Source organism: Promicromonospora soli, from assembly GCF_014653785.1.
GTDB lineage: Bacteria > Actinomycetota > Actinomycetes > Actinomycetales > Cellulomonadaceae > Promicromonospora > Promicromonospora soli.
The window spans coordinates 773,131-886,631 of the sequence record NZ_BNAS01000001.1 but is presented as its reverse complement, the minus strand read 5'-3'; the positions used below and the strand labels follow the sequence as shown (position 1 = coordinate 886,631).

Here is a 113,501-nt window from a genome sequence, read left to right as displayed (position 1 = left end):
GACGCCGGTCTGGTGCTCGACTCGTACCTGCTGCGCGCCCTCGCAGTGGCGGGCTGGGCGCCGTCGTTCGAGGACTGCGCCCGGTGCGGCGAGCCCGGGCCGCACCACTCGTTCAACGTGGCGCAGGGCGGCGCCGTCTGCCCGCGCTGCAGGCCGCCGGGCTCCATCGCGCCCGCCCCCGAGACCTTCGCCCTGCTGTCCTCGCTGCTGGCGGGCGACTGGGAGACCGCCGACGCGTCCGACGCGCGGCACCGCAAGGAGGCGAGCGGCATCGTCGCCGCCTACGGCCAGTACTACCTGGAGAGAACGTTGCGATCGTTGAAGATGGTGGAGCGCTGATGGCCCGGAACGCGAGCCGGCAGCTGGTGGCGCCGTACCCGCACCCGTCGGGCGAGCGAGCTCCCCGCATCCCGAAGGAGTTCGTGCCGCGGCACGTCGCGATCGTCATGGACGGCAACGGCCGGTGGGCCAACTCCCGCGGCCTGCCCCGGATCGAGGGGCACCGGGCGGGCGAGAAGTCGCTGCTCGACGTCGTCGCCGGGGCTGTCGACGTCGGCGTCGAGTACGTCTCGGCGTACGCGTTCAGCACGGAGAACTGGAAGCGCTCGCCCGAGGAGGTGCGCTTCCTGATGAACTTCACCCAGGAGGTGATGCAGCGCCAGTGCGACGTCATGGCGTCGTGGGGCGTGCGGATCCGGTGGGCCGGGCGCCGTCCGAAGCTGTGGAAGTCCGTGATCAACGTGCTCCAGGAGGCCGAGGAGCGCACCAAGGACAACGACCTCTGCACCCTGACGATGTGCGTCAACTACGGCGGCCGGGCCGAGCTGGCCGACGCCGCCGCGGCCATGGCCCGGGACGCCGCCGCCGGGCTGCTGGACCCAAAGCGGGTCAGCGAGAAGACAGTGCAGAAGTACCTGTACCTGGCGGACCTGCCCGACGTCGACCTGTTCCTGCGCTCGTCCGGCGAGCAGCGCACGTCGAACTTCATGCTGTGGCAGGCGGCGTACGCCGAGATGGTGTTCCTCGAGGAGCCCTGGCCCGACGTCGACCGGCGGCAACTCTGGCGGGCCGTCGAGGAGTACGCGAAGCGCGACCGCCGCTACGGCGGAGCCCTGGACACCCCCGGCGTCGCGAAGTAGAACGACCGAGAGACAGGTGAGCGCGCCGCCCTTGGTAGGCGGCGCGCTCCGGTCCAGCTACGGCGTTAGATCCGTGCGATAACGAACTGCCCACTCTTCCCGTGCGCATCGTCGATCGAGAGCGATGTGCCAGCCGACTTGAGATGCATCTCGACCCGCGTCGGGATGCCGTCGCACGACGCTTTGAAGGGCGAGTCGCTGCCCTCGTAGACGATGCTCAGCTCGCCTTCACCCTCGCACTTGACGTATACCGCGAACGAACTCGCTTCCACGTCGGGAACCTCGATCGGTGAGCCGTCGATGTTCCGCTCCAGGATGAGCTCCTCTCCTTCCCGCAGGTCGGCGGCCAGCGGCGAGGGCTCTGTGGATACGGAGGGGGCTGTGGGCTGGACCGGATGAGGATTGGCACCAGATCCTGGAGATGTGCAGCCCGTCGCGATCGCGACGACCAATACGCCCGTAGCGATCGTGACGCGCCAGCTTCCTGTCACTCGTGGAACTTCCAGGCGTTGCGCTCGGGTGCGGTCGAGGTCCAGTTCGCACGCACTCGTCCGCCACCAGGCCCGAGGTTCGTCGTCACGCTGTAACCACTCATCTTCTCGACCCAAGTTCCCCGGTCGCAGTAGATCCTGGACCTCGGGGGCACATTGAACGTGCCTGACGTCTCGTAACCGGTCGTGAGGCTCGTCTCCAGCGCGTAGCCGGCGGTCAGATCCATCTCGGCGAAGATCCCGGCCTTGATAGCGGTGCTGAGGCTCCCGCTCACGGTGTGCTTCGTCGTCTTGCTCTCCGTTGCCCTGCAAGTACCGCTGATCGTGCGCGAGGTGTCGTTGATGATCGCGTCACGGTAGGCGACCTTGAACGTCGATCCTTGTCTCGATGTCACCTCGGAACATGTTCGCAACGTTCCACCGCCCCCGTGGGTCCGGCACGTCTGTGCCGAGGCTGCGGGCGCAACAGCAATCGCAGCAGTGCAAGACAAGGCGAACGCGGCCATCACCGCGATGATCCGATGCAATGCGAGCTTGCGCATTGGGCTCCAGTCGTGTTGGGCGGATAGTACCTAGATGTCCAGGTAGGGCGGGGTGAATCTATGCGGGAATCCACTTGTGGGCAACGAAAATGATCGTGCCCGGTGCACCGTGACTGGTCGGTGCGCGTGGCGTCAGCCCAGGACTTCGGCAAGCTTGTCGACCAAGGCCGGAACACCGTCCGGATAGTCGTACGACAATGCGGTCGGCGGGCCGACGGATGAGACCGGAACGGTGCCAACTAGCTGAGCAAGCTTGCCGCCCTTTACGGCAGGCAGTGCCTGTAGCTCGGGCCTGGTCGGAACCTCTGCAGCGAGTTCCTCGGACTCCGAGTAGTTCACCACGACGTCCGACTCGAGCTTGTCCAACTCCTCGTAGGAAAGGGTGTAAGTGAACTCTTTCCCGTTCGTCGAATCGAGCTCGTCGACCGCCGGCGCCGTCGTGAAGCCGAGACGCTCCAGGAAGCCGGCGCGCGCGTCGGTCGAGTTGTACACGTAGACCGCGTCGAGTTCCGGGGAGTCCCAGATCGCGGCGACCGTCTTGCCCCCGAATTCGGGGTGTTCGTCCGCGAGGCCGGCGAGGTACTCGTCGATGCCGGCGAGCACCTGCTCTCCCGCGGTGCTGCGGCCGAGCGCCTCGGCGGTCAGCGTGATGGTGTCGTCCCACGACGTCTGCCACGGGCCTTCGGGGTAGGCGACGACCGGCGCGATCTCGCTGAGCAGGTCGTACTGCTCCTGCGTGAGGCCCGAGTAGGTGGCGACGATGAGGTCGGGCTCGGCGGCCGCGAACTCCTCGTAGGGCACGGTCGCGCCGGCCTCGGCGTCGGTCAGCACCGTGGGGTGCTCCACGCCGGCCTCGTCGTAGGCCTCCTCGACCCACGGCAGGAGGTTGCCCTCGCCGACCGTCCAGGTCTGCTCGGCGACGGCGACGGGGTAGACACCCGTGGCGATCGCGGCCTCGGTCGAGCCCCAGCCCCACGTGGCGACGCGCTCGGGCGCCTGCTCGAGGGTGGTCTCGCCGAGCGCGTGCTCGATGGTCAGGGGGAACTCGTCGGTCGCGCCGGAAGCGTCGGCCGACGGCGTCGCGCCGTCCGCGGCCGGGGCTTCGGACGAGCAGCCCGCGAGGGCAAGGGCGGACGCGGCGACAAGGCCGACAGCCGCCGCTAGGGAACGGCGAGGGCGCACGGTTTCTCCCGGGTATTCAGACGAACGACCGGCGGGCGCCGGTCGATGTGAGGTAAGCCTAACCATATTAGGTCACGGCAACGTTGCGGAATTGTCGTGAATTGGGTGACGTAACCCACGCTCAACCAGCGGACGGCTCAGCCGGCGGACGGCTCAACGGCGGACGAGTGGTACCGGCCCACGGGCACCACGAGCGGCGAGCCCGCTACCGGGTCGGGCACCACGTGGGCGCGCAGCCCGAACGCCTCGTCGACCACCTCGCTGGTGAGGACGTCCGACGGCGCCCCCTCGGCGACGATCCGCCCGGCCGACATCACGACCAGGTGGTCGGCATACCGGGCGGCGAGGTTGAGCTCGTGCAGCACCATCGCGACTGTGGTGCCGCGGTCGCGGTTCAGCTCCGTGAGCAGGTCCAGGAGGTCGAGCTGGTGGCGCACGTCGAGGAACGTCGTCGGCTCGTCGAGCAGCACGATGTCCGTCTGCTGCGCCAGGACCATGGCTATCCACACGCGCTGGCGCTGGCCGCCCGACAGCTCCGCGACAGGCCGGTCCGCGAGCTCTGCGACGCCGGTGGACTCCAGCGCGGTGGTGACCACGGCGTCGTCGTCGGACGAGTGCCTGCCGAACCAGCCCTGGTGCGGGTACCTGCCGCGGCTGACGAGCTCGGCGACCCGCACGCCGTCGGGCGCGATGGACGACTGCGGCAGCATGCCGACCTTGCGAGCCAGCTCCTTGCGAGGCATCGCCGTGATGTCGGCGCCGTCGAGCGTGATCCGGCCGCCGTCGAGCGGGTGCAGGCGGGCCAGGCCGCGCAGCAGCGTGGACTTGCCGCAGGCGTTCGGTCCGACGACGGCGGTGATCTTGCCGTCGGGCAGCGTCAGGTCAAGGCCCTCGATGACGCGTAGGCCGTCGTACCCCAGGCTGACGCCCTCGGCGCGCAGGTTGGTCATCGGCTCCTCTTCTCGTTCGTGGCGAGCAGCCACAGCAGGTAGGGGGCGCCCACGAGCCCCGTGACGATGCCCACGGGGGCGGCGACGCCGAGCAGCCCGTGCTGCCCGACGACGTCCGCCACCAGGGTCAGTGCCGCGCCGGTGGCGGTGGACGCGGCGAGCGCCGCGCCGCCGTCGTTCACCAGGCGACGGGCGATCGCCGGGGCGACCAGGGCGACAAAAGCGATGGGGCCGGCGGCGCTGGTGGCGAGCGCGACGAGCGCAACCGCGAGCATCAGCGCCCCGACGCGGGCGGCGTCCACGCGCACGCCCAGGGCGCGCGCGTTGTCGTCGCCGAGCGAGAGCGGTCCCTGGGACCGCGAGACGACTGCGACCGCCCCGAGCAGCACGAGCGTCCCGGCAGCGACGAGCGCGAGCTGTTCGCCGCGGATGTCGGACACGGAGCCGACGGTCCAGACGAGGACGCCCGCCGCCTCGTTCTCCTCCGCGCGGGCCATCGCCCAGGCGACCAGAGACGAGCACAGGTAGGCGAACCCTACGCCGACCAGCACGAACCGGATCGAGTGCAGGCCCTTGCGCCAGGCCAGCAGCCAGATCGCCAGCGCGACGAGGCCGGCGCCCCCGAAGGCCAGCCCCGACAGCGCTACCCCGGACATGCCCAGGGCGAGCAGGCCGATCACGGCCCCGAGGCTCGCTCCGCTGGAGATCCCGAGGATGTCGGGGGAGGCGAGGGGGTTGCGCAGCGTCGACTGGAACAGGGCGCCCGCCAGGCCGAATGCGGCGCCGACCACGACCGCCGCCTCGATGCGGGGCAGGCGCAGCTTCTGGATGATGAAGACGTCGCCCTTGTCGCCGAGCCCCAGTGCGCCGGCGATCGCCTGCCCCGGAGTCAGGCCGGCCGCGCCGATCAGGAGGGCGCCGGTCCCGGCGACGAGCACCACGAGGACCATGCCGGCCACGACGAGCGTCTGACGGCGGCGCCGGACGGCGCGCAGGTCTGCGACGGCGGTGACGGTGCTCATCAGGCTCCCACCACGTTCCTGCTGCGGGCCACGGCGATCAGCACCGGCGCACCAAGGAGCGCTGCGACCACGCCGGCCTCGAGCTCGGACCGAGGGAGGATCAGCCGTCCGAGGACGTCTGCCGAGAGCAGCATCACCGGGCCGAGGAGCGCGCCGATCCCCATGATCCAGCGGTAGTCCGTCCCGACCAGGCGCCGCGCCGCGTGCGGCACGACCAGCCCGACCAGCGCGATGGGCCCGGCGAGCGACGTCGCCGTGCCCGCAAGCAGCACTATCGCGATCGCCGCGAGCGTTCGCGTGGTGCCGACCCGCTGACCGAGCGCCGTGGCGACGTCGTCGCCGAGGGCCAGCATGTTGAGCCGGTGCGAGAGGACGGCGGCGAGGACGACGCCGACCACGATGAACGGCCACAGCGCTGTGACGGTGTCCAGGCCACGGCCAGTCAGGGAGCCGACCGACCAGAACCGGTAGAGGTTGAACGCCTGCTGGTCGCGCAGCAGGACCAGGGTGATGAGCGGCGTGATGAGCGCGGTCACGGCGGCGCCGACCAGCGCCAGGCGGACCGGCTGGCCGCGGCCCACCGAGAACACGATCGCGGCCGCTGCGGCAGCACCGAGGAAGGCGAACCACACGTAGCCGATGGGCGAGGTGACGCCGAACAGCCAGACCGCACAGACCACCGCGAGCGACGCGCCCGAGTTCAGGCCCAGCAGGCCGGGGTCGGCGATCGGGTTGCGCGTGACGCCCTGGATCAGGGTGCCCGCGGTGCCGAGCGCGACCCCGGCCGCCAGGCCCACGATGGTTCGGGGAAGGCGCTGGTCCAGGACCACGTCGTGGTCCATGAACCCGGCGACCGGCGAGGTCAGGGCCCGCCAGACCTCGGCAGGGGCGATGTCGCGGACGCCGAGCGCGAGGCTCGCGAGGACAACGAGCAGCAGCGCGGCGAGCGCCGTGACCAACGCGAGCGTCCGGCGTCGGGCGCGGTGCGCTACGGCTTCCGCACCCTCACGGCGTCCCGCAGGCGCAGCCGCAGGTGAGGTAAGCATTGCCTAAGTGTTCCACAGGGCAAGGTGTGGTCAGTACGCGCCGGTGGCACTCGCCGGTGCCGCTGCGGGTCAGTAGGAGTAGGCATCGCAGCCCCAGCCGTCGCCGTCGGCGTCGAGGCGGTGGTAGTCGCGCGAGCCGACCCAGACCGTCCGGCCGATGTCGGGGCAGTCGAGGTCGGGGTTGGTCGACGAGACGGGACACTGCCACCTGCCCGAGGCGTAGACGCAGACGGCGTCGGAGGCGCTGTGCGGCTGGAGGGAGCTGCTGCCCCCGAATTTCACGGTCCACTTGCCCGAGCGTGACGCGGTGAACGCGCGCGCGTAGCTGCCGTCGCTGGCCGTCGTGACGGTCGCGACCTGGCGCGGCCCGTCGGTTCCTGACGGGTCGAAGACGACGGCAAGAACCCTGGTCGTGGGCACGCGCCACCGTCCGTCCTTGTAGTACCTCAGGGAGCCCGTGACGGTGATCGTGCGGTTCTTGGCGACCGGCTCGGGCTTGGCGTTGACGGTCACCCTCGTGTCGTAGGTAGTTGTGGCCTGCGCCGGTGCAGATGCCGTGAGGGCGAGAGCGAGAACGCTCACGAGGGTGACGATGGTTCGGCGGATCATGGGTCCAACCTGTTCGGGGGCTCGGGGTGGATGTTGCGCGGTTCAAGTTCCAGAGCGCCCCGGTCGGACTATATGACTGAGATCGGGCCAACCTCACCCGGGTGATGTGGGCGGTCTGGGGCCTGATTTCACGCGGCACGTCCTGATCAGCAACGCTGAGAGCGACCCCTTGCCGGTCCAGCCGCTCCATGCGATCGAGACCACGGACAGATATGCCGCGCGCGTCCTGCGCCTGCTCCGGGAGCAGGCGCAGGACGCGCGCGACTAACGCTGGTCGAGCCTGTCGAGACCCGAGCCTGTCGAGATCTCAGACCCCGACGAGGTGGCCGGCCAGGTAGCTGACGACCTTGTCCAGCGCCACGCGCTCCTGCTGCATGGAGTCGCGGTGCCGGATGGTGACCGCCTGGTCGTCGAGCGTCTCGAAGTCGACGGTGATGCAGAACGGCGTACCGATCTCGTCCTGCCGGCGGTAGCGCTTGCCGATGGCCTGCGTCACGTCGTAGTCGATGTTCCAGTACTTGCGCAGCTCGGCCGCCAGCGACTCGGACGCCGGGAGCAGGTCCGCCGTCTTGGACAGCGGCAGCACCGCGGCCTTGACCGGGGCCAGGCGGGGGTCGAGGCGCAGGACGGTGCGCTTGTCCACGCCGCCCTTGGTGTTGGGCGCCTCGTCCTCGGCGTAGGCCTCGACCAGGAATGCCATGAGCGACCGGGTCAGGCCCGCGGCGGGCTCGATGACGTACGGGTAGTACTTCTCGTTCGACACCGGGTCGCGGTACGCAAGGTCCTTGCCCGAGGTCTCCGTGTGGGTCTTCAGGTCGAAGTCCGTACGGTTCGCGATGCCCTCGAGCTCGCCCCACTCGCTGCCCTGGAAGCCGAAGCGGTACTCGATGTCCACGGTGCGGGTCGAGTAGTGCGACAGCTTGTCCTTGGGGTGCTCGTACTGTCGCAGGTTGTCGGCCGAGATGCCGAGGTCCGTGTACCAGCTGACGCGGTTGTCGATCCAGTACTGGTGCCACTCCTCGTCCTCGCCCGGCTTGACGAAGAACTCCATCTCCATCTGCTCGAACTCGCGCGTGCGGAAGATGAAGTTGCCCGGCGTGATCTCGTTGCGGAACGACTTGCCGATCTGGCCGATGCCGAACGGCGGCTTCTTGCGCGCCGCCGCGGCGACGTTGGCGAAGTTCACGAAGATGCCCTGCGCGGTCTCGGGGCGCAGGTAGTGCAGGCCGGACTCGTCCTCCACCGGGCCGAGGTACGTCTTCAGCATCATGTTGAAGTCGCGGGGCTCGGTCCACTGGCCGCGGGTGCCGCAGTTGGAGCAGGCAATCTCGGCGAGGCCGCCCTCGGGGGCGCGGCCCTTCTTCTCCTCGAACTCCTCGATCATCTGGTCCTCGCGGAACCGCTTGTGGCACGAGAGGCACTCGGTCAGCGGGTCGGTGAACACGCCGACGTGGCCGGAGGCGACCCACACCTGGCGGGGCAGGATGACCGACGAGTCGAGGCCGACGATGTCGTCCCGGCTCGTGACCATCGCACGCCACCACTGACGCTTGATGTTCTCCTTCAGCTCCACACCGAGAGGGCCGTAGTCCCACGCAGAACGCGTTCCGCCGTAGATCTCACCCGACGGGAAGACGAAACCTCGTCGCTTGGCGAGGGAGACGACGGCGTCGAGCTTGGCGGTCTGCGCAGAGCGCACTGACTTGTCGGACACGAGGGCTCTCTCCAGGGGAACAGGCGGGAAACAATGTGCGCTCAGCCTACCGTTCACTCCCGGCGGTCAAGCTTGACAAGACCTGGTCCCGGCGGGCTCGACCGGTCCCGACAGGCGCGACCACCACGGCGTGACCGACCTCTCCGCCCCGATCTTTGACAACCGTTCTCAACAAGCGTGAGAATCGTTCTCATGACCTCAACTCGCGCCACCGGCGCTGCCCTGACCAGCCTTGCTCTCGCCGCCACGGCGACCCTCGCGGGCTGCTCGAGCCAGCTGCCAGGCAGCGCTGCCGAAGAGTCCGACGGCGTCACCGTGCTCGCGTCGTTCTACCCGCTCCAGTACGTGGCGCAGCAGATCGGCGGCGACCTGGTCACGGTGGACAACCTCACGCCCCCTGCCGCCGAGCCGCACGATCTCGAGCTCTCCCCGGCGCAGGTGCGGGAGGTCGGCACGGCCGACCTGGTGGTCTACCTGTCCGGCTTCCAGAACGCCGTCGACGAGGCCGTCGAGGCCCGCGCGCCCGAGCACGTGGTCGACGCCGCGGACGCGGCCGAGCTCGTGGAGCACGCTGAGGCGGCCGAGGAGGAGCACGCGGGTGAGACGGAGGAGGAGCACGAGGAGCACGCCGAGGAGGAGCACGGCGCGACCGACCCGCACTTCTGGCTGGACCCGAGCCGGCTGGCCGCCGTCGGCCAGGCCGTCGCCGACGAGCTGACCGCCGCCGACCCCGAGCACGCCGACGAGTACGCCGCCGGCGCCCTGCGCCTGGGCCAGCGCCTGGACAAGCTGGACCAGGAGTTCGCGGACGGCCTCGCCGCCTGCCAGGGCGCGTCCCTGGTGACGAGCCACGCCGCGTTCGGCTACCTCGCCGACCGCTACGCCCTCGAGCAGGTGGGCATCTCCGGGCTCGACCCCGAGGCAGAGCCCTCCCCGGCCCGCCTGCGCGAGATCGGCGACCTGGTGGAGGAGCGCGGCATCAAGACCCTGTACTCGGAGACCCTCGTCAGCCCCAAGGTCACCGAGACCCTCGCATCCGACCTGGGTGTGAACACCGCGGTGCTGGACCCGCTGGAGGGACTGTCCGAGGAGGCCACGGCCGCGGGCGAGGACTACGTCTCGGTCATGCAGGCCAACCTGGCTGAGCTGGAGGGGGGCCTGGTCTGCGAATGACGGACACTAGGCAGGTGACCGAGATGAGCGAACCCGTGATCGAGGCTCGCGGCCTGCACTTCCGTGTAGGCGCGAGCCACATCCTGCGCGGCATCGACCTGACGGTCGACCACGGCGAGGTCGTCGCGCTGCTCGGCGCGAACGGCTCCGGCAAGTCCACCCTCGTGCGGGCGCTGGTCGGCATCAACGTGCCGTCCGAGGGCACGGTCCGCCTGCTCGGCGAGCGCCTCTCGGCCGGCCGGCGCAGCGCGGCGGTCGACTGGGGCCGCATCGGCTACGTGCCCCAGCGCGCCGGCGCGGGAGGCGGCATCCCGTCGACCGCGCAGGAGGTCGTCGCCTCCGGTCTCCTGCACGGCCGCCGCCTGCGGCTGCCACGCGGCTGGCGCGAGCGGGTCGGGGCGGCTCTCGACCAGGTGGGCCTCGCCGACCGCGTGCACGACCCCATCCACCATCTGTCCGGTGGCCAGCAGCAGCGCATCCTCATCGCGCGCGCCCTGGTCCGCGAGCCCGACGTCCTCATCCTGGACGAGCCCGTCGCCGGCGTGGACATCGCCAGCCAGGAGGCGTTCGCCGGCACCATGAAGCGCCTGGTCGACGGCGGCCTCACGGTGCTCGTCGTGCTGCACGAGCTCGGTGAGCTCGCGCCGCTCGTCTCGCGCGCCGTCGTGCTGCGGCACGGCAAGGTGGTGCACGACGGCGCCCCGCCGCCGGCCCGGCCCGACCATGACCGTGTGGGGCATCAGCACCAGCACCCACACACCGACGACAACGCCCTCGACACCGCCGAGTCCAGGGCCCTCGACCTGGAGGTGCGCCCGTGATCATGCTCATGCTGACCGACCCGTTCATGCAGCGCGCCCTGCTGGCCGCGCTCCTCGTGGGCGTGACCGCGCCCGTCGTCGGCACCTACCTGGTGCAGCGCAAGCTCTCCCTGCTCGGCGACGGGATCGGGCACGTCGCCCTGACCGGAGTCGCCCTCGGCTGGCTCGTCGGCGCGGCCATGGGGCTGACGCCGAACGACGCCCTCGCCGTCCCCGGCGCGGTGATCGCCGCGGTGGCCGGCTCGGTCCTCATCGAGGCCGTCCGACGCCGCGGCCGCACCTCCGGCGACCTCGCGCTCGCCATCATGTTCTACGGCGGCATCGCAGGCGGCGTCCTGCTCATGGGGATCGCCGGCGGCTCCTCCGGGAACCTCATGCAGTACCTGTTCGGCTCGATCTCCACCGTGTCGGACGCCGACCTCGTGCTCACCGTCGTGCTCTCGCTCGTGGTCCTGGCCGTCGGCGTCGGCCTGCGGCACGCGCTGTTCTCCGTGAGCCACGACGAGGAGTTCGCCACCGCCTCCGGCCTGCCGGTCTGGGCGCTGAACGTCGTCGTCGCCGTCGTGTCGGCACTCACGGTTACTGTGGCGATGCGCGTCGTCGGCCTGCTGCTGGTCAGCGCGCTCATGATCGTGCCCGTCGCCGTGGCCCAGCAGGTCACGCACGCCTTCGGGCGCACCATGCTCACGGCGTGCGTCGTCGGCGTCGTGGTCTGCCTGACCGGCCTGACCATCACCTACTGGTACAACGTCTCGCCCGGCGCCACTATCGTGGTTCTCGCCATCTCCGTGTACGCGGTGGTCTCCCTGCTGGCGCCGCTCCTGACCCGACGGCGCCCGGTGCACGACCCACACCCCGACCTGCCCGACGACGTCGACCTGCCTGCCGCCGCCACCGAACGTGCGGTGGCCGCCGCAAAGGAGTGCCGCTGATGGCCGCACGAATGACCCGCCAGCGGACCGCTGTCGTCGAGGCGCTCGACGAGCTCGCGGACTTCCGCTCCGCCCAGCAGCTGCACGAGAACCTGCGCGCCCGCGGCGAGTCCGTTGGCCTCGCCACCGTCTACCGGGCCCTGCAGGCGCTCGCGGACGCGAGCGAGGTGGACGTGCTGCGCGCCGAGGACGGCGAGAGCCTGTACCGCCGGTGCGCGCGCCGCGAGCACCACCACCACCTGGTGTGCCGGTCCTGCGGCCGGACCGTCGAGATCGACGGACCCACTGTCGAGGCCTGGGCCTCGAAGGTCGCCGCCGCCCAGGGCTTCGACGACATCGAGCACACGGTCGAGCTGTGGGGCACGTGCGCGGACTGCCGCGCCGCGGCGTCGAAGTAGACACAGTCCTACTTCGGCAAGATCGGCGGGTGAGTGGGGGTTTCCCCTTGGTTTTGGTCGATGTGCAGGAAGAGTTCCGGTGCGTGTCCGCATTCACCGGAGCGCGTGGCAGGATGCGGTCATGACCTCAGCACGGCACCCCGTAGACCGTCGGGGACCACTGCCCGCGCGGGCTGAGGTGGTTGTGGTCGGCGGCGGCGCGCTCGGTGCGTCGGTGGCGTTCCACCTCGCCGAGGAAGGCGTGGACGTGCTGCTCCTCGAGGCCGACGAGCTCGCCTCGGGCAGCTCGGGCAAGCCGATCGGGGGAGTACGCGCACAGTTCTCGGACCCGGCCAACGTCGATCTTGGCAACCGCAGCCTCGAGCTGTACGAGGACTTCGCGAACCGCCCGGGCGCCGACATCGGGCTGCAGCAGCCGGGCTACCTGTTCCTCCTGCCGGACGCCGACGACGTCGCGCTGTTCGAGGAGTCCGTCGCCATGCAGAACGAGCGCGGCGTCGCGAGCCGGATGCTCGACCACGACGCCGTGCGCCGGCTCAACCCCTACGTCGACGCGGGCCGGTACGCCGGGGCCGCCTACGCCGCGCGCGACGGGTTCGCCTATCCGCACGCCGTGGTCGAGGGCTACGCGGCCGGCGCCGAGCGGTACGGCGGATCCGTCCGCACGCACGTCACGGTGACCGACGTCGAGACCAGGGGCGACAACGTCGTCGCCGTCCGGACCAACCAGGGCCGGGTGCGCACCGGCGCCGTCGTGCTGTGCACCGGAGCGTGGACCCGCGAGCTGGCGACCAGGGCCGGGCTCGACCTGCCCGTCGACCCGTGCCGGCGACAGATCGGCTTCACCCCGCCGCTGGACCCGGCGCCGCCGCGAATCCCGTTCACCATCGACTACGGCACCACGTTCTACTTCCACAACGCGGAGCCCGGCGGCCTGCTGCTCGGTATAGCCGACCCGGCGACCCCCATCGCGTTCGAGCGCACCTACGACCCGGGCTGGCTGCCGCTCCTGCGCGGGGCGATCGGGGCCTGCGCTCCCGAGCTGGTCGACGTGCCCGTCGCGGGCGGCTGGGCCGGGCTCTACGAGATGACGCCCGACCACAACGCTCTCATCGGCGAGGCCAACGGCGTGCCCGGCCGCGTGCTGTACGCCGCGGGCTTCTCGGGGCACGGGTTCCTGCAGGCTCCCGCCGTCGGCGAGGTGGTGCGCGACCTGTATGCCGGCCGCCCTCCCCGGATCGACGTGTCCGGGTTCAGTGCGGACCGGTTCGCCGCAGTTTCCGCCGAGACGACCACCACGAGCCCAGGGCGACGCGGCCCTGAGGCGAACATCATCTGAAGAACAGGAGAGACCGATGTCGGCACCGACGTTCCTCGAGCCCTGGCAGCTGAGGGCCGCGTTCGCGCGCAGCCTCTCGGACATGTACGGCAAGGAAGTGCCCGCCTACACGACGCTGCTGGACGTGTCGCACGAGGTCAACGCCGACTTCGTGGCCCAGCACGGCGCGGACGCCGAGCGGCTCGGCTCCATCTCGCGCGTCACCGCGGAGCGCCACGGCGCGATCCGGGTGGGCACGCCCACGGAGATGTCGCAGGTGGCGCGGATCTTCGGCGCCATGGGCATGCACCCGGTCGGGTTCTACGACCTACGTGACGCCTCGTCCAGCTCGGTCCCCGTGATCTCGACGGCGTTCCGCCCGATCGAGCGCGAGGAGCTGGCCCGCAACCCGTTCCGGGTCTTCACGTCGATGCTCGTCACCGCGGACCGCCGGTTCTTCACCGCGGACCTCGAGCAGCGCCTCGAGAACTTCCTCGGCGCCCGCACGCTGTTCGGCCCGGAGCTGCTCGCCCTCGCGGACCGCGCGGAGTCCGAGGGAGGCCTCCCCGAGGACCAGGCCGTGGAGTTCCTGCGCCTCGCGACGCAGGCGTTCGAGCTGTCCGACGAGCCCGTGGACCAGGCCTGGTACCGCGAGCTGGAGGCCGTGAGCGCCGTCGCGGCCGACATCGGCGGCATCGCCTCCACGCACATCAACCACCTCACGCCTCGCGTGCTGGACATCGACGACCTGTACGCCCGCATGGAGGCCCGCGGCATCACGATGATCGACGCGATCCAGGGACCGCCGCGCTGGGAGGGCCCGGACGTGCTGCTGCGCCAGACGTCGTTCCGCGCGCTCGCCGAACCGCGGACCTTCCGCACCGCCGACGGCGAGATCGTGCGCGACTCCCTCCGGGTCCGGTTCGGCGAGGTCGAGGCACGCGGCATCGCGCTCACCCGCGCCGGACGGGCCGCATACGATGCGGCGGTCGTCGAGATCGACGAGGCCGCCGCAGCGGCCCGCGCCGACAACCCCGGCTTCACCGAGGCACAGCGCCAGGAGCTCGCCCGCGCCGTCTGGCAGAAGACCTTCCCCACGACCGAGGCGGCGCTCGCCGACCAGGACCTGGGTTGGTTCACCTACGAGGTCGTCGACCAGTCCTCGCTGGTCGAGCCGTCTTCGCCGGCCGCGCCTGTCGAGACCCGCGCCTCCGCCGTCGTCCGTCAACCCGTCGTCTACGAGGACTTCCTGCCGCGCTCGGCGGCCGGGATCTTCCAGTCCAACCTCTCGTCCGACGGCGCGAAGGACGCCAGCCAGGAGGGCACCGACCGGGACGCCGACTGGATGGCGGGCGCCCTCGGTCGCGACCTGAACGACCCCTTCGACCTGTACGCCGACCAGGTGGCCAGGTCGCTCGCCGGTGCCGCCGAGACCCTCGGCGTCGACCCGGCCAACCTCACCACGCCCAACCGCACAACGGGAGTACCGCGATGACCAGCACCACCACCCACACTCCGCTGACGACCGAGCTGCGGGATGCCGCCCTCGCCGCCCTGGAGCGGCTCGGCGCCGCCGTCCCCGCGGGAGCTGGTCTACCCGTCGTGTCGCCACTGTCCGGGCAGGCGCTGCTCGAGCTCGAGCGCGACGGCGCCGCGGAGGCCGCCTCCGCCGTCGGACAGGCCGCTGAGGCGTTCACGACCTGGCGTTCGGTGCCCGCCCCCGTGCGCGGCCAGGTGATCAAGCGCCTGGGCGAGCTGCTCACCGAGCACAAGGCCGATCTGGCGGAGCTCGTCACGATCGAGGCCGGAAAGATCACGAGCGAGGCCCTGGGCGAGGTCCAGGAGATGATCGACATCTGCGACTTCGCCGTCGGGCTGTCGCGGCAGGTGGGCGGCCGCACCATGCCGTCCGAGCGTCCAGGTCACCGTCTCATGGAGACGTGGCACCCGATGGGCGTGGTCGGCGTGATCAGCGCGTTCAACTTCCCGGTGGCCGTGTGGTCCTGGAACACGGCGGTCGCACTGGTCTGCGGCGACACCGTGGTGTGGAAGCCGAGCGAGAAGACGCTGCTGTCCGCCGTCGGGGCCTCCGCGCTGCTCGACCGGGCGCTGGCCGAGGCCGGGTTCCCGGCGGGCGTCTCGCAGCTCCTCCTCGGGGACCGCGAGGCCGGCGAGGCGCTCGTGGCCGACCCGCGCGTGGCGCTCGTCTCGGCGACCGGCTCCGAGCGGATGGGGCAGCAGGTCGCGCCCGTCGTCGCGGGTCGTGGCGGCCGGTACCTGCTGGAGCTGGGCGGCAACAACGCGGCGATCGTGGCACCGTCCGCGGACCTCGACCTCGCGGTGCGCGGCGCCGTGTTCTCCGCCGCCGGCACGGCAGGGCAGCGCTGCACCTCGCTGCGCCGCCTGATCGTGCACGAGTCGATCGTGGACGACGTCGTCGCGCGGCTCGCGAAGGTCTACACGGGCCTTCCGGTCGGCGACCCCCGCACGGAGGGCACGCTGGTCGGCCCGCTGGTCGACGCCGGGGCGCGCGACCGCATGCTCGCCGCGATCGACGAGGCCGTGGCCGCGGGTGGCGAGCTCGTGGTGGGCGGTACCGCTGTGACGGTCCCTGGCGCCGAGGACGCGGCGTACGTGCACCCGGCGATCGTGCGCATGCCGCAGCAGGCCGACGTCGTCAAGCGCGAGACGTTCGCCCCGATCCTGTACGTGCTGACCTACTCCGAGCTGCCCGAGGCGATCGCCGTCCACAACGACGTGCCCCAGGGCCTGTCGTCGTCGATCTTCACGCTCGACGTGCGCGAGGCCGAGACGTTCCTGTCGGAGGTCGGCTCGGACTGCGGCATCGTCAACGTGAACATCGGGACGTCCGGTGCGGAGATCGGCGGTGCGTTCGGCGGCGAGAAGTCGACCGGCGGCGGGCGCGAGTCCGGCTCGGACGCCTGGAAGCAGTACATGCGCCGCGCCACGAACACGGTGAACTACTCGACCGAGCTGCCCCTGGCCCAGGGCGTCAACTTCGGCTGACCGGGCTGCTGGTCGATCCGCCGTTGGTCGAGCTTGTCGAGACCCGTCCGAGGTCTCGACACGCTCGACCAACCGGTGCGGCTGCCACGGTCAGGAACGAGCTGCTGGGACCACCACCATGGAACCGGTCTCGGTGGTCGGGACATCGGTGCTCGGGGCGTACCTGTTCACAGCGCTGACGGAGACCCCGAGCCGCGTTGCGACCTCGTGGAGAGTGAGGTTCTGTTCCCACCGGAGCACGCGAATCTCGCTGATCTGCTGTGTGGTGAGCGGTAGTGTCGGGTCCGGGACGGAAGGCGTCGTCACGTCGTCGGAATGGGCGTCCCAGTCCGTCACGGTGGCCGAGACCGGCGGGTTCACATGACGAGCACTCAGGTCCGCTACTGCCTTCACCGGTGCGTACTTGTCCTCGAGGTGCACACGCTCGGCGCCGTCGGTCCGAACAAGGTCGGGCAGCTCGGTGTCGAGCAGCTCTATGTCGTCGGTCGGCGCCGTGGCGCTGGGGGCGACGTCGGGCAGGTCGGCGTCGGCCGGAGCAACCTCGGACAGAGCGACATCCGACAGAGCGACCCCCGAAGGAGCGACGCCGGTCGAGGTGGCGGCTTCGGGGGCGGCGTCGGTCGCGATCTGCTCAGGTGCGACCGGCTCCGGCATCCACTCGCCGGCCAAGGTTGCGGCCTCCTGGACGACGTCGCGAATCGTGCGTTCCGACTCCAGGTGCGGACGCGTCACCTCTGCGGTGACAGCAGCGGGCACATGGCGGTGGACCCGTGTCACCGCTGCGTTCACGTCGGAGATGCGTTCCGCACGCTCATGGTCGGGAGCGATCTGCGCCAGCCGCACCGCGTCGAGCATGTCGAGCACAGCCGTCTCACGGTCTGCCTCGATCTTGGCCAGCCGATCGAGGTTGCGCGCGCTCGAGGCCGACTGGAAGAACAGGTGCACCGCGACCGCCGCCAGGACCGGGGCGACGGCGCGAGAAGCGGCGAAGATGCCCTCACCGAGCAGCCAGCCGTGCCAGGCGGCGAGAGCGCCGGACAGGACGCCGACGACTATCGCGCCGCCGAGCCAGCGCCCGTGCCCGGAGGGCTGGCGGCCGGTCTCGAGGTCCCGGTCGGCTCGGCGTCGTCCCTCCCAGGCGAGGCCGATCACCAGCGCCTCGTAGGCGACGCCGAGCGCGTAGCCGAGCCGGGGCCCCTCGTAGGCGGCGATGGTGTGTGACATGCCGATATAGGCCCAGGCCGACAGCCCAAAGGCACCCAGGGCGAACCCCGGGTTTCTGCGCGTATCAGCGATGACCGCAGGAACGCGTCGGGGGCGTTTCTCCGATGCCATGATGGGTGGATCCCTTTCCGTCGGTACAGATGAGTGGGGGCCCGGGGCGGCCGGGGAGCGTGCCGGCGCCCGGCCGCCAGCGCCGTGCAAGGCTGATCTTGGTCTACGTCGGGCCGTTTGTGCTCTTTACGGACAAGATCGACTTCCACCCTTTGTGAAAGTTCGCCCCGCCGCTGCCGGGGGGTTATCCACAGATGGTGCACCTTGAGGCTTGTCGGTGTCGTTTCCTGGTGGATCATGAACGTCATGACGTGGACACAGACCCCGATCGCAAGAGACCAAGCAGGCGCCGAGCCCGCCGTCGGCCCGCTCGACCGGCTGACTCTGCGCGAGCGCCGGGCCCTCGCGACCCGTCTGACGTACCGCCTGGTAGCGCACGTGCTGCGTCCCGCCAACGCGGAAGCCGTCGAGCGACAGGTCGCGTTCGTCCGGTCCGAGTCGCTAGTGCCCGTGAGCGACGTCGACCCCGAGCGGTACGACACCGTGACGCGCGACTGCGCGGTGGACATGCTGGTCCACGCCGGGCCGCGGGAGGCGGGCGGTTCGCTGGTCCGCAGGCTGCTCGGGGAGGAGTCCCCTTCGGTCCCGGCGGACGCCGGCACCGCCCCGGCCGGCCTCGACGTGGACGACGCCGAGCGCGCCCTCCTCGAGCAGTGGCGCGACGGCGGGGTGCTCGGCCACTTCATCGTGACCGACCTGGTGGACGAGCACGCCGTGCTGCACAACCTCGAGGACGACCTGGAGTACCGGGTCTACACGGGCCGCTCCGAGATCCGCTCGATCGCGCTCGTCCCGGGCCTGCCGCTGTCCGGGCGGGTGCTGCCGGTCGGGGCGGCATGGATCTTCGCCGACACGCCGTCGGTCTTCTCGCCGAGCACCATCGTCGACGTCGTGCGCGGCGTCGTCGGGCTGCTGGCCTCCACGCCGTGCCCGGCCTACCGCAACCCCCGAACGCTGGCCCGAGCCCGCGAGCTCGTCGCCGACCACCACCGCGCGTTCTGCGACCTCTTCGGGGACGTGCTGGTGGAGGGCACGGCGACGCACGTCATGGACGCGTTCATGCGGTTCAAGGACCGGATCGGGTCGCCGGCCGAGGAGTTCGCGCTGCTGCCCGCGCTCCGCGACGAGCGCTGGCTGCCCGACGACGCCGCAGACCCCGACGACGCGGGGTTCGCCCTGGTGCACCACCCCGTCAAAGGGCTGCGCCTGCTCGACTGGTACGGGCAGCTCCGCGAGGTGCACACCGCCCCGCTCGAACCGTGGAAGCCCCAGCGGCTGGCGCAGGTGCTGGACGACCCGGACGTCCCGTCCTGGGTGCTGGCCCTGCTCGCCGAGCGACACCCGGACCACCTGGACGCGCTGTACCGGGCGGCGTCGGGCCGGCCCGGACTCGCCTGGGAGCGGGACGGTGCGGCGCTGCTGCGCGACCGCGAGCCGGCGTCGGGCCGGGACGAGCCGGGGCTGGTCATGGCGTCGTCGATCATGGGCCGCGTCCTGCCGCCGGAGTGGCCGCAACCGGATGGGCTGTGACGCTCAGCCCCGCTACGTCGGAACTTCGCCGCGCTCCCACGGACCCGATGCGAACGCGGAGAGGGCCCAGGCGTACGCGTCCGCGCACGTATCGGCGCACCCTTCGGGAAGCGTGACGTCGAAGACGGCGACATCGCCGTCGATCGAGTAGTCCACGACCAGCTCGCCGTCGTAGCCGAACTCCGTCGCGTGGGACGGGAAGCTCACCGTGTCGTCGTCGACGACCTCGAAGTCACCGCCGTCGACCTCCTCGCCGTTCTCGTCGTGCGAGCCGAACTGGCCGTCGTCGGTGAAGAAGTGATCGTGCTCCAGCGGTCCGCGAGCTCCCTCGCACGGGTCGCCTGTCTCCGGTCCCGGTTCACCGCCGTAGAAGTTCCCCTGCAGCCAGCCGAGATGTGACTCGGCGAGTCCGGCTGCCTGGAACGCTGCGAGCATCTCGGCGCAGCTCTGCGCACGATGCCAGGACCCGACCAGCTCGGTGGTGGCTCCATCCGCCGGCGGCGTGCCCGTCGGTCCGGTCGTCGTCGCGCCGGGCGGGGAGCCGGACTCCTCAGCGCTGCATCCGGCCACGAGGCTCAGGCACATCAGCAGGGCGACCACCAGGCGTCTCATCCCGCCCCCTCTCTCCTGCCCCCATGCTGCCTGCCGGCTCGCGCTGCCGCGCGGCGTACAGGAGACCGCTCAGCCCCTGCGCCGGGTCACCCGGCGGGAACGTACTCGTCCGGCATGGTGGACGTGGTGCTGAACTCGGCGGAACGGTAGCCCGCCCGCTGCGCCGCCACTGTCACGGTCACGCGGTTTCCCTTGTGGCTGCCGCGAATCCACATGCTCGGACCGACCGTGTACCCCGCCTCTCCCTCCTGCGTGATCGTCTCGCCGCTGTCGATGTCGACCCAGGTCCAGGTGTAGGTGACGTTCGGGTCTTGCTCGATGCCGCAGTGGGCCAGCCAGCCCACGTGCTCCTCGCCCGGGCGCAGGGTGATCGAGCAGCTCGGCTTCGGCACCGACGGCTGCGGCACGGTGGCGGTGGCGTTGGAGAGCGCCGCGGCGTCGGCGTACCCGGACCGGGTGGCGGTGAGCCTGACCTGGACAGCCTTGCCCACGTCGTCGAGCGCGACGGTGTAAGCGCACGACCCGAGGTTGTCCCGCTCCTCGCCGCCGATGCTCCACAGGCACGTGGTGTCGGCGGGCTGGGGCGTCCAGCCGGTCACTTCCGCGACGATCTCCTGGCCCACCTGGACCTGCGCGGGGATCGCCACGGCGCCGGGCCGGAACTGAGCCGGGGCGGCGTCCTGCTCGGTGGCCGACGTGCCGTCCTGCTCGCCGCCGGGCGTGGCGACCGGAGAGCTCTCGGGCGTCGCCGACGGCTTCTTCTTCGGCTTCTTCGAGGTCGGGCTGGGGCTCGGTTCGCGGGACGGCTCGGCCGAGGTCGACACCTCGGCCTGGGGCGTGGTTGCTCCGGCAGGCGTGTCTCCGGGAGCCAGAAAGTGCACGAGCGCCGCCGCGCCTCCGCCGCCGGCCAGCACCAGACCCGCGGCGACCAGGCCGATCAGGACCTTGCGCCGCGCCCGGCCCGACGGCGCGGGCGTCTCGGTGCGGTCCGGTGCGGTAGCGGCGTCGGACGGCGTTGTCCTGGTGCGCAGCACCGTCTGCTCGTCGGGCAAGTCGGGCAGACCCGGGCCTTCCAGGCCGGTGCCGACGGGCTCGGCGTACGGCGGATCGGCGAGCGACGCGAGCACCGCCGACGTCGCCGGACGCGCGGCGGGGTCCTTGGCCAGGCAGGCGCCGACCAGGCCACGCAGGCCGGGCGGCAGAGCGCCGACATCGGGCTGCTCGTGCACTATCCGGTAGGTGAGTGTCGCTAGGCTGCCCGTTCCGAACGGCGGTGTCCCGGCTGCCGCGAGGTGGGCGACGGCGCCGAGCGACCAGACGTCGGAAGCGGTGGTGACAGCCTCACCCCGGGCTTGCTCGGGCGACATGAACTGGGGCGTCCCTGGCTGCATGCCCGTCGTGGTCAACGACGTGGCGTTCGAGTCGGAGACGATGCCCATGTCGATCAGCACCGGCCCATCGGGGCCGAGCAGCACGTTCGCGGGCTTGACGTCGCGGTGGACGAGGCCTTCGCGATGGATCGCGCCGAGGGCCTCGGCAAGACCGGTGACGAGCTCGCGGACGGCCGCCTCGGGCAGGCTCCCCAGCTCGGCGATGGCCTGCGCCAGGGTAGGTCCGGGCACGTGCTCGGTGGCCAGCCAGGGCCGGGGCGCGTCGACATCGAAGTCGACGACGGCCGCCGTATGGCGGTTGCGCACCCTCGTCGCGGCAGAGACCTCGCGGCGGAAGCGGGCCCGGAACTCGCGCTCGTCGGTGCGTTCCGGGTGGATGACCTTGATCGCCAGCAGGCGACCGCTCCGGGTGGCTCCGAGGTACACCATGCCCATGCCGCCCTGGCCCAGCCGGCCGCGGATCTCGTAGCCGCCGAGCTCGTGTGGGTCGTGGGCGGTGGGCGGTGTGATCTCAGGTGCGCGGACTCGTCGCGCCACGTCGGACAGCACGGAAACTCCATGGGGTCGGGTTGCTCGCTCGGGAAAGGCCGGCCGGACGGCGTACGCGCCCACCGCGGGACGAGCGTATCGGAAGGTCAGAGCACGATTGCGGTGCCCGGCCCCCCGTGCTCAGCCGCCGCTGACGCTCAGCTCGGCCTCGCGCAGCTTCGCCTCGAACGCGGCGTCGAGCTCGCGCGAGTCCAGCCAGCCGTACGGGAGGTGCGGCGTCTTGGGGGAACCGGCGCGGCCGCGCGGGCCCTCGGCGTCGTCCCCGGGGTAGGGGGCGTCCAGGTCCAGCGCGTCGAGCCGCTCGCGCAGCTCGGCGAGGGTGTTGATCAGGGCGAGCTCGTGGCGCTTCTCGCCCCCGACGGCGTAGCCCTTGAGGTACCAGGCCATGTGCTTGCGCAGGTCACGCATGCCCTTGCCCTCGTCGCCGTCGAAGTACTCGACCATGAGCAGGCCGTGCCGGTAGATCGTGTCGGCGACCTCGCGCAGGCCGGGCCGGACCCGCAGCCCGGAACCGTTGAACGCGGCGGCGAGGTCGGCGAACAGCCAGGGGCGCCCCTGGCAGCCCCGGCCGACGACGACGCCGTCGGCCCCCGTCTGCTCGACCATGCGCAGGGCGTCCTCCGCGGACCAGATGTCGCCGTTGCCGAGCACAGGGACCGTCCGCACCGCCTCCTTGAGGCGCGCGATGGCCTCCCACTCGGCCTGCCCCGAGTAGTGCTGCGCGGCGGTGCGGGCGTGCAGCGCGACGGCGGCGGCGCCGAGCGACTCCGCGATCTGCCCCGCCTCCAGGTAGGTCAGGTGGTCGTCGTCGATGCCCTTGCGCATCTTGACCGTGACGGGCACTCCGTGCGGCTCGGCGGCGTCGACCGCTGCCCTGACGATGTCCGTGAACAGCTGCTTCTTCCACGGCAGGGCGGCGCCGCCGCCCTTGCGCGTCACCTTGGGCACCGGGCAGCCGAAGTTGAGGTCGACGTGGTCGGCGCGGTCCTCGCCCGCAATGATCTTCACGGCGGCGCCCACGGTGGCCGGGTTCACGCCGTACACCTGGGCGGAGCGCGGCGTCTCGTCCGCGCCGAATGTCACGATCCGCAGCGCCTCGACGTTGCGCTCCACGAGCGCGCGGCTGGTCACCATCTCCGCGACGTACAGGCCCGGGTCGAACCCGGTCGACTGCCCTGCCTCCCGGCACAGCGTGCGGAAGGCGCGGTTGGTCACCCCCGCCATGGGCGCGAGCACCACCGGCGTGCCCACGGTGATGGGCCCGATCTGGAGGGGCTGGAGCACGGGAGCGCCCGACGCCGGGCCGGATGCCGTAGGCGCCTGAGTGGTCGTGTCGAGGACGGAAGTCACGGCCCCATTGTTCCACCGGTGGGTCAGGCGCGGAGCCAGACCGTCGTGTCCTCCGGCACCGCGACCGCGCCGGCCCAGGTAACCAGTTCACCCGAGGCCACCAGCACCTCGGACCCGGCGGGCAGCGGAACCGGCGAGTCGCCCAGGTTGGCGAGCACGACGACGCCGGCCGCCTGGAAGGCGACGACGTCCGGGGAATCGACCAGCGAGGTGACCCACGAGAGCGCGCCCCCGCCGATCTTCTCGGTCCGGCGCAGCTGGAGCGCCGTCCGGTACATCTCGTAGGTCGAGCCCTCGACGCCGTACTGCTGGTCAGCGGCGAGCTCGGCGTAGACGGCGGGCTGGGGGAGCCAGGTCTTGCCCGTGGGGCCGAACCCGTTGCCCGGCGCACCGCCGACCCACGGCAGCGGCACCCGGCAGCCGTCGCGGCCGGCCTCGACGCCGCCGGTCCGGAAGAAGGCCGGGTCCTGGCGCACGTCGTCGGGCAGGGCGGTGTGGTCGGGCAGGCCGAGCTCCTCGCCCTGGTAGAGGTACGCCGAGCCGGGCAGGCCGAGCATGAGCAGGGTCGCGGCCCGGGCGCGGCGCAGGCCGAGCTCCGGGTCGGGCTGCGGGTCGTTCGCGCCGATTCCGTTCAGCGGGCCGCTCGCGACCTCGGCGAGGCCGAGCCGCGAGACGTGCCGGACGACGTCGTGGTTGGACAGCACCCACGTGGTCGGGGCGCCGACGGCGTCCATGGTGCTGAACGACACGTCCACGACCGAGCGCATGCGCGCCGCGTCCCAGGGCGTCGTGAGGAACGAGAAGTTGAACGCCTGGTGCATCTCGTCTGGGCGCACGTAGCGGGCCAGGCGGCTCAGCGGCTCCACCCAGGCCTCCGCGACCAGGCAGCGGTCGCCGTCGTACTCGGCAAGCACCTGGTGCCAGGCCCGGTAGATCTCGTGCACGCCGTCCTGGTCGAACATCGGCCCGTGGTTGCCGGCTCCGGTCGAGCCGTCCTCGGGGGCACCCGGGTTCGACGTCGGCTCCTCGACCGTGCCCTCGACCATCGCTACCTGGCCCTCCCAGTCGGGCAGGCCGGGCGCCTTGATCATGCCGTGCGCGACGTCGACGCGGAACCCGTCCACGCCCCGGTCGAGCCAGAACCGCAGCACCGCCTCGAACTCCTCGCGGACCTCGGGGTTCTCCCAGTTCAGGTCCGGCTGGGAGGAGTCGAACAGGTGCAGGTACCACTGCGGGCCGAGCGGCCCGTCACCGTCCCGCGGGGCCAGCCGGGTCCAGGCCGGTCCGCCGAAGATGGACTGCCAGTTGTTCGGCGGCTCGTCGCCGCCCGGGCCGCGCCCGTCGCGGAACATGTAGCGGTCGCGCGCGGCAGAACCGGGGGCGGCGGCGAGTGCCTCCTGGAACCAGACGTGCTGGTCGGAGGAGTGGTTGGGCACAAGGTCGACGATGATCCGCAGGCCGCGCTCGTGGGCGCCGGCGAGCATCTCGTCGAAGTCGGCGAGGGTGCCGAACAGCGGGTCGATGTCGCGGTAGTCGGCGACGTCGTACCCCGCGTCCTTCTGGGGGGAGCGGTAGAACGGGCTCAGCCAGACGGCGTCGACCCCCAGTGCCTTCAGGTGGTCCAGCTTGGCGGTGACGCCCGCCAGGTCGCCGATCCCGTCGCCGTTCCCGTCCGCGAACGAGCGGGGGTAGACCTGGTAGATCACCGCGTCGCGCCACCATTCGCCGGTCCCGGCGGGGGCATGGACGGGTGCTCCGGCGGTGAGGTCGTCGGTGATGAGGGCAGTACTTGTCACGTGTCGCGTCCTCGTAAGTCGGGGGGTTTGTCAGCTGCAACGCTTGCTGAAAGCGTACGGGAGAAATCACGCCCAAAGCGCAAAGCGGTGTGTTGTGGGCGTCAGGCGTGCCGGGCCGGGGCGGCACCTGTCGAGCCCCGTACCACCAGCTCCGGGGTGAACAGCAGCTCCGAGCGGGGCGCGCGCTCGCCGTGGATCTCGGTGAGCAGTGCGCTGACGGCGGCGTGCGCCATGTCGGCGACCGGCTGGCGCACCGTCGTCAGCGGCGGGTCGGTGAAGGCGACCAGGGGTGAGTCGTCGTAGCCGACGACGCTGACGTCGTCGGGCACCGACAGGCCGCGGGCGTGCGCGGCGCGCACGGCGCCGAGCGCCATCAGGTCGGAACCGCAGACGACGGCTGTGTGCCCGGCGTCGAACAGGTCGCCGGCCGCCGCCTGGCCGCCTTCCAGCGTGAAGAGGGTAAGGCTGACGTGCTCGCGCGCCTCCTGCTCGGTGGCCGCGAGGCCGTGCCGCAGGAGCTGGGCCACGAACGCCTCGATCTTGCGCTTGGCCGGCACGAACCGGTCGGGCCCGATCGCCATGCCGATGCGGCGGTGGCCCAGCGACACCAGGTGCCGGACGGAGAGCTCGACGCTGGCGGCGTCGTCGGGGGAGACGAACGGCGCGTCGATGCCCGCGGCGTACCCGTTGATCAGCACGATCGGCATGCCGCGCCCGCGCAGCCGCTGGTAGCGCTCGGTGGAGGCCCGGGTGTCGGCGTGCTTGCCGGAGACGAAGACGATGCCGTCCACGGCGTGGTCGATGAGGGTCTCGACGTACTCGTCCTCGGTGGTGCCGCCCGGCGACTGCGTGCACAGCAATGGCGTGTACCCGCGCGAGGCGAGCTGCGACTCGATGGCCTGTGCGAAGGCGGGGAACACCGGGTTGGACAGCTCGGGGACGACCAGGCCGATGAGTCCGGCGGGGCGGGCGCGCAGCGCGGACGGACGCTCGTAGCCGAGCACGTCCAGGGCGGCGAGGACGGCCTGGCGGGTCTCGCCGGCCACGCCGGGCTTGCCGTTGAGCACGCGCGACACGGTCGCGGTGGAGACCCCAGCCTGCTCGGCGAGATCGGTCAGTCGGGTGCGCACGCCTGGCAGCCTAGGTGACACGCGGCTCCTTCGTCGTGAGTGACCATCCACGGTGATCTCCGGCCTGCTTGCAAGCGATGCTGAAACTTTATCGCAACTAGTTGCAAGATTCCTCAGCGAGCCATACGGTTCGGGGGATCAGAACCAGGCCCGACGTCGGGCCGCGAACAACTGGGAGTGACGATGCGACGGAGCATCCTGACCGCCGCTGCGCTGACCGCGACGCTGGCGCTGGCCGCCTGCTCGGGCGGCGCAGAGGAACCAGCGGGCGAGGAGTCGGCCGCACCGAACGGCGAGGGGAGCACCCTGACCGTCTGGGTCGACGAGACCCGCCAGGCCGCCGTGGAGGACGCCGCGGCCGGCTTCGAGGAGTCGACGGGCGCCGAGGTGGAGGTGGTCCTGAAGAACTTCGAGGACATCCGCCCCGACTTCCTGGCCCAGGTGCCCACGGGCAAGGGCCCGGACATCACGGTCGGCGCGCACGACTGGCTGGGCGAGCTCACGACCAACGGCGTGGTGGCCCCGATCGAGCTGGGCGACGCGGCCGCGACGTTCGAGCCGGTCTCCGTGGCGGCCTTCACGCAGGACGACCAGGTCTACGGCCTGCCGTACGCCGTGGAGAACATCGCGCTCATCCGCAACACGGCACTCGCCCCCGAGGCGCCTGCCACGTGGGACGACGCCGTCGCGGCCGGCGAGGACGCCGGCACCAAGTACCCGCTCCTGATCCAGACCTCCACCGAGGGCGACCCCTACACGTTCTATCCGCTGCAGATGTCGTTCGGCGCGCCGGTCTTCGAGCAGAACGAGGACGGCTCGTACCAGCCGGAGCTCGCGCTCGGCGGCGAGGGCGGCACCGCGTTCGCGCAGTGGCTGGCCGAGCAGGGTGAGGCCGGCGTGCTGAGCACAGACGTCACCTACGACATCGCGGTGGCGGCCTTCGCCAAGGGCGAGTCGCCGTTCATCGTGGGCGGCCCGTGGATGCTGGAGCAGTTCGCGGACCTCGACCTGTCGATCGACCCGATCCCGAGCGCCGGCGGCGAGCCCGCCCAGCCGTTCGTGGGCGTGGCCGGCTTCTACGTGAGCGCGCAGAGCGAGAACGCGCTGCTCGCCAACGACTTCCTGGTCAACCACATGGCCACCCCCGAGGCGCAGCTCGCGCTCTACGAGGCCGGCGACCGCCCGCCGGCCCTGATCGAGGCCGCCGACACCGCGTCGGAGGACCCGATCACCGCAGGCTTCCGTGAGGTCGGCGCCGACGCCGTCCCGATGCCCTCGCTGCCCGAGATGGGCGCCGTGTGGGCGTACTGGGGCGTGACCGAGGCTGCCATCGTCTCCGGCAAGTCCGACCCGGCCAAGGCCTGGGACAAGATGGTCTCCGACATCCAGGGCGAGATCGGCTGATGTCGTTGCCTGCGACCCGGGGCTCCGGTCGGACCGGCTGGAGCCCCGGGTTTCTCGTCAAGCTTGTCCTGATCGCACTGGTCGACGCCCTCGGCGTCTACGCCGTCCTGGCCGCGTGGGGCGCCGAGTCGTGGGGCATCCTCGCCGCGATGGTGGCGCTGCTGCTCGTGGCGAACTGGGCGTACTTCAGCAAGCGTGCGCTGCCCCTGAAGTACATCCTGCCGGGGCTCGCCTTCCTGCTCGTCTACCAGGTGTACGTCGTGGCCTACACCGGCTACGTCGCGTTCACCAACTACGGCGACGGGCACAACTCCACCAAGGAGCAGGCCGTCGAGGCCCTCCTGGTGCAGAACGAGCGCCGGGTGGAGGGCTCGCCGTCGTCGCCCCTGACGGTGGTGGCCGACGGCGACACGCTCGGCTTCGCGATCGTCTCGCCCGAGGGCGTGGTCGAGGCGGGCACGGCCGAGCGGCCGCTCGCGGCCGTGGACGGCGCCGCCGTGGAGGCCGGCCGGGTCACCGGCCTGCCGGGGTACGAGGTGCTGGAGTACGCCGAGGTCCTGGAGCGGCAGCAGGAGGTCACCGACCTGCGGGTGCCCGTATCCGAGGACCCGAACGATGGATCGATCCGCACACAGGACGCCCGAACCGGCTACGTCTTCACGTCCACGCTGACGTACGACCCGGTGTCGGACGCCATGATCAACACCACCACCGGGGTGACGTACACCGCGAACGACGACGGCCAGTTCGAGGCCGCCGACGGGACGACTTTGCCTGTGGGCTGGCGCGTGCTCGTCGGGCTGGACAACTTCGTCACCGCGTTCGGGGACGACCGGTACGCGGGCCCGTTCGGCAAGATCCTGGTCTGGACGTTCGCATTTGCCGCCGTCTCGGTGGCGTCCACGTTCCTGCTCGGCCTGTTCCTGGCCATCGCGTTCAACGACGCGCGACTGCGCGGCCGGCGGGTCTACCGGACGCTGGTGATCCTGCCGTACGCGATCCCCGGGTTCCTCGCGGCCCTGCTGTGGTCGGGCCTGCTCAACCGGTCGTACGGGTTCGTCAACGAGGTGCTGCTCGGCGGGGCGCAGATCCCGTGGCTCACCGACCCGGTGCTCGCCAAGCTCGCGGTGCTCGGCGTGAACCTGTGGCTCGGCTTCCCGTACATGTTCCTGATCTGTACGGGCGCGCTGCAGTCCCTGCCGACGGACGTGCTGGAGGCCGCGAAGATCGACGGCGCCGGACGGTGGCGCACCTGGCGGTCCATCACCCTGCCGCTGCTCCTGGTCGCGACGGCGCCGCTGCTCATCTCCAGCTTCGCCTTCAACTTCAACAACTTCACGCTGATCTACATGCTGACCGGGGGCGGTCCCCGGTTCGACGACGCCTCGGTGCCGCTCGGGCACACCGACATCCTCATCTCGATGGTCTACTCGGTCTCCGGGCTCGACGGGACCGCGGCCAAGGACTACGGCCTGGCCAGCGCCCTGTCGATAGTCATCTTCGTGGTGGTCGCGACCATCTCCGCCCTCGCGTTCCGGCGCACCCGCTCGCTCGAGGAGATCGCCTGATGCGCACGACGAGGGTCCCTGCGACCCGGCCTTCCCTGGTCTCCCGGCGGTCCCTGTCCCGCCGCCCCTCCGCCGGCCGCTGGTTCTCCGAGATCGGCTGGCGGCACCTGGTCGGCGTGCTCGCCGTGGCCTACGCGGGCTTCCCGCTGGTCTACGTCGTGTCGGCCTCGCTGGCCGACGGCGGCACGCTCACCGGCTCCAACGACCTGTTCGCGTCGGTGTCCGGCGCCAACTACGCGGCCCTCGGCGGCACCCGGTTCTGGACCTGGATGGGCAACACCCTCGTGGTGGCGGTGGCCACCGGCGTGGGCACGGTGCTGATGGGCGCGGCGGCGGCCTACGCCTTCTCCCGGTTCCGGTTCAGCGGACGCCGGATGGGGCTCACCGCCCTGCTGGTGATCCAGATGTTCCCGCAGATGCTCGCGTTCGTCGCGATCTTCCTGCTGCTCATCTCGCTCGGGAACGTGGTGCCCGGGCTCGGCCTGGACTCCAAGCTGTCGCTGATCTGCGTGTACCTGGGCGGGGCGCTCGGGGTGAACACGTTCCTCATGTACGGGTTCTTCAACACCGTGCCGCGAGAGATCGACGAGGCCGCGAAGATCGACGGCGCCTCGCACGCCCAGATCTACTGGACCATCGTGCTGCGCCTGACCGCGCCGATCCTCGCCGTGGTGGGGCTGCTCAGCTTCATCAGCACGTTCGGCGAGTTCATCATCGCGCGCGTGCTGCTGCAGTCGGAGGAGAGCTGGACGCTCGCAGTGGGGCTCTACGGCTGGGTGTCGTCGCTGCAGGAGGCCAACTGGGGCCTGTTCACGGCGGGCGCCGTCGTCTCCGCGGTGCCCGTGCTCGCGCTGTTCCTGTTCCTGCAGAAGTACATAGTGGGCGGCCTGACGGCGGGCTCCGTCAAGGGCTGACCAGCCGGGCGTGCAGCGTGATCGCCGACAGGTCCGTCATGGACGCTACCTGGTCGACCACGACGCGCAGCCGCCCGGCGTCGTCGGGCGCGGCGTGCCAGTCCGCGGCGAACGGCGGCTCCAGCTCGGCGGGTGCGCGGTCGGCGATCACGCGGACCAGGTCGGCCAGGATCTCCCGCTCCCGCAGGTAGCGGGGCTCCTGGCCGCGCGGCGCCATGACGTACGCGACGGCGATCCCCTTGAGCGCGAGGATCTCGTGCTCGGTCTCCGCGGGCACCACCAGCCGGGCGGCGTAGCGCGTGAGCGGGCCCTCGCCGTAGGCGGCCCGCGTGGCGGCGATCGCCGCGCCGATGAACCGGCCGATGAGCTGGCTCGTCATGTCCTTGAGCGAGGCCAGGGACCGGCGCGACCCGTCGAAGGCCCGCACCAGGTGGCCCTCGCCGCGCAGGTAGTCCTGCAGACGGCCGAGCGCCTCGTCGATGGCGTCCGCGGTGTACCACTCGCCGTACCAGGCCCGCACGTACTCGGCCACGCGCGCCCGCTCCTCGGCGTGCGCCATGAGGTCCAGGTCGATCCGGCCGGCGACCACGCCGTCCTCGACGTCGTGCACGGAGTAGCTGATGTCGTCGGCGAGGTCCATGACCTGGGCCTCGAGGCACTTCACGCCGTCGGGCGCGTCCTTGCGGAGCCACGTGAAGACGGGCATGTCGTCGGCGTAGACGCCGAACTTGCGGCTCGCCGTGCCGTCGGGCCGTGCCGGGCCGGCGCCGTACGCCCACGGGTACTTGACGCTCGCGTCGAGGCTCGCGCGGGTCAGGTTGAGGCCGGCGGGCACCCCGTCGAAGCCGATCACCTTGGGCTCGAGCCGCGTCAGCAGGCGCAGGGTCTGCGCGTTGCCCTCGAAGCCGCCGATCGGCTCCGCGATCTCGGCGAGCGCCGTCTCGCCGTTGTGCCCGAACGGCGGGTGCCCGAGGTCGTGGGTGAGGCATGCGGTGTCGACCACGTCGGGGTCGCAGCCCAGTGAGCGGCCCATACCGCGGCCCACCTGGGCCACCTCGAGGGAGTGGGTCAGGCGGGTGCGCACGAAGTCGTCGTGCCCCGCGCCGAGCACCTGGGTCTTGGCGCCGAGACGGCGCAGCGCGGAGGAGTGCACCACGCGGCCGCGGTCGCGTTCGAAGGGGGTTCGGGCCTGCGACTTGGGCGGTTCCGTCACCCAGCGCTCGACGTCCTGCGCGCTGTATGACGGCGGGATGCTCTTCCCGAGGGCTTGCTCCACGCGAGCCACTCTAGCCACGCGCGGTGACATCCCCGGAATCCGGGCCGTTCCCGCGCGAACAGGCGACCCTGACCGCTCCGGACCGGAGGGTGCAGGACCGCCTGCTCGTGCGGGGGTCAGCGCCGGTGAATCAGCTCTGCCGCCAGCTGAAGGCACCGGGCAGGTCCACGCTGTGCTTCTTCGTCTTGGAGTTCCACGACCAGGGGCCGACCTTGAAGCTCCACGAAGAGAAGCCCCTCTGGGTGAAGTTGAACTTCACCGGGCCGAGCGACCAACGCTTACGGAATTTGATACCCATGGTGCTGCGCTTCCTCCTCGAGTCGGGGCAAAGCGTACCGAACCTCGCCTCCCCGACAAACCAAAAGAACGCCTACGGATCGTCAGGCGCGGTCCGCCATCCACGCGTCGCTCGCGCGCTGCACGTCGTCCGCCGTGACGGACTCGGCCACCGTCACGAAGTACCAGCGGTGACCGAACGGGCAGCGCACGGCGGCCTGCCGGAATCCCTTGAACCAGTCGGCCGGCTCGGCGAGGCTGGTCGCCCCGGCGCCGAGCGCGCGGGCGTAGGCGGCGTCGGCGTCCTCCACCGGGACGGTGAAGCTCGCGTGCGTGGGCGCGCCCGGCTCGGGGGCCACGGAGTCCGGGGGGAACGCGGCGGCAACCGTGAAGGTGGACTCGCCCGCGGCGGACCGCAGGACCAGGTCGGAGTGGATCACGGCGTCGCCGGCGGTGATCACGTCGAGCGTCTCGGCGCCGAGCGCCGCCTCGTAGAACGCGATGGCCGCGCGGGCGTCGCTCACGGAGATGTTGGGGTGCAGGGCTGAGTTCTTCATGGTTTCGATGCTGCCGCGGCCAGGCTGTGCCAGTCTTGGAAATGTGCGACAGGTGTTCGACGACGACCGTACGGTCACGCATGCCCTCGAGTCAGGGCCGACGCTCGGCATCGTGAACCCCGCCAGGGCACGCGACCGGTTCTCCCTGGCGCGCGTCGAACCCGCCCCGGACCTCGCCGACCTCGTGGACTGGCACTGGGTGATCACCTGGGACCTGCCCCCGGGCACTGCCTTCACCCAGACCGTGGTGCCCCACCCCGTGGGCCAGATCGTCGCTGAGGACGTCGGCTTTCTCGCCTATGCCATGCCCGCGGGGCCCACCGACCGGCGCACGATCGCCGGCTCCGGCGGCGTGGTCGGCACCAAGCTGCGCCCGGGCGGCTACCGGGCACTGCTCGGGCTCGCGCACCCGGGGGAGCGCGGCGCCGTCGAACCGGCCGGGTTCCTCGGCCCGACGGCGGAGGTCACCGGCGCGGAGGCGCTCGCCCAGGCTGCGGCCGGCCTGCCGGACGCCGCCGTCCGGACCGTCACCCCACTGCTCCGAGCCGCCGCCGAACGGTCCCGGACGCCGCGCTCCACCGCCGCGCTGGCCGCGCTCCGCGCGGCGTTCGCGACGATCGCCGACGCCGTGCCGGGCACCACCGTCGCGGCGCTCGCCGACCGGCTCGGCACCACCCCGCGCTCGCTGCAGCGCCTCTTCGCGGACTGGGTGGGCGTCAGCCCCAAGTGGGTGCTGCGACGGCATCGGGTGCACCTGGCCGCCGAGATGCTGGGCCGCGATCCGGCGCTGGACCTGGCGGGGCTGGCGGCCGCCGTCGGCTACTACGACCAGGCGCACTTCACCGGGGACTTCGTGCGCGCGGTCGGCGTCACGCCGGGCGAGTACGCCCGCCGCTGCGCGGCGGCGCTGACGGCGTCCGGGCGCTAGCCCGGGGATGTGGACGGAGGCGTCCCGGAGCCGGCCGCGAGCATAGACTTCGGACCGTGGCCGGGCTCATCAGACGCGAGGATGTCGACCTCGTCCGCGAGCGCGCGCGGATCGACGAGATCGTCTCGGCCCACGTGACCCTCAAGCCCGCCGGGGTGGGCGCGCTGGTGGGTCTGTGTCCCTTCCACGACGAGCGCAGCCCCAGCTTCAACGTGCGGCCCAGCGTCGGGCGCTACCACTGCTTCGGCTGCGGCGAGGGCGGCGACGTCATCGAGTTCGTCATGAAGATGGACGGGCTGAGCTTCACCGAGGCCATCGAGTACCTCGCGGGCAAGACCGGTGTGCAGCTGCGCTACGAGGAGGGCGGCTCCGCCCGCCCGCGCGACGAGCCCGGCAAGCGGCAGCGCCTGCTGGAGGCCAACCGCGTGGCCGCCGACTTCTACGCCGAGCAGCTCATGGGGCCCGACGCCGCCGCCGCGCGCGCATTCCTCGCCGAGCGCAGCTTCGACCGGACCGACGCCGAGCGGTTCGGCGTCGGGTTCGCCCCCAAGGGCTGGGACGCGCTGCAGCGCCACCTGCAGAGCCGCGGCTTCACGCAGGCGGAGCTGGTGGCGAGCGGGCTGATGTCCGAGGGCCGGCGCGGCATCTACGACCGGTTCCGCGGCCGCGTCATGTGGCCCATCCGGGACGTGACGGGGGCCGTGATCGGCTTCGGCGCGCGCCGCCTGTTCGAGGACGACCAGGGGCCCAAGTACCTCAACACCCCCGAGACCAGCCTCTACAAGAAGTCGCACGTGCTGTACGGGATCGACCTCGCCAAGCGGGAGATCGCCAAGGGCAAGCGCGTGGTGGTCGTCGAGGGGTACACGGACGTCATGGCCGCGCACCTGTCCGACGTGACGACGGCGGTCGCCACGTGCGGCACGGCCTTCGGCGCCGACCACGCCAAGGTGGTGCGGCGCCTGCTCGGCGACACGACGGCCGGCGGCGGCCTCCAGCTGAAGTCCGGCACGTCCCTCGGCGGCGAGATCATCTTCACGTTCGACGGCGACGCGGCCGGCCAGAAGGCGGCGGTGCGTGCCTTCGGCGAGGACCAGCGGTTCTTCGCGCAGACGTTCGTGGCCGTCGAGCCCGGCGGCATGGACCCGTGCGACCTGCGCATGGTGGGCGGCCCCGAGGCGGTGCGCGCCCTGGTGGACGGCCGCGTGCCCCTGTTCGAGTTCGTGGTGCGCAGCAAGCTCGACGAGTTCGACCTGAACACCGCGGAGGGCCGGGTCGGCGCCCTGCGGGCCGCCGCGCCCATCATCGCGGGCATCCGCGACACCGCCCTGCGGCCCGAGTACGCCCGACTGCTCGCGGGCTGGATCGGCACCGACGAGCGCGCGGTCGCCCGGGAGATCTCGCGCGCGGCGAGCACGCCATCCCTCCGGGAGGCGCCGGTGACCGGCCAGGGCGGCTCGGACGACCGTCCGGCGTCGGGCGGCGTGCCGCAGATACCGGCCCCCGACCCCCGCGACCCGGTGGCCCGGGACGAGCGCCTCGCGCTCGTGGCCGTGCTGCAGTACCCGCAGCACGTCCCGCCGACGTTCGACGCGCTCGACGAGGACGCGTTCGCGGTACCCGCGTGGCGGGCAGTGCACTCGGCGATCCGGGCGGCCGGGGGAGCCGCGGCCGGGCGCGAGATGTCTGCGGCGCAGTGGGTCGCGGCAGTGCTCGAGCAGGCCCCCGAGACCGTGGCGGGCGTCGTCACGCAGCTCTCGGTGGCGTCCCTCCCGGAGGACCGGGAGGCGGCCGTCGCGGCGTTCGTCGAGGGTGTGGTGCGCCGCGTCGTCGACCTGGGGCTCACGCGGCGCGTCGCGGACGCGCGCAGCCGCCTGCAGCGGCTGGACCCGGCGGACACCGAGAACTACCAGGCGGCGTTCGCCGAGCTCCTGGCGATCGAGAGCGAACGCCGGACGCTCCGCGACAGCGCGAACGCGTAGGGCCGGAGTGCGTGGTGCGTGACGGTGGACTCGGTGTGACGAGTTCGGTCCGATGCCACCCACACGCACATGAGATCGGTCGGTTGCCTTGAGATCGGTCATTTAATCGACCGATCTCAGGGCAAGGGACCGAAGTCATTGAGTTCGGTCAGGCATGCGACCGAAGTGACCCCGGTGGGCGCGGCACGCACTCCGGCCCAATGGCGTCAGGCCGGCTGGGGTACCGGGTGGTCCTGGCCGAGCAGCTCCGCGTCCACGGCCACCGCGGCCATCAGGCCGGACGAGGCCGCGGCCAGCACCGACGCGAGCGGCATCGGCGTCGCCGGTGTGTGCGCCATGTCGCCGGCGGCGAACACGCCGGGCACGCTCGTGCGCCCCATGGCGTCCACCTCGACCGCGCCGGACGAGAGCAGGTCCAGGCCGAGCTGCTCCGCGAACGGGGCGCGCTGAGCGAACTCGGCCGAGACGAACACCCCGCCGACCTCCTCGTCCGGGCCGTCGGTGAACGACACGGTGGCGCCGGCCGCGCTGGGGACCAGCTCCTTGACGGCCTCGGCCCGGACGGCGACCCCGGCGTCGGCAAGCTGGGCGCGGACGCCCGGGTCGAGCTCCTCGCCGTCGGCCAGGACGGTGAGCCGGCTCGCGATGCGTTCCAGCAGGAACGCGACGCGGGTCACGTGCGGGCCGCTGCCGAGCACTGCCACGTGCTTGCCGCTGAGCTCGTGCCCGTGGCAGTACGGGCAGACCGCGGCGACGGTCCCGAACAGCGGCTCCAGGCCGGGGGTCGCGGGCAGGGTGTCTCGCATCCCGGTCGCGAGCACGACGGTGCGGGTGGCGAGCGGTTCCCCGCCCTCGGCGTCGCCGCCCAGCTCGACCCGGAAGCCCGCGCCGTGGGGCACGACGGCGGTCGCCGCGGCCTCGCGGACGGCCACCGTCGCGTAGGCGGCGAGGTCGGCGCGGGCCGCGGCGCGGAACTCGGCCGGTGGCGTGCCGTCCTGCGTCACGAAGTTGTGCATGTGCTCGGCGGGCGCGTTGCGGTACTCGCCGGAGTCGAGCAGCAGCACGCGGCGGTGCATGCGGCCGAGGGTGAGCGCGGCCTGCAGCCCGGCGGGGCCGCCGCCGATGACCACGGCGTCGTAGGGGCTGTTCGAGGGGTCTGTTGCGGACATCGCGGGGCTCCGTCTCCTGGTACGGCTTGCGGTACGACCTCAGGATGTGACTTCATGTCAACATGAAGTCAAGCGAGACCTGGTCGGTCGGCGAGACGGCCCGGCGGTTCGGGCTGGAGACCCACGTGCTGCGCTACTGGGAGGACGAGAAGCTGCTGCACCCGGCGCGCGACGGGGCCGGGCGCAGGCGGTACGGGCGCGACGACGTCGTGCGGGTCGGCGTCATCATGCGCAGCAAGGCCGCTGGCATGACCCTGGAACAGGTGCGCGTCATGCTCGACGCCGAGGCGTACGACCGGCACCAGGTGCTCGAGGCACACATCGCGGACCTGGACCGGCGCATGGCCGAGATGGCGGCGTCGCGCGAGATGACGCTGCACGCGCTGCAGTGCCGGGCGCACGACATCGCGACCTGCCCCCGCTTCCGGGAGCACGTGCAGGACGTGCTCGACGGTGCGCTCGGCAGGTTCGCCGTCACGAGGACCGCGTGAGCCTCGGGTTGTCGCGGGGGAGCAGCAGCACCGTCCCGATCATCAGCGCGGCGACGCCGGCCACGCACCAGAACACCAGGTGCATGGCGTACGCCAGCCCCGGGCCGTCCGGTGTGCCGTCCGCGCCGACGGTGGTCACCGCGTTCACCACCGCGCCCAGCACCGCGACGCCCACCGCCTGCCCGATCGACCGGGCGAACATGTTGGTGGCGGTCACCGCGCCGCGCTCGCCCCAGTCCACGCTGTGCTGCGCGGCGAGCAGCGTCGGCACGGCCACCAGACCCATGCCGAGCCCGATCACGAACACGGCAGCGGAGATGTGCCAGACCGGGGAGCTCGTGCCGAGGGTGAGCGTGAGGAGGGCACCGGCCAGGACGATCACCGCGCCGATGACGGCGGTCCAGCGGAACCCGATCGCCAGGTAGATCCGGCCCGAAAGGGTCGCCGCGAGCGGCCAGCCCACCAGGAGCGAGGCAAGCGCGAACCCGGCCACGAGCGGCCCGACGCCGAGCACGCCCTGCGCGTAGATCGGCACGTACGTGGACAGGCCGAGTGTGATGACGCCGACCGCGAGCCCGGCCGCCGTCGACGCGCCGACCACACGGCGGCGCAGCAGCCCCAGGTCGAAGATCGGGTGCGCGTTCCTGCGGGCGGACACGGTGAACGCCGCGAGCAGCACCACCGCGGCGACGAAGATCCCGACCGACTGAGGCGACGCCCAGCCCCACGCGTGCCCGCCCTCGAGCAGGCCCAGCACCAGGAGCGTGCTGCCGCCGGTGAGCAGGGCGGCGCCGAGGTAGTCGATGGGCTCGCGCTCGCCCTCGCGCTTCTTCTCCTGGAACCGGCGCCAGAGCGCGTACGCCGCCACCAGGGCGATCGGCACGTTGACCCAGAAGATCCAGCGCCAGCTCACGAACTGGCTGAACACGCCGCCGAGGGTCGGGCCGAGCACGGACGACGCGGCCCACACGCTCGCGAGGTACCCCTGGGTCTTGGCGCGCTCGGCGAGCGTGTAGATGTCGCTCGCGATGGTCATCGACATCGGCAGGATCGCGCCGGCGCCCAGGCCCTGCAGCACGCGGAACCAGATGAGCGCGGGCATGCTCCAGGCGACGGCGCACAGCACCGAGCCGAGCAGGAACAGCCCGATCCCGAGCAGCATCACGCGCTTGCGCCCGAAGACGTCCGCCAGGCGCCCGTACAGGGGGACGGTCACGGCCTGCGCCAGCGTGTACGCGGAGAAGAGCCACGGGACCTGCTCGAACGCGCCGAGCTCGCGCGCGATGGTGGTCGAGGCGGTCGCAAGGATCGTGACGTCGAGGGCTACGAGCGAGGTGGAGAGCATCAGCGCGCCGAGGATCGGGCCACGGTCGCCGCGCAGCCCGAGCCGGGTGTCTGTGGTGCTGCTCGATGGTGCGGTCATGTCTGGGGCTCCCGGATGTGCTGCACGAGACTTACAAAGTTGCCTGGGGCACCGCCTATTCCCGGCTCACCTGGCGGTTGCCCGGCCAGCCCTCCGGGATCGGTCCGTTCCCGCGGTCTGGCACCGACCGGGCGAGGCGGCCGATGGTGTCGAGGAAGCCGTTGACGTCTGCCTCCTCCGGGCCGATCGCGTCCCGCAGCGTCCGGTCGAACCCGATCGCCGCGGACTTGAGGTCTTGATAGAGCCTCTCACCGGCGTCGGTGACCTCGATGCGCTGGACCCTGCGGTTCGACTCCTCGCGGGTGCGGACCACCAGCCCGCGGTCCTCCATGCCGCGCAGGTGGTGCGTCAGCGTGGCCTCGCGGATGCCCACGGCGTGTGCGAGCTCGCGCTGGGTGGCCGGTGTGCCCTGATGCAGAGCGAGCAGGATGTGCCAGACCTGCCAGCTGCCGCCATGTTCGGAAAGGAGTGCGTCGAACGCCCGCATGACGCGCTGCACGGACTGCCACATCGTGGGCACGACGGGCACCAGCCCGGGACGGCTCGGCCCGGTCTCGTGATCCGTGCCGCCTGGTTCGCCGATGGGCCGCCCGCTTGGTTGCATGGACGAAGGGTAGTTCGGCTGACGCCGAAATGCATTGACGGCTAATGCTTAGATGTCTAACGTTAGCGACGGCAAGTTCGGTATCTACTCGGAGGCGCGACGATGGCCACGCAAGACACCAGCACCAGCACACAGCTTTCGCCCGAGGCGCTCGAAGGCGCCCTGGCCCCGCTCACGGCCGCGCTCGGCGACCGCCTGCTCACCCCGCCCGCCGACGGGTTCGCCGAGACCGCCGCCGTGTTCCTCGGCGGCCCGGAGCGGATCCCGGTCGCGGTGGCGCGGGTCCGTACCACTGACGAGGTAGCGGCGGTCGTCGCCGTCGCGCGCGACGCAAACCTGCCGCTCGCGGTGCGCAGCGGCGGCCACAGCTTCGCCCGGCACGGCCTGGCCGACGGCGGGCTCGTCCTGGACATGCGCCTGATGGACGGCATCGAGATCGACGCGGACGCCGGCGTCGGGCACGCGCAGGGCGGCGTCCTCGCCGGCACCTACAGCACGGCGGCGGGCGAGCACGGCCTGGCCACCGGGTTCGGCGACACCGGGACCGTCGGCATCACGGGCCTCGCGCTCGGCGGCGGCATCGGCTACCTCAGCCGGCTCCACGGCCTCACCGCCGACAACCTGCTGGGCGCCGAGGTGGTCCTCGCCGACGGCCGAGTGGTGCAGGCCAACGCCGACGAGAACCCGGACCTCTTCTGGGCGCTGCGGGGTGGTGGCGGGAACTTCGGCGTCGTGACCCGGCTGGACCTGCGGCTGCGCGAGCTGCCGGTCGTCACGGGCGGCATGGTCGCGTGGCCGGCCGAGCCGGGCACGCTCGCCACCGTCCTTGCGACCCTCGCCGAGGCGCCAGAGAAGCTGTCGGGCATGGTCAACGTGATGACCGCCCCGCCGCTGCCCATGCTGCCGGCGGAGGTGCACGGCAAGCCGATCGTCATGGCCCTGGTGTGCTTCGCCGGCCCGGCGTCCGAGGCGGAGGCGGTGTTCGCGCCGCTGCGCGCGCTCGGCACGGTGTTCGACGGCGTCAGCGAGATTCCCTATCCCGAGATGTTCGTCGCCGGCGGCCCGGAGGGCGGGGCCTCGGCCGACGCGCGGCCCGGGTTCCTCGGCGAGGGTGTCTGGGCGCCCGACGAGGCGTGGGCCGCGGCCGCCATCGAGGCCGTGTCCAGTGCGCAACACGGGCTCGCCGTGGTGAACCTGCGGCCCATGGGCGGCGCGATCGCCGGTGTCGACCCGGCCGCGACGGCCTTCGCGCACCGCGACGCCGCCTGGATGGTGACCGTGCAGGGCATGGCGCTGGGTCTCGACGGCGTCCCGGCGCTGCGCGAGTGGGTGGCGTCGACGTCGGGCACGCTCGGTGTCGCCGGGCGCGGGTACGTGAACTTCATGGCGAACGCGACGCCGCAGGACGTGAGCGACGCCTACCCCGAGGCGACGCTGGCCCGGCTGCGCGAGGTGAAGCGGGCGTACGACCCGACCAACCTGTTCGCGGCGAACCACAACGTGGCGCCTTGAGGGCAGCCCCTTGTCGTCGGCGGGCTACGGCACTGCGTAGCCCGCCGCGCGGAACAGCTCGTACCACTCCGCGCGCGTCAGCGGCACGTCGGAACCGAGCGCGGCGGCCGCGACGCGCTCCGGGTTGGTGGTCCCCAGCACCACCTGCATCTGCGCCGGGTGGCGGGTGATCCAGGCGGTCGCGACAGCGATGGCCGGCACGTCGTACTGCTTCGCCAGGCGGTCGATCACGGCGTTCAGCTCTGGGTACTCCGGCGAGCCGAGGAACACGCCGGTGAAGAACCCGGCCTGGAACGGCGACCAGGCCTGCACGGTGACGTCGTTCAGGCGGCAGTAGTCGAGGGTGCCGGAGTCGCGGCTGACCGACTGGTCCAGCGCCTGCATGTTCGCGGCGACGCCCTGCGCCACGAGGGGCGCATGCGTCAGCGAGAGCTGGACCTGGTTGGCGACGATCGGCTGCGACACGGACTTGCGCAGCAGCTCCATCTGCCCCGGCGTGTGGTTGGAGACGCCGAACGAGCGCACCTTGCCCGCCGCCGACAGGTCGTCGAACGCGCGCGCCACCTCGTCGGGCTCCACGAGGGCGTCCGGGCGGTGCAGCAGCAGGATGTCGATGTAGTCGGTGCCGAGCGCGGCCAGCGAGCCGTCGACCGACTCGACGATGTGGTCGTACGAGAAGTCGAAGTACGGCCCCTCGCGCACGATGCCGGCCTTCGTCTGCAGCACGATCTGCTCGCGCTCGGACGACGTCAGCTGCATCGCGTCGGCGAACCGCTTCTCGCAGCCGTGCGTCTCGGAGCCGTACACGTCGGCGTGGTCGAAGAACGAGATGCCTGCGTCCCGGGCGGTCTTGACCAGGGTGCGCACCTCCTCGTCGGTCTTCTCCTGGATGCGCATGAGGCCAAGGACGACGTTAGGGACGGTGAGCTGCGTCCCGGGCAGGGTGAAGGTCTTCACGGGGGTTTTCTCCTGTGGGTGGGTGATCGGTATGTCGACGGCGTGGGTCAGGCCGCGGAGAGCCGGGCTACCTCGTCGGCCGTGAGCTCGAGCTCCGCCGCCGCGGCGGAGTCGGTGATGCTCGCGGGCCGCGATGCCCCGGGGATCGGCACGACGACGGGTGCGAGCGCCAGCTGCCAGGCCAGCACCACCTGGTACGGGCTGACGCCGTGGTCGGCGGCGACCTCGGCGAACGCGGCGTGCCGGGTCGCGAGCTCGCGCGCGTTCGAGATGCCGCCCAGCGGGCTCCACGGCAGGAACGCGATGCCGAGCTCGGCGCACAGGTGGAGCTCGGGCTCCGAGGAGCGGAAGCGCGGCGAGAACTGGTTCTGGACGGAGACCAGGCGGCCGCCCAGGATGTCCTGCGCCAGCCGGATCTGGTCGGGGTTCGCGTTGGAGATGCCGGCCATCTCGATGACGCCCTCGTCGAGCAGGTCGCGGATCGCGCCCACCGAGTCGCCGTAGGGCACGTGCGGGTCGGGCCGGTGGAACTGGTACAGGCCGATGGCGTCGACCCCGAGCCGCTTGGCCGAGGCCTTGGCCGCCTCCTGGAGGTACTCGGGCCGCCCGTCCTTGGTCCAGGACCCGTCGCCGGGGCGCAGGTGGCCGCCCTTGGTCGCGACGAGGACGCCGGAGGTGTCGCCGCCGTAGGAACGCAGACCCTCGGCGATGAGTTCCTCGTTGTGGCCCACGTCGTCGGCGTGCAGGTGGTAGGCGTCGGCGGTGTCGATGAGGGTGACGCCGGCGTCCAGGGCGGCGTGGATCGTGGCGATCGAGCGGTCGCGGTCGGGCCGGCCCTCGATGGACATCGGCATGCCGCCGAGGCCGATCGCGGAGACGGCGCGGCCGCCGATGGTGCGCTGGTGCATGAGCTGCTCCTCGTGTCGCAACGGGTTCGGAACCGAGACTAGGAAGCGATAACCTAGAAGTCCAACAACTCCTCATCATCATTCCTAGAACTGGTACTGCTTAATGGAACTGCGTCAGATGGAATACCTCGTCGCGCTCGCGGACGAGCGGCAGTTCACACGTGCGGCCGACGTCACCGGCGTCTCCCAGTCCGGGCTGTCCGCCGCAATCCGCAACCTCGAGGTAGAGCTGGGCACCAAGCTGTTCACGCGGACCACGCGCAAGGTCGAGCCGACCGAGGCAGGCCTCGCGCTGCTGCCCTTCGCCCGTTCCATGCTCTCCTCCGCGACGGAGGCTCGCGATGCGGTGGTCCAGGTCTCGCGCGAGCTCGCCGGGACCCTGCGGGTTGGCGCGGAGCAGTGCCTCGGCGTCGTCGACGTCGCCACTCTGCTGGAACGCTTCCACCGTCGGTACCCGCGGGTGGAGATCGCGTTCACCCAGGCGGGCTCGCACGAGCTCCTGGCCGGCGTGCGCGACGGCGAGCTCGACGCCGCGTTCGTCGCCACCACCGACCACGTGGGCGTGCTGCCGCGCACGGTCCTGGGGCAGGAGCCGGTGGTCATGCTGTGCCCGCCGGAGCATCCGCTGGCGTCCCGCGCGGCCGTCGACCGGGTCGACCTCGGCGACGAGAGCTTCATCGACTTCCACCCGTCCTGGGCGGTCCGCCGGATGAACGACGACGCCTTCGGCGCGCGGGGCGTGCACCGGCGCGTTCGGTTCACCGTCAACGACGTGCACACGCTCCTCGACCTGGTCGACCGCGGCCTCGGCGTCGCGCTCGTGCCGCGCCACGTGGCGGCCAAGCCGCAGGCGGCCCGGCTGGTCGCGGTCCCGGTCGCGCCGGACGGTGCGTCGGACTGGGTGGTCTCGGTGGTGACCGGCTCGGAGCGCCAGGACTCGCCTGCGCCGCACCTGATGGAGCTCCTGGCCGACGCCCCGGCGTGCGCGAGCTGAGCTCGGGCGGTTCTCAGCGCTCGCGGTCGTGGATGCCGCGGCGGAAGTCCGTCGGGCTGCAGGAGTGCACGCTGCGGAACTGGCGCGAGAAGTAGAACGGGTCGGGGTAGCCGACCGAGCGGGCGATGTCGGCGACGGGCAGCTGGGTGGTGATCAGCAGCTCGCACGCCCGGGCCATCCGGAGCCGCTTGACGTACTCGACCACGCCGCCGCCGGTGGCGGCCCGGAAGCGGGCGGAGAAGTGCGACGTGCTCAGGCCGAACCGGCGGGCTAGCGCCGCCACCTCGACGACGGCGTCCAGGTGCGTGCGCAGGTACTCCTGCGCGGCGCGTACCGGCTCGCCCCGGACCGGGCTGCCCGCGGCGGCGTCGGCCCCGATCTGGGCGAGCACCGACCAGGCGGCACCGGCGCAGCGCAGGAGGCTGGGGTAGGTCTCGTCCGTCTCGAGCGCCTGGACGACGCGTTCGAGGTCGGCGACGACGCGCACCAGGTCGTGCGCCTCGACCACCGCTACGTCGTCCGGCCCGGCGTGTGCCGCCAGGTCACGCTCGAACTCGTCCGCGTCGGGGCCTCTGGCGTGCATCCACCAGATCGTCCATGGGTCATCGTCGTCGGCCCAGTACTCGTGGGGCACTCCGGCGGGGATGACCAGGGCCTGAGCAGCCCCGATGCGGTGCAGACCGCCCGGCGTGCGGCACCAGCCGCGCCCGGCCGCGGACACGATGACGATGGTCCCGATGGCGCCGTGCCTGCGCACGCGCCCGTGGTTCGCGGCGTGCGGGAAATAGCCTGCGTCCGTGACCAGCAGTCGCGAGGTGGGGCCGTTCTTCGACGCCGCGCGGACCACGGTGGTCGGCAGCACCCGGAGGCGCTGTCCGGGGAAGCCGTCACGGATTCGCACCCCAGAAGGGTAGCGTCACGGCCCGTCGTCGTCAGCAGTCGGAGCTCCCGGCGGGAATCGTCGGATCGTCCAGGCAAGTGCATCGATACGTCGCTTCCCGGGACACCCCGGGGATTCGTAGCGTCGGGCCCATGCTCGATGTGGAGTCCATGCTCGACCTCCCCGACCGGCCCGGCCACCTGGCCGGACGGGCCGCGGCCGCCTGGGAGGCGCCGCTCACCCTGACCACCTACGAGCCCCTGCCGCCCGACCGGTTCCCCGCGTACCTGGACCGGCGGGTGTACCAGGGGTCGTCCGGCCGCGTGTACCCGCTCCCGTTCCACCACCAGATCGCCGACGAGCCCCACCAGCGGGCATGGCGCGCGGCGCACCTGGAGAACGAGTGGCTGCGCATCGTCGTGCTGCCGGAGCTGGGCGGGCGCATCCACGTGGCGCGCGAGCGCGGGATCGGCCGGGACTTCTTCTGGACCAACCCGGTGATCAAGCCGGCGCTGGTGGGCCTGGCAGGCCCGTGGGTCGCGGGCGGCGTGGAGCTCAACTGGCCGCAGCACCACCGCCCGGCGACCTACCTGCCGGTGGACGTCGAGATCGAGGAGGAGCCCGACGGCGCCGTCGTCGTGTGGTGCTCGGACCACGACCCGTTCACCCGGATGAAGGGCATGCACGGGGTGCGGCTGCGACCGGACAGCGCGGTGCTCGAGCTGACGGTGCGGCTGTACAACCGCAGCGAGCTGCCGCAGTCGTTCCTGTGGTGGGCCAACGTGGCGGCCCGGGTGGACGACGACTACCAGTCGTTCTTCCCGCACGACGTGAAGTTCGTGGCCGACCACGCGCGGCGCGCGGTCACCGCGTTCCCGCACGCGGACCGCCCCTACTACGGCGTCGACTACCCGGCGCGTGCGGGCGAGGTCCGCACCGCGCGCGACGGCGTGGAGCTCACACGCGACCGGCTCGACTGGTACCGCAACATCCCGGTGCCGACGTCGTACATGTGCCTGCGCAGCGACGAGGAGTTCTTCGGCGGCTACGACCACGCGGCGCGGCTCGGGTTCGTGCACGTCGCGGACCGCGCGCTCTCGCCCGGCAAGAAGCAGTGGACCTGGGGCAACGCCCCGTTCGGCCACGCCTGGGACGCCAACCTGGCCGACGACGGCTCGCACTACGTCGAGCTGATGGCCGGCGTGTTCACGGACAACCAGCCCGACTTCGCCTACCTCGCCCCGGGTGAGACCAAGGTCTTCTCCCAGTTCTGGTACCCGTTCCGCGACGTCGGCCCGGTGGACCGGGCAACGCTCGACGCTGCGGTCCGTCTGGAGCGGTTGAGTACCCGTTCGGGCACGACGGCGCGGACCGGCGTTGTGGTGCCGCGTCCCTTGGCCGGGATCGAGGTGACGCTGTCGGCCGGGGGCCGCGTGATCGCGACCGACGTCGTGGACGCGGACCCGACGCACCCCGCCCAGCTGGCGCACGACCTCCCAGCAGGGACCGGGCCGCTCACGGTGACGGTGACCCATGGGCGGCGCGTCCTGGTGACATGGGACGAGCAAGCTTCGACCGGCTCTGCCAGCGACCCGGAGCCCGACACCGCCGAGGAGCCGCCCGCACCCGAGCAGGTCGGCACCGTCGAGGAGCTGGCGCTGATCGCCGCGCACCTCGAGCTGTACCGCCACGCGGCGCGAGCGCCCGAGCCGTACTGGCACGAGGCGCTGCGCCGGGACCCGGGATACGTGGACAGCCTGGTCGGCCTCGCGCGGCACGCGTACACCGCGGGCAGCCACGAGCGGGCCGTCGAGCACCTCGAACGCGCCGTCGGCCGGCTGACCAGGCTGCACCGCAGCTCCCGCGACACCACGGCGATCCACCTGCTGGGCCTGGTGCGGGAGGCGCTCGGCGACGACGTCGGCGCCTACGAGGCCTACGCGCAGGCCGCGTGGTCGCGGGCGTGGCGGGCGCCTGCCGGCTACCGAATGGCGCGCGTCGACGCGCGCGCCGGCCGCCACGAACAAGCCCTGGCGCGGCTCACCGACGTGCGCCGGACCGAGCCCGAGCACCTGCAGGCGCTCGCGCTGACGGTGGTGTGCCACCGGCGGCTGCGGCAGCACGACGCCGCCGCATCGGTGCTGGCCGCCGCCCGTGCGCTCGACCCGCTCGACGCCTGGCTGCGGCACCTGGACGGCCGGCCCGCGAGCGGCGACGCCCAGACCCTGCTCGACGTCGCGATCGAGCTCGCGGGGGTGGGGGAGCACGACGCCGCGCTGGCCTGCCTGGAGGAGGCAGAGGCGCGCGAGGACCACCGGGCCGGGGGCCAGACCGCCGTCAGGCCGCTGCTCGCCTACCACCGCGCCCACTTGCTGGGGCTCGCGGGCCGTACCGCCGAGGCCGCCGCGGAGCGGGCGCGGGCCCGCACCATCGACCCCACCTGGTGCTTCCCCGGCCGGCTCGCGGACGCGGCGGTGCTGCGGGAGGCGGCCGACGCCGATCCGGGCGACGCCCGCGCGCGGTCGCTGCTGGGCCACTGGACCTACGCCGCCGGACGCCGGGGGGACGCCCTGTCGTCGTGGCGGGCGGCGGTCGCCCTCGACCCGGCCGACGCCGTCGCCTGGCGCAACATCGGCCTGGCCGCCGTCAACCACGAACGTGACCTGGCGGCCGCGCGCGACGCGTACGACAGGGCGTGCGCCGTCGCCCCGGGCGACGCACGGCTGCTGTACGAGAGCGACCAGCTCGCCGCGCTGACGGGGACCAGCCCCGCGGACCGCCTCGCCGCGCTGCTCGCGGAGGGCTCCGCACTCGACCGCGACGACCTCGCGGTCGAGACGCTGCACCTGATGATCACGGAAGGCCGGGCGGACCAGGCCCTGACGGTCCTCGGCCGACGCCGGCTGCACCCCTGGGAGGGCGGCGAGGGACAGGCGCTGCTCGCCTGGGACCGCGCGCACACCCACCAGGCACTGGACGCGCTCGCGGACGGCCGGGCGGCGGACGCCGTCGGGCACGTGCGGGCGGCCCTGGCGCCTCCGCGCAGCCTGGGCGAGGCGCGCCACCCCCTGGCCAGCACCGCGCACCTGCACCTGCTGCTCGGGGACGCGCTCGCGGCTGACGCCGATGCCGATGCCGACGACGCCTGGCACACCGCCGCTGCGCAGCGCGGCGACTTCGTCGAGATGAGTACGCAGGAGCACAGCGAGCAGACCTTCTGGACGGTCCTCGCCCTGCGCCGCACCGGGCAGCACGACGCCGCGGACGAGCTGACGGCGTCGCTGCGTGCCTACCGCGACCGGTATGCCGCCGAGGTGCCGCGCGTCGACTACTTCGCCACGTCCCTGCCCGACCTGCTCCTGTTCGAGGAGGACCCGCTGCGCGTACGCGACCGGCGTGTGCTCGTCCTCGACGCCCAGCTCGCCCTCCTCGCCGACAACACCGCGGCGGCCGAGACCCTCCTGCTGCGGCCGGCGCTCGCGGCGTCCCGGCACGCGGCCGACCTGCGCCACGCCGTGGCGCGGCGGGGCGCGGAGCTGCTGCACGGACCCGACCAGAAACCCGCTGACCCGAAGGAGTTCTCAGCATGAGCAACCTGCTCGCAGCCCCGGACCGCCCCCGTGTGGTGTCCCTGTGGGACTTCACCTGGTACACCCGCACCGGCCCCGGCGAGCCGTTCGAGGACCTGGACCGCGCCTTCGCGCAGGCCCGCGAACGCGGCTACGACACCATCCGCATCTGCGCCATGCCGTTCCTGCTGTTCCGGTCCGGCATCAACACCTCGGCGCTGGGCCTCGGCCCGCTCGGGGGCGAGTACGGGCAGCGGGTGCGGTGGTACGACGTACGGCACGAGACCACCATCGACGCGCGCGCCCACCTGCTGGAGCTGTTCCGCGCGGCCGACCGGCACGACGTCGGGATCATCGCGTCGTCCTGGGAGTACCAGCAGTCGCCGTCGTTCGCCGCGACGCCGCACTGGTACGAGGCGCTGCACGCCGTGGACCCGGAGGAGCGCGCCGAGGTGCTCGCGGACGCCCACGCGGACCTCGTCGACCTGCTGGAGGCGGAGGGGCTAGGTCACCGGCTCCTGCTGACCGAGCTCCACAACGAGGTGCAGATCGGGTACCTCACCGACGGGCTCGGCGTCGGCCGCGGGGACGACGCAGTGCGCGCGCTCACGCCCCGGCTGGAGCGCGGGATCACGCGGTTCCGGCAGCGGCACCCGGACCGGCCGGTCACCGTGAACTACGGCGGCGTGCCGGTCGGGGCGCTGAGCGCCCTGCCGGCGGACCTCGACGCCCTGGTGGTGCACCCGTACGTGTACGGGGTGCTGCAGGAGCTGATCGACACATTCCAGCTGCGCGGCACCGTCGACCAGTTCGACGAGGAGCGAGCGCGCGAGCTGCTGCGCCCCGACGCCCCAGGGATCGAGAAGTGGTCGGTGCCGCCGGGCCAGGAGTGGCGCATGCGGGCCACGATCATGTCGGTCCCCGAGGTGTACGTGCACGACTGGTGCGACCCCGACGCGTGGGACCGCTGGCTCTACGACCACTGGGGCACGCACCGCGCGGCCATGTACCAGAAGCTGACCATGTGGCTCGACGCCGCGGCGGACGCCGCCGCCAGCCGCGGCATCCCGCTGATCCTCGGCGAGGGCTACGTCGGCTACACCCCGCTGCACGGCCGGTTCGAGGAGGGGCCGGTCGGGGCGGAGCTGTGCCGGCACGCGATGCGTGAGGCGCGCCGGCTCGGCGCCTGGGGCGCCGTCGTCTGCTCCAACGCCGCACCGCAGCACCCCATGTGGGCCGACGTCGCTCTGCAGCGGGAGTGCGCGGCGATCCTGACGGGCGCGGACCTACCCGCACCCCTCTTCCCGCCGCCCAGCTCAACCTCCAGGGCGGTTACGCGAGCGCCTGGAGCGTGGTCGCGGCAAGATCGTTGATTGCGGCCGTCCCGACGGCGATCGTGTTCTTCATGTTCCAGAAGCAGTTCGTGTCCGGACTTCTCGTGGGGGCCAACAAGTGACCTGGATCCTGCCGACCCGCTCGGGCCGGTACGTCGTGGGCCCGGCGCCGCGCGGGGCGGGGCTGGTCGCGATCGGCTGGGGGCCCGACGCCGAGCAGGTGCGCCCGTCGGCGGCGGCGACGTCGTCGTTCGAGGCCGACCTTGACCTGCTGCCGCTGGAGGCGACGGCGCTCGGTACGCGCAACGTGCACGGCGCCGAGCTGGTGGTCCGGCGCGCGGACGGCCTGCGGGGCGCGCGCCTGGTGCTGTCCGGCGAGGTCACGGTCAGCCGGGACGACGACGGCGAGACGCACCTCGTCTGCCCGCTGGCCGACGACGTGCTCGGCCTGGGCGTGCGCCTGCACGTGCGCACCCACCCGGCCCACGACGTCGTGGAGAAGTGGGCCGACCTGCACAACGGCTCGGCGCAGCCGATCGAGCTGCTCCGGGCCTGGGGCGGGGCGTTCACGGTCCCCGTGTCGGACGGGGCGTCGGTCGAGCTGCTCGGCGGCGCGTGGTCGCGCGAGTTCACGCGGTTCGACGCCGAGCTGAGCGCCGGGACGCTGAGCCTCGGCAGCCGGCAGGGCATCACCTCGCACACGTACGCGCCCGTGGTGACGGTGGTGCCGCGGGGCGAGGGGGGCGGTGCCCGGTACGGCGTCGCGCTCGGCTGGAGCGGCTCCTGGCGGATGGCGCTGGACGCCGCGCCGTTCGCCGACCACGTCCGGATCTCCGGCGGGCCCGACGACGAGTCGGGCATCCTCACCCTGCAGCCCGGCGCCGGGCTGACCACCCCGGCGCTGGCCGGAGTGCGCGTCGACGGCGACGCCGACGACCTGGCGCAGGCCTGGCACCAGTACCAGGCGACGCTGGCCCGCACGCGCGGCCCCGCGCACCGCCCGGTGGTCTACAACTCGTGGTTCGCCACGACCTTCGACGTCCGCGTGGAGCACCAGCTGAAGCTCGCGGAGGTCGCCGCCGAGGTGGGCGCCGAGGTCTTCGTCGTCGACGACGGCTGGTTCCGCGGGCGCACGAGCGACAGCGCTGCGCTGGGCGACTGGGAGGCGGACCTCAACCGGATCCCGGGCGGGCTCGGGCCGCTCGCCGACGGCGTCCGCAAGCTCGGCATGCGGTTCGGCCTGTGGGTCGAGCCGGAGGCCGTGAGCCCCGACAGCGACCTGTACCGCGCGCACCCCGAGTGGGCGCACCAGGTGACGGGCCGTCCGCTGGAGACCCTGCGCAACCAGTACGTGCTGAACCTGGGCCGGCCGGAGGTCGAGGAGTGGGTGCTCGGCACGCTGCGCCGGCTGTTGGGCGACACCGACATCACGTACCTCAAGTGGGACATGAACCGCTCGATCGCCGACGGCGGCCAGAGCGTGCTCGGCGGCGACGACTGGTCCTGGCGGCACACGCAGGCCTACTACCGGATCCTGGACGCCCTGCGCGCCGAGTTCCCACGGGTCACGGTCGAGGCGTGCGCGGGCGGCGGCGGGCGGATCGACCACGCGGTGCTCGCGCGGACCGACGTCGTCTGGCCCAGCGACGAGACCGGGCCGCGCGACCGTCTGGCGATCCAGCACGGGTTCCTGGGCGTGCTGCCCGCGTGGACCATGAGCTCGTGGGTCACCGACCTGCCCGACCGGCTCGACACCGAACCGGCGAGCCTCGAGTTCCGGTTCGTGGTCGCGATGGCGGGGGTGCTGGGCATCGGCGCCGATCTTCTGGCGTGGGACGCGGCGACGCGGGAGCGGGTGGGTTCCTTTGTGGACCTGTACCGCTCGATCAGGTCGGTGGTGCACACGGGGCGGATGCGGCGGCACGGGGCGCCGGGAGACGCGGCGTGCGCCGTGCAGTACACAGGGCCGGACTCGGGCGGCGGGGCAGGCACGGTGGTCGTGCTGGCCTGGCGGCGGCCCTCTGCGGACGGGTTCGCGGCCGGCGACTTCACAGTGCACCTGCGCGACCTGGACCCCGAGGCCAGGTACCGGGTGCGCGGTGACGACGACGTGCCGACCAGCACGTTCACCGGCAAGGAGCTGAGCACCGACGGGCTTGGTGTTGCGTGGACCTGGCGGGACTGCGACGTCGTGATCCTGGACCGGGTGTGACTGGCTCGGGAGCTCCTGGACCCGGTCGGGCCGGACAGCCCCTGGCAGTCCGCGCCGACCTGGCGCACGGCGGGCGATGGACCTCGCTCGCCACGCCCGAGCATGTCCGGGTTCGACACCCCAGCTGAGCGAGAGCCGGTCGGCACCGTCCACGACGTCGACCCGGTCGGTCGTCGACAACGGCGCAGCGGGCGGTGCCATCGTCGGGGCCGAGGACGTCGAGGCGCACGCCCCTGCCGTCGGGCCAGGTACGGTGGCGGCCGGATGGCTTGGTGGTTGGAGGCCCGGGCGTCGCGCTGACGCCGGCAAGGGCGCCCCAGGTCAGAAGGGCGGCTGATCGTGGTGGCCGGAGTCGGTCGGGTCGGTGGGTCCGGCCGGTGCTGTGCCCCGTTCGGTTGTCCGGTGGCCGCGCGGCGGGCGTTGGCCGGTGAGAGCCCGGAGGGTGAGGCGGTGGCTCGTGTCGGGGTCGATGTGGTCGATCCCGACATGCGTGTCCAGGACGGTCGGTGGCCGGATGTGGTTCCTGCCGGTGGGGGTGGTCCAGGTCGTCACACCGGTGACGGGGTCGCGGACGACGCCCCAGCCGGCGTGTGTCTTGAGCAAGTGGTGACGGCGGCACAAGGGTTGAAGATTCTGCGCGCGGGTCTGGGCTGTGCCCGTGCTCTCGTGGTCGAAGGGTTCGACGTGGTCCAGGTCGCACCGTTCGGCCGGGGTGTCGCAGGTGAGGAACATGCAGGTGCCGTCCCTGGCCTCGACCGCCGCGCGTAGCACCCGGCCGGGCTTGTAGGTAGTTGTCGAGTGGTCGACCAACACCCCGGTGACCGGGTCGGTGACCAGTCGCTGCCAGGTCGCGTCCTGAGCGATCAACCGGGCGGTGTCGGCTGGTATGGGCCCGAACCCGGCCAGCTCACCGGGAGCGTCGTCCAGACCCAGGAGCGCAGTGGCCGGGACCGTGACCCGCACGACCGGCCGGGTCGGCGTCACCCGGACCGTCACCTCCTGGACGGGAGCCCGGCCACCACACGTGCAGACGGGGCCGTCCGCGTCGTCGCTCGCGATGCCGCCGGCGCTGCTCGCGCCGCAGTCGGCGCTGCCATCGGGATCGCCGTCGGGGTCCGTGCCTCCCGTGGCGTCCGACTCGGTGAACCGGTCGGCCGGCAGCAGACGGCCGGTGACGATTCCGGTCAGGCAGTCCGCGCGTAGCTGTCCCAGGTCGCGGTCCTCACCCGCGGTGCGGCGTAGCTGGTGAGCCATGTCGTCCACGACACCCCATACTGCTGCCGCGTCGACTGCCGGCAGGTAGGCCGAGACCCACCCCATGTCGTTCTCCGCTCGGTCCAGCTGCACGCATCGTCGCTGCGCCTCGGCCCGTGCCGTCTCGGCCGACCCGTGCCTGGCCTTGGCGAAGGCGAGCATCCGGGCTCGCAGCCACCGCCAGGTCCGTGTCGGGGCCTGAGGCAGGAACCGGCCGATCGCCTCGGCACGTTCGGCCAGGGTCAGCTGCGAGGCGGAGCGCAGCAGGGTGTGTGCCTTCTTCACGTCGATCCGCCCGCGGGTCAGCGCAGCGATCACCGTGGGATGGTCCGCACCCGACTCCGCCCGGACGACCACCTCGGACCCCTCCGTCTGGGTCACCGCGAGCTCGCCGGTGACTTGCCCCACCAGCGAAGCGTGCGCCAACGGGCTGGACTCACGGCTCGCGCGTTCGGCCACGACCCGCGCCTGTATGCCCGCGGCCCACGACTGCATGCGGCGGCACGCGACTGACAGGTCGCCCAAGGCATCATCGGGTAGGTCGGCCAGCAGGCCGGCGTCCACGTCAACGGCGTCGGCGACGACCCGGGCCAGCTGCGCCCCGGGCGCACCGCTCAGCGCCTGCCGCAGCAGGTCGACCGGCCACAGCACCACCGGTACAACATCTGGCGGCCAGTCCGGCCCGCCGGACGGTTCCCGCTCCCCGAACGGCACCGCCTCCTCGTCCGGCGCACGGTCAGGCATGACGTCGTAGGGCATCAGGTCGTCAGGTACGAGACGCAGCAGAGGCCCGTTGCGCACGCCGCGTTCGCCCGGGATTTCGTCGGACAGCGCTTCACACATATGAGCAAGCTCCTCACTCGATATAAGACTACTCAATCGGGCCATAACTGCGGACGTGTGTTCGATTCTATGCGCTCGAGCGTAACCCCGCGCGTCTTTCTGCCATCCGCGAAGTGCCCGGTGTGTTAGGGCGCGTCTCCCAGATCCGTGTCCAGCTGATGCACGCAAGGACGGTCACGTAGAGATTCACCTACCGAATGCATGGCGCTTTCCTGTGCGAGGCGTGAGCATCGAGTCAGGCACGGAAGCGGGTGGTGCAGATGGAACCTGTCGGAGAACGCCTCAACACGACTGCCGAGGCTGTGCGATGGTCTCGCCTCGAACGCGCGACGGGAATCACGGGCCTGGTATCGGTGGTCGTGCTCTTCACCCCGATCATCGCGATCAGCTCGCTGGGCGAGCCGCCGCTCGACGCGGCCGGCGCCGACATCGCCACGTTCTTCCGTGCCGCTGACGCGGGCTGGGTGGATGCGGCGGAGGCGACCGCGAGCCTGGGCATCCTGGCCTTCCTCTGGTTCGTCGTCGGACTCGCGCTGTTGCTACAGCGCGCCGAGGGGCAGCCGGCGTGGCGTTCGACCATCGCTCTCGTCTCGGGCGTCCTCCTTGCTGCGTACGGTGTGCTGGACGCCAGCTGGGACGCTGCGTTCCACCGGGGCACCGAGATCGACGAGACGCTCGCCGCGTACGCCTTCGACGTCGGCAACATCGGGTTCGCCAACTCCTGGCTCGCCTTGGCCAGCCTCAGCCTGACGGCCGGATCGGTCATCGTCAGCACGGGCGCCCAGCCACGCTGGACCGGCTGGAGCGCGATAGGCATCGGGATCGGCCTGGTGCTCGCGCGTTACTTCTGGTTCGTCGAGGGACTCTGGTTCGTGCCCTACGGGCTGTTCTGGGTGTGGGTCATCACCGTCTGCGTGCGGCTGATCAGGGGGTCGAGCGCCTCCACGGGCTCGAGGACGATGGGCGGCCAGACGTAGTTCGCGGTCACGCACCCATCGAGCCAGCAGCACGCTCAGAACGCCGCGGAGCGACCACGTGTCCTGGATCGAGCCCTGGAGAACCCCAAAACCTTCCACTGTAAGAATTTCTGGGTACGATCGTCGCGCGGCGCTGGGGGCGTGGCTGCGACGTGGCAGCCGTGCAGGACGCCGCGTCGTACACGTACCGAACGAAGGGGTTCCCATGCCGACGACATCCGTACAGCTCTACTCGGTTCGAGACGCGGTTGCCGAAGACCTGCACGGCGCCATCGCGCGCCTGGCCCAGATCGGGCTCGAGCATGTTGAGCCGTACGCCTTTCACGAACGCACCGAGGAGTACGAGCGGGCGTTCGCCGCGGCAGGCGTGACGGCGCCGTCGGGCCACGCGCCCGTCCTGGCGTCGGACAACCCCCAGGCGATCTTCGACGCGGCCGCCGCTCTGGGGATGGCCATCGTGATCGACCCGTTCGTCGCCGCCGAGCAGTGGCAGACGGCGGAGCAGGTGGCGGAGCTCGCCGAGCGCGTGAACAAGCTCGCGACCCTGGCCACCGAGCGCGGCCTCGAGTTCGGGTACCACAACCACAGCTGGGAGCTGAGCACCCGCATCGAGGGCAAGCACGCACTGGAGGTGTTCGTCGGGCACCTGGCGCCCGAGGTCGTGCTGGAGGTCGACACCTACTGGACCGGCGTCGGCGGCGCCGACACCCCGGCGCTGCTCGCCGCGCTGGGCGAGCGCGTGCGCCTCGTCCACGTCAAGGACGGCACGCTCGACGGCGACGTGAGCAAGCAGCAGCCGGCCGGATCGGGTGAGGTGGGCGTGGGCGCGGTCCTGGCCGCCGCACCGCAGGCGACCCGCGTGATCGAGTTCGACGCGTACGCCGGGGACGTGTTCGCGGGGATCGCGCAGTCGCTGGCCTGGCTGAAGGAGAACGACCGATGACGGCCGCGACGAACCGAGCCGCAACGGACCGAGCAGCGGCGGCCGGCGTCGGCATCATCGGCGCCGGCAACATCTCGACCCAGTACCTGGAGAACCTGACCAGGTTCCCCGACGTCGACGTCCGGTTCGTCGCGGACCTCGACCTGGCCCGCGCCGCCGCCCAGGCGGAGGCATACGGGGTGCCGGCCTCGGGCAGCGTGGACGAGCTGTTGGCCCGCGAGGACATCGAGGTGGTCGTGAACCTCACCGTCCCGGCGGTGCACGCCGAGGTCGGGCACCGGATCCTGGCCGCTGGCAAGCACGTGTGGAGCGAAAAGCCCCTCGCCCTCGACCGGGAGGCGGCGGTAGCGCTGCTGGCGGACGCCGAGGCGCGCGGCCTGCGCGTCGCGTGCGCCCCGGACACGGTGCTGGGCTCGGGCATCCAGACCGCGCTCCGGGCGATCACGCGCGGCGACATCGGGGAGCCGCTCACCGCGACCACGATGTTCCACGTGCCCGGCCCGGAGTCGTGGCACCCGAGCCCCGACTTCCTGTTCGCGCTCGGCGCGGGCCCGCTGTTCGACATGGGCCCGTACTACGTGACCACGCTCGTGCACGTCTTCGGTTCCGCGACCCGGGTCCAGGCGGTGGCCTCCACCTCCCGCCCGACCCGCACGATCGGGAGCGGCCCGAGGGCCGGCGAGGTGTTCGACGTGCAGGTGCCGACGCACCACGCCGCGCTGATCGAGTTCGGCGAGGGGCGCTCGGCGCAGTCGACGTTCTCGTTCCAGCACGCGCTGCCCCGGAACGGGTTCGTTGAGATCAACGGCACCGAGGGCACCATCGTCCTGCCCGACCCGAACGACTTCGAAGGGGCCTCGACCGTGTGGCGGTACGGGCTCGACGAGCCGACGAGGCTTCCTGCCGTCGGCCCTGGTCTAGGCCCCGACTTCGGTCGCGGCGCCGGCGTGGTCGACCTCGTGCGTTCGATCCGCGACGGCGGCACCGAGCGCGCGTCGGGTGCGGTCGCCGCGCACGTGCTGGACATCCTGCTTGCAGTCCGGGACGCAGCCGCAGGCGGCCGGCCGGTCGAGATCGCCTCCGCACTGGGGCCGATCGAGCCGCTGCCGGAGGAGTGGGACCCGACCGTCGCGACCGTGGAGTAGTCAGCGTGCGCCGGGCAGGAGCCGCTCCAGCACCTCCAGCGAACGGCGGACGTCGACGGCGTCGGGGTCGAGCAGCCATTGCAGCTGCAGACCGTCGGAGGCGGCCACGACGAGCGCGGCGGCGTCGTCCGGGTCGACGTCGGCCGCTATCGCGCCGGAGCGCTGCCCGGCCCGGACCCGCTCCGCGAGGTCCGCCCGCACGCGCCGGTACCGCGCCTGCACGAACTCGCGCGTCGCCGGGTGCTGCTGCTCCTGCAGGGCGTCGGTCGTCAGCGTGGCGTACAGCTCGACGAGGCCGGGGATCGAGCGGTTCCGCTCGGCGCTGTTCTCCATCATCGCCACGGCCGACACCTCGCTGCCCGCCGAACCCTCGTGCGCCTGCGCCTTGTGCACCCTGGCCTCGTGCGTCCGGTAGACCTCTACGAGGAGCTCGTCGCGGTTGGCGAAGTAGTAGCGCAGGGCGGCATGCGAGACGCCGATCGCCTCGCCGATCGCGCGTAGCGAGGCGCCGACCCCACGCTCGGCGAACAGCTCCATGGCGCTGAGGAGGATCTGCGCGCGCCGCTCCGGGCCCTTCCGGTACGACCGCTCGTGGGGTCCCGCATCGCCGTTCGTCATGGACGCATCGTACGAACGCCTGTGACGTACGACCTGAGTGCGGCCGGAATGCGGCGCCCGTTTTGGGGGTTGGCGCGCATATGACCACACTCGGCATCATCGGAGCAGGAAACATCGGCAGCCACGTCGCCCGCGCGGCGATCGCGCAGGGCTATGAGGTCGTGATCGCCAACTCGCGCGGTCCCGAGACCCTCGCGGACCTCATCGCGGAGCTGGGGCCGCAGGCCCGGGCGGCGACGGCGGAGGAGGCCGCCGCGGCAGCGGACGTGGTCCAGGTGGCCGTGCCGCTGCGGGCGTACCGCGACATCCCGGTCGAGCCGCTGGACGGGAAGATCGTGCTCGACGCGAACAACTACTACTGGGAGCGCGACGGCCACATCGAGGCGCTGGACCGCGGCGAGGAGACCTCCTCCGGCCTGCTGCAGAAGCACCTGCCCACCTCGAAGGTCGCCAAGGCCTTCAACCACATCGTGGCCTCCCACATCACGACCGACGGTTCGCCGGCGGGAACGGAGAACCGCCGCGCCCTGGCCACGGCGAGCGACTACCCGGAGGCCATCGACTTCGTCACCAGTTTCTACGACGCGGCAGGCTTCGACACCGTCAGCGCCGGCCCGCTCAGCGAGTCCTGGCGCGTCGAGCGTGACCGGCCCGCCTACGTGACCCGCCAGAACGCCGAGGAGCTCCGGGCGAACCTGGCCCGGGCGCCGCGCGTCATCGGCTGAGACAGCTCACGGGCCGGTGGTTCCCGCCACGGAGTGGACCACCGCGGTCTTGGGGTAGTCGCTGAGGCTGCGCGGGCCCGCCGGGAACTCGAACAGGTCGATCATGAGCTGCAAGGGATAGGCAAGGACCTGGGCCGACGTCCGGACGACGGCGCCGTCGACGAACAGGCGGACGCCGCTCGCGTCCCACCGAGCCGCATAGGAGTGCGGGGTGGTGGCGTCGATCGGCAGCCGGACGTCGGCCAGGTCGGTCTCCAGGCGCGGGTCATGGTGTGCCTTGATCCCGAGCCGGACAGTGGAGCCGTCCGGCCCCAGCCTGTCGCCGAAGAGCTCGGCCAGGCAGATCTCGCCGGAGTCCTCCGGCGAGCTCTCCTCGAAACCGACGAGCCAGATCCCGACCATGCAGGTGGGGTCAGGCGAGGCGCTCACCACCACCTCCACCTCGCCGGACGACGGCGTCCACAGCCGCCGGGTCGGTGTCGCGGTGCGGACGACCAGGCCGTCCGGCCGGTGCCGGTGCTGGCCGCGCGCGCTGCCGACGGGGCCGGTCCAGCTACCCGTCTGGATGTTCGAGACCCGCATCTCGCCGTCCTCGGGCCGCCAGGGCGGCTGGTCGTGGTCTATCCGCAGCCGGAGGCCGTTGCGAACGACGTCGTACCTCGCCGCGGACCGGTCGGGCGTGGTCCAGTGCGGCAGATAGTGAGCCACCCACCGCTCGGTATCGAGCGTGGACTCGTCGAACGTGTCGGCGAGCTCTTTGCTGCGGCGCGCCGAGCCGCTGTCCTGAGTGTCGTGCATGTGGCAAGTCTCACGGCGGGACGGCCGTTCCGATAATCTCCCAGCATGCCGACGCCGACCCCGGACGACACTTGGTCCAGCGTCGCCGACGACTGGGGCCGGTACTGGGGCGCCTTCGCCCGGCCCGTGTGGGAGCCTCTGCTGCGCGCCGCGCGGATCGGGACCGGGGCGCGCGTGCTCGACGTCGGCTGCGGCACCGGGGAGCTGCTCGAACACCTCCAGGCGCTGGGCGCCTGGCCCAGCGGCGTCGACCCCGCGTCCCGGATGGTCGAGCTCGCCCGGGCGCGCGCCGTCGGCGCCGATGTGCGGGCAGGCGACTTCGAGCACCTGCCGTTCGACGACGGCGCCTTCGACGCGCTGCTCGCTGTGAACGCGTTCCAGTTCGCCGAGGACCAGGAGCGCGCGCTGGCCGAGGCCGGCCGCGTGCTGGCGCCGGGCGGCGTCGTCGGCCTCGCCGGGTGGGCCGAGCGGGCGCGGAACGACCTGGACGTGATCAACAGCGCACTCGCGGCGGTGGACGACGAGCAGCCGCCCGAGGACGGTCCGCTGCGCGTCGAGGGCGGGCTCGCGGACGCGCTGCGCGGCGCCGGCTGGGACGTGCTCGACGACGGAGTCGTGCCTGTGCCGTGGACCGCCCGTCGCGACACGGACCTGGTGCGCGGGATCCTCTTCGGCGAGGACGCCTCGACGATCGCGGACCTCGCGCCCGTCGTGCGCCAGGCCGCCGCGCCGTTCCGCAGGCCGGACGGCAGCTACCGGCTCATGAACGCCTTCCGCTGGGCCGTGGCGCGCCGTCCCGAGCGCTGATCCCCGACCGCGGCTGACCGCTCAGGCCTCGCCCGCGTGGCCCGCGACGTCGATGACCACCTTGCCGAGCGCCTGGCCCTCGCCGTGGAAGGCCAGGGCACGCGGCACCTCGTCGAGCGGGAAGGTGCGGTCGATGTGGATGTCGACCGTTCCGGCCAGGCACAGCTCGGCCAGCGGCTCGAAGTGCTTGGGGCCCAGGCGCACGGGCAGGACCTGGATCCGGCGACCGGTCAGCAGGCCGGCGACGGTGCCAAGGGTAAGGATCTGCAGCAGGGTCCGCACGGGCCCGCCGACGCAGAGGTACCGGCCGCCGCGGGCCAGTGCGCGGCGGTAGGCGAAGACGGAGCGGTGGGCGACGAGGTCGAGGATCAGGTCGTAGGGCCCGGTCCTGGTGAAGTCCTCGGTGCGATAGTCGAGCACACGGTCGGCGCCGAGGAGGCGCATGTGGTCGAGCTTGCCGGCGTTGTCCACACCCGTCACGTGGGCCCCCGCCCGCTTGGCCAGCTGGATCGCGAAGGATCCCGAACCGCCGCCCGCGCCGTTGATCAGCACCCTGCGTCCTGGGCCTGCGGCCGCGGTGCCCTGGATCGCGATCGGCCCGGCCTGCGGCAGTGTCGACGCCTCGGCGAACGTCAGGGCCGCCGGCTTGTGCGCGAGGGCGGCTTCGGGCGCCACCGCGTACTGCGCGAAACCGCCCATGAGCGAGAGATTGTCGCCGTACACCGCGTCGCCCGGGCGTAACCGCGTGACTCCGGACCCCACAGCCTTGACCCGGCCGGCGATGTCTGACCCCAGCACCCTGCGGCCCGGCCTGCGCAGCCCGCCGAACCGCGCGTAGGCCGGCGACCCGTGCAGGCCCTCCCAGTCGGAGAGGTTGACCGACGTCGCCACCACTTCGACCAGCACCTGGTCCCGGCCGGGTGTCGGCACCGGCACCTCCTCGACCCGCAGCACGTCCGGCGGCCCGTACTCGTCGTAGACGACTGCCCGCATCCCGATCTCCTGTCGTAGCCGGCCGCTCTGTGGCCTGGTCTACACGGTCAGGCCGTGGGCGACAAGCCGCCCCGCCCCGGACGGCCCGTAGGGTGAGTTCGTGTGAGGCGGACGTCGCCCGACCAGGACCCGCCCATCATGCGCGTACCCGGGATGCGAGCGCTGGTCGGGGTGTCGCTGTTCGGCTTCGCCGACTGTGCGCTGCTCCTGCCGACGGCCCCCTGTGGGCGACCCGCGGCCCCCAGCTCCGGTCGACGGCGCTGCTGCTGCGTTCCTCGCCGAGAAATGGCTGGTCGCCCCGCTGCACTATGGACACGTGGAACCACACGAGGCCGGCGTCGGCAATGTCGTCAGCTGCGGTGCCGCGATGCGCGCGGCGACGGCGGGTGAGCGCACGTGAGGCTGGCCTGGGCGGAGCCGGAGGACCTGCTCGCGCACGAGCTCGTGCAGGCGACGGACGAGGGCAAGGACGTAGCGGACGTCCGCGACCGCTGGGTAGCGGCAGGCGGCTACCCGACGCCCGCCGTGAGCGGCGCCGGATCCGCCCCCGAGTCGCCCGAGCTCCGCGCCCTGGCGCGGGTGCTGCTGGACGAGCTCGACGCCCGGCCGGCGCCGTCGGCCCCCAGGGAGCCGGACGACTGGGGCGAGATCGCCGCCCTGCTGCCGCCGGCCCCGACCCTGCCCCGGCGGCCCTCCGGACCCGGCGGCCCCGACGCCGCCTACGCCGCGCGCGTGCACGGCGCCTGGACCGGGCGCGCGGCCGGCTGCCTGCTCGGCAAGCCCGTGGAGATGATCCCGCGGGCGGGCATCGAGGAGATCCTCCGGTCGACCGGCCGGTGGCCGCCGAGGCGGTACTTCACCGCGGTGGGCTTGCCCGACGACGTCGCCGCGCGCTGGCCATGGAACGGCCGGTCGGCGCCGACGTCGCTGGAGGAGAACATCAGCGGGATGCCGGAGGACGACGACCTGAACTACCCGATCCTCGCGCTCGCACTCCTCGAACGGCACGGCCGCGGCTTCACCACCGACGACGTGGCGCAGCTCTGGCTGGACGACCTGCCCGCCGGCCGCACCTTCACGGCCGAGCGCGTGGCGTACCGCAACATCCTGGACGGTCGGCCGGTGCCCGAGACCGCGACGCACCACAACCCGTTCCGCGAGTGGATCGGCGCGCTCATCCGGACCGACCTGCTCGGCTGGGTGTCGCCCGGCGACGTCCGCGGGGCGGCCCGGCTGGCCTGGTCCGACGCCCGGCTCAGCCATACCCGCAACGGCACCTACGGCGCGCTGTGGGCGGCGGCGCTCGGCGCGGCGGCGACGGTGTGCGACGGCGTGGAGGAGGTGCTCGACGCCGCGGACGCCGTCGTGCCGCCGGGGAGCCGGCTGGCCGCAGCCGTGCGGCTCGGCCGCTCGCTGGGCCGGGACAACGACGGCAGCGAGGCGGGCGTGCGGGCCGGGCTGGACCGGATCCACGCCGAGTACGGGCACCTGCACTGGGTGCACGTGCTGAACAACGCGGCGGTCATCGCGTTCGCGCTCACCGTGGGCCGGGGAGAGTTCGGGCCCAGCGTCTCGGTCGCCGTCACGGCCGGGTGGGACACCGACTCGGCGGCCGCGACCGTCGGTGCGGTGGTGGGTGCGCTGCGCGGCGCCGACGGCATCGGGGAGCAGTGGACCGCTCCGCTGGACGGGCGGATCGCGACCTCGCTTCCGGGCGGGGAGCAGCACATCGATGACCTCGCGGCGCGGACAGTGGCGCTGGCCGCGCCGGTCACGGGAGGCTGAGGCATGAGCGCCGGACACCAGAACGATGGAACCTTGACCGACGGCGGGCGGGTGGTGGTCGTCGGGTCGGCCAACGTCGATCTCGTCGTCGACGTCCCACGTCATCCAGCGGGCGGCGAGACGATCCTCGGCGGCGACCTGCGTCGGACGCCGGGCGGAAAGGGCGCCAACCAGGCGGTCGGCGCGGCGCGCGCCGGGGGAGCCGACACCACGTTCGTCGGCGCGCTCGGCCGGGACGAGTCCGCCCAGCTGCTGCTCGCGTCCCTGTCTGGGGCGGGGGTCCGGACCGACGTCGTGGAGCGGGTCGACGCCCCCAGCGGCACCGCGCTGATCACCGTGTCGCCCGACGGCGAGAACACGATAGTCGTCGCGCCCGGGGCCAACTCGCGCGTGCGGATCGGCGCGGCGCAGGCCGGACGGATCGCCGCCGCCGACGTCGTCCTGGCGCAGCTCGAGATCCCGCTCGACGTCGTGGTCGCCGCCGCCCGGGCGCGTAGGGAGGGCGCGCTCTTCGTGCTCAACGCCGCGCCGTCCTGCGAGCTGCCCGACGACCTGTGGGATCAGGTCGACGTACTCGTCGTCAACGAGCACGAGGCCGCGGACCTGGTCACGGGCCTGGCCGACAAGCTGACGCCGGGAGCGGGCTGGCCCATCCTGGCCGCCGCCGCGGCCGGCGCCGTCACGCCCCAGGGGCTCGCCGACGCACTGCTCGGGCGCGTGCCCGCCGTGGTCGTCACGCTCGGCGGCAAGGGGAGCCTCGTGGCTCGGCGCGGCGTCCCGGCGGTGCGCGTGCCCGCCGCCCAGGTCACGGTGGTCGACACCACCGGCGCGGGCGACACGTACTGCGGGGTCCTGGCCGCGGCCCTCGCCGGCGGTGCAGGCCTTTCCGACTCCGCCCGGCTGGCGGGGGCCGCCGGGGCGCTCGCCGTGACCCGGCCTGGGGCGCAGGACTCCGTGCCGGCCGCTGCCGACGTCGTCGCGCTGGCCAGGGCTGTGCCGGCCGGGGCTGTGCCGGCCGAGAAACATAGTGAGGCGCTATGACCCCATGAGCCCGGACAGGCGCGCGCACTCGTCCCACAACCGTCTCCGTGCGTCCGGGTCCGAGCCCATGCCGGGCGTCGGCAGCTCCTTGCGGTTGGCCCACAGCTTGCCGGAGACCGCCTCCGCCTCAGGTGAGGTCGCGAGCCAGACCGCGGTGTCGGCGGCCTTCTCGGCGGACCTGCCGAACGTGTTCGTCATCCAGCGGAACGGTCCGCCGACGTCGTTGAGAAGGGCCGTGTGCTTGACGAGGCCCGGGTGCACGGCGTTCACGACCACGCCCGTCCCCCGGAGTCGCTCCGCGAGCTCCTGCGTGAAGAGAACGCGGCCCAGCATCGTCGGGGGCGTCGAGCGCGTGAAGCTGTACTTGCCCTGAGCGGTCTGGAGGTCGTCGAAGTCGAGCTTGGTGACCGACCAGCCATACGAGTACCTGGACGCGATGTTCACGATCCGCGAGGTCCTCGACGTGTCGGTCGCGGCCCGCTTGAGAGCGTCCAGGAGCAGGTTCGTGAGCAGGAAGTACCCCAGCACGTTGGTGGCGAACGTGAGCTCGAGCCCATCGGGGGTCACGTGGCGTTCCTTGCGGAACACGCCCGCGGCGTTGACGAGCACGTCGAGCTTGTCGTGGCGGGAGAGGAACTCGCGCGCCGCCGAGCGGATCGATGCCTGGACGGAGAGGTCGCACGCAAGCGGCTCGAGCCTCGCGGCCGGGGCAGCCGCGCGGATGTCGCGCATCGCGTCTTCCGCCCGCGAGCTTGAGCGTCCGACCACGACGACGGTCGCGCCTTCGCGCGCCAGGGCGGTCGCGACCGCCCTTCCGAGGCCACCCGTCGCGCCGGTCACGAGCGCCACTCGTCCATCCATCGAGCCATTATGCGCGCCTCGCAGAGCCGATGTCCGACTCGGGGGCAGCAGTCCGGCGGCGTCGGAGGAAGAGCTTGATGAGCTCCTCGACCACCAGGAGGCTCGTCGCGAGCGCGATACAGATACCCCACTGACGGCCGTCGAGCTCCGTGGTGGCGAAGATCCGTTCGAGCACGTCGATGGTGGTGACCGCGACGATCGCCAGGACAGCCAGGCCGTAGCGGCGCAGCTGGGCCCTGCCGGGTATTGCGTCGCGGTCGAAGATGGTGCCGAGCTGGTCGCGGGACAGCAGGCCGGCGACCACGTGGAAGATCGACAACGTGGTGAGCAGCATGGTCGCCGCGACCACCGGCCCGCCCAGGTCGGCGCCTACCTGGTACGCCACCAGGGCGCCCACCGTCATGACCGCGCCCTGGACGCAGAGCCGGATCCAGTCGGTCCGAGACAGCACGGGCGCCCCGACCGGCCGCGGCGGCCGCTCCATCAGGCCCTTGGTGGCCCGGTCGAAGCCGAGGGCGATCGCGATGGGGATGTCGATCACCATGTTGAGCCACAGGATCTGCAGCGGGTTCAGCGGTACACCCCCGGCGATCCCCAGCGTGCCCGCGGCCAGGAAGATGGCGATGTACGCGACGAGGGTCGACATCTGGAAGCGGAGGTACTTCACCAGGTTGTCGTAGAGGGTGCGGCCGTAGGAGACGGCGTTGACGATGGTCGCGAAGTTGTCGTCGGTCAGGATCATCACCGCGGCCTCCTTGGAGACCTCGGTGCCGGTGATGCCCATCGCGACCCCGATGTCGGCGGCCTTGAGAGCGGGCGCGTCGTTCACGCCGTCGCCGGTCATCGCCACCACGTTGCCCGAGCGCTTGAGCAGCTGCACGAGCCGGATCTTGTCCTCGGGCGCAACCCGCGCGATCACCCCGATGTGATCGAGCTGTGCCAGCACGGCATCGTCGCCCATGGCCGCGAACTGTGCCCCTGTCAGCGCCGCGCCCTCGATGCCGAGCTCGCCGGCGATCGCGGCCGCTGTCGTCGCGTGGTCACCGGTGATCATCCGCACCCGGATCCCGGCTGAGTGGCACTCGGCGATCGCTGCCTTGGCCTCCGGGCGCGGCGGGTCCACGATGCCGACCATCGCGAGCAGCGTCAGGTCGGTGACCAGGCCGATCAGGTCTTCGCCGCCACGCGATCGCACAGCGGCGAAGGTCGCGTGGTCGACGTCGCGCTGGGCGAGGACCATGACGCGCTCACCGGACTTCGCCATCCGGTCGTTCGCCTCGAGCGCCAGGTGCCGGTTCTCCTCGGTGACGGGTACGAGCCCGCCGTCCGGCGCCCGATAGCTTGCGCCGCGCGAGATCAGCACGTCAGGTGCGCCCTTGACGTAGCACCGCACCACGGCGCGCCCGTCGCGGTCGGTCATCTCGTGGAAGGTCGCCATGAACTTGTACTCGGAGTCGAACGGCACCTCTGCGATGCGCGGGAAGCTGCCTCGCGTGACGTCGACGTCCAGCCCGCCCTTGGCTCCGAGCACGATCAGCGCCCCCTCGGTGGGGTCGCCGACCAGGCTCTCCCCGTCGAGGACGGCGTCCGCGCACAGGACCATCGGCAACAGGTACGGGTCCAGGTCGACGCGTGAACCGCCGACGTGCTTGATCTCGCCGGCGGTGCCGTAGCCCTCGCCCGAGACGGTGAACACGCCGTGGCCGGGAATCGCCAGCTCCCGGGCGGTCATCTTGTTCAGCGTCAGGGTGCCGGTCTTGTCGGAGCAGATCGCCGACGTCGAGCCGAGCGTCTCCACGGCCGGCAGCCGCTTGACTATCGCGTTGCGGCGCGCGATGTCGCGGGTCCCCATGGACAGCAGGGCGGTGACGACGGCGGGCAGGCCGGTCGGGATCGCGGCTACCGCGAGCGCCACGCCGGTGATGAACAAGGTTTCGAAAGCTTCGCCCCGCGCAAGGCCGAGGGCCACCACGACGACCAGCGCTACGGCCGCGATGGACGCGATGATCTTCGACAGGCCGTCCAGCTGCTTCTGCAACGGTGTCTTGTCCGCCTCGGTGCTGGCCAGCAGGCCGGCGATGTGGCCGATCTCGGTGCCCATGCCTGTCGCGGTGACCACCATCTCGCCCCGTCCTCGGGTGACCGAGGTGTTCATGTAGGCCATGCAGGTCCGGTCGCCCAGCGGCACGTCGTGGCCCGGGACCGGGTCGGTCGACTTCCCCACCGGGAGGCTCTCGCCGGTGAGGGCAGCCTCCTCGATCTCCAGGGCGGCGGCCAGCGTGATCCGGCAGTCGGCCGGTACGCGGTTGCCTGCCTCGACGAGCACGACGTCGCCCGGCACCAGCTCTTCGGCGTCGACCTCGATCGCCTGGCCGTCGCGGCGTACCCGGGCGACCGTCTGCATCATCTTTGCCAGCGCGGCGACGCTCTCCTCGGCCTTGGCCTCCTGGCGCAGGCCGATGACCGCGTTGAACAGGGTCAGGCCGGCGAGCACCAGCGAGGTGCCGACGTCGCCGGTGATCAGGAGGTTCACCACTGCCGCGACGAGCAGGACGATCTGCATGAAGTCGCGGTACTGCCGCAGGAACGCCTGCAGCGGCGCCTCCTTCTTGGCCGCGACCAGCCGGTTCGCCCCGTAGGACTCCAGCCGGCGGCGCGCCTCGGCGGCCGGCAGCCCCTGGGCCACGTCGACGTAGAGCCGCTCCGCGACCTCGCGTGCGGGTTCGGACGCCGGGTTGGCCGCGGCCGCCTCGGCCGTCCGCGGGACGCTTGCCTTCGTCACGCCGGTGCCGTCCTGGTTTCGGCGGCCTCGCCGTAGCGCTGCAGGAACCGGGCCGTGCCGATTGCCATGTTCGCGATCTCGCCGGGGTCGACACTTTCGTTGGGGGCGTGGATCGCCGCGAGCGGTTCCTCCACGCCGACGAGGATGATCTCGGCGCCGGGGTAGGTGTCGGCGAAGACGTTGCACAGCGGGATCGACCCACCTTGGCCGAGCTTCGTCATCGGTCTTCTGTAGGCCTCCTCGAGGGCCGCGGCAAGGGCCTGGAACGCGGGTCCGTCGACCGAGGCGCGGAAGGGCTCGCCCTCGGCCTCGAGCGTGACCTGGACGGCGACGCCCCAGGGGGCTGCGGCGCGCAGGTGGCTCTCCAACGCCTGCCGGGCCTTGTGGGCGGTCGTGCCCGGCGGGACCCTCAGGTTCAGCCGGGCCGAGGCGCGCGGGGTGACCGCGGATGCCGAGCCCACCACCGGCGGGCAGTCGATGCCCAGTATCGTGAGAGCGGGCCGTGCCCAGAGCATGTCCGCGACGCTGCCGTCGCCGAGCAGCGAGACACCCTCGATCACGGTGGCGTCCCAGCGGAACTGGTCGGGTGGATAGGCCTCGCCTGACCAGGTCCCGCTGTTGTCGAGCCCCGCGATCGTGGTGTTCCCATGCTCGTCCCGCAGAGTCGCCAGCACCGCCACCAGTGCGGCAAGCGCGTCAGGGGCGGGGCCCCCGAACATGCCGGAGTGGACTTCCGAGCCGAGGGCCTGGAGCGTCAGCACCGCGTTGACCATCCCGCGCAGGCTGACAGTTGCGGCGGGGTGCCCGACGGCGGCGTTCCCCGTGTCGCACACGAGGACGGCGTCGGCGCGCAGGAGGTCGGCGTGCTCCGGCACGAACGCCTCGAGGCCGCCGGTGCCCTGCTCCTCCGAGCCCTCCACGACCAGCTTCAGGTGTACCGGCACCTCGGCGAGCGCCCGAAGAGCGGCCAGGAGCATGACGATGTTGCCCTTGCAGTCCGCGCTGCCGCGGCCGTACCACCTGCCGTCAGCCTCCGTCAGCTCGAACGGCGGTGTGCGCCAGGCCGACTCGTCCAGCGGTGGCTGTACGTCGTAGTGCGCGTAGAGCAGCACGGTCGGCGAGGCAGGGTGGGGGGATGACCTCGACCCGACGACCGCCATGCTGCCGTCCGCCGTACGCTCGAGGTGCGCGTCCTCGAAGCCGACGTCGGCGAAACGGGTCAGCACCCAGCGTGCGGCGCGTTCGCACTCCTCGGGCGGGAACTGCCGGGGGTCCGCGACCGAGCGGAAGGCGACGAGCTCGGCCAGCTCGTCCCGCACCCGCGGCATCTCCTTCTCGACAAGGGCGCGGAGCTGCGTCGTCATGAGCCGGCCACCTCGTCCGTCTCAAGGCCTGCCACGAACTCCTCGAACTCCGGCAGCTCGTCCGGGCAGTAGATCTCGATGATCAGGAGCTGCCCCCGCAGGATGTCACGGTCCGAGATGACGGGGCGCGCGCCGGGCCCGGCGGCGCCGTTGGTGAGCTGCGCATTCAGCGTCGACCTGCTCAGGGCGTCGTTCGGGTTGGCGCACGTCGCTCCGCCGTCCTCGCCGAGCACTGCGACGATCTGTTCCTGCGACAGTGTGGCTGTGGCGCCCGCGTCGACGAGCGCCTGGATCAGCTCGTCAGCCTTCGCCTCGGCCTCCCGGGTCTGGTCGGCTGCACGGTGGAAGACCAGGGCGAGCACGATCATGGCGCCGATTGCTATGCCCACCACCAGGTACAGGATCCAGCGCTCGCTTCGGGGCTGCGTCTCGTCGACGGTGCTCATGACGGGCTCACCCCCTCGGTTGTCGCTTCTTGCCTCCACGAGGGCTTGCGCAGGCGATAGAAGAGGTACGGGACCAGGAGCCCCAGGCCCAGAGCGCCGCCACCGACGATGACGAAGTAGATGCCGGCGTTGCCACCGCCGAACTGGGACGGCGGGACGAATCCGACGAGCAGGGCCGCGAGCGATGCGACGAAGCCGACGACACAGAGCGTGCCCAGGAGCGGTGCGTGGAAGCCGCGCGGATGGTCAGGGTACTTGCGCCGCAGCCCGATGGCTGCGACGAACATGAGCAGGTACATGATCAGGTACACCTGCGTCGTGATGACCGAGAAGATCCAGTAGGCGCTCGAGACGTCGGGGATCAACGCGTACATCAGGCCGATCACTGTCGTGATGATGCCCTGGACGACCAGGATGTTCTGCTGCACGCCGTTCTTGTTGAGCCGCTGCAGGAACGGTGGCAGGTAGCCCTCCTGACGGGAGATCAGCAGCAGGCCCTTCGACGGGCCGGCCAGCCAGGTGAGCATGCCGCCGAGCGAGGCGGCCACCAGCATGACCCCGACGATCGGGGTGAGCCACTGCGCTCCGAAGTTGGCGAAGACCGCGTCGAAGGCCTGCATCACGCCCGCGGTGAGCGACAGCTCCTCCGCGGGTACCACCCAGCTGATCGCCAGCGCGGGCAGGATGAAGATCAGCAGCACCATTCCCATGGCCAGGAACATCGCCTTCGGGAACTCCTTCGCCGGGTTCTTCAGCGACGAGACGTGCACCGCGTTCATCTCCATGCCGGAGTAGGAAAGGAAGTTGTTCACGATGAGTACGAGGCTGGCGAGCCCTGCCCACACCGGGAAGATGTTCTCGGCCGTCATCGGTGCCGCCGACTCGTTGCCCTGGCCGAGGAACAAGGTGCCGAGCAGCACGAGCACGACGCCGGGGATCAGGGTGCCGATGATCAGGCCCCCGCTCGCGAGGCCGGCGACACCCTTGGTCCCGCGCGAGGAGACCCAGACGCCGCTCCAGTAGACGACGATGATGACGCACGCGGTCCACACGCCGCTGCTCGCCAGCTCCGGGTTGATGACGTAGGCGAGCGTGCTCGCGACGAAGCCGAGCAGGCTCGGGTAGTAGAAGATCGTCATCGCGAACTGGCACCACACGGCGAGAAAGCCCATCGGCTTGGAGACGCCGCGCGCGACCCAGTTGTACACGCCGCCCTTCCAGCCCGAGGCGAGCTCGGCCGAGACGAGCGACGTGGGCAGCAGGAACACGACGGCCGGCACGAGGTAGAGGAACACGCACGCCAGCCCGTAGACCGCCATGGTCGGCGCGGCCCGCAGGCTCGCCACCGAGCTCGTGGTCATCATGGCGAGCGCGATCCAGGAGATCCACGCTGTCGCCGGTACCTTTGCCCGCGCCGCGGCCGCGGGCGGTCGAGAAGCGTCCATCGCATTCATGACCTGCCTCCGTCTCGGACAGTTCCACCGCGACGCGTCGGACGCGGCTCCAATACCAGGTCGGCAGGCCTGGTGGTCAGTTCCTACGCCTCATCCGGCAAGGAGCTTGGCTTTCTGCGCGCTGAACTCGGCGTCGGTGAGCACACCGTCGTCACGCAGGCGACCGAGCCGCTCGAGCTGAGCGAACACGTCGTCGGCCGCCGGCGGGGCAGGGGCCGCGACTGGTTGCGGCGCGGGCTCTGCATAGGCCTGCTGATAAGGGTCCTGCGCGGCCCAGCGGTTGGCCTGGCGCCGCGAGACCCGGTTGGACACCGCAGTGGCGGTGCCGGCGACGACGGCGGTGCGTGCCACGCCTCGGAGAAGTCCCATCACGTCGTCCTTTCCGTCTGTGTCGTGTCCTCGGGCGGCTGCTCCGCCTCGAGGGCGTCGAGCGCCGCGATCACGTCCGTGACCGGGATGCGACCGCTGGCGATCACCTGCGCTCCGGCCTCCCGCATCGCCGTCACGAACGGGCCGGCCCAGGTGTTCTCGTACACGATGAGACCGACCGCGTTACCGGGGGCGATCAAGGCGGCGGTCTCGCCGAGGTCGTCGTCGCCGAGCAGCCCGGAGCTGGCGCCCTCGAACACGGCGAGGTCCAGCTCGCCGTCGTGATCGAGATCGGTGAGCGCGACGGCCATGATGTCGCCGGCCTCGGTCCGCATCGCGACCCTGAGGTCGAGGATGCGGATGATCCCGCGTTCGACGAGGTCGAGCAGCGCCGCCAGGCCCTTGCCCTGCAGCCTGCTGCCCGGGAACTCGAGGGCAAGGTAGTCGATGGGTCCGACCTCGAGCTCGGGCCCCACGTCCTGCGTGGTCATCAGTGGTCTCCTCGGGTGGCTGTCGGGTGCTGCTCTCCCGCCGACCATGGCATCCGGGCGGGTAGCCCAGGCCCACCCGCGCGGGGGTGGTCCTCGGCAACCCGCACCGGGTCCACGATCGTGAGAGACACCTGGAGGCCACCATGTCCGTCATCCCGACCTACGACGCCGAGCAGCTCGCCGGCATGCTCGCGATCCTGCCCGACGTGGACTCGGTGGAGCTCAAGCTCACCGTCCCCGACGACTTCCAGCGTTCCGCCGTGCGGCTCCTGGGCATCGACCCGCTGGACGCGGTCCTGCGCCAGGTCGCGTTCGTCGACACCCCCGACCTGCAGCTCTCGTCGGCCGGAGTGGTGCTGCGCGCCCGGCGGACCCAGCGCAGACCCGCCGACCTGACGGTCAAGCTCCGGCCGGCGGTGCCGTCCGACGTCCCTGCGGGATTCCGGAACCACGATGGGTTCAAGGTCGAGCTGGACGCGTCACCGGCCGGCTACACCTGCTCGTGCTCGCTCACCGTCGAGGCCCCCGACCGCCGGGTGCGCAAGGTGATGACCGGCGCCCGCGGCATCCGCGGCCTGCTCGACGACGACCAGCGGAGACTGCTGAGCGAGCGCCTCCCGGACGGCGTCGGAGCCGACGACCTCGTCGTCCTCGGCCCGGTCAACCTGCTCAAGTGCCGGTTCCGGGCGAAGGGGTACCCGCGACGCCTGGTTGCCGAGCTGTGGATGCTGCCCGACGGGTCCCGGATCCTCGAGCTGTCCACGAAGGCACCCCCCGATGTGGCGTTCCAGGCCGCCGCGGAGACGAAGGCCCTCCTCGCGGGGAAAGGGCTCGACCTGAGTGCCCCGCAGGAGACTAAGACCCGGGCGGTGCTCGCCGCTCTGACGGCACCGGACGGCGAACGGACGGCCGGGGACGGTGAGCCCGACGAGAGGTGATGCCTCACCCGGTCTCGCGGCTAGCCTGTGTTCTCGCGGTCGTCGGCGGTCTTTCGGCTCCCCGCCGGGCGGGTCGGCAGCAGCCGGGTGAGGAAGATCGCGACGGCCGCCAGGACGGCGAGCACCCCGAGGCTGGTGCGCAGGCCGTCGATGCGTGCCGACGCGTTCTCGTCGACGATGGCGGTGACCTGGTCCTCGGGCAGCCCGGCCTCGGTCAGTCCGCTGCGCACCTGGTCGTCGGAGAGGAAGGGCACTCCCCCGACGAGCTGGACCGAGGCAGCCGACGAGAGGTCTTCCGGTACGGCGGGATTGCCCTCGATCCCGACGAGGAAGGTCGTGGTGAGGGCGCCGATCAGTACCGAGCCCGCGATGGCCGTGCCTAGCGACGCCCCGAGGTTGGTCGCCGTGTTCTGCAGCCCGCCGACGTCGCCGCTGAGCCGGTCGGGGACGGCGGAGACGGTGACCGCGCCGAGCTGGGAGGACAGGGCGCCCACACCGAGGCCGGCGAGCAGCAGGGGCACGGTCACGATCTCCGGACCGGCCCCCAGGTCGAGCGCAAGGATCAGCGCGATGATCCCACCGAGGAGGGTGGCCAGGCCGGCGGCGACCACCCGGCGTGGCGACGCGTTCGGCAGGAGCTTCGGGATGGCGACCGCCGCCACGAGCAGCGCCACTGACAGCGGCAGCAGGCGGACGCCGGTCTCGAACGCGCTCAGCCCGAGCGCCACCGAGAGGTAGAGGGGGATGGTGAAGAACATTCCCGCCTGGAGAAGGAACTGGAACAGGAACATCGTCAGGCCACCCGTGAGCTGGGCATTGCGCAGCAGCGTGACGTCGACGAGCGGCTCAAGACCGCGCTCCGTCCTGCGCGCCTGCCACCAGAAGAATGCCCGGACCACCAGCAGGCCGACGACGATCAGCCACAGCGTCGCCGAGATGCCGCCGACGGCGGGCGCGCCGGGCTTGGCCAGGATCCACCCCCACTCGCTCGAGCGGAGCACGCCGAACACCGCCAGGCCGAGGCCGAGCGCCGCCAGCACGGCCCCCACGAAGTCGAACGGCGTGCGCCCGCCCGGGGCTGTGTCCTTGATCCGCCGTGCCAGCACGAGGATCACCAGCACGACCACCACCTCGCCGGCAAAGACCAGGCGCCAGGTCCAGTAGGTCGTCACCGCGCCGCCGATCAGTGGTCCGGCTGCCACGGCGATCGCTCCCGCAGAGGCCACCAGGCCGTAGGCGCGCGGCCGGCCGGACGGCTCGAAGTTCGTCGCGACCAGGGCGACGATCGCCGGCATGATGAGCGCGGCGCCGAGTCCTTCCAGCACCGACCACCCGAGGATGAGCACCCCCAGGTTGGGGGCGAGCGCCGTGGTCAGCGAGCCCGCCCCGTAGATCACGCAGCCGATCGAGAACGCCCTGCGGCGGCCGATCATCGTGCCGATCTTCCCGCCGGTGATCATCGTCGTCGCCATCACGAGCGTGTAGAGGGTGATCGCCGTCTGCACCCCTGTGACGGTGGTGCCGACGTCCTCGGCGACCTGGGCGATCGAGACGTTCATGACCGAGCTGTCGAGGGTCATGAGGAACTGACCGGCGGCAAGTGTGGGCAGGACGATCTTCGGCGTGCCGGCCGTGCGGCCGACGGTGTCCGATGTCATCGTGTCCGTCCTTCCCGCGCTCGACGCCGGCTCAGCGGCTCCAGCCGCTCGACGGCCGACCGTTGCGGCGCCGGCTCATCAGGGCCCGCGCCATCTCAGCCGCCTCCGCCCGCGATCCGCAGCCCAGCTTGCGGTAGATCACCTTGAGGTGGAACTTGAGCGTGTTCACCGAGATGAACAGCTCGTCGGCGATCTCCCGCAGGGTGAGCCGGCTCGGCAGCATCCGCAGGATCCCCAGCTGCCGGTCGGTGAGGGCCTCGACGAGCTCGACCGGGGGAGTCCGGGACGGGGTCGCTCCGGAGAGCGGGAGGCGGCGGAGCCGGTCCAGCCAGGGCTTCGACACCTGCGAGGCGAGCCTCTCGATCGACTCGACGATCTCGGTCCCCTCGGACGCGACGGTCTGCACAAGGCCGTGCGCGGCGGCGAGCCGCACGGCGCGCAGGAGGGCCGCCTCGGCCTCGTCCGCATCGTGGGCCGTACGGCTCAGCAGCAGATCGAGGAGCACGTGGTGCCGCACGCATCGCGGGGTGGCCTCGTGCAGCAGGGCGCGCGCCGCCCCGACGTCACCATCGGCGACGAGCACCCGCGCGGTCTCGACAGCGCCCCAGAACGGGTCGTCGATCTCGGCGGCCCACTGCCGAGCTTCGTCCGGCCGGCTGTCGGCCAGGGCCAGGAGGGTGCCGGCGCGGGCCAGCAAGGCACGGCTGCCAGGACCGCTGAGCTCCGTTTCCGCGATCTCGGCAGCATCACCGAACGCGCGCTCCGCAGCCTTGGTGTCTCCGGCGTCGACCGACGACCGGGCCAGCTCGAGGCACGCGAGCAGCCGACAGTGCGGAACAGGGTCGCACGATGTCTCGACCAGGCGAGACAGGACGGGAAGCGCGGCCGACTGCTCACCGATCTCGCGGTTCGCGAGCGCCTCGGCGGCCATGAGCTCGGTCCGCGCCATCGTCATGTTCGCCGCCTCGGACGCCCGGCGAGTGCCGTACACCAGACGCAGGGCTTCGACCGGTCGCCCCGCCAGTGCTACCCCCAGGGCCCGGGTGGCCTCGAAAGCGATCCGCCGTTCCGGCACGGTGCTGAGCGTGCGGGCCACCTCGCGTACTTCGGGGCCGGCATCGTCCCACCGCTCGGTGAGCGCGATGTCGCGGGCCAGCACGTTCCAGCCGAACCTGCACAGGGGATCGACCGGCCACCGGTCGCCGATCTTGGTGAGAGCGGACCGGGCGGACCGCGCCCCGGCGCTCCAGTCGCCGGAGACCGTCGCCGAGACCCCGCGGAGCATCTCGAGCCGCGCGAGCAGCCACGGCTCCGGCTCGACCCCGTCGTCGTCTCGGTCCGCGAGGGTATCCACGGTCCGCACGAAGGCGTTCCGGTCGGAGAAGAGCTGACACCACGCGAGATCGACCGTCGCGGCGGTGTCGACCTCGGCGGCGCTCGCGGGGATCGCCCGGAGAATGCGCCGGACGGTTGCCTCGCGCCCGCTGTCGTAGAGCTGCGGGACGCACGAGGCCAGCAGCCGCAGCGCAGCACGGTCCTGGCCGGCGCGCAGCAGGTGCTCGAGCGCTGCGACGGGCCGCCCCGCGTTCTCGTACCAGCGCGCGGCGCGCCGGTGGAGCTCTGCCACGTGCTCCGGATCCCGGCGGCGCAGCTCGGCCAGGAGGGCATCCCGGACCAGGGCGTGCGTCTCGTAGGCCCCGGACGGCTCGATGCGGGCGGCGAACAGCCCGCGTTCCTCGGCCTGCTCCAGCAGCTCGGGGGCGTCGGGCCGGCCGGCGAGAACGCGAGCGAGGCCGGGCTCGACCCGGTCGACGACGGATACCGAGGCCAGGACGTCGACGACGTCGGCGGGTTCGCCGCTCAGCACCTCGTGCCAGACATAGTCGCCGAGGTACCGTCGTGCCTCGTCGGGCCTCGGGGCGTCGAGGGTTGCCCGGGCGTCGGCGGACCGGGCCGCCAGCGCGGCCAGCTGGATGCTGGCGGCCCAGCCACCGGCGTGCCGAGCGGCCTCGGCGACCTGCTGCGGTGGCAGCGCCGGAGCCAGGCGGGCAAGCATCTCGGTCGCTTCGTCGAACGAGAACCGCAGCTCGGAAAAGCGGACCTCGCCGAGCACTCCGCGGGCCCGCAGCCGGTCGACCGGGAGCTGCGGGACGTGCCGGCCCGCCATGACGACGTGCAGCCAGCGCGGGAGGTGCTGGACAAACATGCTCAGCTGCGCGGTCACCGCGACCTCGTCGACCAGCTCGAGGTCGTCGATCACGAGGACGCGCGGGCCGTACGGTCGCGACTCGAGGTCGTCGAGCAGGGACCCCAAGGCGTCGACAAGAGTCTGCCGGCGGCGGATCAGGTTGCCGGCGGGTTCCGCGCACCCCGGAGCGATTCCGTCGAGCGCGGCGAGGATGCTCAGCCAGAGCTGTGCGGGGTCACGGTCCGACTCGTCGACGGCCAGCCATGCGTGGGGCAGGTCGGTCCACCCCACCCAGTCCCTGAGCAGGGCGGTCTTGCCCGAGCCGGCCGGAGCGACGACGAGCGTGAGCGGCGCCTTCACCGCCGTGTCCAGCAGCTCGATGAGCCGGGGGCGCCGGACGAGGTACTCGGGATTGACGGCGGGACGCAGCTTCGCCTGGTAGACCGTCGCCAGGAGACCGTGGCTGGGTGCGGTCGTGCGGTCTTTCAGCAGGTCCCCGCCGAGTGCGTGCGTCATGTGCTGCTCCCAGGGTTTACCTCCCAGCAAGATAGGCCGAGGCCGCTCGACGTGGCTCGCCGGTTTCGGGTGAGGCATCACCCTTCCGTCGGGTGGATTCTCTGACTAAAGTCAGAGATATGGGTGCCGTCGAAACCGTCCGCCGCTTCAACCGCAGCTACACCCAGCGCATCGGCGTCCTGGAGCAGTCCTACCTCGGGACGGGGCGGCCGCTCGGCGCGTCGCGCCTCCTCTTCGAGGTGGGGCCCGACGGCGCGGCGGTCCGCGAGCTGCGCGAGCGGCTGGACCTCGACTCGGGCTACCTGACCCGGCTCCTGGCCCGGCTCGCCGACGAGGGGCTCGTCGAGGTGCGGCCCGACCCGGCCGACCGGCGTCGTCGGGCGGTGACGCTCACCGCCGTCGGACTGACCGCGTACCGCGAGCTGGACGCGCGCTCCGAACGCAAGGCCCGCAGCCTGCTGGAACCGCTCACCGAGCGGCAGCGCGCGCGCCTGGACGAGGCGCTCGGCACCGCGGACCTGCTGATCCGCGCGGCGACAGTGCACCTGCGGGTCGTGCACCCGGTGAGCGACGCGGCCACCACGGCGCTGGGGGAGTATTACGCCGAGCTCGACCGGCGCTTCCCCGGCGGGTTCGTGCCCGACCCACCGGACCAAGGCGCGGACGCGCTCCGCGCGCCGGACGGCGCGTTCGTGGTGGCGACCAGCGACGGCGCCCCCGTCGCGTGCGGCGGAGTGCGCCGGTTCGACGACTCGACGGGCGAGATCAAGCGCATGTGGGTGGCGACGGGCTGGCGGGGCGCCGGGCTGGGCGCACGGCTCCTGCGGCGCCTGGAGGACGAGGCGCGCCGGCTCGGCTACACGCGTGCCGTGCTGGACACCAACCGGGTGCTGACCGAGGCGATCGCCATGTACGGGCGGGCCGGCTACCGGGAGATCGAGCCGTACAGCCAGGACAACCCCTACGCGGACGCGTTCTTCGAGAAGACCCTGGGCTGACCCGCTGCGGTCCTCCCCCCGGTCAGCCGTACCGGCCGCATGCGAGGGCGCGCCACCTGTGCGACGGTGAAATTGCCGGGTCCAGCAGCGCGGTACTCATGACCGAGCGATGACACGGAGGACAACATGGCCAGATGTGACAAGTGTGGCAACGACTACGCCCACACGTTCACGATCACGAAGGACGACGGGACGAAGGGGACCTTCGACTCGTTCGAGTGCGCCGCCGAGGCCATGGCCCCGCGGTGCGCACACTGCGGCGTCACGGTGCTCGGGCACGGCGTCGACGCCGGCAGCAGGACCTACTGCTGCAGCCACTGCGCACGCGTCACGACCGGTGCGCAGATCCACGACAGCGTCAGCGTCTGACTCGTCTGACCCGTCTGCACCGCATGCGAACGGTGGGCCGTCGAGGCATGGTTGACATGCCGGTGAAGCAGCCCGCCGTCGGCCCTACCGAGGGAGGAGTGCGACATGGTGCAAACCGTCGCCGAAGTGATGACACCAGCGCCGACCGCCGTCGACGCATCCGATCCGATCCAGGTCGCTGCCCGGGCGATGGCCGAGGAGAACGTGGGTGCCCTGGTCGTCAAGTCCCACTCCAAGACGGTCGGGATCGTCACCGACCGGGACCTGGTGGTGCGTGGCCTGGCCAAGGGCCTCGGCGGTGACGCGACCATCAGAGAGGTAGCGAGCGAGGACATCATCACCGTCGCGCCCAGCGACCCGGTCGAGACCGCCGTCGAGGTGATGCGCGCAGCCGCCGTCCGACGAGTCCCCGTCATGGACGGCGACGTGGCGGTGGGCATCGTCTCGATCGGTGACCTCGCCGTCGAGCGGGACCCGTCGTCGGCGCTCGCGGACATCTCCGAGGCAGAGCCGAACCGCTGAGGCGAAGGCCGGCTGGGCTCGTTCGTCATAGTCCCCGACGAGCGGGCCCAGCATCGGAAGGGGGCAAGAGACGACCTCGGGCGCGGCCTCGCACCGAGACCCGGTGAGGAGACGCCATGACCCCAACGCCCGTCGACCTGACGGCCGCCGAGACGCTCCGCGTCGCCTCCATGGTGCTCGCCCCGCTGGTCGCCCAGGGGGCGATCATCCGTCGTCCGCGCGCCACCGCCTGGGCCGAGCGGCGCCAGACCGACCGCACGGCACGTGCCGTGCTGACCGGCCTGCGCGAACGCCACGGCGGTGCCCCGCTCGTCCTGCGGCTCGGGCCGCGCCGCCTCGTCCTGGTCACGGAGCCCGAAGACGTCCGGCGGCTCCTGGAGCACTCACCCGAACCGTTCACCCCCGCCACCCGGGAGAAGCGCGGCGCCCTCGCGCACTTCCAGCCCGACGGCGTGCTGATCTCCTCGACCGCCGAGCGCTGGCACCGCCGTCCGTTCAACGAGGCGGTGCTGCAGACGGATCAGCCCGTGCACGACGACGGGGCGGCCTTCGTCGACGCCGCGCAGCGCGGCGTCGCAGACCTGACAGGCCTGCTGGACCGAACCGCGCGGTTCGACGCCGACGACTTCGCCGAAGCCTGGTGGGGCGTCGTCCTGGAGGTGGTGCTCGGCGCCAGGGCGCGCGGGGACCGCGAGCTGCTGGACGCCCTCAACGAGTTGCGCCGCGACGCCAACTGGTCGTGGCTGCGTCCCCGACGAAAGGGGCTCCGCGCCGAGCTGGACGGCCGCATCGGGTCGTACCTGCCCAACCCGGAGCCCGGCTCGCTCGCCGCCGCCGCCCACGCGGAAGGGCCGGCCACGGCGGCGGGCCAGATCCCGCACTGGCTCTTCGCGTTCGACGCCGCCGGGGCGGCGACCCTGCGGGCGCTCGCGATCGTCGCCGCCCGCCCGGACGTTCGGGAGCGGCTGCTCGCCGAGGCGGCGTCGGCCGGGCCGGGTCCGGCGCTGCTGCCCTACGCGCGGGCCTGCATCCTGGAGTCCGTGCGCCTGTGGCCGACGACGTTCGTCGTGCTGCGGGACTCGACCGGCCCCACGGCCTGGGGCAAGCGCACCCTGCCGGTCGGTACCGACTTCATCGTCGTGAGCTCGTTCTTCCACCGCGACCCGGCCCGGCTCGAGCACGCCGACGGGTTCGCGCCCGAGGCATGGCTGGACGGCCGCAACAACGCCGACTGGGGCCTGGTCCCGTTCAGCGGCGGGCCGGTCTCGTGCCCGGGGCGGAACCTAGTGCTGCTCGTCACGTCGCACATGCTGACCCGGCTGGCCGCCGCCCGCGACCTGCGCGTCGCGCGCGGCCGCTACCTGGCCCACGACCCGCTGCCCGCCACCGTGGACTACCTGGGCCTGCGCTTCCGCATCGCCGGCAGCGCCGGGACCGGCGTCGGACCCGCCCGCTGAACCGCTCAGGACCGAGCGCTGCGCCATGGACGAGACCGGGATCCTGCCGGGCGTGCCGCACCTGCGTTCGCTCGCGGACCTGGCGCAGCTCGTCGAGGTCGTGTCTCCGGTCTACGTGCGGTTCAGCGCTGGGCCGGTGGCCGACGCCGCCACCGCGAGCCGGGACCACGAGAGCGGGTGCCTGCTGCCCGGGCTCAGCGTCAACCCGCTGACACCGGAGCCGTGGTGGGACAGGCGGCTCGAGCACTGGCTCGCGCGGCAGCTGTGCCAGTACGCCCACCTGCAGTCGCCGGAGCGATTCCCCTGGGTCCTCACGGGCGAGATCGTCGGGCGCGGACCCGACTGCGAGCCGCTCCTGGTCGACACCACCGTCATCGCCTCGATCGACCGGTCAGTGGTCGACGAGGCCGCGGAGACCTACGCGCGCGTCTTCCGTCCGGGGGACGACGGACGGTGACCCCGGAGGTCAGAGCCAGCCGACCAGGCCCAGCACGAGGCCGATCACCGCGCACACGCCCAGGGTCCGCAGCACCGACCAGCGCACGGCGAACAGCAGGAGAGCGGCGACGACGGCGATGCCCAGCGCGGCCGGCTGGACGGTCGTGAGGTCCGGGACGTCGAGTCGCAGCGGCCCGGCCGTCCAGGTGTTCGAGGTGGCGAACAGGACGTGCGTGGTGAAGTAGAGGGCGAGGTTCGCGATGACGCCCACCACCGCGGCGGTGATCGCGGCGAGCGACGCGCTCAGGGTCCGGTTGCCCCGGAGCCGCTCGACGTGGGGGGCGCCCAGGAAGATGAACAGGAACGACGGCACGAAGGTGACCCAGGTCGTCAGTAGCGCGCCGAGCAGCGCGGCGACCCACGGGTCGAGGTCGCCGGGGTTGCGGTAGGCGCCGAGGAACGCGACGAACTGGACGACCATGATCAGCGGCCCGGGTGTGGTCTCGGCCAGCGCCAGCCCGCGGGTCATCTCGCCGGGCGTGACCCACGCGTAGGTCTGCACCGCCTGCTGGGCGACGTAGGCCAGGACGGCGTAGGCGCCTCCGAACGTCACGAGGGCGCTGCCGGAGAAGAAGAGGCCCTGCTGGGTGAGGGTGCTTCCGATGCCGGTCAGCAGCGCCACCACCACGACGGGCAGCGACCACACCAGCAGCCCGACGACGAGGACACGCACCGCCCGGCGGCCCGACGGCTGCTCGGCGTGCAGGGCATCGTCGGGAATGAGCGGCGCCGGGCCGTCCGCCTGGTCCCGGCCTGGGGACACCGCTATCCAGTCGGGCGCAAAGCGGTGCACGAGCCACCCGATCACCCCGGCCCCGAGGACGACCAGCGGGAACGGGACCGCGAACAACGTCAGCGCCAGGAACGCGCCCACCGCCAGAGCGATGAGCGCCGGGCTGGTCAGCGCGCGCTTGCCCACGCGCAGCACGGCCTGGAGCACGATGGCCAGCACCGCGGGCGCAAGGCCGGCGAACAGCCCGGAGACGACCGTGGTGTCGCCGAACGCGACGTACACCGCGGACAGGACGAGCAGCACGAGCATGCCCGGCAGCACGAACAGGCCGCCGGCGACCAGACCGCCGCGCCACCCGTTGAGCAGCCAGCCGGTGTAGACGGCCAGCTGCTGCGCCTCGGGCCCGGGCAGCAGCATGCAGTAGTTCAGCGCATGCAGGAACCGGCCCTGCCCGATCCACCGCTTCTCGTCGACGAGCGTGCGCTGCATGACGGCGATCTGCCCGGCGGGGCCGCCGAAGGTCTGCCAGGAGATCGCGAACCAGGCGCGGACGGCGGTGCGGAACGGGATCAGGTCCCGCGGTGGTGTGGCGGTCGAGGATGCGCCGGGGTTGTCGGTGCTCATGTCTCTCCTGCGGTAGAACGTCGTCTTCGGTCGGACGTCTGTGGTCGGTCGGGTCGGTGGCTCAGGCTGGTTCGCGGCCCAGCAGGTAGGAGCGCCGGATGAACTCGTACAGGCCGTCGAACAACGGTCCGGTGACCGCGAGGGTGCGCTCGTCGTCGCCCGTCATGGACAGCCCGCGGAGGGCGACGTCCAGGCCCGGCGCCTCAGGCGCGTCGTACCGGCCGTCGTCCAGGTCCGCCTCGTGCACGATCTGCCCGATCCGGGCGAGGACCGGGTCGGCCAGCTCGTACCGGACCAGGAACGTCTCGAAGCTGCACCGGTCACCGTGGTGCCCCAGCTCGACGCCCCGCATGTCGAACGGCGTGGCGTCGGCCGGGACCTCCGCGGGATCGCTCACGAACACGAAGTCGCCGTCGGGATCGATGAACCGGCCGATCAGCCAGGCGCAGGCCGCGCGATCGATGTGCACCCCCGCACGGGTAGCCCACCTCATCGCTCAATTCTCTCTGCTGCGGCCGGCTCCATCCGCTCGGCGAGTGCACGGAGCGCCGCCTGGGCACCGTCCCGTTCGGCCGGCGGAAAGAAGTCCCGGCGGCTGATCTCGCGAAGCTTCCGGCGCAGGCCGGCCAGCAGCCGAGGCCGTTCGCCCGGCGTGCCGTCCATCGCCCGCTGGGCGGCCGTCACCAGCTCGGCGTACTCCACCGCCCGGGCCGCCGCCATGGCCGTCGCGAGACCCCGCTCCTGCGCGACGCTCGCGGGCCGAGCCAGCCAGACGCTCGCCGCACCGCCGCGCTCGACGACGTCGTCGGCGGCCCATTCCAGCTGCTCACGGGTCCGGGCGTCCGCGGGCAGGGCGACCAGCCCGTCGGAGACCTGGGCGACCCCGAGCCGCTTGAGCCGCCGCCAGAGCGCGACGCGCGGGGCGGACGGCTCCCTCGGCAGCCGGTAGCTCAGCAGCACCCATTCACCCGTCACCCCTGGATGTAACCATGGTTACATCCAGGCAGGCAAGCTGCGCTTCTCGGCCACCGTGGGCCTGACGTGCTGAACGCCACTCGGTCCGATCGCCGCGACGGGAACATGTGCACAGGCATGGTGTTGTCCCCGGTGTGAGCGAGGGACTGAACCGGGCGACGGTGGTCGTGATCGGGGCCGGACAGGCGGGCCTGTCGGCGGCGTACCACCTGCAGCACAGGGGATTCGTGAGCGCCGTCGACCAGCCGGACGCCGAGCGCACCTTCGTCGTCCTCGACGCGAACCCGGCACCGGGCGGCGCCTGGCAGCACCGCTGGGAGTCGCTGCGGATGGCGACGGTCAACGGGATCTTCGACCTGCCGGGCCTGGCCCAGCCCGCCGTCGACACGACGGAGGCCAGCCGCGCCGCCGTGCCGCGCTACTTCGCCGGCTACGAGCGGACGTTCGCGCTCCCGATCCTGCGCCCGGTCCGGGTGGTAGCGGTGCGCCGCGCCGACGACGACCCGGACGGCGACCTCGTCGTGACGAGCGACCGAGGGTCGTGGACCGCCCGCGCGGTCATCAACGCCACGGGGACGTGGACCAACCCGGTGCTGCCGCGCTACCCGGGGCAGGAGACGTTCGTCGGCCGCCAGCTCCACACGCGCGACTACGTCCGGGCGGAGGACTTCGCGGGGCAGCGCGTGGCGATCGTCGGGGGCGGGATCTCCGCGCTCCAGCTCCTGGAGGAGATCTCCCGCGTCGCGAAGACCCGCTGGTACACCCGTAGGGAGCCGGTCTTCCGCGAGGACGGGTTCCAGCCAGAGACCGCCGGCCGCGAGACCATCGCCAAGGTCATGGCCGACGTCGAAGCGGGCCGGCCCAGCGGCAGCGTCGTGTCGTACACGGGGCTCGCCTGGACGTCGTACGCGCTGGCGGCGAAGGAGCGCGGCGCGCTCGAGCGGCGGCCGATGTTCAAGGCCGTCGAGCCCATGGGCGTGCGCGAGGCGGACGGCACCTTCACGCCCGTCGACACGATCCTGTGGGCCACCGGCTTCAAGGCCGACCTGGCGCACCTGGACCCGCTGCATCTCCGCAACAAGCTGGGTGGCATCGCCATGCAGGGCACCCAGACGGCCACCGAGCCGCGGGTCCACCTCATCGGTTTCGGACCGTCGCAGTCGACGGTCGGCGCCAACCGGGCCGGCCGGGAGGCAGCGGCGGCGGTGGTGCGGCGCGCTCAGCCGTTCGCCAGCCCTGCCACCAGGTTGATCAGCAGCGCCACGACAACCGTGCCGAACAGATAGGCGAGCAGCGCGTGGACCTGCGCGACGCGACGCATGCTCGAGGAAGCCAGGTCCGTGTCGGAGACCGCGAAGCTCATCCCGACAGTGATGGCCAGGTAGGTGAAGTCGGTGTACCGGGGCGGCTCCATCTGGTGGAAGTCGATCCCGCCCGCCGGCGCTGTGTAGTAGGCGCGGGCGTAGTGGAGCGCGAACACCGTGTGCACACAGGCCCACGAGACCACCACCGCGGCAAGGACGGCGGCCATCGTGATGTCACCGCTGCCGAGCACGCCTCCCGCGAGCACAACTGCGACGCCAGCCAGGCTCGCGAGGGCGGCGAGCAGCACGATGAGGTTCGCGACGCCACGGGTGGGTTCCTCGCGGACGGCGTGCTCGCTGGTCGTCCGGGACCCCATGGGCACGATCACCAGCGCGGTCCAGACCACGAACACGAGCCCGGCGCCGGCCCAGCCGCCCAGCACGGCCGCCGCCGCGGAGCCCCACGGCAGCAGCCAGCCCAGTAGCAGACCGACGAGCAGGGCTACTCCGATCCGCACGCCGTGCGGGGTGTCCAGCACCCTGCTCACTCGCTGCAACCCCGTCATGCACCCAGTCAACCAGGACGTCGCTACTGCTACTCGTGGGTGTGGACGTCGAGCTTCTTCTTGCGTGCGGCGGCGGCGACCTTGTTGTCGAAGGTGAGCAGCGGTGAGTTACCAGGTGAAGCACCCCGGTCAAGGCCGATCGAGGAGCCGTCGGGCACCTCGCGCTCAGGTCTGGACGGATGCGGCGACAAGCCAGGCCGTGATCAGCACGATCACGACCATCAGCGACATCTCGCGGCCGGCGCTGCGGCGTAGCAGGTTGCCCGCCTTGTGGGCGCTGCGGACACTGGAGGGCCGCGCCGCGAGCCTGGGGACGACACGGAAGTGGTTGTACGCGCCGATCGCCCCGACGACCACGACGACGCCCACCTTGGCGAGCAGGAGGAGCCCCCAGTTGCTCTCCCAGAGCTGCGCCGGGCGGTCGAGGATCTCGACCGCGAGCACGATCCCGGCGGCGCCCACCACCGCGACGGACACGGCTGCGACGACGGAGAAGCGGGCGCCGACCAGCGCGGCGTCGAGGGCACGTCCGTCCCGGCGGCGGCTGTGCAGCAGGATCCCCATCGCGACGACGCCGCCCACCCACGTGGCCGCAGCCGCGAGGTGCGCGACGTCGGCGGTCACAACGACCCATCGGGGTTCGGCGGTGTTGCTGTGGCCGCTGAGAACGTGGCCGGCACCGACGAGCACGCTCCCGAGGATCGCGAGCCAGGAGCCGCGCAGGGTGTGCCTTGCCCCCGCCGCGATCGCAATGGCACCGGCGGCCTGGAGGCCGAGTGCCCAGCGCGCCGTGCTGGTGAGCGAGTCCGCGATCGAGGAGGGCGAGACCGCTGCGGCGACGTCTCCGTGCGCCATACGCACCGACCCGGCCGCGACGTGCACGACGAGGCCGGCCAGGATCAGCGCGCCCGTCCAGCGGACGGCCCGGAGCACGACCGGGACGTCCTCCTGGTCCCGGCCGCGAAGCACGAGGCCTGCGAATACCAGAGCGCCGCCGGCGACCAGCCCGCCCCAGAGGGACATCGCGCTGCCAAGCCGCGTGACCGCCGCCGCGACGGTGGTCACGGTGCTGTTCATCGCGGCCGCGTCATGGTCCATGCCGCCGTCTATGCCATCCATGTCATCCATGTTGTCGCCGGGGTCCGCCCCCGAGTGCGATTCGCCGTCGCCGGTCCTTCCCGGTCCCGTCGTCTCCCCACTACCGGCCGACGGCGCGGCGGCACCCTCGGCGGGTTCGGGCGGGGCGGGGCCCGCCCCGGTGACCTTGAAGGTGAAGGTGCCCTCCAGCGGATGACCGTCCCGCGCGGCGACGGTCCAGCTCACTGTGTATACGCCGGCGGTCAGTGGGTCGGCCGGCGTCGCGACGAGGACGAGGCCGACCTTGGCCGGGGCGACGTCGGCCGCGACGGCGCCCGCTGGGCCGTCGATGACGATCCCGTCGCCGAGCGAGGTCACCGGGAGAGTGAACCTCAGCGTGATCTCGCCGACCGGGCCGGCGGACGTCGAGCCGGCTGCGGGTGTCGACGACTCGAGCCGGGTGTGTGCGGTTGCGAACGGCGCGCACCACGTCGCGACCACGAGCGCCGCGAGCATGCCGACCACCGTCCGGGTCGAGACGCGCGCGATCCTGGAGGTTCGGTGCATGTCAGACCCCTTTACAGCCGGGGTGGTGCGCCGGCTCGTCGCCGGCGCACCACCCATCGGTCACATCGAGGTGAGCAGGTTCTCCATCGCTTCGATCTCTGCATTCTGCGTCTCGACGATGGTCTGCGCCAACGCATCGTGACCACGCCGATGATCACCGTCAGGATCATCAGCGCCGTTCAGGCGTCGCCCGGGATCGGCGACAGCCGAGCGAAGGAACGAGATCACGCGCACGCCACGGAGGCCATCGCAGCGCAGGTGCCCCGCGAAAACCACCCGCGGCCTGCTCGCGCACGGACGCCCCCGTCACCGGGACCTACTTGCCGGGTGACGCACCGACCAGCGCCTCCAGCGTCGCGTGTGCCCCGACCCGGTGCAGCGAGCCGAGCGTGTCGAGGTACGCCTCGACGAAGCGCGGCTCGTCCACCAGTGACCCGAACAGCGCCGGGTTACGCAGGAAGGCCACCGGGTCGTCCCGCTGCGACCGGGCAAGCGGGACGAGCTCGTCCGCGAGCCGGTCCACCACCTGGATCGGCTCGCCCTGCTCGTCCACCCCTTCGGCGTAGCGCGCCCAGCTCGCGATGATCGCGGCCGACCGGGCGATCTCGCCCCCCGAGCGGAGCTGCTCGCGCACCACCGGCACCAGCCACTTCGGGATGCGGTCCGACGTCTCCGCGCACAGCCTCGCCAGCGTGTCGCGCACGGCCGGGTTCCCGAACCGCTCCACCAGCGTCGTCTTGTACGCGTCCAGGTCGACGCCCGGCACCGGCCGCAGCGTCGGCGTCGCCTCACGGTCCATGAAGTCGCGTACGAACGCCGCCACCACCGGATCCGCCACCGCCTCGTGCGCGTACCGGTAGCCGCTCAGCCACCCGAAGTACGCGATCGCCTGGTGGCTCGCGTTGAGCAGCCGCAGCTTCATCAGCTCATAGGGCTCGACGTCCTCGACGAGCTGCACACCCGCGTCCTCGAACCGCGGCCGGCCCAGCGGGAACCGGTCCTCCAGCACCCACTGGAAGAACGGCTCGGCCACCACGGGCCAGCGGTCCTCGACGCCGAGGCGCTCGCGGACCAGGTCACGGTCCTCGTCGGTCGTCACGGGGGTGATGCGGTCCACCATCGAGCTGGGGAACGCGACGGCGTCGTGCACCCACGCGCCGAGCTCCGGGTCACGCAGGGCCGCGAAGGTCGAGAAGACGGTCCGGGCCTTCTCGCCGTTGCCCTGCACGTTGTCGCAAGACATCACGGTGAAGGGCGGCAGGTCGCGCGACCGGCGTCGGGCCAGGGCCTCCACGACGTAGCCGAACACCGTGGCCGGGACCGCGCCCGGACGGGCGTCGGCGACGACGGCGGGCGCCGTCACATCGAACTCGCCGGTGACCTGGTCGAAGTTGTAGCCGCCCTCCGTGATCGTCAGGGAGACGATCCGGGTCGCCGGGTCGGCGAGGCGCTCCAGCACGACCTCCGGGTCGTCCGGCGCGAACAGGTACTCCACGAGGCTGCCGACGACGCGGGCGTCCAGCCGTCCGTCCGGATGCTTGGTCACGAGGGTGTACAGACCGTCCTGCGCCTGCAGCGCGTCGCGCATCGCGGCGTCGCCCGGCAGCAGGCCGACGCCGCAGATGCCCCACTCGCGGGCCTCGCCGCGGCGCAGCAGCTCGTCGACCGCCAGCGCCTGGTGCGCGCGGTGGAAGCCGCCGACGCCGAGGTGGACGATGCCCACCCCGATTCCGGAGCGGTCGTACGGGGGCAGCTCGACGTCGAGCGGGGTGCCCACGAACGGAGCGCCCACGAGCGCGGTGCCGAGGTCCAGGGTCACTTGATAGCTCCCATCGCGAGGCCACGGACGAGCTGCTTCTGCGCGATCCACCCGGCGATCACGACCGGGACGATCGCGACGGTCGCCGCCGCGGACAGCACCGCGAGGAACTGGCCGCGGCCGTCGACGAAGCTCGTGAGGAACGGCGGCGTCGTACGTGCCACCTGGGCGGTCAGGAGGTTCGCGAGGAAGAACTCGTTCCACGCGAAGATGAAGCAGATGAGGCCGGCCGCTGCGATGCCCGGCATGACGATCGGCAGCACGACGCGGAAGATCTCGGTGCCCAGGCGGGCGCCGTCAAGCTGCGCCGCCTCGATGAGCTCGCGCGGCACCTCCGCGAGGAACGACCGCATCATCCACACCGCGATCGGCAGGTTCACGCCGATGTAGAGGATGGTCAGCCAGGTGATGTTGTCCAGGCCGCCCACGGACTGCAGGAGCAGGTACACCGGGATGATCGAGGCGGCCACCGGCATGAAGCGGGTCGAGATGAAGAAGAACAGGGCGTCGCGCACCTTGACGATCGGCCGGATGCTCAGCGCGTATGCGGCGGGCACCGCCAGCACGAGGACCAGGAGCGTCGACCCGACACTCGCACTGAGGGAGTTGATCAGGTACGGCAGCATGTCCCGGTCGAAGACCGCCTGAAAGCCGGACAGTGTGAGGTCGGGCGCGAACGTGGGCGGCATCGTGGCGGCCTGGCGCTCGGGCTTGAAGGCCGTGAACACCATCCACGCCACGGGGAAGAAGAAGGCGAGCACGAGCACCCAGGTGACCGCCGTCACCAGGGACCCGCGGAGGCGCGAGGTGGTCATCGTCCGAGTCCTTCCGTCGAGAAGACCTTGAAGAGCGTCCGCAGCGCGACCGTGGCGACGACGATCGTCACGAGCACGGTCATCACGCCGTACGCCGCGGCCTCGCCGACCTCCAGCCCGACGAACGCCCGCTCGTAGAGCAGGTAGGAGAGCGTCTTGGTGCCGCCGGTGCCGCGCGTCATGATCGCGATGGGGTCGAACACCTGGAGCAGCATGATCGAGGCCAGCAGCACCGCGATCTCGACGTACTGCCGCAGGTGCGGCAGCGTGATCCAGCCGAACGTGCGCAGCGGACCGGCGCCGTCCACGGCGGCCGCCTCGAGCACGTCCTTGTTCTGGGCCTGCAGGCCGGCCAGCAGGATCAGCATCGCGAACGGCGTGTACTGCCAGGTGAGCACCGCGATGATCGTGACGATCGGCACGTCGGTGTTCCAGGCGACGGGCGGGATGCCGACGAGCCCCAGAGCCCAGTTGGCCATCCCGGTGGTCGCGTCGAGGATCGACCACTTCCACACGAGGGCCGCCGCGGCGGGCATGACGAGGAACGGCGTGATCATCAGCGTCCGGGCCAGGCCCCGCCCGCGGAAGTTCCGGTCGAGGAGCACCGCGAACAGCAGGCCGAGCACGGTCGAGAGGACCACCGAGCTTCCGGTCACCGCGACGGTCGCCCCGAGCGACGACAGGAACGAGCCGTCGCGCAGCACGCTGACGTAGTTGTCGAGGCCGGCGAACCCCCGGTCACCCGGGCGCAGCAGGTTCCAGTTCTGCAGGGAGTAGAAGATCGTCACCACGAACGGGATCTGGGTGAGGACGATCGAGGTGGCCAGCGCCGGCCAGAGCATGGCGCGTGATACGGCGAGGCTGCTGCGCCGGGACTGCTTCGCGGCAGAGCCCGCCGAACGGGCGCGGCGCCTCGTCGTCGGGGCACTCATCAGAACGGTCATGTCGCCCTTCCTGGGGCTCGGGACGTCCCCGCGCGACGGCGGGGCGGGGCGCGGGGTGACCCCCGCGCCCCGGTCCGGCTTACTTCTGGGCGTCGCCCGCCTCCTGGGCGAGCTGCTGGGCACGTTCGAGCACGGGCGCGAGCTCACTACGTCCGGCGAAGACGTCGGCCAGATCCTGCGAGACCTGGTTCCCGAGGTCCGGGAACTCCGGGATCGTGACGTACTGGATGCCGGTCCACGGCTGCGGCGCCAGGCCCGGCTGCTCCGGGTTCACCGCGAGCATGATGTCGCGCGTGATCGGCGCGAAGGCCGCGGCGGCCTCCTGGTACTCGGGGATCTCGTAGGTCGAGTTCCGCGCGCCCGGGGGCACCCGGCTCCAGCCGAGCTCCGTGCCGACGAGCTGGTGGTACTCCTTGCTCGTCGCCCACTTCACGAACTCGACGGCCGCCTCGCGGTTCTGCGTCGTCTCGGGGATCGCGAGGTTCCAGGACCACAGCCACCCTGACTCCTCGGTCTTGACGACCGGGGCGTGCACGTAGCCCATCTTCCCGGCGACCTCCGACGACTCGGGGTCCTCGAGCAGGCCGGCGGCCACGGTGGCGTCCACCCACATGGCGGACCGGCCCTGGCTGACGGTGTTCAGGCACTCGGTGAACCCCGTGGACACGGGGTCGTCCTCGCCGGCGTCGCGCACCAGGTCCACGTAGAACTGCGTGGCCTCGGCGAACTCGGGGGAGTCGACCTGGGCGTTCCAGTCCTCGTCGTACCAGCTGCCGCCGAACGTCTGCACGACCGTCGTCAGCGGGGCGAACAGCTCGCCCCAGCCGGGCTTGCCACGCAGGCAGATGCCGTCGACGGCGTCCGAGTCGAGCTGGCGCGCGAAGTCCGCGACCTGCTGCCACGTCGGGTGCTCCGGCATCGTCAGGCCGGCCTCGTCGAACAGCTCCTTGTTGTACATCAGCATCGACGACTCGCCGTAGAACGGGACCGCGTAGAGCGAACCGTCGACGGCGAGGGCGTCCTTCACAGGCTCGAACAGATCGTCGACGTCGTAGTCGGCGTCGCCCTCGAGGTCTCCGGTGAGGTCGGTGAGCCAGCCGTTCTCCGCCCAGATCGGCACCTCGTAGGCGCCGACCGTGACGATGTCGTACTGCCCGCCGTCCGTGGCGACGTCCTTCGTGACGGCGTCGCGCAGGTCGTTCTCCTCCATCTGGATGAAGTTGACCTTGATGTCGGGGTGGTCCTTCTCGAACTCACCCTTCAGCTCCTCCATGTCCTTCATCTGCGGGTTGTTGACGGTCGCGAGCGTGAGCTCGACCGGCTCGCCGTCTCCCGCCGCGCCGCCACCACCACCTCCGCCACCAGCGCCGGCACAAGCGGTCAGCGCCAGGGCAAGCGCGGTGGCCGCGAGCCCGGCGGGCGCGGCCTTCCTGCGCGCAATCCTCGTGAGCTTCATTGCTTCGACCCTTCTCGTCACAGCGTCGTGAGATGCGTCCCGTTCGTGGGATGCGAATTCGCACATGCTTCGCCTGCGCGGGAGAAGGGGTCAATGACGGTATTTTTGAAACGGTCAGGGGGATGGTGGGAACGCACACGTCCGACGTCGCACACCGGGCCGGGCGACCCTGAAAGCCCGGACGGGGCGCGCGCTGAATCGGTCCACAACCGGGCACGAACTGGTGCCCCTGACGGGCCAATCGGTCATGCGAGGGAACGCTCGCCTCAGACCTGAACGATGTTTGCGCCGGCCGCGTGGAACGCGCGCGCACGGGCCGAACCGAGCTGCGTGCCGGTGATCATCGCCTCGAAGTCGTCCAGACCGGCGAAGCGGACGAAGCTGGTGACGCCGAACTTGTGGTGCGCCCCGATGAAGATCCGCCGCCTGCTCACCTCGATCGCGGCGGCCTTGACGCGCGCGACCGCCGGGTCCGGCGTGGTCAGGCCGTCCTCGATCGTGACGCCGTTCGAGCCGATCAGCCCAAGGTCGAGGCGGAACGTGCGGATCATGTCCACTGCCGTGCCGTCGACCACGCCGAGCGTCTTGCCGCGCACCCGCCCGCCGATCATGATGACCTGCACGTTCGACCTGGCCGACAGCTCGGTCGCGACCAGGAGCGAGGAGGTGAGCACCGTGAGCTCACGGTCCCGCGGCAGGGCCCGCGCTGCGAGCAGGGGCTGGAAACCCTCGTCGATGAAGATCGTCTGCGCCTCGCCCAGGTGGCGTGCGGCCTCCGCCGCGATCCGCGCCTTCTCCTCCGGGAAGCTCTGCCGGCGTGCCGACAGCGCCGTCTCGAACGAGCTCGTCTCGACGGGGAACGCGAGCCCGTAGCTCCGTCGCACCAGACCCTGCGCCTCCAGCTTGCGCAGCTCGCGGCGCACGGTCTCCTGCGAGACGGACAGCAGGCGGGCCGACTCGCTCACCTCGATCCGCCCGCGACGGCGCACGAGCGCGAGCAGCTCCTCGGTCCGCGACCCCTGCCGGGCGGCGTGCTCGGGTGCTGGGGACCCGGGGCCGGCGGATGCGTCGAACGCCATCGTCACGCTCCTGTTCTGCGGCTACCTGGTCCGAGTCTGCCGCGTGCCGCCTCATTCCGGAACTGCCCGCACCGCTCGACTGGCGACCTGCTCTGCCGGGGTGTACCGAATAGGGATGACTTCGCTGACGGACCGTGATGCCTGGAAGCCGACCGCGTACGCGCACAACGGTGACGTCGAGCTCGCCTACGACCGGTTCGAGCACGGCGGGGACACTCCTCTCCTGCTCATGATGGGCATGGCGATGTCCCGGTTCTGGTGGCCGGACGGGCTGTGTCACGCCTTCGCGGACGAGGGCTTCGACGTGGTCCGCTTCGACCAGCGCGACACAGGGGAGTCCACCCGGTTCGGCCGGTCCGAGCGGCACCGCTCGTGGACCGGTCTGCTCGGGACGGGCACCGCGCCCTACACCGCCGAGGAGGTTGTCGACGACGCCGCTGCCGTGCTCGACGCCGTCGGGTGGGAGCGTGCGGTGGTGTTCGGGCACTCCCTGGGGGGCGTGGTCGCGCAACGTGTCGCGCTACGTCATCCGCAGCGTGTGCTCGGTCTCGTCTCGTTCGATGCTCCGCCGAGCGACGCCTCCGGGCTGGGCACCCTGCGCTACCTGCGCTTCGGCCTGCTCGCGCGGCTCGCCACGAAGAAGTATCCAGATGGCCGGGAGGGCGACCTGGCCGCATCCTTAGCCGTCGCGAAGGGAATGGCGTCGCCGGCGAACCCCTGCGACGAGGTCGCGGCGCGCGCGCGGATCGAGCGCGGGCTCGACGCCGGGCCGCGCGACATGACGGCGCTGGGCCGCCAGCTCCGTGCCGAGTGGCACGGACCGCGGCTGCGCGACATCACCGCTCCGACGCTCGTGCTGCACGGCGAGGACGACCCCGTCATCAAGACGTCGGCGGCTCGCGCGACGGCGCGCGCTGTCCCGGGTGCGAAGCTGACGATCCTCTCCGGCATCGGCCACGACCTGCCGGCCGTGGCCTGGACGACGATCGCCGAGCAGACCCGGCGGTTGGTTGGGGCCTGACCCGGCTCGGCTCGGCGAAGTCGGTCCGCGAGCGGGGCCGCGCGCGGTCATCGGGGTGCCTCGTCGGCGAACGGGCTGCCGGAGCCGGGTGGCGCGTAGAGGGGCATCTCGCGCGCCTGGCTCACGAACCAGGGCGAGAAGGCCCAGGGTGCCGAGCGGAGTGCGCTGCCCAGCTCGCCGGGGCCGGCCCACCGGGCCTCCATGACCTCGAGCGGGTTCAGGTGCGGCTCCTCGTCGGTGACCGCGAGGAAGACGGGGCACACCTCGTTCTCCACGATCCCCGAGGCATCGGTGGCGCGATACCGGAAGTCCGGCAGCTCGGACCGAAGCTCACGCACGGACAGGCCGAGCTCGTGCCGGACGCGACGGACCACGGCGTCCTCGATCGGCTCGCCCGGCTGCGGGTGCCCGCAGCAGGAGTTGGTCCAGACTCCCGGCCACGCGCGCTTGCCCAGGGAGCGTCGGGTGACCAGCACCTGGCCCGCCGCGTTCAGCACATGGCACGAGAACGCCAGGTGCAGCGGCGTGCTCTTGGAGTGCACGACGTCCTTGCGCTCCGACCCGATCGGGTTGTGGTCCTCGTCCAGCAGGACGACGTCTTCGGTTGTCATGTGCCCTGTCCTCCTCGGTCGATTTCGCTAGCCTGGCTATATTCAACTTGGGGGGAAGCCGGCGGGGTGGTTCGTGAATCGTCAGAGCGGGTCGAGGCGAGCCCTGAGCAGGCAGAACTCGTTGCCTTCTGGATCGGCGAGCACGTGCCAGGGCTCCTCGCCGGTCTGACCGACGTCGGCGAGCACGGCCCCGGCCGCGAGGAGGCGTTCGAGCTCGGCGTCCTGGTCGCGGTCGGTGGCGTTGACGTCGATGTGCAGCCGGAGTCTCCCGATCCTCGGCTCGTCGCTGCGGCTGAGGATGATCGTCGGCTGCGGGCCGCCGAACCCTTCGCGCGGCCCGATCTCGAGGCCGTCCGGCTCGGTACCGAGCACCACGTAGTCCAGGACGTCGCACCAGAACCGTGCCAGCACCTCGGGGTCGTGGCACTTGAGCACGAGCTCGCTGATCCGGCTTGCCATGACGAAACCTGCTCTCGGCGTCGGGAGCTGCCGGGGTGGCCGGGACGGTCTCATGGCTCCCAGCAGTGGGAACTCTCGAGACGCTACCGAGCGACGCGTGCAGGGGCGAGGTGATTCGAGGCCTCACGCCCGCGCGATGACCGTCCATGCAGTTGCGGTCACCTCGAACGGCCCGTCAGGGAGCAGCTCGCGGCAGCGTGTCTCGACTGCCCGCCGAGCATCGGGCTCCAGCCCGGCGATGTAGTCCCCGACCAGCCCCACGCCGAGGGTGTACGGCTCCCACCACTCCGTGAAGTCGGCGTACCGCGACACGACGGTGAGCTCGTGGGATCGCAGGTCGTGGAGGCCGGCTTGCCGGAACAGGCCGGCGAGGTGCCCGTCGCCGGCGCCCGCGACTGCCGACTCGTCGACCATGCCCGGTTCGAGGTCCCGGGCGGCGCGCCAGAACGTGGACAACGGCGCTCTCCCGCCGCCGAAGTCCCAGACGCTCGCGGCGACCACGCCGCCCGGTCGGGCCACGCGCGCCATCTCCCGCAGCCCCGCCACGGGGTCGGTCATGAAGTGCACCACGAGCTGTGCGAGTGCCAGATCCACGGTGTCGTCGTCGAACGGCAGCGCCTCGGCCACGCCCTGGCGGACGTCGACGCCGGGGCACCGTCCGCGGGCCGCCTCGACGAACGGTTCGGAGGGATCGACTGCGACAACGGCGTCGGGCCCGAGCCGGCGTGACAGCCGCTCGGTCACCGCGCCCGGACCGCACCCGACGTCGAGCGCCCGCTGCCCGGAACGCGCGTCGACGAGGTCGACGAACCTGTCCGCCAGCGGCTCCGCGAACCTGCCCATGAACCGCGCGTAAGCGTCGGCCGCGACGTTGAAGGCCATGGCCCGACTCTAGGCCGCCGTCGCGCATCGGTCGTCCTGGGCTCCGTCAGGAGGCCCCCGGTGTCGCGAGGGCTTCCTCCAGGCGATCGACGAACGCGGCCTGCGCGCTCACGACGAGGCGTCGTGCGTCGTCCGGTACGAACCAGGCGACGCGGTCGATCTCGGGGATCTCGATGCGCCGTCCTGAACGCGGGGGCCACTCGATCTCGACCGTGTTGCCGGCGATCTGCTCGAGGTCGGGTCCCGCCTGGGGCCACTCGCGTGCCCAGGCGAGGACCCTCTTGCCCGCGCGCTGACGCACCTCGCCGAGCGCGAAGTCCGACGCCGACGACGACGGCAGCTCCATGCCGAGCTCCTCGCTGGCCTCGCGCAGAGCCGCGGCGTAAGGGTCCTCGCCGGGTTCGAGCTCGCCCTTGAGCAGGCTCCATGCACCCGCGTCCTTGCGTGCCCAGAACGGCCCGCCCATGTGGCCGAGCAGAACCTCGAGCCCGGCGCCGGGCAGCCGTCGGTAGGGCAGGAGGCCCGCACTCGTCGTCATGGGCCCAGTCTCGCGCGGTGACCCTCACTCTGGGCGCAGGTGCGCGATCGTGACGCGGTGCTCATCGGCCAACCGCTGGGCGATCAGCGAGCGGTGGCAAGCCTCTGGGTCACGCTCGACACAGAACAGCGCCGCGGTCCCACCACTCGACAGCGCCGACACGACCGGCGCGAGGTCGGCGCTGTCGAGGATCTCGGCGGTGTAGCGACGGGCGTACTCAGCAGCCAGCTCGCGGCGCGAGCGCCTGCCGACCCCTTGGCGGTCGTCCTCGGCGTACTGGAGCCGGCGTAGCTCGGTGGTGGGGGCGAGCTCGAGATGGTGCTCGTAGGCGATCCCGGCATCGGCCAGGGCCGCCTGCAGCCGGGTTGAGTTCGCCCAGGCGTACTCGGGTCCGCGGACACTTCGGCGCTGACGGACGTCGAGCAGCAGGCCGACGCCGGCGTCCCGCAGCCGTTGCAGGAAGGACTCGACGTCGAAGCCGTAGACGCCGATCGTCGCCATTCTGAGCATGAGAGATCACCCATCTGCTCGTTCCATTGTCGCGGTTGCCACCCGCTACCCGGACTCGTCCTGACGGTTTGACCGAGACCACACGCCGAACCACTGTTCGGCGCCGTATGCCTCAAGCCGCTCCAATTCGGTGAACCCCAGCCTCGCCACGCGCGAAAACCAGTGGAGCACCGTCGCTGTGCGCCACTACCGTGCTGCCGAACCAAGCAGTCGAGCCAAGGACGTGCCGTTGTACACCCTGTGAGACCTCCCGAGGCTGATTTGTCGCGCGTCGCGCATATGCGCCGCGCTCCCTTTTGCTGCGGACTTCTCACAGAGACCGGTGTACTTCTGTGCTCAAAAACTGGGTGGTGGTTCCCACCTGCCTGCCGCTCGTTCGCCGCCGTTGCCACGCGTGCGCGTCCGAGCGCTTCCGTGCAAGCGGTAAATTCCGCGTCAACGCAAACCACAAGCTCATCGACGCCTGGCTCCTCGCGCTCTGTATCGCTTGCGAGGAAACCGCAAAGCTCACCGTCCTGGAGCGGATGAATGTGCGCTCCATACGGCCTGAGCTCCTGGACCGGCTGCATGACAACGACCCTGGCCTGATAGTCGAGCTGCTCCAGGATCCGGCAGTCCAGCGCCGTAATCGCATCGTCCTCGACTGGGACAACGCCTGGCGCCTCGACACCGGCGGATCGGATTGCATGGACAGTGAGGTGATCGACGTCTCGGTCCACTTCGCCGCGCGCATCCCTGTACGGCCAGTGCGACTGATCGCTGAAGGCTGCGGTCTTTCACGGGGCGAGGTCGAGAGACTGATTGTGAAGGGGAAGCTCGTTTCGGCAGTCCGGCTGAGCGGCAAGCTCTCCGGCGACTTCACCTTCACGCTCAAGCGCTGAGCCCTCTCGGGGCCACGGGCCTGTCCGGCATGTTCGGCCGGACAGGCCCCGGCCTCAGCCCCTGTTGGGTCCTGCCGCTTGAAACGTCTCGTCGAGGAACTCGTACGCGGCGCTGCGGGCGGTCCGAGGGAAGTCGTGGCCGCCGGCTCGGATCTCGACGCGTGCGTGCCGGGTCCCACGTTGGTCGAGCCGGTCCCGGATGCTCGCGGCGCCGCGGCTCCATCGGTCGTCGTCAGTTGCGAGGATCAGGTATTGGCACTGGTGCGCCAGCGCGATGACGTCTTCGAGGTCATTCTCGGACGCGAAGTCGGGAACGACGAACTCCGCCTGGAAGCCGACGTCGCGCGCGAACGACTCCCGGTAGGGGACGCACCCGCAGTTGGAGACGGCGGCCCGGATGCGCTGGTCCCAGGCGGGTGCCCAGAGCGCGGCCCGGCCACCGTAGGAGTGGCCGATGAACCCGATGCGGTCGGGATCTGCCTCGGGCAGGGTCGTCGCGTAGTCCAGCGCGAGGCTGATCTCCTGCAGGCAGGTGGCCAGCAGGGTGCGGCCGACGACTATGCGGTTGGAGAGCTCGAACCAGGTGACGTTCTGTCCGTCGGTCCAGTTGCGGTCCTCGAAGCCGATCGCGTCTGGCGCGATGGTGACGAACCCGCGCTGGGCGAGCTCCGCCGCGTATGCCTGGTCCGGATCGCCGCGCAGGCCGCAGACCTCGCTCTTGCCGAGGTCGAACTGGCCGGCATGCTGGTGGTGGCAGAACACCAGCGGTGCGGTGCCGGTCAGCGCGTCGGGGACGCAGACGAAGGCAGAGGCTCTCCCGGCGGGGACGTCATACGACACGAGGCGGCGGACATAGCCGTCGCACGCCACTTCTTCCTCGACGGCCGGACGCAGCGGTCCGGGCTCGTCGACCGGCCCGAGGACCTGCCGCAACGACTCGCGCGTCATTCGGTCAATGGTCACGCCACATATCCTGCCGCGGACCCGACAGCGCCGACCGCGAGAACGACGAGGGCCTCGAAGGCCCAGTTCAACTGGGCCTTCGAGGCCTCCGGTTCCGTCAGCCCTGGTAGAGCCAGAGCCAGTTCCCGTCGGGGTCCGTGACGGCGGAGTTGCGGGGCATCCCCTGCGGCGAGCTGATCGGAACCGCTTCCGTTGCGCCCGCGCCGAGTGCACGCCGGTGAGCTTCGTCGAGGTCCTCGACGGTGAAGCCGATCGTGCCCCGGCCGGGGTTGTCGAACGCCTCTGGCTCCGACAGGACGAGCAGGAAGAAGCCGGGCTGACCGTAGGTGCCGAACTGGTAGCCGGTGAAGTCGGCGTCGTCGGTACGGCGGATCACGCCCTCGGAGAGCCCGAACGCCGCCGCGTAGAAGGCACGGGCTCGGTCCCTGTCGGCAACGGCAAGCTTGATCTGCACCGGCGCGGTACCGGTCACGGTGGTGGGCATGGGAACTCCTTCTGAGGCGTAGCGGGTCGACTGGGCGATCTGACGGTCAAGCTGCACCTGGCTTCGGACCAGCTGGTCAGCGTGAGCGGCGAGAACCTGCCGGGCCTCCGGGGAGTCCGGATCAGCGATGACGTCTCTGACCAGGTGGAGGGGCAGGTCCAGCCAGCGCAGGTCGCTGATGAGTCGGGCAGCAGGAAGCTGGCTGCGGTCGTAGCGCCGATAGCCCGTCTCCGGGTCGACGTCGGCAGGCGCGAGCAGCCCGACGGCGTCGTAGTGGCGCAGCGTGTGCACTGTCAGCCCCGCCAGCTTGGCGAACTGGCCGATCGACAGCAGTGTCTTTTCGCTCATGACACGAGTGTTCAGCCTCGGGTAGCCCGAGAGTCAAATTTCAGCGGGAGGCCTTGGCAAACGGGCCCCGCCGCGCGTCCACTTGCGGTGAAAAACAATGGATTTGAGCGCGTCGCGGGAGGGGGCTCGATTGGCGGAGAGTCCTGGATACGGTGATCCTGCTTGAGCAAGGGCTTTGCCACACTAGGAGGTCACGATGTCTCAGACTGCCGCGCCGGAGGTCAGCCCGAAGCTGATACTGCCGGCGTTTCTCTTGTGCTTTTTCCTCGGTGTACTTGGCGCTCACCGGTTCTATGTCGGGAAGGCCGGCACGGGTGTGGTGCAGATCCTGACGCTCGGGGGTCTAGGCGTGTGGGCGCTGGTCGATTGGATCATGATCATGACCGGCGCGTTTCGCGACAGCGAGGGGCGTGCTCTCAAGCAGTGGACCTGAAAACGACGAGGCCCCGAATCCCTAGTCTCAACTGGGGCTTCGGGGCCTCTGCCCGTTATTAGCGTGAGGCCTTACTGGATGTCGACCCAGTAGTTGTTGGTGTCGACGCGACCGTTGCCGTAGAAGACTTCGGTGCCGGCTTGGATGCTGGAGAGGTACTTGTCGCCGCTCAGCCATCCCCGCCAGATCAGGTCGCCCGTGAAGTCCCGCAGGTTGAGGTTCACCGAGCTCGTGTTCGACGTTCGGATGAACGAGAAGACGTTCCAGCCGACGCCGTTGCCCGCATTGATCCAGCCTCGGTACAGGTCCCAGCTGGCGCCGCCGATGTTGACGGTCGTCTGGTAGGTGCCGGCCGGTCCCGCCCCGCCGGCACGGTAGGGCCAGATCATGATCTCGTCGGTCGGGTTGTTCGACGAGCCGGGGTTGGACATCGGGTGCAGCCACAGGTCGTACGCGACGTTCATCGTCCCTGACTGGCTCACCGAGTAGTTCCAGGTGGTCGGGATGGAGCGGTAGTCGCCGACGCGCGTCGGAAGCTCGGTGCCCGGCCGCTGCCAGCCCCAGTGCCACCCGAGGACGACGCTGGAGTAGCTCTTGACCGAGTTGGTCTGGCCGCTCCAGTTCCAGGTGGTCCCCCAACCGACGGTGTCGCCGGACTGCCAGTTGTCCCACGAGCACTGCCAGCCCGAACCCGAGCCTGCACCCCAGAGATTGTTGTTCACGTAGTACTTGCCCATCGCGACCGTTCCGCCCGACGAGCAGGTCGAGGTGGCCTGTGCGGGTAGGACCCCGACGAGCGTTGAAGCCAGCGCGGCACTGATTACGATGGCCGCACCCCGGACAAGGCGTCTGATGAATGAACTTCGCTTCGTTGCGAGCATCATGTCTCCCTTCATCGAGCCCTGAGCCGTCGTTGGACCAGAGCCTCGATGTTTGCTGGGTAATCTTCCCAAACTATGATGCATCGGTACATTTCACCCGTCAATAGGTCGGATGATTCTGAGGTGGGGTGCCAGGGCGGGTGGTCGTGCGCCGTTTGACCCATAAACGGGCATTCTGTTCGAATGAACACGGCACGTGTTCGCTGTGTGGGATCGACGCGGGGGAGAAGTGCGATGAGGGCGGGGATCACGATCCTTCCGGAGTACCGCTGGGCCGAGGCGAAGCCGAGGTGGCAGGCGGCGGAGGCGTACGGCTTCGCCCACGCGTGGACGTTCGACCACCTGGGCTGGGGGCCGCTCGTCGGCGGCCCGTGGTTCGGCTCGGTTCCGACGTTGAGCGCGGCGGCGCTGGCGACGTCGCGGATCGAGCTGGGCTTCATGGTGGCGTCGCCGAACTTCCGGCACCCGGTGTCGTTCGCGCAGGACATCACGGCGCTGGACGACCTGTCGGGCGGCAGGTTGACGGTGGGCGTGGGTGCTGGCGGGGTGAGTGGCTACGACGTGGACGTCTTCGGCGGCACCACGAAGGCCGTGAGCCCGTCGAGGCGGTACAAGGAGTTCGTGGAGCTGCTCGACGAGCTGCTGACCAGGGACCGGGTCGACTACTCCGGCGAGTACTACACGGCTGTGGACGCCCGCAACGCCCCCGGCTGCGTCCAGCGTCCGCGCACCCCGTTCGTACTGGCCGCGAACGGTCCGAAGGCGTTGGCGCTGACCGCCCGGCACGGCCAGGGCTGGATCACCATCGGCACCGTCCACGACAGCCTGGACGGGTGGTGGAAGTCGCTGGCCGAGCTGTCGGCCCGGTTCGACGAGGCCCTGGCCGCCGAGTCCCGCGACCCTGCCACGGTCCGCCGCTTCCTCCAGACCGACGCCGCGCCGGTCTTCAGCCTGTCGAGCGTCGAGGTCTACCGCGACTTCCTGGGCCGTGCCGCGGAACTCGGTTTCACCGACGTCCTGGCGCCGTGGCCGCGGCGCGAGGGCCCGTTCGCGGGTGACGAGGCGGTCCTCGACGCCGTGGCCACGGATGTTCTGCCGACCCTGTCCTGACCCCGGCGCCCCGAGAACGGCAACAATGGCCGGCCACCGCCACGGTCACTTGTTCCACACAGGCAACCAAGCATCCAGGCGGTGGCCGCTCCACGTCCAGCGGTGATCAGCTATCTGCCGGCCGGCACGCCGTTACCGTCTGGTCCATTGCTGGTTGGCTTGTCCGTTGCCGCAGGTCCAGAGATGGACCTTCGTGCCGTTGCTGGTGCCAAAGCCCGAGGCGTCCAGGCACAGGCCGGACTGCACCCCGGTGATGGTGCCGTTGGCGTTGACGTTCCACTGCTGGTTGGCTTGTCCGTTGCAGTCCCAGATGACCACCCGGGTGCCGTTGCTGGTGCCCCGACCGTAGGCGTCCAGGCACTTGTTGCCGTACACCTTGAGCTCCTTGCCGGCGGTGTAGGTCCACCGCTGGTTGGAGCCACCCCAGCAGTCCCACAGCTGCGTGTCGGTGCCGTTTGCGGTGCCGACCCCGGTGACCTCGAGGCAGCGGCCGGACTGGGCGCCCACGATCTCGGTGCCGCTCGGGGTGCCGATGCTGCCGGGTACTGATCGCAGTGCGTTGTACCAGACCGCGGCCATCTTGTCGTAGCCAGCGGCGGTCGGGTGGACCCCGTCCTCCAGGTCGGCGGCGGTCAGGGCGCTGTGCATGTCGACCAGGTGCACGTTCTTGCCGGCGTTCACCTTGCTCTGCACGATGCCGGGGATCGCGGCGTTGTAGCTGTTGACCGCCGCGTCCCCTTCGCTCCACCCGAGCGGAATGATCTGCGCGACGAACACCTCGGCGTTCGGCGCCGTCGTGGTGATGCGGTCGATCAGCGCGGACAGCCGGTCCGGGGCGCCGGAGCTGTTGTCCTGCAGGACGTCGTTGGTGCCGATGTGCAGCAGCACGGTCTGCGGCTGGTAGGTGTTCAGCCAGCCGACGATGTTCGCGTCGATCTGGTCGATACGCCAGCCGGGGTGGCCTTCGTGATCGTGGTCGCCGAGACTTGCCGGCCCGTTGAACTGCGACCCGACGAAGTCGGTGGTGTACCCGGTGTTGGCGAGGCGCTGCCACAGGCCGATCCGGTATCCGCCGGGCGTCTGTGTGCCCTCGGTGATGGAGTCACCCAGCGGCATCACACGTATGCCGCCGTTGGACTCCGCGCTGGCGGGGCCGATCGGCGTCGTCACCATGGCCACCACAAGGCCCAGCGCCGCGATCGGTCCGAGCCACTTTGCTCTTGCTCGCATCATTTACTCCTGGCGTTCGTAGGAATCCTGCGCATTCCCGCCCGCGAGAGGGAATGCACATGTGAGCGCTAACATTTCGCGACGTAGTGGGCCACCGTCAAAGCCCGTCTTCGTCGCCCCGCAGTGCCAGCGACCCAGGTGCCGGTGGCACTCAGCATCGAGTGCAGCCGGCAAGCAGTCGCTGTGTGATGGTGAACTACCCGACAGACGAGCAACCCCACCAACGCCGTCGTTTCCGGTGTGGGGAATGCTCATGTCGAGTTACGCGAATCCTGGGTGATCGCTAACAACAAGTCAACCCCATGTTTGTGTCGCCGCCGACGGGGGATCCGAGGAGCTCGCAACCGAGAAGCGGGCCCAATCCCGGTCCGGATTCAGCCCGCTCCCCGGTTCAGCGTTAGACCTTGGATGGACCCGCCTAGTGGTTCTCGAGCAGTACCTTCACGTCCCACGGACCCAGTCGAAGCTGGGCGCCCGCCTCGTACTCGGTGTCGTCCAAGAGGTCCACTGCCGCGGCCGGAAGTTCGACCTCCGCCTCCTCCCAGGACCAGTTGTGCACGAACCGGACCGTCCGGCCCTCGGCCGAGGTGCCGCTGGTCGCCGTCACGCTCGGGTGGGCCGGGCGCCAGGCGTCCGCGGGAGCCATCCACGTGAACAGCGCTGCGCCGAAGGCGTCGTTGGGGATCGTGCCGACATAGGTGACCCGGCCCGACCCGTGCGCCTTCGTGGTGACGGCCGGGAAGCGGCCGTAGTGCGGGTGCACGTACTCGGCCAGCGCCTCCGCCCCGTCCAGGACCAGGCCGTCCGCCCACTTCGTCGCACCCGCGGTCGCGTTCAGCTCCAGGGGCGAATCCTTCGCGGGCCGAACCGCGATCTCGCCGCCAAGGTTGGCGAACTCGTCGTACCAGACCCCGGCCGCCTCGGTCAGGTGTGCGGGCTTGACTTCGAGGCGCGCCCGGGCCTCCTGGTCGCCGTAGCCGGTGCGCGGGCCGAGCACGAGGTGGCCGCCTGCGGCCGCATACCGATCGAACCAGTCGAGGAGGTCGTCGTCGGCCGCGTAGATCCCCGCCGCGACGAGCACCGGGAACTCCGCGACCGCCTCGACCGGGTCGCCGAGCTGCTCGGTGTGGACGATGCGCGTCTGGAGCCCGGCGTCGAAGGCCCCCTTGTAGAACGGTCCGGTGATCGACTGGAAGGACCCGTGGTCGGAGCTCCCGTCTGCGTTCGCGAGCGCCGGCTGCGCCGCGAGAGCCCACTCGCTCTCCTTCGAGTAGAGGACCGCGACATCGACATGGGGGACCAAGCCCTCGATGGCGGCGCCGGCCTTGCGGATCTCGGCCCCGAGCTTCGCGAGCTCGTGGTAGGCGCGGCCGGGCCGCTGGCTGTGGGGGAGGACCCCGCCCCAGTACGTCTCCGCTCCGAAGTGGAGGGTGTGCCAGTGCCAGTACTCGATCATCTTGGCGCCGCGCGAGATCAGGGCCCACCCGGCTTGGCGCCACTGCCCGTCGTATGCGGGCATGTTGTGCGACGGCTCTCCGATGGCCTGCGCGTTCGTCTCGGTAACCAGGAACGGCTCCTGCCGCGACCCGTACATCGAGTCCGCGGCATGGTAGAGCGCCCAGGTGCCCTCGAGCGTCCAGTGCGGGGTGGAGCTGGAGCGGTCGAAGGGCAGCGCGAGGTTGTCCTGCATGCGGTAGTACGGGTTTCCGGCGGTGACCGAGAGCTGATCGGCCACCGCGCGCTCGTCGATCCCGGGGCGGCCGTAGCAGATGCAGGTGGTCACGAACTGCTGCTCGCGGACGTACTCGCGCGCGATGTCGGCCTGCCAGCCGATGAACTCCGTGGTCTGCTCGGCCTGGAAGCGCCGCCACGCCTGCTCGTACTGCGGCTGCGCGTTCCCGTCGGGCCGCCAGAGGTCGGCCCAGGTGGACAGCCGGTGAGACCAGTACACCAGGCCCCATTCGCGGTTGAGCGTCTCCACGTCCCCGTACTCGTGCCGCAGGTGGTCCGTGAAGCGCTGGAACACGCCTTCGTTGTGGTAGAGCCGGACGCCGGGCTCGTTGTCGACCTGGATGCCGATCACCGCGGGATGATCGGCGTAGCGGGCCAGGATCTTGCGGATGACGCGCTCGGCGTGGAACCGGAACGCGGGGTGGGTGTAGTCGACCTCCTGCCGCGCGCCCCAGCCGACGCGCTGCCCGGTCTGGTGGTCGGCGGCGATCTCGGGGTACAGGCGCGCGAGCCACGGCGGCACCGCATACGTCGGGGTGCCGAGGACCACGGCGATCCCGTGTTCGAGCGCGCCGTCCAGGACCGGCTGGAGCCAGTCGACGTCGAAGCGGCCGTTCTCGGGTTCCCAGGTGCTCCAGACGGACTCGCCGACGCGGATGACGGAGAAGCCCGCCTCGACCATGAGGTCGAGGTCTTCCTCCAGTCGATGCTTCGCGCTCTCGGCGTCGAAGCCGCCGAGGACGGCGGGCTGGTACTCGTAGTAGTAGGCGGCGCCGAAGAGGATCGGGTTCGGCCAGTTTGACATGCGGGCTTCCTTTCAACGGTCGTTGGTGATCGGATGCGGCGGTTCGAGGAGGCGTCCCGGGGAGGACGGCGAAGATCCGGGCGCTCGGCCTCGACGGTACTCCCGGGCTAATGGTTCGAAGCGCTTCGACGAGAGAACCTCCTCTCGGCGCCCGAGGATATCTGTACCGGTTCACCCAGTTCGTTACGCCAACTTAGGGGTTGCGCACATTTGCACCAAAGCCCTACTTTGTTGAAGCGCTTCGAGGGAGTGGCCCCGTCGAAGCGGATGTTGGGCCGGCCACGATCTGCCGAGCGATGTCGCTCATCACCCCAGCGCGCTCGACGAGGAGCCCACCGCCCTCACCGAGCGCCACCCGTGCGCGAAGAAGGGCATACCGTGAAGAGACCCCCTTGGAAGAAGCTCGCCGCCCTGGCGGCCGGGCTGGCACTGGCGGCGAGCGTCGCTGCCCCCGCCGGTGCGCAGACGGCAACCGAGTCCGCCGAGCAGACGCCGGCGGAGGCGATCGTCGCGGCCATGCAGCCCGGCTGGAACCTCGGCAACACGCTCGACGCCATGTGCTGCAGCCCCGGCGCCGACGAGACCGCGTGGGGCAACCCGCGCGTCGACGACACCTTCTTCGAGGACATCAAGGCCGAAGGCTTCAACTCGGTCCGCATCCCCGTCAGCTGGGGCAACCACACCGGTCCGGCGCCCGACTACACGGTCGAGCCCGCGACCATGGCACGCGTGCAACAGATCGTCGACTACGCCCTCGAGGCGGACCTCTACGTCATGATCAACACGCACCACGACTCGTGGCAGTGGATCACGAACCTGGTGCAGCCCGAGAAGCACGACGCGGTCATGGCTCAGTACAGCGCCACCTGGACCCAGATCGCGGACACCTTCAAGGACTACCCGCAGGAGCTGGTGTTCGAGCCGGTCAACGAGGTGGGCTTCGACGAGACCTGGTCCCCTGGGACGGAGAAGGACCATGAGGGCATGGCGGAGCTGAACAGCTCCTTCCATGAGATCGTGCGCAACTCCGGCGGCAACAACGCAGACCGCCTCCTGGTCCTGCCGACGCTCCACACCGGGTCCGACCCGGGCGACATGAACGCCCTCGCTGCCGAGATCGAGGCGCTCGACGACCCGATGCTGGCGGCCACCACGCACAACTACGGCTTCTGGCCCTTCAGTGTCAACGTCGCCGGATACCCGTCCTACAACCAAGAGGTCCAGAACTTCTTGGCGGAAGACTTCCAGCGACAGGTCGACACCTTCGTCTCCCAGGGTGTTCCGGTCATCATCGGCGAGTACAGCCTGCACGACAACTACGAGAACAGGGTCGAGCGCGGCGAGGCGCTGAAGTTCTTCGAGCACTTCGGCTACCTGGCCCGCACCTCGGGCATTACGACCATGTGGTGGGACAACGGAAGGCACTTCGACCGCTACAAGCGTGAGTGGCGCGACCAGGAGCAGTTCGACTACATCTCCACGGCCTGGAGCACCCGCTCCGGCACCGCCTCTTCGGACAACGTGTTCGTCGACGCCTCGGACAAGATCCAGGACAAGTCGGTCACGTTGAACCTCAACGGCCTCGAGTTCAAGGCTCTTCGGTTCGGGAACACCACGCTGAAGCCCCAGCGGGAGTACACGCTGGACGGCACCACCCTGACGATCAAGGCGAAGGTGGTGGAACGCATCCTCGGCGACCGGGAGGTCGGGACCAGCGCGCAGCTGAAGGTGCACTTCTCCGCCGGCATGCCGTGGAAGCTCAACTTCATCAGCTCCGAGGACCCGGCAGTCGAGGACGTCTCGGGCACCAACGAGTCGCTGCTGATCCCGGCGGCGTTCAACGGCGACCGGCTGGCCACGATGGAGTCCGTCTACGCCGATGGCAGCGGGGCGGGGCACCACTCCTGGACGACCTTCCCGGAGTTCTGGGAGGACTTCCGGCCGGATTACGAGGGCGGGACCATCAAGCTGACCAAGCGGTACCTCGACAGCCTCAAGGACGGCGAGCCCGTGTCCCTGACGTTCCACTTCTGGAGCGGCCAGACGCTGGAGTACACGGTGACCCGCAACGGCACGGCCGTCACCGGCACCGCTGTCACCGGCACGGCCTGACATACGTAGACCTTCGGGGGCGGCGCCAACGCGCCGCCCCCGAAGGCGTTCCCCTGGCAGCCCTTCGACGTCGAGGCGTTGCGAGTCCATTGAGTACACATGCGTCAGAACCCGGAAACCGATCCGACCGGGGTCTTCTCGTCGGCGCCAACAACCATCCGCACGCTTTGGTCCCTATCCGGACTCCGGCTGAGTGTCGGACCTGCCCCGTACGATGCCAGGTATGGCCGATGATGTGCTCAGCTACTCCCAACCCGGACGATTTACCAGCCTGGACGCGATGCAGCTCGAGCTCATCGAAGGTCTTCCGGACGACCCTGTGGGCATCTGTGGCGTGGCGCAGGGCCTCGTGATCCAGCCCCACGACGCTGCCGCGTCAGGGATCGGCGACGACCGGCTCGCGGAGAAGGACATCCGGCCGGCGAACAAGCTGATCGCCGTGCTGACCGAACTCGATCCGTCGCCGCTGCACCACGCCCGAACGCCCGATCGGCGGGTGGTCGGGACGTGCCGCCATTTCACCATGCTCGCCTGCGCGTTCTTGCGGGCGCGGGGCATCCCCGCGCGGGCCCGGTGCGGCTTCGGGACCTACTTCCGTGAGGGACACGGCTTCGACCACTGGATCACCGAGTACTGGGACACCGACGATCGCCGCTGGGTGCGGGTCGACACCGAACACCTAGGCAAGGGCTATGTCGACCATCTCGAGGATCTCGCTCCGGGCGAGTTCCTGACCGGGGGTGAGGCCTGGACCCGGTACCGGGCCGGGCTGGTCGACGGGCAGAGGTTCGGAGTGCCCGGCACAGACCACGCCTGGGGGCCGGCTGAGATCAGCGCCAACGCAGTCCGCGACCTCGCCGCGCTGTGCAATCGCGAGATGCTGCCCTGGGACGAATGGGGCCGTATGACTGCCGCGTTTGAGGGCAAGACCGGTCACGACTACGACCAGCTGATCGACACGCTGGCCGATACCTGTGGGAAAGACGATGCGCAGGCTCTGGCCGTTCTGTTCAGCCACGAGGATCTGGCGGTTCCCGATCACATGCTGAGGTGATCTGCGCAGGCCTGGCACCCTGTAACAGAAGCAGCGAGGCCCGGAATCCTAGGGATTCCGGGCCTTGTGGCTCCCCCGTTGTTGAGGCGCGGAAATGACCTGTTCCTAGGTCAACGTCAGCGGCTCGTGGGACCCTGCGAGAATGACAGAAGTAGATGAAGGGCTCGGTCAGGCTGGTTGGCTTGTAGTGCCGGGTCTGGCGAAACTGCATAGGGCGGATTGCCCCCATCTGGTCGCTGATCGTCTCGCGCAGTTGCGACCTGCGACAGATGACGAGCTCACGACGTTCACGGCCTGCAGGAGCTGCCTGAACGGCAACCGGACAGGGTTCGACTCGTTCGAGTCGGCGCTGGAAGCGCTGCCGATGCCGCTCGAGAACCGGCCCAGGGCGCGAGAGGTCTTCCGCGCGTTGACCGTGACGAAGATCTGGGTCCCGGCATCGCGACAGTACATCGCGGTCGCACCTACAGCAGGTGACTCGGCAGTGGCCTACTTCAACCGGTCGTTCATCGACGTGCATGAGGAGGACGGCGGGTACGCGCGGGAGTACTTGCTCAGTGCGTCGCAGGCATCGACGGGCGCTACCGGACGTCGGGCGGAGGAGCGGCAGAACGACACCTGCAGTTCTTGCGGGATGCAACTGCCAAACACCGGGCGTTGCGACAACTGCGACGCCTGACGCGCGGCACGGTGCCAAGTTCTGCGCTGTGGGGCCAATTGTCGTAGTCGGCTGTTCTCGCAGGTCGGTAGGGTCCCGAGCATGGACACGCCGCTGCTCCTGGTCCCGTCCGACCCGCTTACTCCGCGAGTCCCTGATGAGCACTTCGAGCGTGAGGCCGACGCTGCACGGCAGGCGGGGTTGGACGTAGCGATCGTGGACCACGACGCGATCCTCGCCGGAGACGTCCGGGCAGCGGTACGCCGGGTTCCGATGGCCGACGGCGGACAGACCGCCTGGTACCGCGGCTGGATGCTTCCCTCCGCCGCGTACTCACTGCTCGCCACCGAGTTGGGAGCCCGGGGAGTTCGGCTGCTGACCGGTCCCGCCGCCTATCGGGCCGCGCACGAGTTGCCTGGCTGGTATGGCATGTTCGCGGATCTGACCCCGGCGAGTGTCTGGTTGCCTTGGAAGGCAGGCCGGGCGCCGACGACCGCGGACGTAAGCGCGCTGGCCGAAGCGCTGGGCGGCGGTGCCGGTGTGGTGAAGGACTACGTGAAGTCGCGCAAGCACGAGTGGCACGAGGCGTGCTTCGTGGCCGACCTCGCCGATACGGCGGCTACCACACGCGTGATCGCACGGATGGTCGAGCTGCAGGGGGACGACCTCGCCGGCGGGATCGTCGTACGTGCCTTTGAGCAGTTCGCGCCCGACGCCGGTGGTGGGCGCACCCAGGAGGTACGCGTCTGGTGGGTCGAAGGATCAGCGGTCTTGACCACCCCGCATCCCGATGCTCCCTCCGGGACCGCGGGTGAGGTGCCGAGCGAGGTGTACGAGGCCGTCGGCATGAGCGTGCGTGCTCTGGGGGCCTTGTTCGTGACCACGGACCTCGCACTGCGGTCCGACGGCGTCTGGCGCGTGATCGAGGTCGGCGACGGCCAGGTCAGCGACCTTCCCGCCAATCAGGACCCCGCGCGTCTCATGATGGCGCTGATGCGGGCCTCGCCGATCCGGGAGTAGGGACAACCCCCGATCGAAGAGGGCTGCCAGCATGAGTTCGCCCGAGCCCTGATCTGCCTACTTTGGAATGGAGCCCACTGCCCAACGGAAGGCAAGTCATGCCACCGCTCAAGTGCTCCATGCTGTCTCGAATCACGGCCGTACTGCTGCTCATCGCCGCGCTTCTCACGCCAACCCTCCCTGCACACGCTCAGGACAGCACCGACCTCATCGAGACTCCCGTGTCCTTCGCCAACGGCGACCGGACCATCGGCGGCACGATCATCGCGCCGGCCGACTCGGCAACCGATCTGCCTGGGCTCGTGCTCGTCGCGGGGGCCGGCCCCGGACCTGATCGCGATCGATACCGCGAGCACGCCGAGGCATTCGCCCGGGCAGGGATCGCCACGCTCATCTACGACAAGCGCGGTGGCGAGGACGGATACAGCCAGTTCGCGGCGTCCATGGACGATCTGGCCGGCGACGCCATCGCCGCAGCTCAGACGCTTCGCGAGCGTCCGGGCGTCGATCCGGATCTCGTCGGCCTGCACGGGCACAGCGAGGGCGCCTGGGTGGTCATCGAGGCAGGCGCCCGGTCGGACGACGTGGCCTTCGTGATCGCCTCCGGCGGCAGCGCCTTCACCCCTGACCGTACGCAGCAGTGGATGAACCGCGTTCAGCTGTATCGCCTCGGAGTTGAGGACCGGTTCCTTGACGCACTCGGCTCCCAGCTGGTCTCAGCGATCGTCGCAGCGGACATGTTCCGGCTCGCCGGACACGACCCGCTTCCGACCCTCACGGAGATCGAACAGCCCTTCCTCGGAGTCTTCTCCGAACACGACCTGAACACGCCACCGGCGCAGTCACTGGTGAGCTACCGCGAGGCCCTGGAGGCCGGCGGCCATGAAAGCTACAGCCTGCGGGTCGTCCCCGGCGTCGACCACGAGATGGTGCTGCTCGACGGCAGTGCGATCGGTGCCGCCTACGTCGAGACGGTGTCGTCGTGGGTCACTGACCTCGCTGCGGGAATACAGGAAGTCCGGGTCGACGAGCCACCGTCGCAGGATCTCGAGAGCTCGCCCGCGGCGGACGTGCAATGGTTCGGCACCTGGACGGCGGTGCTCATCGCACTTGTGTTGTCGGTCGTGTTGTTCGGCGCGTACCCGGTCATGGCGCTGGCCTGCAAGGCCCGGGGGTTCGCGCCGATGGAGTCGAGCCGCTCGGCAAGGCTGCTCGCGGTCCTCGGTCTCACGGTTCCCGTGCTGGCGGTCGTCTACCTCATGATGGTCATGATGGTCGCCGGCAAGTCGGTGTTCGGCCCGGTCCTGGCCGGACGGCCCTTGCCGTGGCTGCTGCTCCAGCTCGCCGCCCTGGGTATCGCTGCCGTCGCAATAGCGGTGGTGGTTCAGGCGTCAAAGCGCTGGGGCGACATGGACACCGGCTCCAAGGTCCGGTTCGGCGCACTCGTCGCGGGAACAGTGGTGGTGTTCGTGCCGTGGGCCGCCTACTGGGGGCTGCTGATCGTCTGAGGGTTGGCACTGTGTCCCTCAGGTCTGCGGCACAGCCCCTCCGATGAGGGCTCACAACTAAGACAGCGAGGCCCGGAATCCTAGGGATTCCGGGCCTTTTGGCTCCCGCGGTTGGACTTGAACCAACGACCGTCCGATTAACAGTCGGATGCTCTGCCAGCTGAGCTACGCGGGATCGCGTTCGCCCGTCCCGTGCACCGGGAGGGCGACCGGTGAAAACTCTAACAGGTTCGGACGGATAGTCCTGACGCGTTTTCCGAGTGCTCTGTCACATGGCCGACGGCCCTCGGCGTCGGCGGGTGGGGCCGGACTTGGCGACATGCCGTGGCAACACGCAGAGTCGACGCGGGTCGGGGGACATTTCGTGCCTATCGGCGAGGTCTTGTGCCACCATCTTCGGGTGCGGCCAGCAGCAGACACACCACCGGAGGACACCTGGGTAGTAGGCCTGGACCTCGGAGGAACCGGTTCGCGCGCCGCTGCCAGCCCCGGGCCCGGCAGGCAGCCCGTCCGGGTGGAAGGGCCGCCGCTCCATGTCGTGGACGGGCGGTCCGATGCGCCCGACGTCATCCGCGGGCTCTGCCAAGACCTGGTGCGAGAGCTCGCCGTCGCGCGAGCCGGCGCGGGGGCGCCTCAGATCAGGGCGGCCGCCGTCGGGCTCCGCGGGATGATGGCGATGGACCGGGCCGGCCGTCTGGACCCGTATTCACTCCACGACGTTCTCGCCAACGGCCTGGGTGCCGAACGGACCGCTGTGTCGACTGACGCCGTGACAGCACACCTGGGTGCCCTGGGCGGCCGTGGTGGCGCTGTGCTGGTGGTGGGAACCGGTGCGGTGGCCGTCGCCGTCGACGAGTATGCCCGCTGGTACCTCGCTGACGGGCTGGGTTACCTGGTCGGGGACCAGGGTAGCGGCGCATGGATCGGCCGCGAGGGGCTGACAGCCGCGAACAAGGCCCGCGACGGACGTCAGGACGGCGCCTCGCACGTGCTGCTCCGGGCTGCCGAGCGGCACTTCGGCCGGGAACGGCATGGGATCGACCTCGTCAGTCGTCCGGACGCGCTCCGCCTGTTGGCCGAGTTCGCGAGGGAAGTCCTGGCCGCGGCAGAGGCCGGCGACCCCGCTAGCGTCGCGATCCGGGCGGCTTCCGCGAGAGGGCTGGCAGACACCCTGCGCGCGGCGCTCGGCCACCCGGGGGTAGAAGCCCGCGTTGCGACGACGGGCAAGCTGATGGCCAAGGTCCCGGAGCTGCGCGCCTCGGTTCTGGCTCGCGTGACCGAGGCCCGCCCTGACATCGAGATAGTTCCCGCCGCGGGGGAGCCGCTGGACGGTGCTCTCGTGCTGGCCCGGAGGCTGCTCGAGACGCCCGAGGGAGTGCCGTCGAACCGGCCGTTCCTGTCGGTCCGGATGGGGACACAGGGTCCCGGTGTGGTGTCGCTCGAGAGCGGCACCGTCCCCAGGGTGCCTCGGCGGCGCAAAGAGCTGCCCGACGCTGACGCGGCCACCCTGCGCGCAGGTTCAGGCGGGTAGTCCCGCCGCGTTGCGGACCCGCGCCTCAGCGGCATCGATCAGGTGCGCTATGTCCGGATCGGTGAGGTCGACGTCGTGTCCGCCGATCACCTGGGAGAACAGTTCCCCGTCTGCCCGGCGTCGGACCGCTACGCGGGCGGAGCGCCCGCCCGGCAGCTTGACCGGCTCCGCCAGGACCACCGACCACTGCACCCGTTCACGGAGCACCTGCGGCAGCACGGAGTGCCGGCCCTCGAGCGTCAGCGGCGTCGGCTCATGGCCGTCGACCCAGTGCACCCGGATGACGTTGGACTCCCTGTCGTAGGTGGCCCGGTCGACGTCGGACCACGCCCGGTGCACGACGACGGATGGCGCGCCCCGCGACTCGTCGTCGTCATCGCTCGCGCCCTCGGGTGCCGAGATCAGCAAGAGCTCGGCGCGCGTGGCGAACGCCCACGCCTCGCCCGCGGACGTGACCAGCTCGGCCTGCGCCAGCACCGCATCGGTGCGGTGCGAGCGCACGGCGCGGCGGACCGCCTTCTGCGGGCGGCGCCCGAACCACGATCGGAAACCCATGTGCTCACCGTAGTGCGGCAGGCCGAGGGAGAGCGCCCGGGCGTCGGGCGCGCGGCCGGTCCGCGCCGCCCTTCGGCCTGGGGTCAATCACCCGCGGATCGGTCAGCGGAGATCGGCTGGGTGCCGTAGGTTTTGGCCACGTGACCTTGACCAACGCTGCACGTCCCGCCGAGCCGTCGGACGTGAAGGCCGGCAGTACGGCAAGAGAGCGACGCGAGGAGAAGCGCCGTCGTCGGCGCACTACCCGGGCGGTCGTGGTCGCGACGCTCGTGGTCGTCCTCGCGATGGGCGCGGGCGGGCTCGCCTGGCGTCTCGTGTCGGAGACGGACGATCTCGCCGCACAGAACGCCGTGGCCACGGAG

105 protein-coding genes and 1 tRNA gene (2 of these 106 only partly in view) are annotated in these 113,501 nt (G+C 71.2%); 46 read left to right on the top strand and 60 right to left on the bottom strand.

Features of this window, described 5'->3' with window-relative positions:
- Both recO and IE250_RS04020 read left to right on the top strand, forming a co-directional pair.
- On the top strand, positions 1-339 hold the end of the coding sequence (gene recO / locus IE250_RS04025) for a DNA repair protein RecO (protein WP_189667937.1). 408 nt of this gene lie to the left of the window's left edge; 339 of the gene's 747 nt are visible here — the last part of the coding sequence; its start codon lies off the left edge, out of view; the stop codon is at positions 337-339.
- The gene (locus IE250_RS04020) at positions 339-1,139 is read left to right on the top strand and encodes an isoprenyl transferase (protein ID WP_189667936.1); all 801 of its coding nucleotides are present in this window, start codon (positions 339-341) and stop codon (positions 1,137-1,139) included. The genes recO and IE250_RS04020 overlap by 1 nt, the downstream gene beginning before the upstream one ends.
- 65 nt (positions 1,140-1,204) lie before the next feature.
- Here the strand turns inward: IE250_RS04020 and IE250_RS04015 are convergent, their stop codons facing one another.
- The 8 genes from IE250_RS04015 to IE250_RS03980 form a co-directional block, all read right to left on the bottom strand.
- A complete protein-coding gene (locus IE250_RS04015) occupies positions 1,205-1,630 on the bottom strand; it encodes a hypothetical protein (protein ID WP_189667935.1) in 426 nt (141 codons plus the stop codon).
- Positions 1,627-2,025 carry a hypothetical protein gene (locus tag IE250_RS04010; RefSeq protein ID WP_189667934.1) on the bottom strand — a complete coding sequence of 133 codons (399 nt, stop codon included), beginning with the start codon at positions 2,023-2,025 and terminating at the stop codon, positions 1,627-1,629. Before IE250_RS04010 ends, IE250_RS04015 begins: the two co-directional genes overlap by 4 nt.
- Positions 2,026-2,304: 279 nt before the next feature.
- On the bottom strand, positions 2,305-3,354 hold the full coding sequence (locus IE250_RS04005; protein ID WP_189667933.1) for an iron-siderophore ABC transporter substrate-binding protein: 1,050 nt from the start codon (positions 3,352-3,354) through the stop codon (positions 2,305-2,307).
- A gap of 137 nt (positions 3,355-3,491) precedes the next feature.
- Positions 3,492-4,304 (bottom strand): ABC transporter ATP-binding protein, encoded by an 813-nt coding sequence (locus tag IE250_RS04000; protein WP_189667932.1) that lies wholly within the window; start codon positions 4,302-4,304, stop codon positions 3,492-3,494.
- Positions 4,301-5,326, bottom strand: coding sequence for a FecCD family ABC transporter permease (locus IE250_RS03995; RefSeq protein WP_189667931.1), 1,026 nt, complete (start codon positions 5,324-5,326; stop codon positions 4,301-4,303). Before IE250_RS03995 ends, IE250_RS04000 begins: the two co-directional genes overlap by 4 nt.
- Positions 5,326-6,372, bottom strand: coding sequence for a FecCD family ABC transporter permease (locus tag IE250_RS03990; protein WP_189667930.1), 1,047 nt, complete (start codon positions 6,370-6,372; stop codon positions 5,326-5,328). Before IE250_RS03990 ends, IE250_RS03995 begins: the two co-directional genes overlap by 1 nt.
- Positions 6,373-6,441: 69 nt before the next feature.
- The gene (locus IE250_RS03985; RefSeq protein WP_189667929.1) at positions 6,442-6,981 is read right to left on the bottom strand and encodes a hypothetical protein; all 540 of its coding nucleotides are present in this window, start codon (positions 6,979-6,981) and stop codon (positions 6,442-6,444) included.
- A gap of 307 nt (positions 6,982-7,288) precedes the next feature.
- Entirely contained in the window at positions 7,289-8,695 is a 1,407-nt protein-coding gene (locus tag IE250_RS03980; protein WP_189667928.1) for a glycine--tRNA ligase, read from the bottom strand.
- Between the two features lie 192 nt (positions 8,696-8,887).
- Between IE250_RS03980 and IE250_RS03975 the strand changes: the two genes are divergently transcribed.
- The 7 genes from IE250_RS03975 to amaB all read left to right on the top strand — a co-directional run bounded on the left by IE250_RS03975 (position 8,888) and on the right by amaB (position 16,364).
- The gene (locus tag IE250_RS03975; protein ID WP_189667927.1) at positions 8,888-9,868 is read left to right on the top strand and encodes a metal ABC transporter substrate-binding protein; all 981 of its coding nucleotides are present in this window, start codon (positions 8,888-8,890) and stop codon (positions 9,866-9,868) included.
- Between the two features lie 23 nt (positions 9,869-9,891).
- On the top strand, positions 9,892-10,689 hold the full coding sequence (locus IE250_RS03970) for a metal ABC transporter ATP-binding protein (protein WP_229872112.1): 798 nt from the start codon (positions 9,892-9,894) through the stop codon (positions 10,687-10,689).
- A 2-nt stretch (positions 10,690-10,691) separates the two neighbouring features.
- The gene (locus IE250_RS03965; protein WP_189668324.1) at positions 10,692-11,621 is read left to right on the top strand and encodes a metal ABC transporter permease; all 930 of its coding nucleotides are present in this window, start codon (positions 10,692-10,694) and stop codon (positions 11,619-11,621) included.
- The gene (locus IE250_RS03960) at positions 11,621-12,019 is read left to right on the top strand and encodes a Fur family transcriptional regulator (protein WP_189667925.1); all 399 of its coding nucleotides are present in this window, start codon (positions 11,621-11,623) and stop codon (positions 12,017-12,019) included. Before IE250_RS03965 ends, IE250_RS03960 begins: the two co-directional genes overlap by 1 nt.
- A 121-nt stretch (positions 12,020-12,140) precedes the next feature.
- On the top strand, positions 12,141-13,358 hold the full coding sequence (locus IE250_RS03955; protein ID WP_189667924.1) for an NAD(P)/FAD-dependent oxidoreductase: 1,218 nt from the start codon (positions 12,141-12,143) through the stop codon (positions 13,356-13,358).
- A 16-nt stretch (positions 13,359-13,374) separates the two neighbouring features.
- Positions 13,375-14,832 carry a 2-oxoadipate dioxygenase/decarboxylase gene (gene hglS, locus IE250_RS03950; RefSeq protein WP_189667923.1) on the top strand — a complete coding sequence of 486 codons (1,458 nt, stop codon included), beginning with the start codon at positions 13,375-13,377 and terminating at the stop codon, positions 14,830-14,832.
- Positions 14,829-16,364: an L-piperidine-6-carboxylate dehydrogenase gene (amaB, locus tag IE250_RS03945; protein ID WP_189667922.1), complete on the top strand. Its 1,536-nt coding sequence runs from the start codon at positions 14,829-14,831 to the stop codon at positions 16,362-16,364. Before hglS ends, amaB begins: the two co-directional genes overlap by 4 nt.
- Positions 16,365-16,454: 90 nt before the next feature.
- Here the strand turns inward: amaB and IE250_RS03940 are convergent, their stop codons facing one another.
- Complete coding sequence (locus tag IE250_RS03940) at positions 16,455-17,588, bottom strand: helix-turn-helix domain-containing protein (protein WP_189667921.1); 1,134 nt, start codon at positions 17,586-17,588, stop codon at positions 16,455-16,457.
- Between the two features lie 357 nt (positions 17,589-17,945).
- On the opposite strand from IE250_RS03940, the gene IE250_RS03935 reads away from it, so the two are divergent.
- Positions 17,946-19,229 carry an amino acid adenylation domain-containing protein gene (locus tag IE250_RS03935; RefSeq protein ID WP_189667920.1) on the top strand — a complete coding sequence of 428 codons (1,284 nt, stop codon included), beginning with the start codon at positions 17,946-17,948 and terminating at the stop codon, positions 19,227-19,229.
- A gap of 12 nt (positions 19,230-19,241) precedes the next feature.
- Here the strand turns inward: IE250_RS03935 and IE250_RS03930 are convergent, their stop codons facing one another.
- The 5 genes from IE250_RS03930 to IE250_RS03910 form a co-directional block, all read right to left on the bottom strand.
- Complete coding sequence (locus IE250_RS03930; protein WP_189667919.1) at positions 19,242-19,841, bottom strand: hypothetical protein; 600 nt, start codon at positions 19,839-19,841, stop codon at positions 19,242-19,244.
- A gap of 86 nt (positions 19,842-19,927) precedes the next feature.
- A complete protein-coding gene (locus IE250_RS03925) occupies positions 19,928-21,781 on the bottom strand; it encodes a serine/threonine-protein kinase (protein WP_189667918.1) in 1,854 nt (617 codons plus the stop codon).
- Positions 21,782-21,901: 120 nt separating this feature from the next.
- Positions 21,902-23,131, bottom strand: a complete 1,230-nt coding sequence (gene dusB, locus IE250_RS03920) for a tRNA dihydrouridine synthase DusB (protein WP_373301577.1) — start codon at positions 23,129-23,131, stop codon at positions 21,902-21,904.
- A 23-nt stretch (positions 23,132-23,154) separates the two neighbouring features.
- On the bottom strand, positions 23,155-24,927 hold the full coding sequence (locus tag IE250_RS03915; protein ID WP_373301576.1) for a glycoside hydrolase family 13 protein: 1,773 nt from the start codon (positions 24,925-24,927) through the stop codon (positions 23,155-23,157).
- Between the two features lie 101 nt (positions 24,928-25,028).
- On the bottom strand, positions 25,029-26,057 hold the full coding sequence (locus tag IE250_RS03910; protein ID WP_229872111.1) for a LacI family DNA-binding transcriptional regulator: 1,029 nt from the start codon (positions 26,055-26,057) through the stop codon (positions 25,029-25,031).
- A 183-nt stretch (positions 26,058-26,240) separates the two neighbouring features.
- On the opposite strand from IE250_RS03910, the gene IE250_RS03905 reads away from it, so the two are divergent.
- From IE250_RS03905 to IE250_RS03895, 3 genes are read left to right on the top strand one after another with little or no spacing between them, the layout of a single operon-like run.
- Positions 26,241-27,461 carry a sugar ABC transporter substrate-binding protein gene (locus IE250_RS03905; RefSeq protein WP_189667916.1) on the top strand — a complete coding sequence of 407 codons (1,221 nt, stop codon included), beginning with the start codon at positions 26,241-26,243 and terminating at the stop codon, positions 27,459-27,461.
- Positions 27,461-29,029 (top strand): ABC transporter permease subunit, encoded by a 1,569-nt coding sequence (locus IE250_RS03900; RefSeq protein ID WP_189667915.1) that lies wholly within the window; start codon positions 27,461-27,463, stop codon positions 29,027-29,029. Before IE250_RS03905 ends, IE250_RS03900 begins: the two co-directional genes overlap by 1 nt.
- Complete coding sequence (locus tag IE250_RS03895; protein ID WP_189667914.1) at positions 29,029-29,943, top strand: sugar ABC transporter permease; 915 nt, start codon at positions 29,029-29,031, stop codon at positions 29,941-29,943. Before IE250_RS03900 ends, IE250_RS03895 begins: the two co-directional genes overlap by 1 nt.
- Here IE250_RS03895 and IE250_RS03890 read toward each other — a convergent pair.
- The 3 genes from IE250_RS03890 to IE250_RS03880 form a co-directional block, all read right to left on the bottom strand.
- Positions 29,933-31,228: a deoxyguanosinetriphosphate triphosphohydrolase gene (locus IE250_RS03890; RefSeq protein WP_189668321.1), complete on the bottom strand. Its 1,296-nt coding sequence runs from the start codon at positions 31,226-31,228 to the stop codon at positions 29,933-29,935. The two genes, IE250_RS03895 and IE250_RS03890, sit on opposite strands and share 11 nt — an antisense overlap.
- A gap of 121 nt (positions 31,229-31,349) precedes the next feature.
- Positions 31,350-31,517 (bottom strand): DUF4236 domain-containing protein, encoded by a 168-nt coding sequence (locus IE250_RS03885; protein ID WP_189667913.1) that lies wholly within the window; start codon positions 31,515-31,517, stop codon positions 31,350-31,352.
- Positions 31,518-31,599: 82 nt separating this feature from the next.
- Positions 31,600-32,052: a VOC family protein gene (locus IE250_RS03880; RefSeq protein WP_189667912.1), complete on the bottom strand. Its 453-nt coding sequence runs from the start codon at positions 32,050-32,052 to the stop codon at positions 31,600-31,602.
- A 52-nt stretch (positions 32,053-32,104) separates the two neighbouring features.
- Here IE250_RS03880 and IE250_RS03875 point away from each other — a divergent pair, with 52 nt between their 5' ends.
- Together IE250_RS03875 and dnaG are read left to right on the top strand one after the other, a co-directional pair.
- Positions 32,105-32,980, top strand: coding sequence for a helix-turn-helix domain-containing protein (locus IE250_RS03875; RefSeq protein ID WP_189667911.1), 876 nt, complete (start codon positions 32,105-32,107; stop codon positions 32,978-32,980).
- A 56-nt stretch (positions 32,981-33,036) separates the two neighbouring features.
- Positions 33,037-34,962 (top strand): DNA primase, encoded by a 1,926-nt coding sequence (dnaG, locus tag IE250_RS03870; protein WP_189667910.1) that lies wholly within the window; start codon positions 33,037-33,039, stop codon positions 34,960-34,962.
- 206 nt (positions 34,963-35,168) lie between these two features.
- On the opposite strand, the gene IE250_RS03865 is transcribed toward dnaG, so the two are convergent.
- On the bottom strand, positions 35,169-36,131 hold the full coding sequence (locus tag IE250_RS03865; RefSeq protein ID WP_189667909.1) for an NAD(P)/FAD-dependent oxidoreductase: 963 nt from the start codon (positions 36,129-36,131) through the stop codon (positions 35,169-35,171).
- Between the two features lie 62 nt (positions 36,132-36,193).
- On the opposite strand from IE250_RS03865, the gene IE250_RS03860 reads away from it, so the two are divergent.
- Entirely contained in the window at positions 36,194-36,622 is a 429-nt protein-coding gene (locus tag IE250_RS03860; RefSeq protein WP_189667908.1) for a helix-turn-helix domain-containing protein, read from the top strand.
- Here IE250_RS03860 and IE250_RS03855 read toward each other — a convergent pair.
- Both IE250_RS03855 and IE250_RS03850 read right to left on the bottom strand, forming a co-directional pair.
- Positions 36,606-38,045 (bottom strand): MFS transporter, encoded by a 1,440-nt coding sequence (locus IE250_RS03855; protein ID WP_189667907.1) that lies wholly within the window; start codon positions 38,043-38,045, stop codon positions 36,606-36,608. The genes IE250_RS03860 and IE250_RS03855 overlap by 17 nt on opposite strands.
- Positions 38,046-38,100: 55 nt before the next feature.
- Positions 38,101-38,649, bottom strand: coding sequence for a MarR family winged helix-turn-helix transcriptional regulator (locus tag IE250_RS03850; RefSeq protein ID WP_189667906.1), 549 nt, complete (start codon positions 38,647-38,649; stop codon positions 38,101-38,103).
- A gap of 102 nt (positions 38,650-38,751) precedes the next feature.
- Between IE250_RS03850 and IE250_RS03845 the strand changes: the two genes are divergently transcribed.
- Entirely contained in the window at positions 38,752-40,161 is a 1,410-nt protein-coding gene (locus tag IE250_RS03845) for an FAD-binding oxidoreductase (protein ID WP_189667905.1), read from the top strand.
- A 24-nt stretch (positions 40,162-40,185) separates the two neighbouring features.
- Here the strand turns inward: IE250_RS03845 and IE250_RS03840 are convergent, their stop codons facing one another.
- Entirely contained in the window at positions 40,186-41,118 is a 933-nt protein-coding gene (locus IE250_RS03840) for an aldo/keto reductase (RefSeq protein ID WP_189667904.1), read from the bottom strand.
- Between the two features lie 47 nt (positions 41,119-41,165).
- The gene (locus tag IE250_RS03835; RefSeq protein ID WP_189667903.1) at positions 41,166-42,026 is read right to left on the bottom strand and encodes an aldo/keto reductase; all 861 of its coding nucleotides are present in this window, start codon (positions 42,024-42,026) and stop codon (positions 41,166-41,168) included.
- 118 nt (positions 42,027-42,144) lie between these two features.
- On the opposite strand from IE250_RS03835, the gene IE250_RS03830 reads away from it, so the two are divergent.
- Entirely contained in the window at positions 42,145-43,020 is an 876-nt protein-coding gene (locus IE250_RS03830) for a LysR family transcriptional regulator (protein WP_229872110.1), read from the top strand.
- A gap of 13 nt (positions 43,021-43,033) precedes the next feature.
- Here IE250_RS03830 and IE250_RS03825 read toward each other — a convergent pair whose 3' ends face one another.
- Positions 43,034-43,921, bottom strand: a complete 888-nt coding sequence (locus IE250_RS03825; protein WP_189667901.1) for a helix-turn-helix domain-containing protein — start codon at positions 43,919-43,921, stop codon at positions 43,034-43,036.
- A 131-nt stretch (positions 43,922-44,052) separates the two neighbouring features.
- On the opposite strand from IE250_RS03825, the gene IE250_RS03820 reads away from it, so the two are divergent.
- From IE250_RS03820 to IE250_RS03810, 3 genes are all read left to right on the top strand, one after another.
- The gene (locus IE250_RS03820) at positions 44,053-47,490 is read left to right on the top strand and encodes a DUF5107 domain-containing protein (protein ID WP_229872109.1); all 3,438 of its coding nucleotides are present in this window, start codon (positions 44,053-44,055) and stop codon (positions 47,488-47,490) included.
- Positions 47,487-48,842, top strand: coding sequence for a cellulase-like family protein (locus IE250_RS03815; RefSeq protein ID WP_189667900.1), 1,356 nt, complete (start codon positions 47,487-47,489; stop codon positions 48,840-48,842). The genes IE250_RS03820 and IE250_RS03815 overlap by 4 nt, the downstream gene beginning before the upstream one ends.
- Before the next feature lie 79 nt (positions 48,843-48,921).
- Entirely contained in the window at positions 48,922-51,015 is a 2,094-nt protein-coding gene (locus IE250_RS03810) for an alpha-galactosidase (RefSeq protein WP_189667899.1), read from the top strand.
- A gap of 321 nt (positions 51,016-51,336) precedes the next feature.
- On the opposite strand, the gene IE250_RS03805 is transcribed toward IE250_RS03810, so the two are convergent.
- Entirely contained in the window at positions 51,337-53,112 is a 1,776-nt protein-coding gene (locus tag IE250_RS03805) for an HNH endonuclease signature motif containing protein (protein ID WP_229872108.1), read from the bottom strand.
- Positions 53,113-53,372: 260 nt separating this feature from the next.
- Here IE250_RS03805 and IE250_RS03800 point away from each other — a divergent pair, with 260 nt between their 5' ends.
- From IE250_RS03800 to IE250_RS03790, 3 genes are all read left to right on the top strand, one after another.
- Positions 53,373-54,089: a hypothetical protein gene (locus tag IE250_RS03800; RefSeq protein WP_189667898.1), complete on the top strand. Its 717-nt coding sequence runs from the start codon at positions 53,373-53,375 to the stop codon at positions 54,087-54,089.
- 205 nt (positions 54,090-54,294) lie between these two features.
- Entirely contained in the window at positions 54,295-55,032 is a 738-nt protein-coding gene (locus IE250_RS03795; protein WP_189667897.1) for a sugar phosphate isomerase/epimerase family protein, read from the top strand.
- Positions 55,029-56,177, top strand: a complete 1,149-nt coding sequence (locus tag IE250_RS03790; protein WP_189667896.1) for a Gfo/Idh/MocA family protein — start codon at positions 55,029-55,031, stop codon at positions 56,175-56,177. The genes IE250_RS03795 and IE250_RS03790 overlap by 4 nt, the downstream gene beginning before the upstream one ends.
- On the opposite strand, the gene IE250_RS03785 is transcribed toward IE250_RS03790, so the two are convergent.
- Positions 56,178-56,795 carry a TetR/AcrR family transcriptional regulator gene (locus IE250_RS03785; RefSeq protein WP_189667895.1) on the bottom strand — a complete coding sequence of 206 codons (618 nt, stop codon included), beginning with the start codon at positions 56,793-56,795 and terminating at the stop codon, positions 56,178-56,180.
- Positions 56,796-56,857: 62 nt separating this feature from the next.
- Here IE250_RS03785 and IE250_RS03780 point away from each other — a divergent pair, with 62 nt between their 5' ends.
- Positions 56,858-57,520 carry an NADPH-dependent F420 reductase gene (locus tag IE250_RS03780; RefSeq protein WP_268247778.1) on the top strand — a complete coding sequence of 221 codons (663 nt, stop codon included), beginning with the start codon at positions 56,858-56,860 and terminating at the stop codon, positions 57,518-57,520.
- Positions 57,521-57,526: 6 nt separating this feature from the next.
- On the opposite strand, the gene IE250_RS03775 is transcribed toward IE250_RS03780, so the two are convergent.
- The gene (locus IE250_RS03775) at positions 57,527-58,318 is read right to left on the bottom strand and encodes a glycoside hydrolase family 16 protein (protein ID WP_189667893.1); all 792 of its coding nucleotides are present in this window, start codon (positions 58,316-58,318) and stop codon (positions 57,527-57,529) included.
- 45 nt (positions 58,319-58,363) lie between these two features.
- Between IE250_RS03775 and IE250_RS03770 the strand changes: the two genes are divergently transcribed.
- Positions 58,364-59,125 (top strand): class I SAM-dependent methyltransferase, encoded by a 762-nt coding sequence (locus IE250_RS03770; RefSeq protein WP_189667892.1) that lies wholly within the window; start codon positions 58,364-58,366, stop codon positions 59,123-59,125.
- Between the two features lie 21 nt (positions 59,126-59,146).
- Here IE250_RS03770 and IE250_RS03765 read toward each other — a convergent pair whose 3' ends face one another.
- Positions 59,147-60,118 (bottom strand): NAD(P)-dependent alcohol dehydrogenase, encoded by a 972-nt coding sequence (locus IE250_RS03765; protein ID WP_189667891.1) that lies wholly within the window; start codon positions 60,116-60,118, stop codon positions 59,147-59,149.
- Between the two features lie 396 nt (positions 60,119-60,514).
- On the opposite strand from IE250_RS03765, the gene IE250_RS03760 reads away from it, so the two are divergent.
- Entirely contained in the window at positions 60,515-61,903 is a 1,389-nt protein-coding gene (locus tag IE250_RS03760; RefSeq protein WP_189667890.1) for an ADP-ribosylglycohydrolase family protein, read from the top strand.
- A 3-nt stretch (positions 61,904-61,906) separates the two neighbouring features.
- The gene (locus IE250_RS03755) at positions 61,907-62,944 is read left to right on the top strand and encodes a ribokinase (RefSeq protein WP_189667889.1); all 1,038 of its coding nucleotides are present in this window, start codon (positions 61,907-61,909) and stop codon (positions 62,942-62,944) included.
- Here the strand turns inward: IE250_RS03755 and IE250_RS03750 are convergent.
- The 7 genes from IE250_RS03750 to IE250_RS03720 form a co-directional block, all read right to left on the bottom strand.
- Entirely contained in the window at positions 62,939-63,805 is an 867-nt protein-coding gene (locus IE250_RS03750) for an SDR family NAD(P)-dependent oxidoreductase (protein ID WP_189667888.1), read from the bottom strand. The genes IE250_RS03755 and IE250_RS03750 overlap by 6 nt on opposite strands.
- Before the next feature lie 7 nt (positions 63,806-63,812).
- Positions 63,813-66,587, bottom strand: coding sequence for a cation-translocating P-type ATPase (locus IE250_RS03745; protein ID WP_189667887.1), 2,775 nt, complete (start codon positions 66,585-66,587; stop codon positions 63,813-63,815).
- Entirely contained in the window at positions 66,584-67,951 is a 1,368-nt protein-coding gene (locus IE250_RS03740; protein WP_189667886.1) for a dipeptidase, read from the bottom strand. The genes IE250_RS03745 and IE250_RS03740 overlap by 4 nt, the downstream gene beginning before the upstream one ends.
- The gene (locus IE250_RS03735; protein WP_189667885.1) at positions 67,948-68,397 is read right to left on the bottom strand and encodes a hypothetical protein; all 450 of its coding nucleotides are present in this window, start codon (positions 68,395-68,397) and stop codon (positions 67,948-67,950) included. Before IE250_RS03735 ends, IE250_RS03740 begins: the two co-directional genes overlap by 4 nt.
- Complete coding sequence (gene gadC / locus IE250_RS03730) at positions 68,394-69,851, bottom strand: glutamate/gamma-aminobutyrate antiporter GadC (protein WP_229872107.1); 1,458 nt, start codon at positions 69,849-69,851, stop codon at positions 68,394-68,396. Before gadC ends, IE250_RS03735 begins: the two co-directional genes overlap by 4 nt.
- A gap of 90 nt (positions 69,852-69,941) precedes the next feature.
- Entirely contained in the window at positions 69,942-70,220 is a 279-nt protein-coding gene (locus IE250_RS03725) for an SHOCT domain-containing protein (protein WP_189667884.1), read from the bottom strand.
- Positions 70,220-70,711: a DUF6325 family protein gene (locus tag IE250_RS03720; RefSeq protein WP_189667883.1), complete on the bottom strand. Its 492-nt coding sequence runs from the start codon at positions 70,709-70,711 to the stop codon at positions 70,220-70,222. Before IE250_RS03720 ends, IE250_RS03725 begins: the two co-directional genes overlap by 1 nt.
- 143 nt (positions 70,712-70,854) lie before the next feature.
- Here IE250_RS03720 and IE250_RS03715 point away from each other — a divergent pair, with 143 nt between their 5' ends.
- Entirely contained in the window at positions 70,855-71,649 is a 795-nt protein-coding gene (locus tag IE250_RS03715) for a CYTH domain-containing protein (protein ID WP_189667882.1), read from the top strand.
- A 20-nt stretch (positions 71,650-71,669) separates the two neighbouring features.
- Here IE250_RS03715 and IE250_RS03710 read toward each other — a convergent pair whose 3' ends face one another.
- Together IE250_RS03710 and IE250_RS03705 are read right to left on the bottom strand one after the other, a co-directional pair.
- Positions 71,670-73,307 (bottom strand): MFS transporter, encoded by a 1,638-nt coding sequence (locus tag IE250_RS03710; protein WP_189667881.1) that lies wholly within the window; start codon positions 73,305-73,307, stop codon positions 71,670-71,672.
- 31 nt (positions 73,308-73,338) lie between these two features.
- A complete protein-coding gene (locus IE250_RS03705; RefSeq protein ID WP_189667880.1) occupies positions 73,339-76,011 on the bottom strand; it encodes a winged helix-turn-helix domain-containing protein in 2,673 nt (890 codons plus the stop codon).
- Between the two features lie 119 nt (positions 76,012-76,130).
- Between IE250_RS03705 and IE250_RS03700 the strand changes: the two genes are divergently transcribed.
- The 5 genes from IE250_RS03700 (at position 76,131) to IE250_RS03680 (ending at position 79,814) form a co-directional block, all read left to right on the top strand.
- On the top strand, positions 76,131-77,009 hold the full coding sequence (locus IE250_RS03700) for a bifunctional helix-turn-helix transcriptional regulator/GNAT family N-acetyltransferase (protein ID WP_189667879.1): 879 nt from the start codon (positions 76,131-76,133) through the stop codon (positions 77,007-77,009).
- A gap of 126 nt (positions 77,010-77,135) precedes the next feature.
- Positions 77,136-77,378, top strand: a complete 243-nt coding sequence (locus tag IE250_RS03695; protein WP_189667878.1) for a metallothionein — start codon at positions 77,136-77,138, stop codon at positions 77,376-77,378.
- A 105-nt stretch (positions 77,379-77,483) separates the two neighbouring features.
- Positions 77,484-77,900 (top strand): CBS domain-containing protein, encoded by a 417-nt coding sequence (locus IE250_RS03690; RefSeq protein WP_189667877.1) that lies wholly within the window; start codon positions 77,484-77,486, stop codon positions 77,898-77,900.
- A 116-nt stretch (positions 77,901-78,016) separates the two neighbouring features.
- Positions 78,017-79,357: a cytochrome P450 gene (locus IE250_RS03685; RefSeq protein WP_189667876.1), complete on the top strand. Its 1,341-nt coding sequence runs from the start codon at positions 78,017-78,019 to the stop codon at positions 79,355-79,357.
- Positions 79,358-79,382: 25 nt separating this feature from the next.
- Positions 79,383-79,814 carry a DUF6098 family protein gene (locus tag IE250_RS03680; protein WP_189667875.1) on the top strand — a complete coding sequence of 144 codons (432 nt, stop codon included), beginning with the start codon at positions 79,383-79,385 and terminating at the stop codon, positions 79,812-79,814.
- Positions 79,815-79,823: 9 nt separating this feature from the next.
- On the opposite strand, the gene chrA is transcribed toward IE250_RS03680, so the two are convergent.
- From chrA to IE250_RS03665, 3 genes are all read right to left on the bottom strand, one after another.
- Complete coding sequence (chrA, locus tag IE250_RS03675; protein WP_189667874.1) at positions 79,824-81,212, bottom strand: chromate efflux transporter; 1,389 nt, start codon at positions 81,210-81,212, stop codon at positions 79,824-79,826.
- A gap of 61 nt (positions 81,213-81,273) precedes the next feature.
- Complete coding sequence (locus IE250_RS03670) at positions 81,274-81,705, bottom strand: chromate resistance protein ChrB domain-containing protein (protein ID WP_189667873.1); 432 nt, start codon at positions 81,703-81,705, stop codon at positions 81,274-81,276.
- The gene (locus IE250_RS03665) at positions 81,702-82,187 is read right to left on the bottom strand and encodes a Chromate resistance protein ChrB (protein ID WP_189667872.1); all 486 of its coding nucleotides are present in this window, start codon (positions 82,185-82,187) and stop codon (positions 81,702-81,704) included. Before IE250_RS03665 ends, IE250_RS03670 begins: the two co-directional genes overlap by 4 nt.
- Before the next feature lie 134 nt (positions 82,188-82,321).
- Between IE250_RS03665 and IE250_RS03660 the strand changes: the two genes are divergently transcribed.
- Positions 82,322-83,473 carry an NAD(P)-binding domain-containing protein gene (locus tag IE250_RS03660; RefSeq protein ID WP_229872106.1) on the top strand — a complete coding sequence of 384 codons (1,152 nt, stop codon included), beginning with the start codon at positions 82,322-82,324 and terminating at the stop codon, positions 83,471-83,473.
- On the opposite strand, the gene IE250_RS03655 is transcribed toward IE250_RS03660, so the two are convergent.
- The 9 genes from IE250_RS03655 to IE250_RS03620 form a co-directional block, all read right to left on the bottom strand.
- Positions 83,407-84,057, bottom strand: coding sequence for a DUF1345 domain-containing protein (locus tag IE250_RS03655; protein ID WP_229872105.1), 651 nt, complete (start codon positions 84,055-84,057; stop codon positions 83,407-83,409). The two genes, IE250_RS03660 and IE250_RS03655, sit on opposite strands and share 67 nt — an antisense overlap.
- A 29-nt stretch (positions 84,058-84,086) precedes the next feature.
- Positions 84,087-84,215 (bottom strand): hypothetical protein, encoded by a 129-nt coding sequence (locus IE250_RS24790; protein ID WP_268247776.1) that lies wholly within the window; start codon positions 84,213-84,215, stop codon positions 84,087-84,089.
- Between the two features lie 7 nt (positions 84,216-84,222).
- Positions 84,223-85,701 (bottom strand): copper resistance CopC/CopD family protein, encoded by a 1,479-nt coding sequence (locus IE250_RS03650; RefSeq protein ID WP_189667870.1) that lies wholly within the window; start codon positions 85,699-85,701, stop codon positions 84,223-84,225.
- A 60-nt stretch (positions 85,702-85,761) separates the two neighbouring features.
- A complete protein-coding gene (locus IE250_RS03645; protein ID WP_189667869.1) occupies positions 85,762-85,935 on the bottom strand; it encodes a hypothetical protein in 174 nt (57 codons plus the stop codon).
- An 82-nt stretch (positions 85,936-86,017) separates the two neighbouring features.
- Positions 86,018-87,520 (bottom strand): mannitol dehydrogenase family protein, encoded by a 1,503-nt coding sequence (locus IE250_RS03640; protein WP_229872104.1) that lies wholly within the window; start codon positions 87,518-87,520, stop codon positions 86,018-86,020.
- A complete protein-coding gene (locus IE250_RS03635; RefSeq protein WP_189667868.1) occupies positions 87,517-88,335 on the bottom strand; it encodes a carbohydrate ABC transporter permease in 819 nt (272 codons plus the stop codon). Before IE250_RS03635 ends, IE250_RS03640 begins: the two co-directional genes overlap by 4 nt.
- The gene (locus tag IE250_RS03630; protein ID WP_189667867.1) at positions 88,332-89,279 is read right to left on the bottom strand and encodes a carbohydrate ABC transporter permease; all 948 of its coding nucleotides are present in this window, start codon (positions 89,277-89,279) and stop codon (positions 88,332-88,334) included. The genes IE250_RS03635 and IE250_RS03630 overlap by 4 nt, the downstream gene beginning before the upstream one ends.
- 79 nt (positions 89,280-89,358) lie before the next feature.
- Positions 89,359-90,735, bottom strand: a complete 1,377-nt coding sequence (locus IE250_RS03625) for an ABC transporter substrate-binding protein (protein WP_189667866.1) — start codon at positions 90,733-90,735, stop codon at positions 89,359-89,361.
- Between the two features lie 266 nt (positions 90,736-91,001).
- Positions 91,002-91,814 (bottom strand): DeoR/GlpR family DNA-binding transcription regulator, encoded by an 813-nt coding sequence (locus IE250_RS03620; RefSeq protein ID WP_229872103.1) that lies wholly within the window; start codon positions 91,812-91,814, stop codon positions 91,002-91,004.
- A gap of 115 nt (positions 91,815-91,929) precedes the next feature.
- Between IE250_RS03620 and IE250_RS03615 the strand changes: the two genes are divergently transcribed.
- Positions 91,930-92,835 (top strand): alpha/beta fold hydrolase, encoded by a 906-nt coding sequence (locus IE250_RS03615; protein ID WP_189667865.1) that lies wholly within the window; start codon positions 91,930-91,932, stop codon positions 92,833-92,835.
- 47 nt (positions 92,836-92,882) lie between these two features.
- Here the strand turns inward: IE250_RS03615 and idi are convergent, their stop codons facing one another.
- From idi to IE250_RS03590, 5 genes are all read right to left on the bottom strand, one after another.
- The gene (gene idi, locus IE250_RS03610; RefSeq protein ID WP_189667864.1) at positions 92,883-93,446 is read right to left on the bottom strand and encodes an isopentenyl-diphosphate Delta-isomerase; all 564 of its coding nucleotides are present in this window, start codon (positions 93,444-93,446) and stop codon (positions 92,883-92,885) included.
- A gap of 81 nt (positions 93,447-93,527) precedes the next feature.
- Positions 93,528-93,905: a VOC family protein gene (locus tag IE250_RS03605; protein WP_189667863.1), complete on the bottom strand. Its 378-nt coding sequence runs from the start codon at positions 93,903-93,905 to the stop codon at positions 93,528-93,530.
- A gap of 123 nt (positions 93,906-94,028) precedes the next feature.
- Entirely contained in the window at positions 94,029-94,787 is a 759-nt protein-coding gene (locus IE250_RS03600) for a class I SAM-dependent methyltransferase (protein ID WP_189667862.1), read from the bottom strand.
- A gap of 46 nt (positions 94,788-94,833) precedes the next feature.
- Entirely contained in the window at positions 94,834-95,325 is a 492-nt protein-coding gene (locus tag IE250_RS03595) for an NUDIX hydrolase (protein ID WP_189667861.1), read from the bottom strand.
- A gap of 24 nt (positions 95,326-95,349) precedes the next feature.
- The gene (locus IE250_RS03590) at positions 95,350-95,835 is read right to left on the bottom strand and encodes a DUF488 domain-containing protein (protein WP_189667860.1); all 486 of its coding nucleotides are present in this window, start codon (positions 95,833-95,835) and stop codon (positions 95,350-95,352) included.
- 332 nt (positions 95,836-96,167) lie between these two features.
- On the opposite strand from IE250_RS03590, the gene IE250_RS03585 reads away from it, so the two are divergent.
- The gene (locus IE250_RS03585; RefSeq protein ID WP_189667859.1) at positions 96,168-96,716 is read left to right on the top strand and encodes a DUF1062 domain-containing protein; all 549 of its coding nucleotides are present in this window, start codon (positions 96,168-96,170) and stop codon (positions 96,714-96,716) included.
- Between the two features lie 54 nt (positions 96,717-96,770).
- Here IE250_RS03585 and IE250_RS03580 read toward each other — a convergent pair whose 3' ends face one another.
- On the bottom strand, positions 96,771-97,679 hold the full coding sequence (locus tag IE250_RS03580; protein ID WP_189667858.1) for a dienelactone hydrolase family protein: 909 nt from the start codon (positions 97,677-97,679) through the stop codon (positions 96,771-96,773).
- A 97-nt stretch (positions 97,680-97,776) separates the two neighbouring features.
- A complete protein-coding gene (locus tag IE250_RS03575) occupies positions 97,777-98,511 on the bottom strand; it encodes a MerR family transcriptional regulator (RefSeq protein WP_189667857.1) in 735 nt (244 codons plus the stop codon).
- 196 nt (positions 98,512-98,707) lie between these two features.
- Here IE250_RS03575 and IE250_RS03570 point away from each other — a divergent pair, with 196 nt between their 5' ends.
- Positions 98,708-98,944 (top strand): TM2 domain-containing protein, encoded by a 237-nt coding sequence (locus tag IE250_RS03570; RefSeq protein ID WP_189667856.1) that lies wholly within the window; start codon positions 98,708-98,710, stop codon positions 98,942-98,944.
- 71 nt (positions 98,945-99,015) lie between these two features.
- Here IE250_RS03570 and IE250_RS03565 read toward each other — a convergent pair whose 3' ends face one another.
- Complete coding sequence (locus tag IE250_RS03565; protein ID WP_229872102.1) at positions 99,016-99,681, bottom strand: GH12 family glycosyl hydrolase domain-containing protein; 666 nt, start codon at positions 99,679-99,681, stop codon at positions 99,016-99,018.
- A 378-nt stretch (positions 99,682-100,059) separates the two neighbouring features.
- Here IE250_RS03565 and IE250_RS03560 point away from each other — a divergent pair, with 378 nt between their 5' ends.
- Positions 100,060-100,935 (top strand): LLM class flavin-dependent oxidoreductase, encoded by an 876-nt coding sequence (locus IE250_RS03560; protein ID WP_189667854.1) that lies wholly within the window; start codon positions 100,060-100,062, stop codon positions 100,933-100,935.
- Positions 100,936-101,067: 132 nt separating this feature from the next.
- Here the strand turns inward: IE250_RS03560 and IE250_RS03555 are convergent, their stop codons facing one another.
- A complete protein-coding gene (locus tag IE250_RS03555) occupies positions 101,068-102,165 on the bottom strand; it encodes an RICIN domain-containing protein (RefSeq protein WP_189667853.1) in 1,098 nt (365 codons plus the stop codon).
- Between the two features lie 418 nt (positions 102,166-102,583).
- Positions 102,584-104,701 carry a beta-galactosidase gene (locus IE250_RS03550; protein ID WP_189667852.1) on the bottom strand — a complete coding sequence of 706 codons (2,118 nt, stop codon included), beginning with the start codon at positions 104,699-104,701 and terminating at the stop codon, positions 102,584-102,586.
- A gap of 378 nt (positions 104,702-105,079) precedes the next feature.
- Between IE250_RS03550 and IE250_RS03545 the strand changes: the two genes are divergently transcribed.
- The 5 genes from IE250_RS03545 (at position 105,080) to IE250_RS03525 (ending at position 111,053) form a co-directional block, all read left to right on the top strand.
- On the top strand, positions 105,080-106,813 hold the full coding sequence (locus IE250_RS03545; RefSeq protein WP_229872101.1) for a cellulase family glycosylhydrolase: 1,734 nt from the start codon (positions 105,080-105,082) through the stop codon (positions 106,811-106,813).
- Between the two features lie 223 nt (positions 106,814-107,036).
- The gene (locus IE250_RS03540; RefSeq protein WP_189667851.1) at positions 107,037-107,867 is read left to right on the top strand and encodes a transglutaminase-like domain-containing protein; all 831 of its coding nucleotides are present in this window, start codon (positions 107,037-107,039) and stop codon (positions 107,865-107,867) included.
- A 142-nt stretch (positions 107,868-108,009) separates the two neighbouring features.
- Entirely contained in the window at positions 108,010-108,546 is a 537-nt protein-coding gene (locus IE250_RS03535; protein ID WP_189667850.1) for a hypothetical protein, read from the top strand.
- 81 nt (positions 108,547-108,627) lie between these two features.
- A complete protein-coding gene (locus tag IE250_RS03530; protein ID WP_189667849.1) occupies positions 108,628-109,545 on the top strand; it encodes an ATP-grasp domain-containing protein in 918 nt (305 codons plus the stop codon).
- A gap of 98 nt (positions 109,546-109,643) precedes the next feature.
- The gene (locus IE250_RS03525) at positions 109,644-111,053 is read left to right on the top strand and encodes an alpha/beta hydrolase family protein (RefSeq protein WP_189667848.1); all 1,410 of its coding nucleotides are present in this window, start codon (positions 109,644-109,646) and stop codon (positions 111,051-111,053) included.
- Between the two features lie 99 nt (positions 111,054-111,152).
- On the opposite strand, the gene IE250_RS03520 is transcribed toward IE250_RS03525, so the two are convergent.
- Positions 111,153-111,228 (bottom strand) — tRNA-Asn (locus IE250_RS03520).
- Positions 111,229-111,453: 225 nt separating this feature from the next.
- On the opposite strand from IE250_RS03520, the gene IE250_RS03515 reads away from it, so the two are divergent.
- A complete protein-coding gene (locus tag IE250_RS03515; protein ID WP_189667847.1) occupies positions 111,454-112,584 on the top strand; it encodes an N-acetylglucosamine kinase in 1,131 nt (376 codons plus the stop codon).
- Here the strand turns inward: IE250_RS03515 and IE250_RS03510 are convergent.
- Positions 112,573-113,139: a hypothetical protein gene (locus IE250_RS03510; RefSeq protein ID WP_189667846.1), complete on the bottom strand. Its 567-nt coding sequence runs from the start codon at positions 113,137-113,139 to the stop codon at positions 112,573-112,575. The two genes, IE250_RS03515 and IE250_RS03510, sit on opposite strands and share 12 nt — an antisense overlap.
- A 140-nt stretch (positions 113,140-113,279) precedes the next feature.
- On the opposite strand from IE250_RS03510, the gene IE250_RS03505 reads away from it, so the two are divergent.
- Positions 113,280-113,501 carry the start of a M15 family metallopeptidase gene (locus tag IE250_RS03505; protein WP_189667845.1) on the top strand. It continues 900 nt past the right edge of the window, so 222 of the gene's 1,122 nt are visible here — the first part of the coding sequence; it begins with the start codon at positions 113,280-113,282; its stop codon lies off the right edge, out of view.

Bases quoted from the DNA above. Each gene is read 5' to 3' on its own strand.
- IE250_RS03770 (WP_189667892.1), top strand. From the start codon at position 58,364: ATGCCGACGCCGACCCCGGACGACACTTGGTCCAGCGTCGCCGACGAC.
- IE250_RS03940 (WP_189667921.1), bottom strand. From the start codon at position 17,588: ATGTCACACACCATCGCCGCCTACGAGGGGCCCCGGCTCGGCTACGCG.
- IE250_RS03725 (WP_189667884.1), bottom strand. From the start codon at position 70,220: ATGGGACTTCTCCGAGGCGTGGCACGCACCGCCGTCGTCGCCGGCACC.
- IE250_RS03995 (WP_189667931.1), bottom strand. From the start codon at position 5,326: ATGAGCACCGTCACCGCCGTCGCAGACCTGCGCGCCGTCCGGCGCCGC.
- IE250_RS03800 (WP_189667898.1), top strand. From the start codon at position 53,373: ATGGAACCTGTCGGAGAACGCCTCAACACGACTGCCGAGGCTGTGCGA.
- IE250_RS03795 (WP_189667897.1), top strand. From the start codon at position 54,295: ATGCCGACGACATCCGTACAGCTCTACTCGGTTCGAGACGCGGTTGCC.
- IE250_RS03955 (WP_189667924.1), top strand. From the start codon at position 12,141: ATGACCTCAGCACGGCACCCCGTAGACCGTCGGGGACCACTGCCCGCG.
- IE250_RS03570 (WP_189667856.1), top strand. From the start codon at position 98,708: ATGTCTCAGACTGCCGCGCCGGAGGTCAGCCCGAAGCTGATACTGCCG.
- IE250_RS03720 (WP_189667883.1), bottom strand. From the start codon at position 70,711: ATGACCACGCAGGACGTGGGGCCCGAGCTCGAGGTCGGACCCATCGAC.
- IE250_RS03805 (WP_229872108.1), bottom strand. From the start codon at position 53,112: ATGTGTGAAGCGCTGTCCGACGAAATCCCGGGCGAACGCGGCGTGCGC.
- IE250_RS03625 (WP_189667866.1), bottom strand. From the start codon at position 90,735: ATGAAGCTCACGAGGATTGCGCGCAGGAAGGCCGCGCCCGCCGGGCTC.
- IE250_RS03700 (WP_189667879.1), top strand. From the start codon at position 76,131: ATGGGTGCCGTCGAAACCGTCCGCCGCTTCAACCGCAGCTACACCCAG.
- IE250_RS03605 (WP_189667863.1), bottom strand. From the start codon at position 93,905: ATGGCAAGCCGGATCAGCGAGCTCGTGCTCAAGTGCCACGACCCCGAG.
- IE250_RS03680 (WP_189667875.1), top strand. From the start codon at position 79,383: ATGGACGAGACCGGGATCCTGCCGGGCGTGCCGCACCTGCGTTCGCTC.
- IE250_RS03705 (WP_189667880.1), bottom strand. From the start codon at position 76,011: ATGACGCACGCACTCGGCGGGGACCTGCTGAAAGACCGCACGACCGCA.
- IE250_RS03695 (WP_189667878.1), top strand. From the start codon at position 77,136: ATGGCCAGATGTGACAAGTGTGGCAACGACTACGCCCACACGTTCACG.
- IE250_RS03550 (WP_189667852.1), bottom strand. From the start codon at position 104,701: ATGTCAAACTGGCCGAACCCGATCCTCTTCGGCGCCGCCTACTACTAC.
- IE250_RS03970 (WP_229872112.1), top strand. From the start codon at position 9,892: ATGAGCGAACCCGTGATCGAGGCTCGCGGCCTGCACTTCCGTGTAGGC.
- IE250_RS03750 (WP_189667888.1), bottom strand. From the start codon at position 63,805: ATGGATGGACGAGTGGCGCTCGTGACCGGCGCGACGGGTGGCCTCGGA.
- IE250_RS03510 (WP_189667846.1), bottom strand. From the start codon at position 113,139: ATGGGTTTCCGATCGTGGTTCGGGCGCCGCCCGCAGAAGGCGGTCCGC.
- IE250_RS03820 (WP_229872109.1), top strand. From the start codon at position 44,053: ATGCTCGATGTGGAGTCCATGCTCGACCTCCCCGACCGGCCCGGCCAC.
- IE250_RS03540 (WP_189667851.1), top strand. From the start codon at position 107,037: ATGGCCGATGATGTGCTCAGCTACTCCCAACCCGGACGATTTACCAGC.
- IE250_RS03535 (WP_189667850.1), top strand. From the start codon at position 108,010: ATGACAGAAGTAGATGAAGGGCTCGGTCAGGCTGGTTGGCTTGTAGTG.
- IE250_RS03630 (WP_189667867.1), bottom strand. From the start codon at position 89,279: ATGACCGTTCTGATGAGTGCCCCGACGACGAGGCGCCGCGCCCGTTCG.
- IE250_RS03985 (WP_189667929.1), bottom strand. From the start codon at position 6,981: ATGATCCGCCGAACCATCGTCACCCTCGTGAGCGTTCTCGCTCTCGCC.
- IE250_RS03900 (WP_189667915.1), top strand. From the start codon at position 27,461: ATGTCGTTGCCTGCGACCCGGGGCTCCGGTCGGACCGGCTGGAGCCCC.
- IE250_RS04020 (WP_189667936.1), top strand. From the start codon at position 339: ATGGCCCGGAACGCGAGCCGGCAGCTGGTGGCGCCGTACCCGCACCCG.
- IE250_RS03905 (WP_189667916.1), top strand. From the start codon at position 26,241: ATGCGACGGAGCATCCTGACCGCCGCTGCGCTGACCGCGACGCTGGCG.
- IE250_RS03525 (WP_189667848.1), top strand. From the start codon at position 109,644: ATGCCACCGCTCAAGTGCTCCATGCTGTCTCGAATCACGGCCGTACTG.
- IE250_RS03960 (WP_189667925.1), top strand. From the start codon at position 11,621: ATGGCCGCACGAATGACCCGCCAGCGGACCGCTGTCGTCGAGGCGCTC.
- IE250_RS03935 (WP_189667920.1), top strand. From the start codon at position 17,946: ATGACGTGGACACAGACCCCGATCGCAAGAGACCAAGCAGGCGCCGAG.
- IE250_RS03560 (WP_189667854.1), top strand. From the start codon at position 100,060: ATGAGGGCGGGGATCACGATCCTTCCGGAGTACCGCTGGGCCGAGGCG.
- IE250_RS03865 (WP_189667909.1), bottom strand. From the start codon at position 36,131: ATGTCCGCAACAGACCCCTCGAACAGCCCCTACGACGCCGTGGTCATC.
- IE250_RS03555 (WP_189667853.1), bottom strand. From the start codon at position 102,165: ATGCGAGCAAGAGCAAAGTGGCTCGGACCGATCGCGGCGCTGGGCCTT.
- IE250_RS03670 (WP_189667873.1), bottom strand. From the start codon at position 81,705: ATGAGGTGGGCTACCCGTGCGGGGGTGCACATCGATCGCGCGGCCTGC.
- IE250_RS03620 (WP_229872103.1), bottom strand. From the start codon at position 91,814: ATGGCGTTCGACGCATCCGCCGGCCCCGGGTCCCCAGCACCCGAGCAC.
- IE250_RS03740 (WP_189667886.1), bottom strand. From the start codon at position 67,951: ATGACGACGCAGCTCCGCGCCCTTGTCGAGAAGGAGATGCCGCGGGTG.
- IE250_RS03755 (WP_189667889.1), top strand. From the start codon at position 61,907: ATGAGCGCCGGACACCAGAACGATGGAACCTTGACCGACGGCGGGCGG.
- gadC (WP_229872107.1), bottom strand. From the start codon at position 69,851: ATGAATGCGATGGACGCTTCTCGACCGCCCGCGGCCGCGGCGCGGGCA.
- IE250_RS03655 (WP_229872105.1), bottom strand. From the start codon at position 84,057: ATGACGGGGTTGCAGCGAGTGAGCAGGGTGCTGGACACCCCGCACGGC.
- IE250_RS03690 (WP_189667877.1), top strand. From the start codon at position 77,484: ATGGTGCAAACCGTCGCCGAAGTGATGACACCAGCGCCGACCGCCGTC.
- IE250_RS03590 (WP_189667860.1), bottom strand. From the start codon at position 95,835: ATGCTCAGAATGGCGACGATCGGCGTCTACGGCTTCGACGTCGAGTCC.
- IE250_RS03975 (WP_189667927.1), top strand. From the start codon at position 8,888: ATGACCTCAACTCGCGCCACCGGCGCTGCCCTGACCAGCCTTGCTCTC.
- IE250_RS03885 (WP_189667913.1), bottom strand. From the start codon at position 31,517: ATGGGTATCAAATTCCGTAAGCGTTGGTCGCTCGGCCCGGTGAAGTTC.
- IE250_RS03785 (WP_189667895.1), bottom strand. From the start codon at position 56,795: ATGACGAACGGCGATGCGGGACCCCACGAGCGGTCGTACCGGAAGGGC.
- IE250_RS03595 (WP_189667861.1), bottom strand. From the start codon at position 95,325: ATGACGACGAGTGCGGGCCTCCTGCCCTACCGACGGCTGCCCGGCGCC.
- IE250_RS03855 (WP_189667907.1), bottom strand. From the start codon at position 38,045: ATGACCGCACCATCGAGCAGCACCACAGACACCCGGCTCGGGCTGCGC.
- IE250_RS03990 (WP_189667930.1), bottom strand. From the start codon at position 6,372: ATGCTTACCTCACCTGCGGCTGCGCCTGCGGGACGCCGTGAGGGTGCG.
- IE250_RS04000 (WP_189667932.1), bottom strand. From the start codon at position 4,304: ATGACCAACCTGCGCGCCGAGGGCGTCAGCCTGGGGTACGACGGCCTA.
- IE250_RS03715 (WP_189667882.1), top strand. From the start codon at position 70,855: ATGTCCGTCATCCCGACCTACGACGCCGAGCAGCTCGCCGGCATGCTC.
- IE250_RS03565 (WP_229872102.1), bottom strand. From the start codon at position 99,681: ATGGGCAAGTACTACGTGAACAACAATCTCTGGGGTGCAGGCTCGGGT.
- IE250_RS03650 (WP_189667870.1), bottom strand. From the start codon at position 85,701: ATGCACCGAACCTCCAGGATCGCGCGCGTCTCGACCCGGACGGTGGTC.
- IE250_RS03765 (WP_189667891.1), bottom strand. From the start codon at position 60,118: ATGCGGGCAGTCGTCTACGACGAGTACGGGCCGCCGGACGTGCTGCGG.
- IE250_RS03930 (WP_189667919.1), bottom strand. From the start codon at position 19,841: ATGAGACGCCTGGTGGTCGCCCTGCTGATGTGCCTGAGCCTCGTGGCC.
- chrA (WP_189667874.1), bottom strand. From the start codon at position 81,212: ATGAGCACCGACAACCCCGGCGCATCCTCGACCGCCACACCACCGCGG.
- IE250_RS03895 (WP_189667914.1), top strand. From the start codon at position 29,029: ATGCGCACGACGAGGGTCCCTGCGACCCGGCCTTCCCTGGTCTCCCGG.
- IE250_RS03735 (WP_189667885.1), bottom strand. From the start codon at position 68,397: ATGAGCACCGTCGACGAGACGCAGCCCCGAAGCGAGCGCTGGATCCTG.
- IE250_RS03860 (WP_189667908.1), top strand. From the start codon at position 36,194: ATGAAGTCAAGCGAGACCTGGTCGGTCGGCGAGACGGCCCGGCGGTTC.
- IE250_RS03835 (WP_189667903.1), bottom strand. From the start codon at position 42,026: ATGCACCAGCGCACCATCGGCGGCCGCGCCGTCTCCGCGATCGGCCTC.
- IE250_RS03850 (WP_189667906.1), bottom strand. From the start codon at position 38,649: ATGCAACCAAGCGGGCGGCCCATCGGCGAACCAGGCGGCACGGATCAC.
- IE250_RS03830 (WP_229872110.1), top strand. From the start codon at position 42,145: ATGGAATACCTCGTCGCGCTCGCGGACGAGCGGCAGTTCACACGTGCG.
- IE250_RS03600 (WP_189667862.1), bottom strand. From the start codon at position 94,787: ATGGCCTTCAACGTCGCGGCCGACGCTTACGCGCGGTTCATGGGCAGG.
- IE250_RS03685 (WP_189667876.1), top strand. From the start codon at position 78,017: ATGACCCCAACGCCCGTCGACCTGACGGCCGCCGAGACGCTCCGCGTC.
- IE250_RS03710 (WP_189667881.1), bottom strand. From the start codon at position 73,307: ATGACATCGGACACCGTCGGCCGCACGGCCGGCACGCCGAAGATCGTC.
- IE250_RS03815 (WP_189667900.1), top strand. From the start codon at position 47,487: ATGAGCAACCTGCTCGCAGCCCCGGACCGCCCCCGTGTGGTGTCCCTG.
- idi (WP_189667864.1), bottom strand. From the start codon at position 93,446: ATGACAACCGAAGACGTCGTCCTGCTGGACGAGGACCACAACCCGATC.
- IE250_RS03775 (WP_189667893.1), bottom strand. From the start codon at position 58,318: ATGCACGACACTCAGGACAGCGGCTCGGCGCGCCGCAGCAAAGAGCTC.
- IE250_RS03575 (WP_189667857.1), bottom strand. From the start codon at position 98,511: ATGAGCGAAAAGACACTGCTGTCGATCGGCCAGTTCGCCAAGCTGGCG.
- IE250_RS03615 (WP_189667865.1), top strand. From the start codon at position 91,930: ATGACTTCGCTGACGGACCGTGATGCCTGGAAGCCGACCGCGTACGCG.
- amaB (WP_189667922.1), top strand. From the start codon at position 14,829: ATGACCAGCACCACCACCCACACTCCGCTGACGACCGAGCTGCGGGAT.
- IE250_RS03530 (WP_189667849.1), top strand. From the start codon at position 108,628: ATGGACACGCCGCTGCTCCTGGTCCCGTCCGACCCGCTTACTCCGCGA.
- IE250_RS03880 (WP_189667912.1), bottom strand. From the start codon at position 32,052: ATGAAGAACTCAGCCCTGCACCCCAACATCTCCGTGAGCGACGCCCGC.
- hglS (WP_189667923.1), top strand. From the start codon at position 13,375: ATGTCGGCACCGACGTTCCTCGAGCCCTGGCAGCTGAGGGCCGCGTTC.
- IE250_RS03845 (WP_189667905.1), top strand. From the start codon at position 38,752: ATGGCCACGCAAGACACCAGCACCAGCACACAGCTTTCGCCCGAGGCG.
- IE250_RS03965 (WP_189668324.1), top strand. From the start codon at position 10,692: ATGCTCATGCTGACCGACCCGTTCATGCAGCGCGCCCTGCTGGCCGCG.
- IE250_RS03635 (WP_189667868.1), bottom strand. From the start codon at position 88,335: ATGACCACCTCGCGCCTCCGCGGGTCCCTGGTGACGGCGGTCACCTGG.
- IE250_RS03790 (WP_189667896.1), top strand. From the start codon at position 55,029: ATGACGGCCGCGACGAACCGAGCCGCAACGGACCGAGCAGCGGCGGCC.